Origin of the sequence: Polaribacter ponticola (assembly GCF_026191475.2) — a bacterium.
Lineage (GTDB): Bacteria > Bacteroidota > Bacteroidia > Flavobacteriales > Flavobacteriaceae > Polaribacter > Polaribacter ponticola.
Map to the genome: position 1 here is coordinate 1,697,742 of NZ_JAOSLC020000003.1, position 115,343 is coordinate 1,813,084.

Annotated in this window: 84 protein-coding genes, 3 tRNA genes and 9 pseudogenes (2 of these 96 cut by a window edge); 46 read left to right on the forward strand and 50 right to left on the reverse strand. The window is 30.0% G+C overall.

All coding sequences use genetic code 11. The features are described from left to right. A protein-coding gene (locus N5A56_RS12880; RefSeq protein ID WP_265725809.1) for a M28 family peptidase crosses the window boundary here: on the forward strand, window positions 1-1,145 show its 3' portion. 577 nt of this gene lie to the left of the window's left edge; the window shows 1,145 of its 1,722 coding nt (coding positions 578-1,722); its start codon lies off the left edge, out of view; it ends in the stop codon at window positions 1,143-1,145. Here the strand turns inward: N5A56_RS12880 and N5A56_RS12885 are convergent. The 4 genes from N5A56_RS12885 to N5A56_RS12900 form a co-directional block, all read right to left on the reverse strand. Further along, the gene (locus N5A56_RS12885) at window positions 1,128-1,346 is read right to left on the reverse strand and encodes a hypothetical protein (RefSeq protein ID WP_274270462.1); all 219 of its coding nucleotides are present in this window, start codon (window positions 1,344-1,346) and stop codon (window positions 1,128-1,130) included. The genes N5A56_RS12880 and N5A56_RS12885 overlap by 18 nt on opposite strands. A gap of 269 nt (window positions 1,347-1,615) precedes the next feature. Beyond that, a complete protein-coding gene (locus N5A56_RS12890) occupies window positions 1,616-2,104 on the reverse strand; it encodes a helix-turn-helix domain-containing protein (RefSeq protein ID WP_274270463.1) in 489 nt (162 codons plus the stop codon). Between the two features lie 170 nt (window positions 2,105-2,274). Beyond that, window positions 2,275-2,877 (reverse strand): carboxymuconolactone decarboxylase family protein, encoded by a 603-nt coding sequence (locus tag N5A56_RS12895; protein ID WP_265725811.1) that lies wholly within the window; start codon window positions 2,875-2,877, stop codon window positions 2,275-2,277. A 4-nt stretch (window positions 2,878-2,881) separates the two neighbouring features. Further along, window positions 2,882-5,056, reverse strand: coding sequence for an Ig-like domain-containing protein (locus N5A56_RS12900; protein ID WP_274270464.1), 2,175 nt, complete (start codon window positions 5,054-5,056; stop codon window positions 2,882-2,884). 73 nt (window positions 5,057-5,129) lie between these two features. Between N5A56_RS12900 and N5A56_RS12905 the strand changes: the two genes are divergently transcribed. Both N5A56_RS12905 and recJ read left to right on the forward strand, forming a co-directional pair. Continuing rightward, window positions 5,130-5,555 (forward strand): OsmC family protein, encoded by a 426-nt coding sequence (locus tag N5A56_RS12905; RefSeq protein WP_265725814.1) that lies wholly within the window; start codon window positions 5,130-5,132, stop codon window positions 5,553-5,555. 17 nt (window positions 5,556-5,572) lie between these two features. After that, a pseudogene (gene recJ / locus N5A56_RS12910) lies at window positions 5,573-7,257 on the forward strand (single-stranded-DNA-specific exonuclease RecJ). 3 nt (window positions 7,258-7,260) lie between these two features. Here the strand turns inward: recJ and N5A56_RS12915 are convergent. The 5 genes from N5A56_RS12915 to N5A56_RS12935 all read right to left on the reverse strand — a co-directional run bounded on the left by N5A56_RS12915 (window position 7,261) and on the right by N5A56_RS12935 (window position 15,467). Beyond that, complete coding sequence (locus tag N5A56_RS12915) at window positions 7,261-9,666, reverse strand: helix-turn-helix domain-containing protein (RefSeq protein WP_265725815.1); 2,406 nt, start codon at window positions 9,664-9,666, stop codon at window positions 7,261-7,263. Window positions 9,667-9,713: 47 nt separating this feature from the next. Then, window positions 9,714-10,592 (reverse strand): bile acid:sodium symporter family protein, encoded by an 879-nt coding sequence (locus tag N5A56_RS12920; protein WP_265725816.1) that lies wholly within the window; start codon window positions 10,590-10,592, stop codon window positions 9,714-9,716. A 21-nt stretch (window positions 10,593-10,613) separates the two neighbouring features. Then, a complete protein-coding gene (locus N5A56_RS12925) occupies window positions 10,614-10,985 on the reverse strand; it encodes a DUF2200 family protein (protein ID WP_265725817.1) in 372 nt (123 codons plus the stop codon). Window positions 10,986-11,264: 279 nt separating this feature from the next. After that, window positions 11,265-12,476 (reverse strand): 2-oxoglutarate dehydrogenase complex dihydrolipoyllysine-residue succinyltransferase, encoded by a 1,212-nt coding sequence (gene odhB, locus N5A56_RS12930; RefSeq protein WP_265725818.1) that lies wholly within the window; start codon window positions 12,474-12,476, stop codon window positions 11,265-11,267. 255 nt (window positions 12,477-12,731) lie between these two features. Next, window positions 12,732-15,467: a 2-oxoglutarate dehydrogenase E1 component gene (locus N5A56_RS12935; RefSeq protein WP_265725819.1), complete on the reverse strand. Its 2,736-nt coding sequence runs from the start codon at window positions 15,465-15,467 to the stop codon at window positions 12,732-12,734. 184 nt (window positions 15,468-15,651) lie between these two features. Between N5A56_RS12935 and N5A56_RS12940 the strand changes: the two genes are divergently transcribed. The 3 genes from N5A56_RS12940 to N5A56_RS12950 all read left to right on the forward strand — a co-directional run bounded on the left by N5A56_RS12940 (window position 15,652) and on the right by N5A56_RS12950 (window position 15,932). Next, window positions 15,652-15,725, forward strand: a tRNA-Asn gene (locus tag N5A56_RS12940). A gap of 28 nt (window positions 15,726-15,753) precedes the next feature. Continuing rightward, window positions 15,754-15,825, forward strand: a tRNA-Gly gene (locus N5A56_RS12945). A 21-nt stretch (window positions 15,826-15,846) separates the two neighbouring features. Then, window positions 15,847-15,932 (forward strand) — tRNA-Leu (locus N5A56_RS12950). A gap of 34 nt (window positions 15,933-15,966) precedes the next feature. Here the strand turns inward: N5A56_RS12950 and N5A56_RS12955 are convergent. The 6 genes and pseudogenes from N5A56_RS12955 to porZ all read right to left on the reverse strand — a co-directional run bounded on the left by N5A56_RS12955 (window position 15,967) and on the right by porZ (window position 23,068). After that, window positions 15,967-17,076, reverse strand: a complete 1,110-nt coding sequence (locus N5A56_RS12955; protein WP_265725820.1) for a phosphoethanolamine transferase — start codon at window positions 17,074-17,076, stop codon at window positions 15,967-15,969. 46 nt (window positions 17,077-17,122) lie between these two features. Further along, window positions 17,123-17,521, reverse strand: a complete 399-nt coding sequence (locus N5A56_RS12960; protein WP_265725821.1) for a phosphoethanolamine transferase domain-containing protein — start codon at window positions 17,519-17,521, stop codon at window positions 17,123-17,125. Between the two features lie 19 nt (window positions 17,522-17,540). After that, on the reverse strand, window positions 17,541-20,018 hold the full coding sequence (locus tag N5A56_RS12965) for a TonB-dependent receptor (protein WP_265725822.1): 2,478 nt from the start codon (window positions 20,016-20,018) through the stop codon (window positions 17,541-17,543). Beyond that, window positions 20,018-20,451, reverse strand: a pseudogene (recO, locus tag N5A56_RS17745) (DNA repair protein RecO). The gene N5A56_RS12965 and the pseudogene recO (N5A56_RS17745) overlap by 1 nt, the downstream one beginning before the upstream one ends. Before the next feature lie 119 nt (window positions 20,452-20,570). Beyond that, entirely contained in the window at window positions 20,571-20,738 is a 168-nt protein-coding gene (gene recO / locus N5A56_RS17520; RefSeq protein ID WP_337994805.1) for a DNA repair protein RecO, read from the reverse strand. Beyond that, window positions 20,738-23,068 (reverse strand): type IX secretion system anionic LPS delivery protein PorZ, encoded by a 2,331-nt coding sequence (gene porZ / locus N5A56_RS12975; protein WP_274270465.1) that lies wholly within the window; start codon window positions 23,066-23,068, stop codon window positions 20,738-20,740. The genes recO (N5A56_RS17520) and porZ overlap by 1 nt, the downstream gene beginning before the upstream one ends. Before the next feature lie 88 nt (window positions 23,069-23,156). Between porZ and N5A56_RS12980 the strand changes: the two genes are divergently transcribed. Then, window positions 23,157-23,627 carry a CYTH domain-containing protein gene (locus tag N5A56_RS12980; RefSeq protein ID WP_265725824.1) on the forward strand — a complete coding sequence of 157 codons (471 nt, stop codon included), beginning with the start codon at window positions 23,157-23,159 and terminating at the stop codon, window positions 23,625-23,627. Window positions 23,628-23,630: 3 nt separating this feature from the next. Here the strand turns inward: N5A56_RS12980 and trhA are convergent. The 3 genes and pseudogenes from trhA to N5A56_RS12995 form a co-directional block, all read right to left on the reverse strand. Beyond that, window positions 23,631-24,267 (reverse strand): annotated as a pseudogene (gene trhA, locus N5A56_RS12985) (PAQR family membrane homeostasis protein TrhA). Continuing rightward, complete coding sequence (locus N5A56_RS12990) at window positions 24,239-24,433, reverse strand: hypothetical protein (RefSeq protein WP_265725825.1); 195 nt, start codon at window positions 24,431-24,433, stop codon at window positions 24,239-24,241. Before N5A56_RS12990 ends, trhA begins: the two are co-directional and overlap by 29 nt. Further along, the gene (locus N5A56_RS12995) at window positions 24,430-25,029 is read right to left on the reverse strand and encodes a lysophospholipid acyltransferase family protein (protein WP_265725826.1); all 600 of its coding nucleotides are present in this window, start codon (window positions 25,027-25,029) and stop codon (window positions 24,430-24,432) included. The genes N5A56_RS12990 and N5A56_RS12995 overlap by 4 nt, the downstream gene beginning before the upstream one ends. A gap of 117 nt (window positions 25,030-25,146) precedes the next feature. Here N5A56_RS12995 and trpS point away from each other — a divergent pair, with 117 nt between their 5' ends. Then, window positions 25,147-26,115: a tryptophan--tRNA ligase gene (gene trpS / locus N5A56_RS13000; RefSeq protein ID WP_265725827.1), complete on the forward strand. Its 969-nt coding sequence runs from the start codon at window positions 25,147-25,149 to the stop codon at window positions 26,113-26,115. Window positions 26,116-26,187: 72 nt separating this feature from the next. Here the strand turns inward: trpS and N5A56_RS13005 are convergent, their stop codons facing one another. The 13 genes and pseudogenes from N5A56_RS13005 to trhO form a co-directional block, all read right to left on the reverse strand. Next, window positions 26,188-26,688, reverse strand: coding sequence for a DUF1761 domain-containing protein (locus tag N5A56_RS13005; protein WP_274270466.1), 501 nt, complete (start codon window positions 26,686-26,688; stop codon window positions 26,188-26,190). A 123-nt stretch (window positions 26,689-26,811) separates the two neighbouring features. Continuing rightward, complete coding sequence (locus N5A56_RS13010; RefSeq protein ID WP_265725829.1) at window positions 26,812-27,795, reverse strand: DUF4837 family protein; 984 nt, start codon at window positions 27,793-27,795, stop codon at window positions 26,812-26,814. A 4-nt stretch (window positions 27,796-27,799) separates the two neighbouring features. After that, complete coding sequence (locus tag N5A56_RS13015; protein WP_265725830.1) at window positions 27,800-29,320, reverse strand: lytic transglycosylase domain-containing protein; 1,521 nt, start codon at window positions 29,318-29,320, stop codon at window positions 27,800-27,802. A gap of 3 nt (window positions 29,321-29,323) precedes the next feature. Next, window positions 29,324-30,085, reverse strand: coding sequence for an exodeoxyribonuclease III (locus N5A56_RS13020; RefSeq protein ID WP_265725831.1), 762 nt, complete (start codon window positions 30,083-30,085; stop codon window positions 29,324-29,326). 248 nt (window positions 30,086-30,333) lie between these two features. Continuing rightward, window positions 30,334-30,990 carry a CoA transferase subunit B gene (locus N5A56_RS13025; protein WP_265725832.1) on the reverse strand — a complete coding sequence of 219 codons (657 nt, stop codon included), beginning with the start codon at window positions 30,988-30,990 and terminating at the stop codon, window positions 30,334-30,336. A 3-nt stretch (window positions 30,991-30,993) separates the two neighbouring features. Then, window positions 30,994-31,695 (reverse strand): CoA transferase subunit A, encoded by a 702-nt coding sequence (locus N5A56_RS13030; protein ID WP_265725833.1) that lies wholly within the window; start codon window positions 31,693-31,695, stop codon window positions 30,994-30,996. Between the two features lie 55 nt (window positions 31,696-31,750). Then, a pseudogene (locus N5A56_RS13035) lies at window positions 31,751-34,020 on the reverse strand (transglycosylase domain-containing protein). A 1-nt stretch (window position 34,021) separates the two neighbouring features. Next, the gene (locus N5A56_RS13040) at window positions 34,022-34,522 is read right to left on the reverse strand and encodes a gliding motility lipoprotein GldH (protein WP_265725835.1); all 501 of its coding nucleotides are present in this window, start codon (window positions 34,520-34,522) and stop codon (window positions 34,022-34,024) included. Further along, a pseudogene (locus N5A56_RS13045) lies at window positions 34,497-35,968 on the reverse strand (PSP1 domain-containing protein). Before N5A56_RS13045 ends, N5A56_RS13040 begins: the two are co-directional and overlap by 26 nt. Window positions 35,969-36,332: 364 nt before the next feature. Then, window positions 36,333-36,920: a hypothetical protein gene (locus tag N5A56_RS13050; protein ID WP_274270467.1), complete on the reverse strand. Its 588-nt coding sequence runs from the start codon at window positions 36,918-36,920 to the stop codon at window positions 36,333-36,335. A 103-nt stretch (window positions 36,921-37,023) separates the two neighbouring features. Next, on the reverse strand, window positions 37,024-37,467 hold the full coding sequence (locus tag N5A56_RS13055) for a hypothetical protein (protein ID WP_265725838.1): 444 nt from the start codon (window positions 37,465-37,467) through the stop codon (window positions 37,024-37,026). Then, window positions 37,455-37,799: a hypothetical protein gene (locus N5A56_RS13060; protein ID WP_265725839.1), complete on the reverse strand. Its 345-nt coding sequence runs from the start codon at window positions 37,797-37,799 to the stop codon at window positions 37,455-37,457. Before N5A56_RS13060 ends, N5A56_RS13055 begins: the two co-directional genes overlap by 13 nt. 289 nt (window positions 37,800-38,088) lie before the next feature. Beyond that, window positions 38,089-39,120, reverse strand: coding sequence for an oxygen-dependent tRNA uridine(34) hydroxylase TrhO (gene trhO / locus N5A56_RS13065; protein ID WP_265725840.1), 1,032 nt, complete (start codon window positions 39,118-39,120; stop codon window positions 38,089-38,091). Window positions 39,121-39,669: 549 nt separating this feature from the next. Between trhO and N5A56_RS13070 the strand changes: the two genes are divergently transcribed. The 3 genes from N5A56_RS13070 to N5A56_RS13080 all read left to right on the forward strand — a co-directional run bounded on the left by N5A56_RS13070 (window position 39,670) and on the right by N5A56_RS13080 (window position 42,493). Then, entirely contained in the window at window positions 39,670-40,659 is a 990-nt protein-coding gene (locus N5A56_RS13070; RefSeq protein ID WP_265725841.1) for an aspartate-semialdehyde dehydrogenase, read from the forward strand. A gap of 98 nt (window positions 40,660-40,757) precedes the next feature. Next, window positions 40,758-41,804, forward strand: coding sequence for a ferredoxin--NADP reductase (locus N5A56_RS13075; protein ID WP_265725842.1), 1,047 nt, complete (start codon window positions 40,758-40,760; stop codon window positions 41,802-41,804). 20 nt (window positions 41,805-41,824) lie between these two features. After that, window positions 41,825-42,493, forward strand: a complete 669-nt coding sequence (locus tag N5A56_RS13080) for a LysE family translocator (RefSeq protein ID WP_265725843.1) — start codon at window positions 41,825-41,827, stop codon at window positions 42,491-42,493. A 56-nt stretch (window positions 42,494-42,549) separates the two neighbouring features. Here the strand turns inward: N5A56_RS13080 and N5A56_RS13085 are convergent, their stop codons facing one another. From N5A56_RS13085 to N5A56_RS13095, 3 genes and pseudogenes are all read right to left on the reverse strand, one after another. Beyond that, window positions 42,550-44,400 carry a M1 family metallopeptidase gene (locus tag N5A56_RS13085; protein WP_265725844.1) on the reverse strand — a complete coding sequence of 617 codons (1,851 nt, stop codon included), beginning with the start codon at window positions 44,398-44,400 and terminating at the stop codon, window positions 42,550-42,552. Between the two features lie 31 nt (window positions 44,401-44,431). After that, window positions 44,432-46,070, reverse strand: a pseudogene (locus tag N5A56_RS13090) (S8 family peptidase). A 15-nt stretch (window positions 46,071-46,085) separates the two neighbouring features. Beyond that, a pseudogene (locus N5A56_RS13095) lies at window positions 46,086-46,927 on the reverse strand (MBL fold metallo-hydrolase). Between the two features lie 754 nt (window positions 46,928-47,681). Between N5A56_RS13095 and N5A56_RS13100 the strand changes: the two are divergent. The 4 genes from N5A56_RS13100 to N5A56_RS13115 are packed head-to-tail and all read left to right on the forward strand — an operon-like array spanning window position 47,682 to window position 51,792. Then, on the forward strand, window positions 47,682-48,680 hold the full coding sequence (locus N5A56_RS13100; protein WP_265725847.1) for a GntR family transcriptional regulator: 999 nt from the start codon (window positions 47,682-47,684) through the stop codon (window positions 48,678-48,680). A 23-nt stretch (window positions 48,681-48,703) separates the two neighbouring features. Next, the gene (locus N5A56_RS13105; protein ID WP_274270468.1) at window positions 48,704-49,594 is read left to right on the forward strand and encodes an aldose 1-epimerase; all 891 of its coding nucleotides are present in this window, start codon (window positions 48,704-48,706) and stop codon (window positions 49,592-49,594) included. Beyond that, window positions 49,587-50,732, forward strand: coding sequence for a galactokinase (galK, locus tag N5A56_RS13110; RefSeq protein WP_265725849.1), 1,146 nt, complete (start codon window positions 49,587-49,589; stop codon window positions 50,730-50,732). Before N5A56_RS13105 ends, galK begins: the two co-directional genes overlap by 8 nt. A 40-nt stretch (window positions 50,733-50,772) precedes the next feature. Beyond that, window positions 50,773-51,792, forward strand: coding sequence for a UDP-glucose--hexose-1-phosphate uridylyltransferase (locus N5A56_RS13115; protein WP_274270469.1), 1,020 nt, complete (start codon window positions 50,773-50,775; stop codon window positions 51,790-51,792). 87 nt (window positions 51,793-51,879) lie between these two features. Here N5A56_RS13115 and N5A56_RS13120 read toward each other — a convergent pair whose 3' ends face one another. The 15 genes and pseudogenes from N5A56_RS13120 to N5A56_RS13190 all read right to left on the reverse strand — a co-directional run bounded on the left by N5A56_RS13120 (window position 51,880) and on the right by N5A56_RS13190 (window position 74,406). Beyond that, complete coding sequence (locus N5A56_RS13120) at window positions 51,880-53,460, reverse strand: solute:sodium symporter family transporter (protein ID WP_265725850.1); 1,581 nt, start codon at window positions 53,458-53,460, stop codon at window positions 51,880-51,882. A 114-nt stretch (window positions 53,461-53,574) separates the two neighbouring features. Continuing rightward, window positions 53,575-58,821 (reverse strand): GEVED domain-containing protein, encoded by a 5,247-nt coding sequence (locus N5A56_RS13125; protein ID WP_265725851.1) that lies wholly within the window; start codon window positions 58,819-58,821, stop codon window positions 53,575-53,577. A 239-nt stretch (window positions 58,822-59,060) separates the two neighbouring features. Next, window positions 59,061-59,822: a LytR/AlgR family response regulator transcription factor gene (locus tag N5A56_RS13130; protein WP_265725852.1), complete on the reverse strand. Its 762-nt coding sequence runs from the start codon at window positions 59,820-59,822 to the stop codon at window positions 59,061-59,063. A gap of 2 nt (window positions 59,823-59,824) precedes the next feature. Continuing rightward, on the reverse strand, window positions 59,825-60,442 hold the full coding sequence (locus N5A56_RS13135; protein ID WP_274270588.1) for a sensor histidine kinase: 618 nt from the start codon (window positions 60,440-60,442) through the stop codon (window positions 59,825-59,827). After that, window positions 60,442-61,668 carry a hypothetical protein gene (locus tag N5A56_RS13140; RefSeq protein WP_274270470.1) on the reverse strand — a complete coding sequence of 409 codons (1,227 nt, stop codon included), beginning with the start codon at window positions 61,666-61,668 and terminating at the stop codon, window positions 60,442-60,444. Before N5A56_RS13140 ends, N5A56_RS13135 begins: the two co-directional genes overlap by 1 nt. Window positions 61,669-61,829: 161 nt before the next feature. After that, complete coding sequence (locus N5A56_RS13145; RefSeq protein ID WP_265725854.1) at window positions 61,830-62,591, reverse strand: LytR/AlgR family response regulator transcription factor; 762 nt, start codon at window positions 62,589-62,591, stop codon at window positions 61,830-61,832. 2 nt (window positions 62,592-62,593) lie between these two features. Further along, on the reverse strand, window positions 62,594-64,627 hold the full coding sequence (locus N5A56_RS13150; RefSeq protein ID WP_265725855.1) for a sensor histidine kinase: 2,034 nt from the start codon (window positions 64,625-64,627) through the stop codon (window positions 62,594-62,596). Window positions 64,628-64,866: 239 nt separating this feature from the next. Continuing rightward, window positions 64,867-65,616, reverse strand: a complete 750-nt coding sequence (locus N5A56_RS13155) for a hypothetical protein (protein WP_265725856.1) — start codon at window positions 65,614-65,616, stop codon at window positions 64,867-64,869. A 94-nt stretch (window positions 65,617-65,710) separates the two neighbouring features. Further along, a complete protein-coding gene (locus N5A56_RS13160; protein WP_274270471.1) occupies window positions 65,711-67,297 on the reverse strand; it encodes a discoidin domain-containing protein in 1,587 nt (528 codons plus the stop codon). Between the two features lie 3 nt (window positions 67,298-67,300). Then, window positions 67,301-67,975, reverse strand: coding sequence for a hypothetical protein (locus N5A56_RS13165; RefSeq protein ID WP_265725858.1), 675 nt, complete (start codon window positions 67,973-67,975; stop codon window positions 67,301-67,303). Between the two features lie 11 nt (window positions 67,976-67,986). Further along, window positions 67,987-68,136: a hypothetical protein gene (locus tag N5A56_RS13170; protein ID WP_274270472.1), complete on the reverse strand. Its 150-nt coding sequence runs from the start codon at window positions 68,134-68,136 to the stop codon at window positions 67,987-67,989. A gap of 95 nt (window positions 68,137-68,231) precedes the next feature. Then, window positions 68,232-68,546, reverse strand: a complete 315-nt coding sequence (locus N5A56_RS13175) for a hypothetical protein (protein ID WP_274270473.1) — start codon at window positions 68,544-68,546, stop codon at window positions 68,232-68,234. Between the two features lie 2 nt (window positions 68,547-68,548). Further along, window positions 68,549-70,246, reverse strand: a pseudogene (locus N5A56_RS13180) (GMC oxidoreductase). Between the two features lie 95 nt (window positions 70,247-70,341). Continuing rightward, window positions 70,342-71,919, reverse strand: coding sequence for a hybrid sensor histidine kinase/response regulator transcription factor (locus N5A56_RS13185; protein ID WP_337994810.1), 1,578 nt, complete (start codon window positions 71,917-71,919; stop codon window positions 70,342-70,344). A gap of 159 nt (window positions 71,920-72,078) precedes the next feature. Next, window positions 72,079-74,406, reverse strand: a complete 2,328-nt coding sequence (locus N5A56_RS13190) for a ligand-binding sensor domain-containing protein (protein WP_265725861.1) — start codon at window positions 74,404-74,406, stop codon at window positions 72,079-72,081. Window positions 74,407-74,681: 275 nt separating this feature from the next. On the opposite strand from N5A56_RS13190, the gene N5A56_RS13195 reads away from it, so the two are divergent. The 22 genes from N5A56_RS13195 to N5A56_RS13295 all read left to right on the forward strand — a co-directional run bounded on the left by N5A56_RS13195 (window position 74,682) and on the right by N5A56_RS13295 (window position 105,971). Next, complete coding sequence (locus N5A56_RS13195; protein ID WP_265725862.1) at window positions 74,682-76,052, forward strand: Gfo/Idh/MocA family protein; 1,371 nt, start codon at window positions 74,682-74,684, stop codon at window positions 76,050-76,052. A 52-nt stretch (window positions 76,053-76,104) separates the two neighbouring features. Then, complete coding sequence (locus N5A56_RS13200) at window positions 76,105-79,167, forward strand: SusC/RagA family TonB-linked outer membrane protein (RefSeq protein ID WP_265725863.1); 3,063 nt, start codon at window positions 76,105-76,107, stop codon at window positions 79,165-79,167. A gap of 24 nt (window positions 79,168-79,191) precedes the next feature. Next, window positions 79,192-81,021, forward strand: coding sequence for a RagB/SusD family nutrient uptake outer membrane protein (locus N5A56_RS13205; protein WP_265725864.1), 1,830 nt, complete (start codon window positions 79,192-79,194; stop codon window positions 81,019-81,021). 19 nt (window positions 81,022-81,040) lie between these two features. After that, the gene (locus tag N5A56_RS13210; RefSeq protein WP_265725865.1) at window positions 81,041-82,111 is read left to right on the forward strand and encodes a DUF5126 domain-containing protein; all 1,071 of its coding nucleotides are present in this window, start codon (window positions 81,041-81,043) and stop codon (window positions 82,109-82,111) included. Window positions 82,112-82,202: 91 nt separating this feature from the next. After that, window positions 82,203-83,828, forward strand: coding sequence for a T9SS type A sorting domain-containing protein (locus tag N5A56_RS13215; RefSeq protein ID WP_265725866.1), 1,626 nt, complete (start codon window positions 82,203-82,205; stop codon window positions 83,826-83,828). 174 nt (window positions 83,829-84,002) lie between these two features. Continuing rightward, window positions 84,003-86,888 carry a discoidin domain-containing protein gene (locus tag N5A56_RS13220; protein ID WP_274270474.1) on the forward strand — a complete coding sequence of 962 codons (2,886 nt, stop codon included), beginning with the start codon at window positions 84,003-84,005 and terminating at the stop codon, window positions 86,886-86,888. Between the two features lie 13 nt (window positions 86,889-86,901). Beyond that, window positions 86,902-87,171: a T9SS type A sorting domain-containing protein gene (locus N5A56_RS17750; protein ID WP_420793209.1), complete on the forward strand. Its 270-nt coding sequence runs from the start codon at window positions 86,902-86,904 to the stop codon at window positions 87,169-87,171. Window positions 87,172-87,193: 22 nt separating this feature from the next. Then, window positions 87,194-88,552, forward strand: a complete 1,359-nt coding sequence (locus tag N5A56_RS13225; RefSeq protein WP_265725868.1) for a DUF3472 domain-containing protein — start codon at window positions 87,194-87,196, stop codon at window positions 88,550-88,552. 270 nt (window positions 88,553-88,822) lie between these two features. Continuing rightward, window positions 88,823-89,776: an NAD-dependent epimerase/dehydratase family protein gene (locus N5A56_RS13230; RefSeq protein WP_265725869.1), complete on the forward strand. Its 954-nt coding sequence runs from the start codon at window positions 88,823-88,825 to the stop codon at window positions 89,774-89,776. A 6-nt stretch (window positions 89,777-89,782) separates the two neighbouring features. Beyond that, on the forward strand, window positions 89,783-90,976 hold the full coding sequence (kbl, locus tag N5A56_RS13235) for a glycine C-acetyltransferase (protein WP_265725870.1): 1,194 nt from the start codon (window positions 89,783-89,785) through the stop codon (window positions 90,974-90,976). Between the two features lie 2 nt (window positions 90,977-90,978). Continuing rightward, entirely contained in the window at window positions 90,979-91,884 is a 906-nt protein-coding gene (locus N5A56_RS13240) for a sugar phosphate nucleotidyltransferase (RefSeq protein WP_265725871.1), read from the forward strand. A gap of 1 nt (window position 91,885) precedes the next feature. Continuing rightward, window positions 91,886-92,953 carry a phosphotransferase gene (locus N5A56_RS13245; protein WP_265725872.1) on the forward strand — a complete coding sequence of 356 codons (1,068 nt, stop codon included), beginning with the start codon at window positions 91,886-91,888 and terminating at the stop codon, window positions 92,951-92,953. Between the two features lie 26 nt (window positions 92,954-92,979). Continuing rightward, window positions 92,980-94,284 (forward strand): sugar MFS transporter, encoded by a 1,305-nt coding sequence (locus N5A56_RS13250; RefSeq protein WP_265725873.1) that lies wholly within the window; start codon window positions 92,980-92,982, stop codon window positions 94,282-94,284. Window positions 94,285-94,309: 25 nt separating this feature from the next. Next, complete coding sequence (gene nagB, locus N5A56_RS13255) at window positions 94,310-96,238, forward strand: glucosamine-6-phosphate deaminase (protein WP_274270475.1); 1,929 nt, start codon at window positions 94,310-94,312, stop codon at window positions 96,236-96,238. A gap of 41 nt (window positions 96,239-96,279) precedes the next feature. Beyond that, complete coding sequence (locus N5A56_RS13260; protein WP_265725874.1) at window positions 96,280-96,441, forward strand: hypothetical protein; 162 nt, start codon at window positions 96,280-96,282, stop codon at window positions 96,439-96,441. A gap of 24 nt (window positions 96,442-96,465) precedes the next feature. Further along, a complete protein-coding gene (locus tag N5A56_RS13265) occupies window positions 96,466-96,789 on the forward strand; it encodes a hypothetical protein (protein WP_265725875.1) in 324 nt (107 codons plus the stop codon). Further along, entirely contained in the window at window positions 96,770-98,677 is a 1,908-nt protein-coding gene (gene acs, locus N5A56_RS13270) for an acetate--CoA ligase (protein WP_265725876.1), read from the forward strand. Before N5A56_RS13265 ends, acs begins: the two co-directional genes overlap by 20 nt. Window positions 98,678-98,731: 54 nt before the next feature. Next, window positions 98,732-99,160 carry a GNAT family N-acetyltransferase gene (locus N5A56_RS13275; protein WP_265725877.1) on the forward strand — a complete coding sequence of 143 codons (429 nt, stop codon included), beginning with the start codon at window positions 98,732-98,734 and terminating at the stop codon, window positions 99,158-99,160. 382 nt (window positions 99,161-99,542) lie between these two features. Next, on the forward strand, window positions 99,543-102,818 hold the full coding sequence (locus N5A56_RS13280) for a SusC/RagA family TonB-linked outer membrane protein (protein WP_265725878.1): 3,276 nt from the start codon (window positions 99,543-99,545) through the stop codon (window positions 102,816-102,818). Window positions 102,819-102,829: 11 nt separating this feature from the next. Next, window positions 102,830-104,353 (forward strand): RagB/SusD family nutrient uptake outer membrane protein, encoded by a 1,524-nt coding sequence (locus tag N5A56_RS13285; protein ID WP_265725879.1) that lies wholly within the window; start codon window positions 102,830-102,832, stop codon window positions 104,351-104,353. 117 nt (window positions 104,354-104,470) lie between these two features. Continuing rightward, entirely contained in the window at window positions 104,471-105,379 is a 909-nt protein-coding gene (locus N5A56_RS13290; RefSeq protein WP_265725880.1) for a dihydrodipicolinate synthase family protein, read from the forward strand. A gap of 190 nt (window positions 105,380-105,569) precedes the next feature. Further along, window positions 105,570-105,971 (forward strand): NanQ anomerase/TabA/YiaL family protein, encoded by a 402-nt coding sequence (locus tag N5A56_RS13295; protein ID WP_274270476.1) that lies wholly within the window; start codon window positions 105,570-105,572, stop codon window positions 105,969-105,971. A 36-nt stretch (window positions 105,972-106,007) separates the two neighbouring features. On the opposite strand, the gene N5A56_RS13300 is transcribed toward N5A56_RS13295, so the two are convergent. Continuing rightward, window positions 106,008-106,724, reverse strand: a complete 717-nt coding sequence (locus N5A56_RS13300; protein WP_337994811.1) for a FadR/GntR family transcriptional regulator — start codon at window positions 106,722-106,724, stop codon at window positions 106,008-106,010. A 127-nt stretch (window positions 106,725-106,851) separates the two neighbouring features. Between N5A56_RS13300 and N5A56_RS13305 the strand changes: the two genes are divergently transcribed. From N5A56_RS13305 to N5A56_RS13345, 9 genes and pseudogenes are all read left to right on the forward strand, one after another. Next, complete coding sequence (locus tag N5A56_RS13305) at window positions 106,852-108,015, forward strand: n-acyl-d-glucosamine 2-epimerase (RefSeq protein ID WP_265725883.1); 1,164 nt, start codon at window positions 106,852-106,854, stop codon at window positions 108,013-108,015. Window positions 108,016-108,166: 151 nt separating this feature from the next. Further along, on the forward strand, window positions 108,167-109,174 hold the full coding sequence (locus N5A56_RS13310) for a sialidase family protein (protein WP_274270477.1): 1,008 nt from the start codon (window positions 108,167-108,169) through the stop codon (window positions 109,172-109,174). 287 nt (window positions 109,175-109,461) lie between these two features. Next, window positions 109,462-109,926: pseudogene (locus N5A56_RS13315) on the forward strand (GDSL-type esterase/lipase family protein); the annotation flags it as partial. Between the two features lie 702 nt (window positions 109,927-110,628). Then, entirely contained in the window at window positions 110,629-111,387 is a 759-nt protein-coding gene (locus N5A56_RS13320) for a sialate O-acetylesterase (RefSeq protein WP_274270590.1), read from the forward strand. 21 nt (window positions 111,388-111,408) lie between these two features. Beyond that, window positions 111,409-111,792, forward strand: a complete 384-nt coding sequence (locus tag N5A56_RS13325; protein WP_265725886.1) for a hypothetical protein — start codon at window positions 111,409-111,411, stop codon at window positions 111,790-111,792. Between the two features lie 47 nt (window positions 111,793-111,839). Next, entirely contained in the window at window positions 111,840-113,021 is a 1,182-nt protein-coding gene (locus N5A56_RS13330) for a glycoside hydrolase family 27 protein (RefSeq protein WP_265725887.1), read from the forward strand. A gap of 7 nt (window positions 113,022-113,028) precedes the next feature. Continuing rightward, window positions 113,029-113,250 (forward strand): hypothetical protein, encoded by a 222-nt coding sequence (locus N5A56_RS13335; RefSeq protein ID WP_274270478.1) that lies wholly within the window; start codon window positions 113,029-113,031, stop codon window positions 113,248-113,250. A gap of 44 nt (window positions 113,251-113,294) precedes the next feature. Then, a complete protein-coding gene (locus N5A56_RS13340; RefSeq protein WP_420793210.1) occupies window positions 113,295-115,061 on the forward strand; it encodes a family 20 glycosylhydrolase in 1,767 nt (588 codons plus the stop codon). Between the two features lies 1 nt (window position 115,062). Beyond that, a protein-coding gene (locus tag N5A56_RS13345) for a GDSL-type esterase/lipase family protein (protein ID WP_265725889.1) crosses the window boundary here: on the forward strand, window positions 115,063-115,343 show its 5' portion. Its footprint extends 370 nt past the window's final position; 281 of the gene's 651 nt are visible here — the first part of the coding sequence; the start codon lies at window positions 115,063-115,065; the stop codon falls past the right edge of the window.

Consider the following 115,343-nt stretch of genomic DNA (forward strand, 5'->3'; position numbering starts at 1 on the left):
AATATTTACAACCAGAGAAAAATGTAACATCAATTCAGTTTAGATCAATTCCATTAGATACAATAAACAAACCTTGGGCAATTGCTATGTCTTATGAAGCTAAAGAAAGATTAAAAAAATCTTTAGAAAAAGGAAAAACTACCTTAAATGTAAAGATTGAAACGAATATTTATCCTTCTGAAGAACTAACAATTGTTGCCGATATTAAAGGAAACGAGAAACCAAAAGAACGTTTAGTTTTTAGTGCACATATACAAGAACCTGGTGCAAATGATAATGCAACTGGTGTAGGTGTTGCACTTGAAATGGCTTCTTTAACGGCTAATTTTATCAAACAAAAACAATATCAACCCAAAAGAACTTTAACCTTTTTATGGGGAGATGAAATTGTATCTACAAGAAGATATGTGCAAGAAGATTCTATAAGAGCCAAAGATATTAAATGGGGAATTTCTTTAGATATGGTTGGTGAAAACACAGAAAAAACTGGCGGAACTTTCTTGATTGAGAAAATGCCAGATCCAAGTGCTATTTGGACTCGAGGTAACGATAAACACACAGAATGGGGAGGTTCTAAAATGCGCTTTGACCAAATGAAACCTCATTATTTAAATGATTTTTTAATTGATAAATTTAAAGCACAAGGCAAAAGAGTCGATTGGGTTGTAGCTACAAATCCGTTTGAAGGCGGAAGCGATCATGTTCCGTTTTTAAGAGCAAATATACCAAGTGTTTTATTTTGGCATTTTACAGATCAGTTTTATCATACAGATAATGATAGAATTGATAAAGTTTCTAAAACCACCTTAAAAAACGTAGGAACAACTGCTTTAATTGCTGCTTATACACTTTTAAATGCAGATGAAATAACTGCAAAAACTATTTTATCTGATTTAGAAAAAGCGGCAGTTAATCGCTTAAATGAAGAATTAAAACAAAGTAAATTGGCAATTAATAAAGGAGGTTCTTTAGCAACTCAATTAGAAATTATTTCTGCTTGGAAAGATTGGTATCAAAAATCTTTTAGTACAACTTTAGATATGGTTTCTGATGAAAAAATTATCAATATAGAAATCGAAAAATCGCAAAAACTGATAGATTCAATTTCAAATGAAATTGAAGAAAAATTAAAGCAGAAGTTTTAATATTTTATTATCTATCTTTTGATTCATCGCATTAAAAAACTTGCTTCTTTGAAAAGAAGCTTCCCCTGATAGTTTATTAGAAAACTCTATTTGTTTTTTAACATATTCTTCTATTTGATTCGTAGTATTTTTATCAATAACTTTAAAATACGTTAAATTGGTGTAAGGCACAAACACTTTTTTCTCAGCGTCAGATTTCATAAGCACTGTATTTAAAAGAGAAATAATATTATTATGAAATAGTTGAAAACTATTTTCATTTACTTGTCTTTTTTTATTCTGTGATTGCTCTTCTATAAACCTTAAAGAGTCTTTAAAACCTTCTGCAATTAAAGATGTTTCTTCTTTTGTAGTAAGACCAACTTCGTAAAAAAATTGAATTTGATTTAAAACATTATCAATCGTAGAATCGTTCCAAACCTCTATTAACGAAACCTTTTTATATTGATTTAAAAATGCCTCATATTTTTCTAAAATAATAGCAGATGGTTTAAATTTAGAAAAAGGAATCTTTTTTCTTCAGGGTCTTTACTTAAAGTATTTATAAATACATAAAGTCTAAAACTCTTTAATAATCCACTATCAGAATGATAAAAAGGGTAATCTTTTGCACAATTAATTATTTGTCCGTTTTTAGAACTAAAAACTTTTCCAGCTTCAAGAGTTCCTTTTTCAAAAAATACTTTTAAAGCATTATTTGATAAAATTGGGTGTGTTTTTTCTACAATAATTCTTTCTTCGTCAAACTCATTATCATTAAAAATATCGGTTAAATTTAGATTAAAATACTTAGAAAGAAGTAAACTTTCTTTTAAAGTTAAAGAAGTTTTCCCTTTTACTCTTCTATAAGCAGCATCATAACTTATATCTAAAACATCTGCAATCTCATCTGTAAAAGAAACATTTTTTGGAATCTTTTTTCTAATACAATTAAATAATTTTTCTTCTTCAACATTCATCTTTTCGATATTTCTACTTATAAAGTACAAAAAGTACTCATTTTTTTGTGAAAATCACAAGAAATAAACTTTATATTTCATCTATTTTTGTTGCAACTGTTATAAAGGTTGGGGGACCTATTATAATTATAAAGCCTTATCAATTTGATAAGGCTTTGTTTTTTAAACTTTTAATACTTAGATCCATCATGCTTTCCAACTTCAAAACCATGTTTTCCTAAAAACTGATTTCCGCTATCAATTGCATCTTCTTCTAAAGTTGTTCCCATAGAATCATTCCATCTATTTAAATATCCAAAAAGAGAAATTACTCCAAGCATTTCTACTATTTCTCCTTCATCCCAATATTTATACAATTCTTCTTTAATTTTTGCATCTACAGCATTTGGTACCATAGAAGCTGCTAAAGAAAAATCTAAAGCGGCTCTTTCTGCATTAGAAAATGAAGCGTGTGTTTTGTATTCCCAAATATTATCTAATTGTTCTTGTTCTGCTCCATAACGTTCTGCGGCTCTAATTGCGTGTGCCTGACAATATCTACAACCTGTAGCATTACTAGAAACCCAAGCAATCATTCTTTTTAAAGCAGAAGTTACTTTACCTTCATTTGCCATTACAGCTTTATTTAAGTTGATAAATGCTTTAGAAATAGCTGGTCTTCGTTGCATGGTTAATACAGAGTTTGGGCAAAACCCTAACGTCTCATTAAAGAATTCTGCTAATTCTTTAGTTTCTAAATCGTGTTCTGCAGAAAGTGGTGTTACTAATGCCATATTTTTATTTTCTTATTAAACTAAAATTACCTGTTTTTTCTATTGTTAATCCATTTATATCGGTTAAAGTTACTTTAAACCAATAGTTATTTGATGGTAATTCATTTCCCTGATAATTACCGTTCCAACCATTATTATTAGTAGTAATGGTGTAAATTAACTTTCCAAATCGATTATAAATATAAACATTTGAAATGGTATAAAAATTCTTATCAAATCCTTCTAATTTCCACGTATCATTATCTCCATCACCATTTGGTGTAAAAAATTTTGGATAATTTAAAACCGAGAACTGATATTCTTGAGTTCCGCATCCTAATTTATCCTTAATATATAAAGTATGAACACCTGTAGAGATATTATTAAAAATTCTTTCGTTTTGATAATTGCTGAATTTATCATCAATTGAAAACTCATAATCGCCTATACCTAAATTCGGATTTATTATTTCTATAGAGTTATTACTAGAATCATCTATAATTAAAATATCTTCCTTTGTAAATGTAGCTATTTCAGAATCTCTTACAACAATTGTTTTTTCTTCGGATTCACAACCTGCTTCTGAAACTCCAATCACAGAATAACTGCCAGAAGAACTAACAGAAATTGAACTTAAATTTCCGCTAATAATATTACCCTCTTTTCTCCAAACATACGTATAATTATCAATAGGGTTTATCGTTTCTAATATAATAGAACCAATGTTTTTACACAAAGCATAAGTGTTTTGCATAACCTCAAATTCCGGAATTGTATCATCTACAATTGCTGTAATTTCTTCTCTAGAAATAGATTGACATTCAGAATTATTAACCTCTAAAAAATAGCTAGTTGTGGTTGTTAAAATTGGAGTTTCAAAAATAGCACCAACAAACAATGGCGTTGTACTTGTTAAAGAAGCGTACCAATAAATATCTCCTGAAGATGCTGTTGCAGATAAACTTGCAGAACCAGCGCAAATTAAATCATTATTTATACTAGTTATTGTTGGTCTTTCTAAGACAACAACTGTTACGGGAGTTCTTGTTAAAGTTGTGCAACCATCAACAGAAACAGTTGCATAATATGTTGTATTCGAATTGAGGATTGGAGTAATAAAATCATTTCCTGTAAACAATAAACTTCCTCCGGTCTGAGCATCATACCATAAAATATCTCCTTCACTTGGAGTTGCAGTAATCGTTGTAGAGCCAAATTCACAAACCACACTATCAGTAATAGATAAAATTTGAGGAACGTAAATACTGGTACTTGCAACTATGTTTAAAGGAGCATCTCCTGGTTTTCCGTATTCTACAATATATCCTTTTGGAATATATAAGTTAGTTCCACCTTCATTTGGAAGATCATTCCACGCACCAGTTATTCCAATTGATGGGTCTGTAATATGTGCGTAATCTTCGTTTCCACCAAAATCATTTGGTTCATTATTATTCCAAAAAGCAAAATTAGGTGTTGTCCCATTAACTTGTCCGTTCCAAAAAACTGTACCTGCTTCTGGCCCAGTAACCCATTTCCAAACACCTTCTGTTTCTTCATCAGAACCACCAATCCAGCCAGGACCAGAAGCTTGTTTACCTGCAAAATCTGATTCTTCTTGGCTCGTTAAAGTTGCTAAATAACCTTCTCTTCCATAATAAAGAGGTCTGTTTTCGGCTGCAATTTTTGCAGCCGTCCAACTAATTCCTTGAGCAGGAATAAATTCATAAAAATGTTTAGTAGAAGGTAAATAGTTTTTATCTGTAACATTTAAAGAAAAAAACTTTTCTTCAGTTACATTATTAGATGTAGTACTAAAAACAACATCTTTAACAGCGTTTTCTAAATCTGTAAGTAAGATTTCAGATCCGCTAATTGCAGAAACTAACGTTAATTTACCTGCGGATGAACTCCATTGTGTGTTAATATTGGGATGAATACCTGATAATTCTAACCGATCGAAATTAACCTGATAACCAGAAGAAATCTGAATAAAAAAAGAATCAATTGTAGTGTCATCAGAATCTGTAATTGTAAAATCTGTAACGATTGGAATTGGACTTCCTAAACAAAACGCTTGTCTTCCTTCTGCTGTTATAGAAGGCGCACTATCTTGTGCATAAAAAAATGAACTAATCATCAAAAATACAAAAACAATAATTTTATTTTTAACCTGATGAGATTTATTCTTTTTAATCATTAACTTATTTACGTTTGCTTATTTTTGTAGAGAAGCACAATTTAATACATCAATTCTTAAAAATATAAAAATAATGGTTAAAAATAAAGTTACAACAGTTTGGACAGAAAAATCTCAATTTGAAACTGATAATCCTGGAGGTTATAAATTAACAATGTTCGATAAATCTCAAGACAATGGAGATGTAGTTGGTTTTGCTCCTAAAGCATTAATGTTATCTTCTTTAGCAGGCTGTTCTGGTTTAGATGTGGTTTCTCTACTAAAAAAAATGCATGCAGAGGTAGAAGATTTTAAAATTGAAGTTACTGCAGAATTAACAGATGAGCATCCAAAATTTTATAACAAAGTAAAAGTAGATTACCATTTTTCTGATGCAGAATTACAACCTAAAAAAATTCAGAAAGCTGTAAACTTATCTGTAACTAAATACTGTGGTGTAATGGAAATGTTTAGACAATTTGCTGAAGTTACTACAGAAATTCATTTACATAATATTTAATATTTTACAAAAATGCTATGAGATGGACGTTAAAAACGAAACCTGAAAAAGAAAAAATAGAAAAATTAGCAAAAGAATTACAAGTAGATTATACCATTGCATCGATACTTTGTCAAAGAAATATTGAAACTTTTGAAGCTGCTAAAAATTATTTTCGTCCTAGCTTAACAGAAATTCATAATCCTTTTTTAATGAAGGATATGGATTTGGCAGTAGATAGAATTAATACAGCAATTACTAATAACGAAAACATTTTAGTTTTTGGTGATTATGATGTAGATGGTACAACTGCCGTTTCTTTAGTCGCTTCTTATTTAAAAACGATTCATTCAAATGTTGCCACTTATATACCAGATAGATACGCAGAAGGTTATGGCGTTTCTTATATGGGAATTGATTTTGCACAAGACAATGATTTCTCTCTAATTATAGCGTTAGATTGCGGTATAAAAGCAATTGAAAAAGTTGCTTATGCATCAGAAAAAAATATCGATTTTATTATTTGTGATCATCATAAACCTGGTGACGAAATACCGAAAGCAGTTGCTGTTTTAAATGCAAAAAGAGAAGATTGTAAGTATCCTTTTGATGAACTTTGTGGATGTGGTGTTGGTTTTAAACTAATTCAGGCTTTAGGTGTTTCTAGAAATCAAACCATTAAAGATTTTGTACCGTATTTAGATTTGGTTGCCACAGCAATTGCTGCAGATATTGTACCTATGAATGGCGAAAATAGAGTTTTGGCATATTATGGTTTACAAGTAATTAATCAGAATCCTAGAAACGGAATTAAAGCAATTATTCATCAAACAAAAAAAACGGAATTAACAATTACCGATGTTGTTTTTACAATTGCACCCAGAATTAATGCTGCAGGTAGAATGAAACATGGTAATTATGCTGTTGAATTGTTAACAGAAATGGATTTTGAATCTGCTGTTGAATTTGCTGCTGCCATAGAAATTTTTAATGCAGACAGAAAAGATTTAGATAAGAAAATTACAGATCAGGCATTAATTCAAATTATAGATAATAATGAAGAAAATCGTTATTCATCCGTAGTCTATCAAGAAGATTGGCACAAGGGGGTTATTGGTATTGTAGCTTCTAGATTGATAGAAAAACACTACAGACCTACTTTAGTCTTTACTAAAAGTGGAGACAAACTAGCTGCTTCTGCACGTTCTGTAAAAGGTTTTGACGTATATAATGCATTACATGAATGTGAGGAATTTATAGAACAATTTGGAGGACATAAATATGCTGCTGGATTGACTTTATTACCAGAAAACTATGAGAATTTTAAAAAAAGTTCGAAGAAGTTGTAAAAGCAACGATTGATAAAGAATTATTGACTCCAGAAATTTCGATAGACGCAGAAATCGATTTATCAGAAATTACACCTAAGTTTTTTAGAATTATTCAGCAGATGGCACCTTTTGGACCTATGAATATGAAACCTGTTTTTAAGACGAGTTATGTTAGAGATAATGGTTATGGTAAACAAGTTGGCGCTGATAAAACACACTTAAAACTAAATGTTTTTCAAGGTGATAATAAAAGAACCTTTAACTCCATTGGTTTTGGTTTAGGTAATAAAATGGAATTTGTACAAAACGATTTTGATATTGTGTACGCTTTAGACGAAAACGAGTGGAATGGGAATAAATCGATACAATTATTGTTGAAAGATTTAAAGTAAATCCTAATTCTCCATAGAAAGTAACACCATTCTTAACTCCATAAAAGTAAACGACTTATCTACTTTTTCTTTGAGTTCGGTTAAGTTTTTAAACTCGGTTTCTTCAATTGCTTTAATTATCTTCTTATACTTTTTAATATCTATCAGTTCTAAAATATCTACGTCGCCAGAAGGAATATAACTTGCTAAATGGCTTTCTATTGTACCAACAGTTAAACTACGTTCTTTAGCAATATCTTTTACAGAAAGACCCGATTTAAACAACTCAAATGTAATTTGCTTTGTCGGTTTTTTATCTTCCTTTTTTTGCTTATTTAGTTTATTTATTCCGTTTTCTTTGCAATAAGTATTTATTACTTCTAAAATTTCTTCACCATATTTAGAAACTCTAGTTTTTCCCATTCCAGTAATTTCTAATAGTTCTTTCTCTGTTCTTGGGAGACTATCACACATAGCATATAAAGTTTCTTGGGTAAATATTTGAAAAGCAGGTATACTCGCTGCAACTCTAATTTCGTCTCTTAATTCTCTTAATTTTAATGCTAATAAAGGGTCTCTTTTAGAAGATAACTTCTTCTTTTTTGCAGTTGGAGCCGTTTTTTGCAAAACAGCTTTAGCTCTTACTTCTAAATATTCTTGTACTTTAAAACCGTTTGTCATCTTTTGTAATGCAAACAATTTTTCTAACAACTTCTCTTGTAAAGAGTCAAACTGTTTCGAAAAATCTTTTTTTACTGCTTTATTATCTGTAGAAAACTCAATAGCGTTTAAAGGTTTTAGTATATTTCCTTTTGTTTGAGTTATAAAATAATCTAAAGCTTTTGCAAATCGTTCTTCTATTTGAGAGCTGTTTTCTGGTAAAACATTGTCTTCTGCAATTTGTGCCAATTGATTTTTAAATCCGTTAGAGACTTTCATTAAAGCGACAACTCCATCGTCTTTTATAGTTTGTAAATGATCTATGACATCACCTTTTATACTTGTTCTATTTTTGTAAAAAACATCAATTAAACGAGTTGTTGGATATAAAAAAGGCTGATAATCGAATAATTCTGAAATTAAATTCAGCTGAAAATATTTTTCAGAATCATTTAAAATACTTTCATCAGGATGATTCTCCTCTACACTTTCATTAAAAACGCTTACAGTTCTGTCATTAATAATTGCGCTACTTGTAATTGGCGTTTTTAAAACCAAACCTTCTAAAGAAGTACATCTACTTAAAGCCACATATGTTTGCCCATGTGCAAAAGATGCTTCTGCATCTATAATTGCTTTTTCAAAGGTTAAACCTTGACTTTTATGAATTGTAATTGCCCAAGCTAATCGTAACGGAATCTGAGAAAAAGAACCAATAACATCTTCTTTAATCTCTTTTGTTTCTTCATTAATGGAGTAATTTACATTATCCCAAGTTTCTTTTTCGGTAACAATTTCATCTATTTCATTGGCACATTGTACGGTAACATTTTCTGTAGAAACGTCTGTTACAATACCAATTTTACCATTATAATATCTTTTATCTGGCGAAGAATCATTTTTGATAAACATAACTTGTGCACCAATCTTTAATTCTAACCTTTCTGAATTCGGAAAAGCATTTTCATTAAACTTTCCAGAAATATCAGCTTTAAAAAAAGCACTTATTGTTTTTAACTTATTTAGTTCAGAATCGTTAATTAAATTCGCTCTATTATTATGAGTTGTTAAGGTAATATAGCCATCATCTTTTGTTGGTGAAAAATTAGGATCATACCGTTCATTTAAAATTTTAGCTGAATCTTCTGATAAATTATCATTTCTAATTTCATTTAAAACTTTAATAAAATTTTCGTTTTTCTGGCGATAAATATGTTTTAACTCTATAGAAACGACGTCTGCTTCTTGGAAAGCTTTACTGCTAAAAAAGTATACGGTATTATAATGTTGTTGTAATAAACTCCATTCATTTGGCCTAACAACAGGTGCTAATTGTTGCAAATCGCCAATCATTAAAACTTGTGCGCCACCAAAAACTTTATTCCTGTTTTTATAACGACGCATAACTTGATCTATACCATCTAACAAATCTGCACGAACCATAGAAATTTCATCAATAATTACTAAATCTAACGATTTTATAATATCAATTTTTGTCTTAGAAAATTTACGTTGCTGATTTGTATTTGCAATCTGATTTGGTAAAATAGGACCAAAAGGCATTTGAAAAAATGAATGAATTGTAACTCCTTTTGCATTAATTGCTGCAACACCTGTTGGTGCAACAATAACCATTCTCTTTAAAGAATCTTTTTTAATTTGATGTAAAAAAGTAGTTTTTCCTGTACCTGCTTTTCCTGTAATAAAAAGATTTCTATCAGTCTTTTCTATGAAGTTTAAAGCGAGTTCTAATTCAGGATTTTTTTGCATTGTAGCTTTTTGACGCAAGATAATTATTCCTAAAGAATTTTCTTAAATTATTCAGAACCTAATTCCTTTCTTTTTCCAAGTTTCCACATCAAAATTCCTCCAGTGATAAACATCCAAATAGAATATACTCCAATTGGAAGCCCCATTTCAACATTATTTAATATTGTAGTTGCAATTACAAATGCTAAAGTTCCATTTTGAATACCGCTTTCAATCGTAATTGAAATTGCATTTTTCAAGTCTAATTTAAAAAGTTTAGCAGTTAAAAAACCTAATGTCATTGTAAAAATATTTAGACATAAAGCAACTAAGCCAACCTCTTTCATACCTGTACCAATCATGTTATAATTTGCTGCTAAAACAGCAATAAATACTATAATAAAAATTATTGTAGAAGCAAGTCGCATTGGTTTTTCCATACGTTTTGCAAAATTAGTTTTGTGTTTACGAATAATCATCCCTAAAGAAATAGGTATAACTGTAATTACCATTATTTGTAAAATTGTATCTAAAATTGGTAGTTGAATGGTAATGTTTGTTTCTGATCCAAAATAAGCTAAAGCATAAGACAAAATAAATGGTATTGTTAAAATACTAACAATACTTGAAATTGCTGTTAATGTAACAGAAAGCGCAATATTACCTTTACAAACTTGAGTTATTAAATTACTTGTTGGGCCTCCAGGACAAGTTGCTAAAATCATTAAACCAACAGCCATTGTAGGATTTAAATTAAAAGCGATTGCCAATAAAAAACCAATAATTGGCAAAAAAATAAGTTGATTTGATAAGCCAATTAAAACAGCTTTTGGATATTTAACTACTCTTTTAAAATCTGCAGGAATTAAAGTCATTCCCATGCCAAACATAATAATTGCTAAAGAAAGAGGTAAAAATATTTTACTAATAATTTCTGCTGTAGTCATAATTAACAATTATTATATAAGTTATGCTGTACGTAAAATCTTTTCCATTTTTCTACCTTTTGCTAACTCATCTATTAGCTTTTCCATTTGTCTGCATTGTTTGTACAATTCAAATTCCTCTTCTATTTCTTCAATTCGATAACCGCAAACAACTCCTTTAATCATATGTGCATTAGAGTTGATTTTTGCATTCTCAAAAAATGTTTTATAGGTTACTTTTTCTTCAATAAGTGATTGTAATTTATTTTCGTCATAACCCGTAAACCATTCTATAACTTTATGAAATTCTTCTCTTGTTCTACCATTTTTTTCTAATCTATTCAAATAAAGTGGATAAATGGTTGCAAAAACCATATTGGCAACTTGTTCATTTTTTTTGGTAGTAACTTTCATTTTATCTAAGTGTTTATGTAGCAATTTACAAAATAATTTGAAACAAAGAGTTTGCAAACAAGTATAGCCCTGATTGCAACGTCATCCTTTTTTATAACTTTTTTAATAAAGCGTCATTGCGAGGTACGAAGCAATCTGTTTTTAATTATGAGATTGCTTCGTGAACTCGCAATGACGTTTCTTGAAGAAAAAAGATACAGTGAAAAGCAGGAAATAGCTTCAAAAAAAATCCCAAGCAAAAAGCTCGGGATTTTAACATTTATTTAGCAACATTGTTACTTACATTTCTAATGCTTTTGAAGGATTACCATCCATCAATAATTCTACAGGATTTTCTAGAGCTTCTTTAACAGCTACTAAGAAACCTACAGATTCTCTACCATCTACAATTCTATGGTCGTAAGACAAAGCAACATACATAATTGGTTGTATAACTACTTCACCATTTACTGCCATTGGTCTGTTTACAATGTTATGCATTCCTAAAATTCCACTTTGCGGAGGATTTAAAATTGGCGTAGACAACATAGAACCAAATACACCACCATTGGTAATAGTAAAGGTACCACCAGTCATTTCATCAATTGTAATTTGCCCATCTCTTGCTCTTAAAGCTAAACGTTTTACTTCAGACTCTACACCTCTAAAAGATAAATCCTCAGCATTTCTAATTACAGGAACCATTAAACCTTTTGGTCCAGAAACTGCAATAGAAATATCCTGGAAATCATTCTTAATTTGAAAATCTCCATCAATCATAGAATTTACGTCTGGATATAATTTTAAAGCTCTAACAACAGCTAAAGTAAAGAAAGACATAAAACCTAATCCTACACCGTGTTTTGCTTTAAAGTCTTCTTTAAAATCTTTACGTAAATCGAAAATTGGCTGCATGTTTACCTCGTTAAACGTTGTTAACATTGCCGTTTCACTTTTAACAGCTACTAAACGTTCTGCTACTTTTCTACGTAACATAGACATTTTCTTGCGCTCTGTTCCTCTAGAACCATTTGCAGGTTGTGTTCCCATAGATGGTACTGCTTTTACAGCATCATCTTTAGTTATTCTACCGTCTTTTCCTGTTCCTTTTACAGCAGATGTAGCAATACCTTTTTCTTTTAACACTTTTTTAGCTGCGGGAGAAGCAGTACCAGTTGCGTAAGTTACAGCTTTAGGAGCCTCTTTTACCTCAACTTTCTTTTCTTCTTTTGGAGCTACTGCTTTTGCTGGACCATCACCTTCTGGTTTTGCAGCTGCAGTGTCTATTAAACAAACAACAGCACCAACCTCTACAGCATCACCTTCTTCTGCTTTTAAAGTGATAATTCCACTTTCTTCTGCAGGCAATTCTAAAGTAGCTTTATCTGAATCTACTTCTGCAATTGGTTGATCTTTTTCAACGTAGTCTCCATCTTCAACTAACCAAGTTGCTATTTCTACTTCTGTAATTGATTCTCCCGGAGAAGGAACTTTCATTTCTAAAACACTCATGGTTTCTCTTTTTTGCGTTTGCTAAAACAATATTAGCTTTTTATTACTTTACTTTTTTATTTTTTGGGCGTTTTAACAGGCTTTCCACTATATCTTTTTATTTTTTGTCATTGCAAAGTTTACTTTTTTGTAAACTGTAGCAATCTCTTACTTAAAACAGATTGCTTTGTACCTCGCAATGACGCCTATTTATATAGGCCATAAAAAGGTTAAAGCTACAAAAAAGTAGCTGAACTGTGGAAATCCTTAACGCGCTTACTCATTATTACTAAAAACACTATCAATAACGGCTTTATGACGTTTTTTGAATCGTGTACTAGAACCTGCTGCTGGTACTGCGTAATATTTACGAGAGCGTACATTTAATTTTACTAAATCGAAACGCTCTAACATAAAACTCCAAGCTCCCATATTTCTAGGCTCTTCTTGTGCCCAAACGTAGTTTTCTACATTAGGATATCTATCTATTACTTGTTGTAACTTCTCTATATGTAGAGGAAATAATTGCTCTATTCTAACTAAAGCAACATCATCTCTTTCTAAGTTTTCTCTTTCTTCTAAAAGATCGTAATAAAATTTACCCATACAGAAAACTAGTTTCTTTACATTTTTTGGGTTTAGAGTGTCATCTATTACTTCTTGGAATTCTCCAGTAGCTAAATCTTCGATTGAATTTACAGCTTTTGGATGACGCAACAAACTTTTTGGTGTGAATACAATTAATGGCTTTCTATAATTACGTTTCATTTGTCTACGTAATAAATGATAGAAATTTGCAGGTGTTGTACAGTTTGCAACCGTCATATTATCTATTGCACATAATTGTAAATAACGTTCTATTCTTGCAGATGAATGCTCAGAACCTTGTCCTTCATAACCATGTGGTAATAAAACTACAATACCATTTTGCAACTTCCATTTATCTTCTGCTGCAGAAATATATTGATCGAACATTATCTGCGCTCCATTAGAGAAATCTCCAAACTGCGCCTCCCAAATAGTTAGTGTATTAGGGTTTGCCATGGCATAACCATAATCGAAACCTAGAACACCATATTCAGACAATAACGAGTTATAAATCGTCATTTGCCCTTTATTATTAGGATTTGTATTTAATAAGTTAATTCTTTCTTCGGTAACCTCATCTCTTAAAATTGCGTGTCTGTGAGAAAAAGTTCCTCTTTCTACATCCTGACCAGATATTCTAACATTAAAGCCTTCTTCCATTAAAGAACCATAGGCTAAATTTTCTGCCATTCCCCAATCTAAAGTATTGGTTTCAAAAGCCATTTTTGCTCTTCCATTTAAAATACGTTCAGCTTTTCTAACAAACTTTACATTTTCTGGAACAGTTGAAACAACTTTCGCAATATTTTTTAATTTTTCTAAATCGTACTTTGTATCCTCTACAAGTAACATTGTATCTAAATGCTGACGTTCAAAACCTTTCCAAGTAGACTCCATGAACTCTTTAACCTTAGAAGTTTGTACTTTCTTAGCTTCATCAAATTCTGTTTCCAGCATTTGTTTAAACTCTGTTGTAATCTCATTTAAATAAGAATTATCAATAGAACCTTCAGATATTAATTGAGATGCATAAATATCTTTTGGATTTTGATGCTTAGAAATTGCCTTATACAATTTTGGCTGCGTAAAACGAGGTTCATCACCTTCATTATGTCCATATTTTCTATAACCTAATAAGTCGATGAAAATATCACTTTTAAATTTCATTCTGTAATTTAAAGCCATTTCCATTGCATGACAAACAGCTTCTGTGTCATCTGCATTAACATGCAATACTGGTGATAATGTTACTTTTGCTACATCTGTACAATAGGTACTAGAACGTGCGTCTAAATAATTTGTAGTAAACCCAATTTGATTATTTACAACAATATGAATTGTTCCTCCAGTTTTATAACCATTTAATTTAGCCATTTGAACTACTTCGTAAGCAATACCCTGACCTGCAATTGCTGCATCTCCATGAATTACTATAGGAAGTATTTTACTAGAATCTCCATTATATTTTCTATCAATTTTAGCTCTAGTAATTCCTTCTGCAACAGAAGCTACAGTTTCTAAATGAGAAGGGTTAGGTACTAAATTCATTTTTATCTCATTACCATCTCTATAAGTTTTACTTAATGTTAAACCTAAATGGTATTTTACATCTCCATCGATATCTTCATCTTCAAAATCTTTACCTTCAAATTCGCTAAAAAGATCTCTTACCGGTTTTTTAAAAATATTTACTAATGTGTTTAAACGACCTCTATGAGCCATTCCCAAAACACATTCTTTTACACCATACTTTTCTGCTGCATCTCTAAGCGCAACACTAATTCCTGGAATTAAAGCTTCTCCTCCTTCTAAAGAGAAACGCTTTTGACCAACGTACTTAGTTTGTAAAAAACTTTCGAAAGTAACTGCCTGATTTAGTTTTCCTAAAATATATTTTTTTGCTTCAATAGAATATTTAGGATGATTATCATTCTCATTTAGTTGAGATTGCCACCATTTCAATTTTTCTGGATTACGCATGTACATATATTCTACGCCAATAGAATCGCAATAAATACGTTTTAAATTTTCAACAATAGTAGAAAGTTTAGTTCTACCAAGACCCAATACTTCTCCTGCAGAAAACTCTTTATTTAAATCTTCTTTTGTTAAGCCAAAATTTTCAATATCTAATGTGGGTTGGTATTGCCTTCTTTCTCTTACAGGATTTGTCTTAGTAAACAAATGCCCGCGTGTTCTATAGCCATTAATTAAATCTACAACATGAAATTCTTTACGAACTTCTTGCGGAATTTCCATAGAAACCTCCTCATCTGTTAGAGAATAATTTTCATTAGCTAAATCATATCCTTGAAAAAAGCTTCTCCAACTTGGTTCTACAGAATCAGGGTTTACTAAATATTGGTCATATAAATCGGCGATAAAGCCAGTATGTGCTGCGTTTAAGAACGAAAATTTGTCCATATAATTGGTTGTGCTTTTTTTTGTAAGCTTAGTACTATAACAAAAATACAATATTTACTAATAATGGATAAATAATTTAATGATAATAACAATTTAAAATTTTTTGAAAAAAATTAAAAAGTATTTGGCAGTATTATAAAAAGATTTATATTTGCACTCGCAAAACACAATATGTGTCGCAAACTCCTCCTTAGCTCAGTTGGTTAGAGCATCTGACTGTTAATCAGAGGGTCCTAGGTTCGAGTCCTAGAGGGGGAGCAAAAAAGTTCATTAAAATACAATGACTGCGAAAGTAGCTCAGGGGTAGAGCATCACCTTGCCAAGGTGGGGGTCGCGGGTTCAAATCCCGTCTTTCGCTCTAACTCAAAACAGTACCAATGCTGAAGTGGTGGAATTGGTAGACACGCTGGACTTAAAATCCAGTGGTCAGTAATGGCCGTATGGGTTCAAGTCCCATCTTCAGTACTAAAACCGTAACATTTATTTGTTACGGTTTTTTTTATGCTTTAATATTATTTTCTAGAAAACCGCTACTTAAATAATCGTTAATTAAAAATGCTTTGATTTTTTTAAACTTATAGTTCTCCAACGCTCCTATATCTAGAATACTATGAAATAAAAAATCTGTAGAAATAGAATCATTCTTTTTAGATATTAAATGATTAATTTTTAAAGGATAATTACTTTTAAAATTATCTGAGTACCACACCAACATTGCTGGGTTTTTTGAAGCATTATGCTCTTGAGCATGCAACCACTTTCCATCTTCTCCCAATGTTTCTCCGTGGTCTGAAACATAAATTAAAAGTGTTTTCTTAGAAGATATTTTTAATCTTTCTATCAATTCATTTAAAAAGTAATCTAAATACACAATTGTATTATCGTAAGAGTTAATAAGTTCTTCTTTTTTTAAAGAACCTAAATATTTACTTGAAATAACAGGATTAAACCTGTAAAAACTACTATCAACTCTACTATTATAATACCAATGACTACCAATCATATGCAAACTTGTTAGTTTATTACCCTTAAAAGAATCGTTGGCAGAAAAGTACCTTAATAATGCCAAATCTTTTTCTTTTTTAAAACTTAAGAAAGAATGAAACTTATCAATAATAACTTTCTTTTTGTTAGAATATATTATATCTCTATAACTTTTTTCTAATGTTTGATTTCCAATCCATTCTGTAGAAAAAGATGCTTTATTAAGTACAGAATATAAACTTGTAACAGTTTGCTTTTTTTCTTTTTTATTAATCGATTTATCTGTTAAAATATGAGGTAAACTTTGAGCTGTAAAAGTATACGGTGTATAAACATTAGCAAAACTAACTAAGTTGTCTTGCTTTGAAAGCAATGGATTTGTAATTCTATCATATCCATTAAGGGACAAGTGATCTGCTCTTACGGACTCGCCAACAACAAGAATAATATGCAAATTATCTTCCTCAGTATAAACTTGCTCTTTAACTTCTTTTAATTTTATGTTGGGCTTTTTAAAATATTTAACTGTACTAAAATAAATACTATATGGTAATCTGTTTTTAAATGCATCGAATTTATAATTTTCTACTATAAAAAAAGTTAAAACACCAAAGATTGACAACACAAAAAGAGGCGACTTTATACTGCTTTTTTGGAGCTTATAATGTTTTTTAAAAAAATAAAATACTAAATGAAGAAAACAACACAAATAAAATAAACTGATAACTAAACATATCTGTAGCTTCACCAACATTTGTTCCAAATATTCCTTGAATAGTTCCTAAACCTATTGTTAAGTCTTGCGTATACACCCAAAAAGAAAAAGTAGATGCAATTATAAACAGAAAAGGAAACACTAATTTAAATACTCTATGAAACAAGCTAAAAAAGTAAATAAAACCAAATAGTGAAAAGTGAAGTAATAAGAAATGAGCAAAATAAACAAAATTACCTTTTAATCTTCCAAAAGGTAGATGCACATAAGAAGCTATAGTAACAAAAACTGCTATTAAAATATGTAAAAATAAATGAAACTTGATTTCTTCTTTAGGAAGTTTTATTTTTTTCATTTAAAAAAAGATTTCACTTTTAAAAATTAGCAACAAAAGAAACTGATAGATTACGACCCGGAGAAGAAACCCCAGAAGCAAACTCTATATAATGTTCATCAAAAATATTGTCTAGCTTAGCTTGAACTGAGAAATTATCATTTACTAAATAACGACCATTTAAACCAAAAGCAACCCAACTTGGTGAACCGTAATACTTATCTTCATCATTAGTAGCGTTTGCATCAACTATTGGTGTTAAATCATGATTATCAATACCTTCTGTAAAATTAAAATCTTCAATATCTTTTTTACTATTAAAACGAATAGCAGCTCCTAATTCTATTTTTTCTTTTTTGTAATTGATTTCAAACTGACCAAACAAAGGCGGCACCGACGACATTGGCTCTTCAGTATCGTAAGTTCTACCTTTTGTATAAGTAATAAACCCTGTAGTATTAATTGTTTTAGAAATTTTACCTAAATAATTAATAGTATAACCAAAAATATAAGCATTTCCTTTGTTCTGATTATTAACAGCATTACCAAACTCATCATCAAACTCAATTTGCTGTACACTTCCATCAGCATTTAACACAAAATCTCTTTGAATATAATTATCTAACAAAGTATAGTAAATATTAGCTCCTAAACGAAATTTTCTTTTATTAAAATACTTTTGAATCCCGATTTCTGAACTATAAGCAAACTCTGGTTTTACGTTAATATTAGGTATGGTAACATTTCCAGATTTTTCTCTAACTCTACCTACATCATCTATATTTGGAGAACGAAAACCAGAAGATAAAACTCCGTTTAATTGCCAGTTTTTATTTGGTTTAAATACATAACCTAATGTTGCAGTTATTGCAGAATGATTTGCATTAATATTGGTATCTGCAAGTTGAATAAATGTTTGATCTATCCATTTCGCATTTAAATTTGTATTCGTAAATCTAATTCCAGAATTTAAAGTTGTTTTACTATTTACATCTTGCCTATAACCTAAATAAGCTGCAGAACTAAAATAATTACTACCACCATCTGGATAACGAGATTGAACTTTAAAATCTTTAGAGAATCCATTAATTTCTCCATTAGCAATATTTAAAGTTTTTCCAAAAGAATTTGAACTAACATTATTATATGCAAATTCAAAACCATAAGAAAGTGTTCTTGTTTTATCATTGGTAAGTGGCACAGAAAAATCTCCATTTAAACTTAAAACATCTACACTTTCAATCCTATAAGAACGATCTAGGCTACCAAATTTTCTTTGTATCCTACTCTCTTCTAAATTTTGATACGCAACAGTAATAGCACCGCTTTCTAACCAATTTTTAGTTGAATCTAAAAGTAACTGAGAGGATATTAAAAGCCTTTTTTGTGGCCCATAATACCATTCTGCAAATTTTAAGGTATTGTTTTTTAACTCTGTTAAACGATCAAACCTTTGTATATCTGATGAAGTAGAATATTGCAAATTAATTTTTAAATCCGTTTTTTCTGAAAGAGGCACAAAAAACTTTTGTAAAACATCCGTTTGATTATACCCCGTATTTCTTAATAAATTAGGATTCAAATTTACTGTAGGATTTTCGTTGTAATTACCATTTACATTCTCTGAATAATGAAATACTTTTCCCCAATCAGAAAAACCATGACTTCTATTTTTACCAGCTTTTAACTCTCCAAAATCTGAATATGATATACTAGTAAAAGAGGCCCAATTACTAAAACTAACCTCAGCAGAAACATTAGTAGTTATTTCTTGATTTACTGAAGAATAACGGGAGAAAAATTGACTAGAAACTTTATTTTCTTCTGATAATTTTGGTGTTTTTGTATAGTAATGAATTACACCACCTAAGGCATCAGACCCATAAATTACAGAAGATGGCCCAAAAACTACTTCGGTTTTATCTAGAAGATTTGGAGAAAGTGTTATAGAGCTTTGTAAATGTCCTTTTCTATAAATTGCATTATTCATTCTTACACCATCTACAACTAATAACACTCTATTAGATTCCATACCACGAATTACAGGACTACCTCCACCAAATTGAGATTTTTGAACTTTAATACCCGGAATTGTTGCTAATAAATCTGCCGAAGTTTGAGGTGAAAATTTTTGAATTTCTTTAGAAGAAAGAACCGCAATTTGTTCCGCAATTCTAGTGGTTTTTTCGGCTGTTTTAAACGCAGAAATTACTACTTCATCTAATTCTTCTGACTGTTTAGTTAAATAAACAGTTAAGCTCTGCTTAATCAACGTAGCTTTTTTTATTCTTTTAATAGCGTAAGACAAATGAGAAAAAACTATAATTTCATTCCTTTTAAAAGATGAAATATCAACCAATCCATTTTTATTAGTAGATAAATTTAACGTTTTAGATGCATTATAAACGGTAACATTTTTAACCTTTTTACCTGTTTCTCTGTCCAAAATTTTTACTTCTTGGGCTAAAGTTATACTACTTATTAAAACTGCAAATACAAAAATAAAATACTTCATCATCAACTAAAAACGGTTTCTAAAACTTGTAAAGATTTCGGGCTTCTAAAACTGCCCAAATGTAACTTAAAATACTGAATTATAACTTGCAAAACCAACTGCCTTTCTTCTTTATTATAAGATACATTTTCAATATCATCAAAAACCATACCTATTAACTTTTTAAATTGATGAAAATCGTTATTAAATATCACATTTTTATCGAGTGAATTATCAGAAAAACTTCCTTCTAATAAATTAAACCCATTCTTATGACTCTCTGAAGTATCTGGATAAAAACCTAAAAAACTAGTTAAATTAAGTAAAAAAGTAAATGAAAATTTGCAATTTTATCATGAATATCTAGCCAAACCAAAGCGGCTTCTAAATACTCATACAAAGCTAAATTTTGTTCTTCTTCTTGTATAGAGTTCGATAAAACTTCTGATAAAAACATTATAACAGATTGCTTTATAATATCTGTATGAATCGTTTTATAAGGGTTTATAATTTGAACTTCTTTTAAAGAATTTAAATTATTTTTAGAGTTATGATTCGCTACAATTCTTAATTGACTCAAAGGCTGAAAGTAAGCAGATTTAATCCCCTTTTTTTGGGTTTTAAAATTCCTTTTATTAAATACGATTTTACTCCTTCCTCTTGCGTATAACATTTTACAATTAAACTTGTATCTCCATACTTAAGAGAACTTAAAACAATTGCCTTTGTGTTTACAATAGCCATTAATTTACAATTGCAATTTTTGTTGTGGTAGATTCAGATCCATCATCATTAGTTAACAAAACAATATAAACGCCAGAAGCTACTTTTCTACCAGCTAAGTTTTTTTTATTCCAAACAACTTTACCTCCTTGTAGTTCTTGTCCTTCAACAACATTGGTTTCATAAACAAGATTACCAGCAACATCCACAATTTTAACATTAGTTCCTTTGGGTAAATGTGTGCCGTTTCTACCATCTATAGTTATTATATTATGATTTTTAAGTGCTGGATTTGGGTACGCATAAACATCTCCTAATACCTCTCCAAAAGTAGCAACCTTACTATTATAAGCAACAATACCTTTGTCCGTAGCAAAATATACTTTACCGTTACTTTTATCTGTTCTAATTTTTAATATTCTATTAGATGGCAATGGAGAATTTTCTTTACTAAAATTAGCTAATGTATTTCTTCCTGAAGGATTTGTATAAATTACACCTCCGTTATCTGTTCCAAACCATTTATTATCTGCTCCATCAACAACTATAGAATTGATGTTTTGATCGCCTAGTAAACGCTCTCCAACCCCGTTTTCTTCAATAATTACTGGTTCTGCATTTAAAACACCTGCATCAAAAACTCCAGAAGCATTTCTATAAACCACCATACCACTTCTAGTACCTAACCAAACCCTGTTACTTTTATCAATAGCAATTGTTTTAACATCTGTATCTGGTAAGTTTCCTAAATTTGGCGATGCTATTAATGCTTTTTTTCGATCTCCATTCTCATTAAACACATAAACCCCATTTCTTCTCGTTCCAATCCAAACACTATTACTGTTATCTATTGCAACTTCACTTAAGCCATATTTATCTGGGTTGGTTTTTAATGAACTAATATCAAAACTAGACCATTGCCCATCTTTAGATAGTTTTTTTAACTCATTAAGATCACTAATATTAGCAATCCATAAATTACCTTGGTTATCAAAAGCAGATCCACTTATTCTTAAAGAAACTCTGTTAGGTTGGTTTGATGCTAAATCTTCTAAACTACTATTTAAATGATTATAAAATGTTTTAATTTCATCGTCTTCTACAACTAATAAACCTCCTGTAGAAACACTATTAATAGAACCTGTATCTCCAAAAGAGCTTATATAGACCCTGTTTTCTGCATTAGGATCTATTGAAACATAATTTAGATCTATTACAGGAAAACTAGGATTAAAAGGAGTATTTATCCATTGCTCTCCATTAAAATGACTAAATCCTTGTTTCTTAAATATCGATGTATAAGTACCATCATAACCACCATAAACAACCCAAAGATTATTATTATTTACATCTATAGAAAACACATTATTAGACAATGGCCCTTCTGGATGTATTTCATTATAATTAGAAGACTGAGAAGTACTAGATTTTAAAATACCATATTCTTGTGTAGCTATATAAACAGCATTATTCTCAAAAAAAGATGTATTTGCTGTAAAATCTAATTCTAGAGTTGTATTAAAAACAATAATTTGATTATAACTAGAATTTAAAATAATAACACTCTTACTTAGTGTAACAGATAAGTTAACATTAGTAGATTTTAAACCTAAAACATCTTCATTAAAATCTTTAAGTTCTATCAACAATTTATTATTAAGTTCATATAATTTATCTGCTTCTACAACATTCACTTTATTATTAAACATGGCAATTTCAGTAAAATTACGACCAATAAATTCTTGTTGCCAACTATTAAAATCTATAAGAAGATTACTGTTAACATTAGCTGTAAATATACCGTCTTCTGTAACTGCATAAATTAAATCATTAAAAATCAATGTTTTGTTTACAACTAAAGATGTTGATGAATCTCCAATAAAAAAAGTATCTCCAAATTCTAGTTTTTCTATATTATACTCAACAATGGCAAATGATGTAGATAAATACAAAGTATTACCAAACTCTGTTATATGATTGATGCTCTTTAAACCAGACTCATTAAAATTTACAATATCTGAAGAAATTGTAATTCCGCCATTTTCATCAATCACTTCTATTAATCCATTTTGATAACCAATTACTAACCTTTTAAAGGTTTTGTTATAATGAATTGAAGACGTTGTCTCTCCAGACAATCCCTGAATAGATGAAAGTTTGTTTGTTTCAGAAGTTTTTTCATTAAACGTAAAAACAGCATTGTCTACTAAAGCATAAATTAAATCATTAACCTTTACAAAATCTTTCACATTATTGTAAGAGTAAAAATCTTCCCATGAATCACTATAATCGATTTGTGAAAAAATTAATGAAGATGTGAAACAAACAAAGAGAAAAAATAACTTTTTCATATTTTAAAATATATTATATCAAAGATATTTAATTATTATAAATTAACGATAAAAACAGCTACATTAGTACAAAAATGAACAGGTTTTTATGAGTTTAGAAATTGAAAGAAAGTTTTTAATAAAAAATGAAGATTTTAAAAAGGAGGCGTATCTTAAAAAAAGGATAAAACAAGGGTATTTAAATTCTGATAAAAGTAGAACTGTAAGAATAAGAATTGCAGATAATAAGTCTTTTTTAACAGTGAAAGGCAAATCTAATTCGTCTGGTACAACTCGTTTTGAATGGGAAAAAGAAATAGATATTAATGAAGCAGAACAATTACTTTTATTATGCGAGTCTTCAATTATTGATAAAACAAGGTTTTATGTAAAAAGCGAAAATCACATTTATGAAGTAGATGAATTTTATGGAGACAACATTGGTTTAGTAGTAGCAGAAATTGAGTTAATTTCCGAAAATGAGTCATTCCAAAAACCAACTTGGTTAGGTGAAGAAGTTACAGGTAATAAAAGTTATTACAATTCGTGTTTAAGTAAAATACCTTTTAAAAATTGGTGATTTTTATAAATTATAAATTGCTATAAAATGACTTAAACTCCCTAAAAGAACAAAAACATGAAAAATAGCATGGTTAAAAGGCAATTTTTTAATAGAATATAAAACCGCACCAATAGAATAAAAAACACCACCTGCAACTAAATATAGAAAACCTTCGGGTGTTAAACTTTCCATTAAAGGCTTTATAAAAAACATTACTTGCCAACCCATTAATAAATACATTGCTGTAGAAATTTTATCGAATCTTCCCGTAAAAAATAACTTAAGAATTACTCCCGTTAAAGCAAAAAGCCAAACAAAAAGAAACATACACCAACCTAAAGAAGAATCTAGAGCAACCAAGCAAAAAGGAGAATAACTACCTGCAATTAAAACATAAATAGCTGCATGATCAAAAATATTTAGCTTTCTTCTTTTTTTGATCTTTTGCGGCGTGATAAAAAGTAGAAGCTGCATATAAGATAATTAAACTTAGTCCGTAAATAATAAAACTTAATGGTTTCCAAAAACCTGTAAATTGCATTGATTTACTAATTAAAAAAGGAAATATAATTACACTTAATACTAAGCCAAAACCATGAGAAATTACATTTAACCTTTCTTCTTTTGTACTATAACGGTGATTTAAATTCTCGCTCATTATTTGGTCTGTTTGTATCTTTCATATATTCTTTATCTTTTAATAAATCGTTCTTTATTAAATTAAAAACCTGCTCTTTTAAACCTTGCATATTCTCCATTTTTAAACCTTTAGTTTCAATAAATTTATGCTGATGTATTCTAAATACACCAGGTCTTCCTTTCAAAAAATCCCAAGAAAAAAACGTTTACAATCATAATATACTTGTGGTACAATTGGCATTTCAAACTCAATTGCTAAACTAAATGCTCCGTTTTTAAATGGCGCTAAAACTACATCTTCGGTTGGCACCAATCCTTCCGGAAAAATAGCCATACTTGTTCCGTTTTGCAATCTTTTCTTAGCCATTTCATAAACTCTTTTTCTACTTTTAGGATTGCTCCTATCAACCATTATTACAACGCGTTTGTAGAAAAACCCAAAAACAGGAATTTTTACAAGTTCTTTTTTACCAACAAAAACTATTGGATTTTTACTTAATGCTATTAATACAAAAGGATCCATTAAAGAAGCATGATTGGGGCAAAACATATAACTTTTATCTAAATCTGTAAACTGGTCATATTGTGTTTTTAAACGGAAACCCATTCCATAAACTAATAATTTAGCCCAAACTCTAATTACTTTCCAAAAAACTGGGTAATACGATTCTTTTGCTGTTAAAATCAATAATAATGGAGCCATTATAATAATGGTAGATAGTATTAAAATGTAAAACCAAAATCGCCAAACTAAGAGAAAAGGAATTTTTAAAAATTTCATAAGCATCAAAAATACTAATATTCTTTTGTTTGATTGGTTTTCTTAAACAAAACCTTATTTTTGCCACTGCAGATGATTTTAGTATTTCAATTATACTAAAAAAGAAACAACAAATTTATGTCAAGAATTTTAACTGGAGTACAGAGTACAGGAACACCACATTTGGGTAATTTATTAGGAGCAATTTTACCGGCTATAGAAATGGCAAATAGCCCTAAAAATGAATCTTTTATATTTATAGCAGACATGCATTCTTTAACACAAATTAAAGATGGAAAACTGCTAAAAGAAAACACTTATAGTGTAGCTGCAACTTGGCTTGCTTGTGGGCTAGACATTAACAGATCTATATTTTACAGACAAAGTGACGTAACACAAGTTACAGAATTATCTTGGTATTTAAGTTGTTTTTTTCCTTATCAAAGATTAACATTAGCGCATAGTTTTAAAGACAAAGCAGATAGGTTAGAAGATGTTAATGCAGGTTTATTTACATATCCAATGTTAATGGCCGCAGATATTTTATTGTACGATGCAGAACTTGTACCTGTAGGTAAAGATCAGTTACAACATTTAGAAATGGCTCGTGATGTTGCCAATAGGTTAAATAATATTGTTGGAGATACTTTAATTGCCCCAGAAGCAAAAACACAAGAAAATGTAAAGCTTGTACCTGGAACCGATGGCGCTAAAATGAGTAAATCTAGAAATAACATTATCAATATTTTCTTAACAGATAAAAAGTTAAGAAAACAAGTAATGGCTATTAAAACAGATAGCACTCCTTTAGAAGAACCTAAAAACCCTGATACAGATAATGTTTTTGCTATCTATAAATTACTTGCTTCTGATGAACAAATAATAGAAATGAGAGCAAATTACGAAGGCGGAAACTACGGTTATGGTCATGCAAAACAAGCTTTATATGAGTTAATTATCCTTAAATTCGCAACAATTAGAGAGCGTTACAACCATTTTATGGAAAATAAAGACGAAATTGATGCAGCATTAGCAATAGGTTCTAACAAAGCTTCAATTGTAGCTAACAAAGTATTAAAAAGAGTAAGAACTAAAATTGGTTATTAAAACCAATAAATTTATAAACATAAAAAAACCGCGCTAATTGCGTGGTTTTTTATGTTTATAAATGAAGCAACTTTAAACCCATTGACAAATAATACCTGCCATAATTGCTAAAGTTACAACCCAATAGCCCGCATTTATTGCCACATACCTTACACTCTTCTTTTCGAACATTGCAATAATTGATAAAACTGGAAGCACTAAAAATAAGCCTAAAATTGCACCGTGTAAAGCACCATGTTTAAATGTTCTAAAACGATCTCCATACGTTTCCATATAATTAGTAAAAAAAGTTGTAGCTTCTCCTGCAACACCATCTGCAAAACCTGGTTCTCCCATTAACGAAGAATAAACTCCCCATTGATGAATAACTAATGTTTGTAGAATAAAAGCCAAAATAAAACTAAAAACTAGACATAAAATAAATATCAATGTCATGTTTCTGCCTTCCATAGATTCTTTTGTAAAACCCATTTCGTTCATCCAGGCATTTCCAAATAAAGGGCCATACCAAACAAAACCTATTACTAGTGGTACTAATGCTGCTATTGCAACAAACAAAATATTCATTTCCATGATAAAAAAATTTATAGTTGAATATCAAATATAGGAAATAAGTTTTTGACTATTAATATGTTACAAAAAAAAGTCTAAAAACATAGATTTTTAGACTTTTAAATATTATTTATAAAAATGTGATTATTTTATTTTCATAGATTTAGCAATTGCTTCCAATTCAAAAAGAAAAGCTCTTTTACTTACAGAAGGAGCATAAGTAAATCCTTCAAATACAACAAGCCTATTATTCTTTTTATCAACTACAGTATAGTTTAAAAAAGGACCAGCCATAAAATCATTTTTAACCTCCCATTTACCACGTGTTTCATAAGCTTTTTTACCATCTAACTCGGCATCAAAAGTAAAAGGAGTATATGCTTCTTCTGTAATCATATACATAGTTTCTGGATCTGAACCTGGTATAAATTTTTTCCCAATACTATTTCGAACAGACACAATATTTTCTGCAACCAAATTTTCATCAATTAAAGGAACCGAATATACCAGTATATTGTTACTTCCTGTTTTTGCAATACCACTAGTTAAATGATTTCTTAACCAAAGAAATTCCCCTGTATCTTCAACAGTTCTAAATCGACTAGGAATAGTAAAAGAAACTCCCAAATTACTTAGAGTCTTATAAGTGGAATTATCTATTTTATCTTTTTTAAAGATATTTTGAGTAAATTTAATATCTGAAGCTAAAAAAGTTTTTCTAATATCTTTTTTATGCTTTTGTAAAAGTTTAAGAATACTTTCGTCATCTTTTGCTTGTACAGAAATTATAGTTTGTGGTTTTGCATATACATTAGTTCTAACTGTATAACTCTCTTTTTCTCCTTCAGAAATAATCAAAATATTTCTACCTGCATTCATCATAGAACTAAATCCGTTTGGAGCAACTTGAGAAACACTTAAAATAGGTTCTGGTTGTGGCAACCCTACCATTAATTCTCCGAAAGAATTTTTTATTTCCTTACCTATATCTCCTGTCCAATCAGATGTTTTTGCAACAACCATTACTTTGTTTATTTTACCTACAGAATCTCGTAAAATAATCTTGTCATTTCCAACACAAGCGCTTAAGGTAATTGTAATAATTATAATTGAAATTAATTTTTTCATGAATTTAGCTTTTAAAAATTTTAAGTTTAGTTCCTGGTTTTAAACTTTTAGCACTCCAAATATTGTTCCACTTTTTAATTTCATCAACAGAAACATTATTAAATTTTCTTGAAATTTTCCAAAGCGAGTCTCCTTCTTTTACTGTATATGTACTAAATGCACCTTTATTTGTTGATATTGTCTCTTTCTTTTTTACTGATTTTTTCCCAACAGAAAAAGGAACTTTTTTAGGATAAATAGATAACCTTTGCCCTACTTTTAAACGACTATTCTTAAGGTTATTCCAACGTTTTACACTACTTACTCTTACTCCAAATTTATTTGCAATTTTACCCAAATAATCTCCAGTCTTAACTCTATAACGGATGCGTTTATCCATTTCAAAGTACTTAGGAATTGGCTTCTCTCTTTTTGCATCATCTGCATCTGCTAAAGCATATAATTCTTTTTCTTTATCTAAGAATTCTACTGTTTTACTACTTGGTAATCGTAACGCATAATTTCTACCATTAATAAATGGGATTATATCTAATTTATAAGACGGATTTAAAAAAGAAATTTCTTCTTCATCTAAATTTATAACTTCTGAAATTTGATCAAAACTTACCGTTCTTTTTACTTGAATTGTATCTGTTTGAAAGTCGAAATATCTTGGAAGTTCTGAGTAAATTTTATGTTCATTAGCATATTCAAAAATATACATTGTTGCATAAAAAGCAGGAACATAACCTGCTGTTTCTCTAGGTAAAAAAGGTCTAATATTCCAATAATTTCTATAACCACCAGAACGTTTAATAGCTTTTCTAACATTACCAGGCCCAGAATTATAGGCCGCTAATGCTAAATCCCAATCGCCAAAAATCTTATATAATTGACTTAAATATTTACAAGCAGCAATTGTGGCTTTAACTGGGTCTTGGCGCTCATCTACATAAGAACTAACTTTTAAATCGAATTGCTTACCTGTACCATACATAAATTGCCATAAACCTGTTGCGCCAACTCTAGATTTTACTCTTGGTTTTAATGCCGATTCTACAATTGCTAAATACTTCATTTCCAAAGGAACATCGTATTGATCTAAATGCTGCTCAAACATTGGAAAATAATATTTTGCCTTAGCCATAAGCTTTGGATAGTACTTACTTCGATACAACAAATAGCTATTAATTACTTTCTCTAAAGAAGGATTAAATGCTAAATTAAATGGAGTTTTATCGTTTAAATGAGATAAACGTTGTTTTAATAAAGCTGTTGTAAGTACACTTTTAGAATTACCAATTATATCTTTATCTGCAATTACGTATTCTAATGTGTCTATTAAAGGAGAATTAAATTTATCTTCTATTAATAAACTATCCATCGTTTTTAAATCCAAATCAGAAATTAGATCTTGACGAAGTGGTTTTTTTATTGAATCTTTTGCAACAAATAAATTATCTGATTTATAAACTATAGTAGTATCTTTTTCTTGTTGAGAAAAAACAGAAATGCTAAAAAATAAAAATAATAAAAGCTTGTTCATATATTAAATATCTAGTTCTACAGCAATTGGACAATGATCAGAATGTTTTGCTTCTGGTAATATATATGCTCTAGAAATTTTTTCTTTTAATGGTTCTGATACCATAGCATAATCTAATCGCCAACCTTTATTATTTGCTCTAGAATTTGCTCTATAACTCCACCAAGAATACTCTTGTTTATCAGGGTTGATAAAACGAAAACTATCTACAAATCCGCTATTTATAAATTCTCCAATCCAAGTTCTTTCTTCTGGTAAAAACCCTGAAACACCTTTCATTTTAGGATTATGAATATCTATTGCTTCATGGCAAATATTGTAATCTCCACAGATAACCAAATTAGGAGTTTCATTTTTTAAATTAGTAATGTATTCTTGAAATTCATCCATATAATTGAATTTAAAATTCAATCTTTCAGAATTTGTACCAGATGGTAAATACAAACTCATTACAGAAACAGAATCAAAATCTACACGTAAATTTCTACCTTCAAAATCCATAGATTCAATTCCGGTTCCATATTCTATATGGTTTGGTTTTTCTTTACAAAAAATAGCTACAGAAGAATAGCCTTTTTTCTGAGCAGAAAACCAATAATGATAAGGGTAACCTGCGTTTTCAAAAGCTGTTACATCTAATTGCTCTTTATGTGCTTTTGTTTCTTGAATACAAATTACATCTGGATTAGCAGCTTGTAACCAGTCTAAAAATCCTTTTTTTAATGCAGCTCTAATTCCGTTTACGTTGTATGATATTATTTTCATGTATCCCTTTTAATTCTTCCAAAGATAAGAAAATACTCTAGTTTAAAAACGAATCAATTATGAATGGTTACTATATAAGAAATGAATAACCTATTAACTTTTTTTCCTGTAGTTTCATAAAATCATTTCATATAGAAAAAAATAAAAATGGAAGTACTATAAATACAATTTTTGAGTTTACTTTTAAATTAAAAACCACAATTCTCATTGTGGTTTTTATTCAATATAAATTTGTTTTTAATTTTTTCTTAAAAATCCATTTCTGGTATTTCACCGTTAACAACTAAAGTCCCTTCTGTAGCTTCTTTAATCTCTTCTACTGTAACACCAGGCGCTCTTTCTAATAAATGAAACTCATTGTTTTTTACTTCTAAAACTGCTAAATTTGTAACTACTTTAGTTACACAGCCCACACCAGTTAATGGTAAAGAACATTCTTTTAATATTTTAGATTCTCCACGTTTGTTAGTATGCATCATGGCTACAATAATATTTTCTGCCGATGCTACTAAATCCATTGCTCCACCCATTCCTTTTACCATTTTTCCTGGTATTTTCCAGTTGGCAATATCTCCATTTTGAGCTACTTCCATAGCACCTAAAACGGTTAATTGAACGTGTTTACCACGAATCATAGAAAAACTAGTTGATGAATCAAAAATAGAACCACCATCTAAAACAGTTACTGTTTGTTTACCTGCATTAATTAAATCTGCATCTTCAGTTCCTTCAACAGGAAAAGGCCCCATACCTAAAAGTCCGTTTTCAGATTGAAATTCAACTTCAATTCCTTCTGGAATATAATTAGCCACTAAAGTTGGTATACCAATTCCAAGATTTACATACCATTTATCTTGTAACTCTTTTGCAATTCTTTGTGCTATTTCTTGTTTACTTAATGCCATAATTTACGATTTTGGAGTAACAGTTCTTTGCTCAATTCTTTTTTCATACTTTTCGCCTTGAAAAATACGTTGTACAAAAATCCCTGGAATATGAATTTGATTTGGATCTAATGTTCCTGCTGGCACTAACTCTTCTACCTCAGCAACTGTAATTGTTGCTGCTCCACACATATTCGGATTAAAATTACGTGCTGTACCTTTAAAAATTAAATTACCTGCCGCATCACCTTTCCATGCTTTAACAAAAGCAAAATCTGCCTTAAAAGCTGGTTCCAAAACATACATTTTGCCATCAAACTCTCTAGTTTCTTTTCCTTCTGCAACCTCAGTTCCATAACCTGCAGGCGTATAAAAAGCGGGAAAACCTGCTTGTGCTGCTCTACATTTTTCTGCTAAAGTACCTTGTGGTGTTAATTCTACCTCTAATTCTCCAGATAGCATTTGGCGTTCAAACTCATCATTTTCTCCTACATAAGAAGAGATCATTTTTTTTATTTGCTTTCCTTGTAGTAATAAGCCTAAACCAAAATCGTCTACACCTGCATTGTTAGAAATACATGTTACATCTCTAACATCTAATTTAACTAACTCAGAAATTGCATTTTCTGGTATACCACATAAACCGAAGCCTCCTAACATAAAAGTCATTCCGTTTTTAACACCTTCAAGTGCTTTGCTAACATTTATTACCTTCTTGTTTATCATATAAAATGTATATTTTTAAATTATTGATATTAACTTTACAAAAAACCTGTCTGTATTAAAAATCTGTATCTTCTTCTATAATCTCATTTTTATCTTCATCAGTCTTTTTCTCACAATCGATATTTATCGATAATTTCTCTGGCTTTTCAAATTTCTCTCTACTAATTTTTAAATCTTTATCAGCATAACATTTTCTCATAAACAAAGCCCAAGACGGCAAAGACATTGTTGCTCCTTGCCCTTTTGTAATACCTGCAAAATGGGTTGCTCTATCTTCTCCACCGGTCCAAACTCCTGTTGCTAGGTTTGGTACAATTCCCATAAACCAACCATCAGATTGATTTTGTGTTGTACCTGTTTTACCTGCTATTGCATTTTCGAACTTATAAGGAAAACCTGTTACCGCTTTTCCTCCAGATGTATAACCAGAACGTAATCTTACTCCAGAGCCAGATTGTGTAACTCCCTCTAACAAGTCTAAAACTACATACGCAGTTTCTTCACTTAAAACTTCTTGTGTTTCAGGCACAAAATCCTTTAATACCGTTCCGTTTTTATCTTCAATTCTAGTAATTATCATTGGGCTAACTCGTAAACCTCTATTTGCAAAAGTACTATATGCACTAACCATTTCTAACAATGATAATTCAACTGCACCTAATGCTATAGAAGGGTTTGCTTGAATCTCTGTCTCAATTCCTGCTGCTTTGGCTAAACGTACAACATTATCAGGTCCAACTTTATCTATTAATCTTGCAGACATTGTGTTAACCGAGCCCGCTAATCCATCTTTTAAAGTAAGCATTCCTCCATATTTTTCATTCGAATTACCTGGAGTCCATTCTTCTGGAATTCCATACTTTCCTTGCGGAATCGTATATGGAGTATTAGGAAATGCATCACATGGAGACATTCTTAATTGATTAATTGCAGTTGCATATACAAATGGTTTAAATGTAGATCCCACTTGTCTTTTCTGCTGCGCTACAGCATCATATTTAAAATGCTTGTTGTTGATACCACCAACCCAAGCTTTAATATGCCCAGTTTGTGGCTCTATAGAAACTAATCCGGAACGTAAAAAATGCTTGTAATATTTAATAGAATCCATTGGAGACATAATGGTATCTCTATCTCCTTTCCAAGAAAAGACTTTCATCTTTGTTTTCTTCTTAAAGATTTCATCTATTTCTTTAGACGATTTTCCAACCTTTTTTAATCGTCTATATCTTTCTGAACTTCTTTTAGCTCTTTCAAAACTTCTAGCAATCTCTTTTCTATCTAGATCATAAAAAGGTGCAGTCCTATTTCTTTTTTGTTCTTTAGAAAAATACGATTGTAAATTAGCCATGTGTTCTTTTATAGCTTCTTCTGCATATTGTTGCATTCTAGAGTCTATAGTAACATAAATCTTTAAACCATCACTAAAAATATCGTACTCCTCTCCGTTAGGTTTTGGGTTATTTTGCACCCATTTACGCATAATTTTTTGTAAATGTGTTCTAAAATAAGTTGCATAACCATCGCTATGACTTTCTGGTGTATAATTGATGTTTAAATCTAATTGTTGAAGGTTGATTTTTTCACCCTCGGTAATTAAACCATTTCGTGTCATTTGCAACAATACTACATTTCTTCTCTGTTTTACCTTAGCTGCTCTTCTTAAAGGATTAAAATAAGAGGCGTTTTTTAACATCCCAACTAACATAGCAGACTCTTGAATTTCTAAATCTTTTGGTTCTTTTCCAAAATAAATTCTTGCTGCAGAACGAATACCAACTGCTTGGTTAATAAAATCGTACTTATTTAAGTACATGGCAATAATTTCTTGCTTTGTATATTGTCTTTCTAGCTTAGTAGCTACAACATACTCTTTCATTTTTTGCCCAATTCTTTTAAAAATATTTCTAGAAGCTTTTCCTGTAAATAGCATTTTTGCCAATTGCTGGGTTATTGTACTTGCTCCACCGCTTCCTGGTTTTAAAATTGCTCTTCCTAATCCTTTAAAATCAATTCCAGTATGCTCATAATATCGCTCATCTTCTGTTGCTACTAAAGCATTTACTAAGTTTTCTGGCAATTCGCTAAACTTAACGGGTGTTCTGTTTTCTTTCGCGTATTTACCAATGGTTACACCATCTGCAGAAATTACTTCTGTTGCTAAATTTGTTTGTGGGTTCTCTAATTCTTCAAAAGTTGGTAATGCTCCAAAACCACCTGCAGAAGCTGTAAAAAAAGTAATACCATTATTAGAAAACCTCCTAAGATAATCCCCCAAAATAAGATAAGATACTTTTTAAAATTTATTGTTTCTTTCTTTGCCATTTTATTTTGCTTTTTCAACGCTAAAACCTACATCTTGCACTCCGTGTAAAAAAGGAATCGAATTAACTTCTCCGTTTTTTCTCATAGCATGACGAATGTTTAACAGATATTTTCCTGATTTAGGAAACACTTTTTCCTTTTTATAAAATAATTTATTTTCTTTAATATCTGCAAACCCTTTTCCTAAAAAGCGTCCAGTTTTATCAGACATTTCGTATTGTAATGTATCTATAACTTTATCTCCACTAGGAAAATTTAGTTCTGTAATTAGATACAGATTACTAAACGGATAGTCTTTATTATTTCTAATATTTATAAACAAATCTTTAGCTAAAATTGTATCAATTACATTAAACTCAAAAGAAACATTTTTATGCGCTTCCCAAGCAGCACTTGGTAATGATTGATATTTTGTAAACTCAATATTATCACTACAAGAAACAAGGAAAATAAGAACAGTTAAAAAAACTAAAATTCTATTTTTCTGGAGAACTGCTTCCATCTTTGGGTTTATTGTTATTTCTATTTCTATTGTTTCTTCTAGGTTTATTAACCTTTGTACCTTCAGCTTTCGGCTGATTTGGATTGTTCTTTTGATTTGGATTCTGTTTTGACTTTGAGTTTTGCTTAGGTTTTGGTTGATTTGTTTTAGCAACGGGTTTTGCCTTAGGCTTTGTTCTTACTTTTGGTTTTGCCTCAGACCTTGAGTTTTGATTCGGATTTTGTTTTGGCTTTGGCCTTCTGTTTTGCTGCGGTTTCTGATTATTATTCTTTACCGGATTAGCACCAACAACTGCAGGTTTTTTCTTCCTTTTGTTTCTATTATTTCTTCGCTTACTTATTTTTGGCGCATCAAAACGTGTTAAACTATCTTGCCCTACAGCATCTTCAAAATTAACCGTTTCTGGTATTTCTATTTCAGACTCATACTCTTCTAATGAAATAGACTTTTCGTTATTTTTATTTAATTCAATTATTTCTTGAACCTGTTCTAACGTTAATTTAAACCATTTAAAACGCTCTTCTTTGTATGTATACCAAAGATGTTTTTTAAAAATATCCATCTTTACAAAAACCGCTAAACCTTTTTCAGTTTTTAAAACCACATCTTGTTTAGGAAACGATTTTAAAGCATCTAAATACGTGTCTAATTCAAAATTTAAACAACATTTAAGCTTGCCACATTGGCCTGCTAATTTTAGAGGATTTAAAGATAATTGCTGATAACGTGCTGCTGATGTACTTACTTTTCTAAAATCTGTTAACCAAGTAGAACAACATAACTCTCTACCGCAAGAACCTACGCCACCTAATCTGGCTGCTTCTTGTCTTGCGCCTACTTGTTTCATTTCTACACGAATAGAAAAAGCACTTGCTAAATCTCTAATTAATTGTCTAAAATCTACTCTTGTATCTGCTGTATAATAAAAAGTAGCTTTATTTCCGTCTCCCTGAAACTCTACATCAGAAAGTTTCATTTGCAAACCTAACCTACCTAAAATTTCTCTTCCTCGTCTTTGGGTTTCTTCTTCTCTAGCTCTTGCAGCTTGCCAAATATCTATATCTTTTTGCGATGCTTTTCTGTAAATTTTCTTAACATCTTCATGATCTGCAGTAATTTTGCGCTTTTTCATTTGCACTTTTACCAATTCTCCTGCTAAAGAAACTGTACCTACATCATGACCGGGAGAACTTTCTACAGCAACAATATCTCCCATAGAAATGGTTAAGTTTTCTGTATTTTTAAAAAATGTTTTCGTCCGTTTTTAAAACGGATTTCAAAAATATTAAAACGCTCTTCTCCACTTGGTAATGTCATGTTAGAAAGCCAATCGAAAACAGCTAGTTTTTCACTACCACTTCCACAACTTCCACTTCCACAATTTCCATTACTCTTACAACCTTTTGGTACTCCATTTTCTGTTGTACCACAACTTCCACATGCCATGTGAGTATATATTTATTTAGTAATTAGTTGTTAGTAACTAGTTATTTAGTAGAATTTACTATATACTATGTGCTAAAACCTAAATACTATTTGGATTCATAAATTGATTATCAAGCTGATACACAAACACAGCTTCATCTTCACTAATTCGTAAATATACGCATTCTCAAAGAATGAAAAAATAGGTAAATGAAAGTTATCTAATCGATTTTTCTATTTAATTACACTTCAAATGTAGTTTTAAAATTTGCTTTGTAATAACGCTCTTTAGAATTTGCTTTGATTTAATTAGAATTCGTGTGAAAGTTTATTTTTAAAACAAAAAAAGCCCTCAAAATTGAGGACTTTTAACACTATACTTTATTTATGATATCATTAAAATTTTCTCACATTTAATTTTCCATAAGAAAAATTCTTTCTCAAGATAAACAATTGACGAAAAACTATTTAAATCATTAAATTTTACAACAAATATTAAAATAGCTCTATTATTACTTTTATTAAATAGTATTTTTGAAAAACTTAACTTTACATCAATTTCTTTAGAATTTGGAATTTTTATAATATTGCTTTTAATAGAATTTAAGTACTTTAATTCGAGTTTTTTTGAATTTTCGTAAAATTTAAATTCATTTACATTGTAAAATGCATTACAACCATTTGTATTTTGTAGTTTTTTTCTGTCTATTTCAAAAAAATTATTACTTATTACAATATTTTTTCTATTTAAATATTCATCATAAAAATATTTATATTTTCTGAGACTGTCATTTTTAGTGTAGATATAACTACCTGAAGGAGGAGGAGCAAAACTAGGATGTAAAATTGATGTTTCTTCAAAATCTCTTATTAATAAGTTTAAAATTTGATAAGACTCTTCAACTTTCACATCTCTATCACAAGAAAAAAATATAAAAACTAAAATAAATATTAAACTTCTATAATTAATCACAATCATTTGCTTTCAGTTAAAATAAATTGCAAAAAAGTACAGACTATAAAAGTTTGTACTTTTTTGCAATATTTTATATACCATTATCATGGTTTGTATTTATTTAATCATCAACCTCTAACCAATCATCAACCCAAATAACTTCATACTTAATTACTTTCGTTTCTGAGATTTTCTCAATAATGTATATTTTCTCAAACGGATTGTATTTTAAAATTGATTGTGATTTTTTTTCATTAATATACTTTAAATCAACAATTTTTAAGTTATCTAATGCTCTTATATGGCAAGTATCTTTAAAGCTTTTAAATTTGTGTGTCGAGAATTTTTCATCACATATTTTAAAATAGATATAATTCCCTTGAATTTCTTTTCTGTATTTATTATTTTTTACAGAATTTCCAGAACCATCTTCAATAATACACTTTCTTTTAGTGTTTAAATCAAAAAGTAAATAAACATTTTCTTTTTCGTTATTATTTTGAGATAAAGTTATAATTGGGTATACAAAAATTAGTATTAATAAAATATTATTTACTCTGTACATATTTCATTTTTATTATCGTTTATATAATCTTCAATAACATAAGTTCTCAAACCATCCCAACCATAGTCCATATAATATTCTAAAGAATATTTGTTATTATCTATTTTCCTAACCGCTTCTGCAATTGGCTTCACAAAGTTATCAGCCATATATTGATGTTGTGCATTTGCTGTCTGCACAGAACCATCAATCTTCTTATATTCAAAATAATAGTCTAATAATTCTTTAAATGTTTTTTCTTTTAGTTTTACCGATATTTTTTGCTTTTCTGTTTCATCAACATACTCTACTTTTTCGCAATTCCATAAAAACAAAGAAACTCCTAAAAACAAGAGCCCTATTTTTACATAACTAGCAATTTTTCTTTCTTTCTTTCTTTCTTTCTTTCTTTCTTTCTTTCTTTCTTTCTTTCTTTCTTTCTTTCATAACTTTTTAATTTAAGATTTATATTAATCCAAAACTAAAGATTAAAAGTATACATGTCAATCCCCATTTATGATGAAATTTTTATCTCCCCATAAATGGGGATATGTCTCCCTATAAATGGTGAGAAGTAACAAACTTCATTCCATAAAAAAAGACCTCAAAAATTGAGGTCTTTTAACATTATACTTTATTTATTTACTTCTTAAATTTCAACACTTCACTTCTTCCTTTTTTGAAGATTTTGTTACTGTTTCCTTTTCCTTTTCTTAACTCTTTTTGTTCTTCAAAAGACAATTGAATTATTTCTTGGCAATCTGTAGAACAAGTATTTTCCATAGCCTCAGAACACTCATCACATTGTATAAATAATAAATGACACGCTTCGTTTGCACAATTTGTATGCTCATCGCACGCTTTACCACATTGATGGCAGTTAGAAACTACATCATCTGTAATACGTTCTGCTCGTCTATGATCGAACACAAAGTTTTTACCGATAAACTTATTCTCGATGCCTTCTTCTTTTACCTGACGTGTGTATTCTATAATTCCGCCTTCTAATTGAAAAACGTTTTTAAAACCTTTGTGTTTATAATAAGCAGATGCTTTTTCGCAACGGATTCCTCCTGTACAATACATTAACAAATTCTTGTCTTCTTTGTTGTCTTTTAAATCTTCTTCAATTATATCTAAAGAATCTCTAAAAGTATCTACATCTGGCGTTACTGCTCCATCGAAATGACCAATTTCACTTTCGTAATGGTTACGCATATCTACACAAACTGTATTTGGGTTTGCTAACATTGCGTTGAATTCTGCTGCATTTAAATGCACTCCTTTTGCAGTTACATCAAAAGTATCATCATCTAAACCATCTGCAACAATTTTGTTTCTAACTTTTACTTTTAGCTTTAAAAACGATTTATTGTCTTGCTCTACAGCTACATTTAAACGAATGTCTTTTAAGAAAGAAATTGCATCTAATTGGTCTTTTAAAGCGTAAAAATTTTCTGAAGGAACAGATAATTGTGCATTTATGCCCTCGTAAGAAACATAAATTCTACCAAGAACATCTAAAGCATTCCATTCTAAGAATAATTTGTCTCGAAGTAATTGCGGATTTTCTATCTTATAATATTGATAGAATGATATTGTTAAGCGGTCTTTACCAGCTTCGTCTATTAATGCAGCGCGTTCTATGGCGCTTAACTTATTGTACAGTTGCATGCTATACTAATTAGGTTAAACTAAATATTTTTATTGATTACAAAATTACAAAATTTTACTGAAATCGCGTCATTACGAGGAAGAATGACGAAGTAATCTGTAATTAATAGACCTAATTGATTTTCTTTTTTTAACCACATAGGCATATAGAAAACATAGCCCTATGTTCTCTATGTGGTTGTTAAAAAAACAGTTTAGAGCAAAAATGACAAAGCTATCTGTTTACTGATTGTGAGATTGCTTCGTTCCTCGCAATGACGTTGGCAAACAAATTTAGCCCAGATTGAAGCATTTGTTTGAGCTCTTTTTTGAGATGCTGATTTTTATCAGCACGAAGAAAAAGCGAGTGCGGAAAGCTGGAAATAGCTTCTAATAAAAACTTATTTTATTATTATGTTATAATTTGATATTAAATTGTTTAATTCTAAACATCAGGATTTTTTGTGCTTCAATTTTAAACTTTAGTTGATTTATAACATTTTAAGTAATTTGTATGATTTTTATTTTTAAGATATTTGCAGCTCAATTATAATATTAAATTTTTAGGCGATGAAAATAGCTGTAGTAGGTGCAACTGGAATGGTGGGCACAGTAATGTTAAAAGTTTTAGAAGAGCGTAATTTACCAATAACAGAATTTATTCCTGTAGCTTCTGCAAGATCTGCTGGAAAAAAATTATCATATAAAGGAAAAGAATATACCATAGTAACCTTAGAAGATGCCGTAAAAATGGCACCAGATGTAGCTTTATTTTCTGCTGGTGGAGACACTTCTGTAGAATGGGCACCAAAATTTGCTACTGTTGGCACAACGGTTATCGATAATTCTTCTGCTTGGAGAATGGACCCAACTAAGAAATTAGTAGTTCCGGAAATTAATGGTGATGTTTTAACAAAAGACGATAAAATTATTGCGAATCCTAATTGTTCTACAATTCAGCTAGTGGCAGTTTTATCTCCATTGCATTTAAAATATAAGATGAAACGTGTAGTGGTTTCTACGTATCAATCTGTTTCTGGTTCTGGTGTAAAAGCAGTGCAACAATTAGATAATGAGGAAGCTGGTATTGATGGTGAAATGGCGTATCCTCATAAAATTGGTAGAAATGCAATTCCGCATTGTGATATTTTCTTAGAAAACGGATATACTAAAGAAGAAATGAAGTTGGTTAAAGAACCAAAAAAGATTTTACGTGATGATTCTTTTTCTGTTACAGCAACTGCGGTTAGAATACCTACTGCTGGTGGGCATTCTGAGGCTGTAAATGTTCAGTTTGAAAATGAATTTGATTTGGCTGATGTAAGAAAAATATTAAGTGAAACTCCTGGAGTTATTGTGCAAGACGATTTGGCAAACAACGTATATCCGATGGCAATTAATGCGCATGATAAGGATGAAGTTTTTGTTGGACGAATTAGAAAGGATGAATCTCAAGAAAATACCTTAAATTTGTGGATTGTTGCAGATAACCTTAGAAAAGGTGCAGCTACAAACACAGTTCAAATAGCTGAATATTTGGTAGAAAATAATTTAGTTTAATTATATTTTCTGAATGTCAGTTCGAGTGATTTCGCTTTTTCGTGAAATTGTATCGAGAACTAATTTATAATACAAATATTATTTATTAAAGTTTACAAATGGCAGATTTTCACAAAGTAAAAATACAAGAAGTAAAACAAGAAACCGCAAATGCGGTTTCTGTTTTGTTTAACATACCTCAACAATTAGTATCAGAATTTAATTTTGAAGCGGGTCAATACATTACGTTACAGAAGGTAATAAATGGCGAAGAAATTAGAAGAGCATACTCTATTTGTTCTACTCCAAAAAGTGGTGAGGTTAGAGTAGCAATTAAAAAAGTAGAAAACGGAGTGTTTTCTACCTTTGCAACTTCGACTTTAAAAGCTGGTGATGAAATTGAAATTTCTATACCAGAAGGTCGTTTTTTATTAAACACAGAAGCTAATAAAAACTACATTGGTTTTGCTGCTGGTTCTGGTATTACACCAATTTTATCGATGATAAAAACAGTTTTAGAAACAGAACCTACTTCTAATTTCACTTTGGTTTACGGTAACAAATCTGTTGCAGACACTATTTTTTACACAGCGTTAAATGCCTTAAAAGAATCTTTTTCAGGAAGATTAAACTTACATTATATCTTTAGTAGAGAAAATGTAAAAAATGAATTAAGAGGTAGAATTGATGAAAATGTTACCAATTATTTTGTTAAAAACATGTACAAAGAATCTACTTTTGATGCTGCTTATTTATGTGGACCAGAAGAGATGATTAAAGAGGTTTCTAAAGCCTTAAAAAGCAACAATATTAGCAAAGAGAATATTCATTTCGAATTATTTACAGCTTCTGTAGATGAAGAAGCTACCGCAGAAATTAAAGAAGGCACAACCGAAGTAACTATTTTGTTAGACGATGAGGAAACTACATTTTCTATGCAACAAACAGATGATATTTTAGCTGCTTCTTTACGTAATAATATAGATGCACCTTATTCTTGCCAAGGTGGTGTTTGTAGCTCTTGCTTAGGTAAAGTTACCGAAGGAAAAGCTGTTATGGTTAAAAATTCTATTTTAACTGATGATGAAATTGAAGAAGGTTTAATTTTAACTTGTCAAGCTCATCCTACTACACCAAAGATTACTGTAGATTTTGATGACGTATAAAATCCGTATTTTTGTAAAGTATGGATATTTATGATTTAAAAAACGCTATTCTTATTGGATTTTTCATGGCTTTCATGATTGGTCCTGTCTTTTTTATGCTGATACAAACCAGTATTTTAAAAGGAGCTAGAGCAGCTATTGTTTTCGATTTAGGTGTTATTTTAGGTGATATTACTTTTATTCTTTTCGCTTATTACGGAAGTAGACCATTGTTAGAAAAAATTAAAGACGACCCAAGATTATTCTTTTTTGGCGGGATCGTTTTAATAGTTTATGGTTTAATAACTTTCTTTGACAAAGAAAATAAAAAAGAAAAATTAGAAGCTGCAAAAACTATAGAAGTACCAATTATTAAAAACAACTATCTTAAATTATTTCTAAAAGGGTATTTTTTAAATTTTATAAATATTGGCGTTCTAGCTTTTTGGTTAGGTACTGTTTTAGTAATTGGCCCAACTTTAAACATGAATCAGAATGCTATTTTTAGCTATTTTGGAGTAATTATTATAGCTTATTTTGTTACCGATCTTGGTAAAATATTTTTAGCAAAACAATTAAAAAATAAAATGACACCTACTTTAATCTATAAAGTAAAAAAAATAATGGGAATTATTTTAATAGTCTGTGGTGTATTTTTGTTCTTAAAAGGATTTATTCCTAATGATAAAATAAATCAGTTAATTCAATAAAAAAGCCCTTTAAGTGTAAAAACTTAAAAGGCTTTTTTTATTATTTTGAATACTTTTTACTTTACTTCAAGCTTATTATTTTCTAAATTAATATCAGCCATTAAACCACTTTTATCAATTATAACCGATTTAACATCTTTAGAAACATCAAAAGAATAAGTTGGGTGCGCCCAAGTCCAATCTTCTAAAATCTTAGCAGATGTTGGCTTTTCCCCTCGCATCATTCTTAAAGGAATATTAAAATTTTCTTTAGTTCCGTCTGTGTAAGTAACTTCTAAATCTATTGGCATTGGCATTTTACCAATTCTTTCTAAAGTAACTTTCTTACCATTAACAGACTTAATTCCATAATCTATAGTATGTAATGTTTGTGTCCATTCGTTTAAATACCAATCTAAATGAATACCAGAAACCTTTTCCATAGAACGTTTAATATCGTTTGGTGTTGGATGTTTAAAACTAAAATCTGTATAATATTTTTTTAGTCCTTTAGCTACATTTTCTGCTCCAATAACATATTCCAATTGCGATAAGAAGATATTTCCTTTAGAATAACTTGCAACACCGTAACCTGTATTAGAATTGTATCTATCTGCATGTGTAGAAAGCGATTCTTCAATTTTGTTTTTCACAACATAATTATAACCTCCGTAAGAACCTCTGTGTGGGTTTGCTTGTCCTCTTTTTAAAATAGCATTTGAAGCTTTATTAGAAATATACGTTGTAAAACCTTCATCCATCCAAGGATGTAAACTCTCATTTGAAGCTAATAAAAATTGAAACCAAGTATGTGCCATTTCATGTGCTGTTACACCAAATAAACCACCGAAACTTCTTTTACCAGTAATTAAAGTAGACATTGCATATTCCATACCACCATCTCCACCTTGCACAACAGAATATTGCTTATAAGGATATTGACCTACATTTTCGCTAAAATAGGTCATTATCTCCGCTGTTTTTGGCTGAAGATCTTTCCAATTTTTTAAATACTTCTCTTCTAACGTTTTCTTATAAAGAAAATGTAAATCAATACCATTTTCCATTTTTAAAACATCGTGTGTGTATTCATTATCTGCTCCCCACATAAAATCGTGAACATTTGGTGCTTTAAAATGCCATGATAACTTATCTCCTTTTGGCAAGTTTAATGCTTTCGTTTTATCTTCATATCCATGACCAATTTCTTGTGGATTTTGTAAGTAACCAGTACCTCCAATTGTGTAGTTTTTATCTAAATGAATTGTTACATCAAAGTCTCCCCAAACACCATGAAATTCTCTTGCAATATAAGGTGGTGTGTGCCAACCTTGAAAATCATATTCTGCCATTTTTGGATACCATTGAGACATTGACAAAGCAACACCTTCTTTACTATTTCTACCAGATCTACGAATTTGAACAGGAACTTGAGCATCAAAATCCATATCAAAAGTTACGCTTTCTCCTGATTTTATTGGTGTATTTAAAGTAACCTCTAAAATTGTACCTACAGTTTCAAATAAAACTGCAGCTCCATTTTGCTTTAAAGTATTTACTTTAATATAACCAATTTCATTTGGCTTTAACTTACTAATTCTATCTCCAATTTTTGCACTCGGATCTTTAATATTTAAAGAACGAACATCCATTTGAGAACCAGGTTGAAAAGCATTAAAATACAAGTGATAAAAAACTTTATCTAACGCCTCTGGAGAGTTATTAGTATAAACTAGCTTTTGTTTTCCTTTATATTGATGGTTATTGACGTTCATATCAATATCCATTGTATAATCTACATGTTGTTGCCAATAACCATTATCGCTTTTAGTTGATGATGTTTGCTTTTCTGAATGTGCAGCTTCTTTAGTCTGCGCACAAGAAACCATCATTAAAAGAGATAAACCTAAAAAAATTGTTTTTTTCATTTCTATATTATTAATTTTTAAATTAGTCTAATTATTTACCGTTCACAATTTTATCTGCCATCATTAAAGCATTATATGCGTTTACAACTCTACCAGAGACAGATAATTCAGAAAACTGAACCATTTCTCCTTTAGGGTTTTGTCTTGATGCAGAACCTGGCTTTATAACTTCAAAATTAATTTTAAGTCCAGAGTTCATTAATATATGCTTTACTTGGCTTGCCGTTAATTTCGGGTAATAAGAACGAACTAATGCAGCAACACCTGCAGTCGAAGGCGCAGCCATTGAAGTTCCGCTAAATTTAGCATAACCATTTTCTGGAGTTGTAGAATAAATTTGAACTCCAGGAGCAAACACATCTACATTCTTTTTACCGTAATTAGAAAAGTTAGCAGGTAATTTTTCGTTATAATTTAAACTCATCGCTCCGATTGTTAAAACATTATCAGAGATTTCTGTTTCTAAATCTTTCGAATCATTAGGATATGTTTTTTCTACATCAATGTTTTTACCATCATTACCAGCAGCATTTACAATTAATACATCTTTAGAAGCTGCGTATTTTATTGCTTCCCAAACCCATTCTTTTTTTGGAGAATACTCCTTTTCCAAAACTTGTATTTATCACTTTTGCACCATTATCTACTGCATATCTTATTCCTAAAGCAACATCTTTATCGTACTCATCTCCATCAGGTACAGCTCTTACTGCAATAATTTTTACATTATTAGCAACACCATTCATTCCAACACCATTATTTCTAGAAGCGCCAATAATACCAGAAACATGCGTTCCGTGTGCTTCACTTTTTATAGAATGACCACTTTTATTATCTCCATAAAATTTCTGATCCATAGTGTTTGGGTTATCACCTAGAACACTTCTATAATCTTTTTTTAACGCATCTCCATTTAATAAATTAGCTGCATTTGTAGCTAACTTTGTAAGTTCGTCTTTTGCTGCACTTATAGATGGTAAACCAAAACCATACATCTGTTTAGCAATAGCAACACTTTGCAGTAAAGAAGCATCTTCTGTTACAATTGCTGCAACCTCTTCTTTTGTATATTCAGCTTTTTTTAATTCTTTCGCTATTGCTGCGTCAGCACTTGTAACTCTTTGCAACATTTGATCAAACCTTAATTTACTTGCTTTTGCTGCTTTAACTTTTCCATCATAAAAAGCTTGAGCTTTATCAGCTTCTTCCTTAGTAGTAATCGTTGGATCTTTTACAATTCTTTCGTATTCAGAATTTTCTTTATAAATACTTCCTAAAAAGTTCCAACCATTAATATCGTCTTTATATCCATTCTTATCATCATCAATTCCGTTCCCAGCAATCTCTTTTTTATTTACCCAAGCAACATCTTTTAAATCTTCATGCTTTAAATCTGTACCAGAATCTACTACCCCAACAATTACCTCAATTCCTTTTTTACCTTCTAAAAATTTATACGCTTTTTCTAAACTCATTCCCGGAATAGAATCTGTAGCAAGATCTGCATGACCCCAACCATTCATTTCGTCTTCAGTTAAAGTTCCTTTTTTTGCAGGAATATTTATGTAATTATCCATTCCTGTTGGTACAGGAATATTAGAAACGGATTTACAACCTGTAAAAATAATACTTGCAGTTGCTGCAAAAAATATTGATTTAATAATCTTCATAATTGTGTTATTCTATTAATTAAATATGTCTGTGAATTTATGTACGCTGTTTAATCTTACTCCTTTTTCTGTATGTTTAACTGTGCAAATTTCATTGTAAGCATCATGTTCTAAAAAAGGTAGTAATTGTTGTCTGCTGCTTCGTTTAAAAAAGAAGCTTTTTCTTTTATAGTTAAGAGAGGTCTTGTATCATAACCCATTACATAAGGTAAAGGAATATGGCCTACTGTTGGCAATAAATCTGCCATAAAAACAATCGTTTTATCTTGATACGTTATTTTAGGTAACATTTGTTTTTCTGTATGCCCATCCATAAACAAAACATCAAAACCAATTTGATCTACTGCATTTCTATGTATAAAGTCTAATTGTCCGCTTTCTTTAATGGGATTAATATTTTCTTTAAGAAAAGAAGCTTTTTCTCTTGGGTTTGGTTCTATTGCCCACTTCCAATGATTATCATTAGACCAAACTTTAGCATTTTTAAAAGCAGGAATTAATAATCCTTCGTTATTTCTTTGGATAACACCTCCACAATGATCAAAATGAAGATGTGTTAAAAAAACATCTGTAATATCATCTTTATGAAAACCATGTTTTTTTAAAGAGCTATCTAAAGAAAAATTTCCAAATAAGTAATAATAGCCAAAAAATTTATCTGATTGTTTGTCTCCTAAACCTGTATCAATTAAAATTAATCGATCTCCATCTTCAATTAACATACAACGCATGCTCATTGATATTAAGTTATTTGAGTCTGCAGGATTCGTTTTTTGCCAAATAGTTTTAGGTACTACTCCAAACATTGCACCACCATCTAACTTAAAATTCCCTGTTTCTATAGGATATATCTTCATAGTAGAAAAATCAAATTTATTAAATATAACGCATAAAAATAGTTAATTAATAACTTAAAATTATCAAAAATGAAATTTAAAGTATCAAACACACAAAGATGAAAAAAATACTTGATTTTTTGTTAACAAAACTTTAAAGGTTTTAATAACAATCTATCAACTTAACAAATATGTAGATTAAACAACTTGTAGTTTAAATATAAAAAGGATTTTAATTTTCATCAACAAAACAACAAATAGTTTTTATTTTATATTCTGAATCAATCGCAATTAGTGGAATGATTGATGTGCCTGAATTATTAGGCATTACTCATAAGTAATCTATTTGGGTTTGTATTTAGAAAATTGGAATTATTGGCTCTATTTAAGCGGTTTTTTTTGGGTCTTTACAGATTCTTCGACAATTTTATATACTGTAAAATGTATTACCACTTTTGCATCTTTGTGCTTATTAAGAACTTTGCTTGTTTATTTATATCTTTTAAATCATTATTTATAAATAATGATTTTGTTCCTATTATTTTTTCAATTCTATTTATAATTTCTTCACTAGAATTAGATAAATCATCTAAAATAATTACTTCAAAATTATTTTCAATTAACTCGACTACTATGTGAGGGCCAATATAACCACCTATTATTATAATTTTAATAAAATATTTAAATATTTTATTTGGAGCTTACAAAAACATGAAACAAAAAAACAACTAGTAGGTACTGGTAGGTTAAAATAGTTTTTACTACATTTGTGTTCATGAAGATGATTTCTTTAAATAAAAAGGTAGGAGCGCCAAAATACAAACAGATAATTACATCTATTGAAGATGCAATTTTGAACGGTACTTTAAAAAAAGGAGATAAGCTACCATCGTTAAATAACATAAAAACAGCACATTCTCTTTCTAGAGACACAGTTTTAACGGCTTTTAATGAGCTTAAAAATCGTGGAATAATACATTCTATTGTAGGAAAAGGATATTATGTTTTAAGTGAAGACATAAGTGTTTCACAAAAAATATTTTTACTTTTTGACGAACTAAATTCTTTTAAAGAAGATTTATACAATTCTTTTTTAGCTAATTTAGGAAACCACATACAGGTAGATATTTTCTTTCATCACTTTAATCCTACAATTTTTAATAAACTTATTTCTGATAATGCAGGAGACTATAATTCATATATAATTATGCCCGCAAATATAGAAGACACAATAAACAGTATTCAGAAATTACCTAAAGACAAAGTCTATATTTTAGACCAAGTGCAAAAAGATTTATTGGATTATACAGCTATATATCAAAACTTTGAAAAAGATATATTTAATGGCCTTAATAAAGGAATTTCTAGAATTAAAAAATATCAAAAACTGATTCTATTATATACAAAAGATAAACAACCTAAGGGTTTATTAACAGGTTTTAATACATTTTGTAATCATAATAATTTAGACAACGAAGTAATTTCATCACTTGAAAATAGAATGCCAAAAAAAGGGGAAGTTTATGTTGTTTTAGAAGATAAAGACCTTCTTGTAATTATTAAAAAAATTAGAAAAACATCTTTAATTTTAGCTCAAGATATTGGAGTTATCTCATACAACGACACTTTATTAAAAGAGATTGTAGCAGGTGGAATTACAACTATTTCTACCAATTTTAAATTAATGGGAAAAAACCTAGCGGAAATGATTATTAATAACAATGTTGACAGTATAGAAAACCCTAGCAATTTAATTTGTAGAAATTCTTTATAAGTATGTTTACAATTGCTACCACAATGGAAAATGACTTTGCTTATTTAGATTTAAAGAATGGTAAAGAATCTGCAAAAGCAAAAATATCTTTACATGAAGGTGGAAGGTTAATGGAGTTACAGTTTAACGGCATTTACATTATTAAAGATCAACCTTCTTCAAAGTATAAAGACACTTTTGCATCTTCCATCTTATTTCCGTTTGCGAATAGAATTAAAAATGGTTTATACTCTTTTAATGGAAAAGAATATCAACTTAATTGTAATGAAAACGGAAGAAACAATGCTTTACACGGTCTGGTTTTTGATAAAAAATTTGAAATTATTGATAGAGATTTAAAATATAATTCTTGTGCTATTACTTTATTATATCAAGAAAAAGAAAAATCAATCGGGTTTCCTTTTTTATATAACATATATATAACATATACCCTTAAGGATAATAATATAAATGTATCTGTAAAAATAAAAAATACGGACAAAAATTCATTTCCTTTTACATTAGGATGGCATCCTTATTTTTTAAGTAACGATCTATATAACAGTTCGCTTAATTTTAAAAGTAATGAGAAAATACAATTTGATAAAAACTTAATTACTTCTGGTTTTACAACTTATAATCAAGAAATGCCTCTCCAAATAAAAGACAATCAACTAGATGATTCTTATATTTTAAAAACTAATTTAATTGAGTTTACAACACCTTTATATCATATTAAACTAGATACAAATACAGCAGAAAATTTCTTACAAACTTACACGCCAGAAAACAGAAATACAATTGCAATTGAACCAATGACTGGTATTTGCGATAGTTTTAATAATAAAAAAGGATTACAAACCTTACATTCTAATGATGAATTTACAACTCAATGGAATGTTACTTTTTATAAAAAAACAATACCAAATGAATAAAAAACTAATTAAAGAGGTTAAAAAAAGTTTTAAGAGCCATTTTAAAACTAAACCATTAATCGTTTTTTCTCCAGGTAGAATTAACTTAATTGGTGAACATACAGATTATAATGAGGGCTTTGTTTTTCCTGCTGCAATTAACAAGGGGATAGCATTAGCAATTCAAAAAAGCACTTCTAAAAAAAGTAAAGTATTTGCTATAAATAAAGAAGAAATACACGAATTTAGTTTAGATAAAATACAACCTTTAGAAAACGGAGGTTGGCAAAATTATATTTTAGGAGTTGTAGCAGAAATTCAAAAAAAGGGAATTGTGTTAGATAATTTCAACATCGCTTTTGCAGGAAATATTCCTGGAGGAGCAGGTATGTCTTCTTCTGCGGCTTTAGAAAATAGTGTTGTTTTTGGTTTAAATTCTTTATTTAATTTAAGCCTTAGTAAAAAAGAAATGATTTTAATTTCGCAAAATGCAGAACATAATTTCGCTGGTGTTAAATGTGGAATTATGGACCAATACGCAAGCATGTTTGGTAAGAAAGAAAGCGCTTTGTTGTTAGACTGTAGAACTGTAACATCAAAAACATTTAAAATTGACTTTAACAATTATAAACTGTTATTGATCAATACAAACGTAAAACATGACTTATCTGAAAGTGCTTATAATAACAGAAGAGAGGTTTGCGAAAAAGTTTCTCACCTTTTAAAAATTGATGCTTTAAGAGATGCAACTAGAAATGATCTAGATAAAGTTAAAAGTGATATTTCTGAAGAGGATTATCAGAAATGTTTATACATAATTCAAGAAAATGAGCGCGTACAATTATTTTCTGAAGCTATAGAAGAAAATAACATTGTTTCTTTAGGTGAATACTTATATAAATCTCATAATGGCTTAAGTACTAAATACAACGTAAGTTGTAAAGAGCTAGATTTTTTAGTTGACAGCACTAGAGAAAATCAGAAAATTTTAGGCGCAAGAATGATGGGCGGAGGCTTTGGAGGCTGTACAATAAATCTTATTTTAAAAAGTGAGGTGAAAAATTTCAAAAAAGATATTTCACAAAAATTTCAAAATAAATTTAATAGAGCGTGTTCTATTTATAGTGTTAAATTATCTAAAGGAACAAGAAAAGTTTAGTATTTCAATTAACAGTATTTATTTAGCAAAAAACACAAAAATGAACACAAATTTACAAGATTACTCACATAAAAGATTTAATATTTTAACAGGAGAATGGGTTTTAGTTTCTCCTCACAGAGCAAAACGGCCTTGGCAAGGACAAAACGAAGCCGTTTCTAAAGAAGTGAGACCAACACACGATTCGAGTTGTTATTTATGTGCTAGAAATACAAGAATAAATGGCGAAGTAAATCCTGATTATAAAGATGTTTTTGTCTTTACAAATGATTTTGCAGCACTCCAAAAAGATTCTCCTAATTTTAATGTTAATGAGGGATTATTTAAAGCGGAAAGCGAAACGGGTATTTGCAAAGTAATTTGTTTTAGTCCTGATCATTCTAAAAGTTTGGCAGATATGGCTGTAAATGAAATCACTAAAGTTGTTGCCGTTTGGCAAAAAGAATATACGTTACTTGACGATAATGAAGCTGTAAACAATGTCCAAATTTTTGAAAACAAAGGAGCAGTTATGGGCTGTAGTAATCCACATCCTCACGGTCAAATATGGAGTCAATCTACATTACCAAACGAAATAGTAAAGAAAGACAACCAACAAAAAGAATACTTTAGTAAAAACAAAACGAGCCTTTTAGGAGATTATTTAGCCCAAGAATTAGAAGCTAAAGAACGAGTTATATTTGAAAACGATCACTTTGTTGCACTAACTCCTTTTTGGGCTGTTTGGCCTTTCGAAGTAATGATAGCGCCTAAAAAAAATTATAAAGACATTACACAATTATCAGATATTGAAAGCGTAGCGTATGCAGAAGCTATTTCTGTAATTACAAAAGCTTATGATGCTTTATTTGAATGTTCTTTTCCTTATTCTTCAGGAATTCATCAAGCACCTACAAATGGGAAAGAAAATAATCATTGGCATTTTCATATGAGTTTTTACCCACCACTATTAAGAAGTGCCACTGTAAAGAAATTTATGGTAGGTTATGAAATGTTTGGAACACCTCAAAGAGATATTACTGCTGAACAAGCTGCAAAAAGATTGAGAGATTTAATTTAAAAAGAATAATATTTTAAATTAAAAAAGTAGCATTTTTAAAAATGCTACTTTTTTTAGTGTATTACTTTTTAAAATAAGTAACCTTTTTTATGCAAAATAAACATAAACACCTACAACAATAATACAAATTACAATACTTGCTTGTTTTGTATATTTCCAAGGTGTAATATCTACTTGTTTGGTATATTCTTGTATATATGCTTCTTTTCGTGGATATAACTTTCCAATTATCAGCATTATAATAACATTTAGTACAAATAGAATAGCACAAATATCCAAGAAGTGTAAACTTGCAAAAGTTTCAGGAGAATATACATCAACTAATAAATAACAAATGTATAAACCACAACCAGAAATAAGACCAATTTTTGCAGCTATAGCAGGTACATATTTTGTTAGATACCCAACAATAATAATCGTTAATATTGGGATACTATAAATTCCGTTTACTTTTTGTAAATAATCGAATAAACTACCAGCATCTGCAATTAAAGGAGCCACAAACATTGCTGCAATAGCTAGAGCTACTCCAAAAGTTTTACCATATTTAACAACTGTTTTTTCATTGGCTTCTTTGTTGATATGTTGCTTGTATATATCAATACCAAATAAAGTTACAGAACTGTTTAAAACACTATTAAAAGAACTTAAAATTGCCCCAAATAAAACAGCAGCAAAAAAACCAACCCAAGCATTTGGCAATACTTTTTTTACTAACATTGGATAGGCACTATCTGCAGATTCTAAATTACCTTCAAATAGATGAAAGGCAATTAAACCAGGTAAAACAACAATAATTGGCCCTAAAATTTTAATAAAAGATGCTAATAACAATCCTTTTTGACCTTCTTTTAAGTCTTTTGCACCTAAAGCTCTTTGTATAATTTGCTGGTTTGTACCCCAATAGAATAATTGCACCAACATCATTCCTGTAAAAATGGTGTAAAATGGTACTGGATCATTTTCACCGCCCATAGATTTAAATTTCTCTGGATTTTCTGTAGTCAAGGTAGATAATCCTTCTAATAAGTTTCCATCACCAATCATCATTAAACCAAAAACAGGAATTAAAACACCACCAATTAATAAACCAATAGCATTTATTGAGTCTGAAACCGCAACTGCTTTCAATCCTCCAAAAACTGCATAAATAGAACCAATAATTCCTATTCCCCAAACACAAACCCAAATGGATTGTTTATGGGTAATACCTAATAATTCTGGAACATCAAACATTCCACTAATTGCGAGAGAGCCAGAGTACAAAATTACGGGAAGTAATACAACTACATAACCGGTTAAAAATAAACCAGAAGTTAACGTTTTTGTAGTTACATCAAATCTTTTTGCTAAAAACCCAGGTACTGTTGTTAAACCACCTTTTAAATATCTTGGCAGTAAAAATATGGCAGTAACTACCATTGCAATAGCTGCGAGTGTTTCCCAAACCATAACAGACAAGCCACTTTGGTAAGCTGCACCATTTAACCCTACAATTTGTTCTGTAGAAAGATTCGTTAATAATAAAGAACCAGCTATTACACCAGCAGTTAAACTTCTGCCTCCTAAAAAGTAGCCATCAGAAGAATCTTCTTTTGTATTTCTTGTTTTTAAGTAAGCTACAACTGCAACGAGTGCAGTAGATCCTATAAATGTTAAAAATTGCATAATTTGTTTTTTTAGTTTGTTACTAATATCTAATATATTAAACGAAGAATATTTTTTATAAAAATGCCCTCAACACAAAAGTATTGAGGGCATTTTATATTCTATTTTTAATTTTTAATTTTTAATAATTTTAGAATTTTTAACACCTAAATCATTCTTTATTCTTACTATATAAACTCCTCTTTTTAAATGAGAAACATCTAGTTCTTTATTATTTTCTCTAACTTTATTTCTTAAAACAAGCTTACCAACTACGTTATAAATACTAACTTCAGATGTGATAGATGTTTTAATATTTAACTTATTTTCCATAGGGTTAGGGTATAAACTTACACCTTTATCAGATGTTAAATCGTCTACACCTAAGACATAAGTATCGCTACTATCCGTTAAAGCCTCTAAACTAAATTTTCTAAACCTAATAGTTTTATATCCGTTAGTTTCATACAATACTCCAATTTTTCCATCTGGTAAAATAGCCATAGAAGAGTATGCAGAAAAACCTGATTGGTACAATTTAGAGTGTGCCCAGGTTTGCCCTTCATCGTAACTAATTCTCATAGTTCCATCTACTCTTGAGCCACTGTTACCAGAGTTACTAAATAGTATTCTATCTTTATCAAAACCATCTAATGTAGAAGTGTATCTTAAGATATTTCCTTGAGAAATTGGATCAACTAAAGTATCATCAAAAGTATAATCCTCCCAAGTTGTACCTAAGTCATCTGTATAGGTTACTAAACGAGTTCCTGTACCATAATGATTTCTAGCATTAATCATAATTCTTCCATCATTTAATTCTACGATTGTATTTTCATCAAAATTAATGAAACTATTATTTTGAGACCTATTCCAAGTTGCACCATTATCTGTACTATAAAGTAGGCTTCCAAATATTTTATTGTCATTTCTAACAACAGCTATTGGAATTACCAAAGTACCATTTCTTAGTTGTATTCCTGTTCCTGCAGATGCCCAGAAAGATTTTTCAACAGAAGGTCTATAAAGATCCGCAGTTAAATCTATTGCTGCAGACCATGTTAAACCATCATCATCACTATACTTATATTGTGATCTTAAAGTAGCAGGATTGCTTGGATCTCCATTTGATTGAAATATTGTTGAAAACTCAGAATATGCATAAAAAACAAATATTCTTCCAGTAGTTTTATCTACAACTGTACATGCATCACCTCCATGATCTGTTTTAATAGTTATTGGATTATCCCAAGTTGCACCATTATCTGTACTTCTTCTTACAAACATATCAATTACACCAGGTACATCTGATGCATTTTCGTAACGTGCATCTGTAACAGCTAGTAGTGTACCATCTTTTGTTGTAACTAAAGATGGTATTCTATAAGTATGAGGAGTACCGTTTACTGAAGCTGCAATTCCATCTCCAACAAATAAATCTAAATCTACTTCTGGTGTCATTAATTCTAAAGGTGGTATTGGAGCTTCTATTGTAATTTGGTAATCTTCAAACTCACCATCTGTAAATGTTTCACAAGGATTGATTGCTGGAATAGCATCATCTGAAGAACGCAAGGCAACTCTCATAGTATATGTACCATAAGTTGTGAAATCTCCTATAGTTTTTCCTGAAAATTGTAAATCTTCAGTTGTATTTCCTCCAGTCCAATTAAAAATATCTTCACCTCCGTCTGCAAAATCACCATCTTTATTTTTATCAATCCAAATGTGAACTCGTTTGTTACTTGCAGCAGCAGGGTTACCAACCCCAAAATTAAATCTATAAGATGTAGAAGCGTTTAGAGTTGTGTTGTTATCTGTAATGTTGATATACCCATCATTACCAGAAGTATGGTTTAATTTGTCTCCATCACCAGATTGAGATATTTTCATATAATCTAAGAAACTAGTTGTAGAGGCTGTCATTGAGCTAACGTCACAACTTACAGCTTCACCAGCAATTAACATTATTTTATAATCTTGTACTTCTCCACCTGTAAAATCATCACAAGGTCCAACAGCATCTATTTCTGCGTCTGCAGCAAGCATTGCTATTCTCATTCTAGATTCACCAGCTGTAACAACTGATCCAATATTTTTACCAGAAAAACCAAGGTTTCCACCAGTATTTGCGCCTGCCCAACTAAAAATCAATTCTCCTGCATCATCAAAATCTTTATCCCCATTCATATCAATCCAAACATGTACTCTTTTATGTGTAGTTGTAGCTGCATCACCAACACCAATATCAAATCTATATGCTGTATCAGATTTTAAAGAAATATCACTATCTGTAATGTTTTCATAACCTACATTTGTAGAAGCTCTGTTAATAATATCTCCATCAGCTCCAGACACTTTAAAGTTATTGATATAACTAGAAGCAGTCATAGGTACAGTTGGCTCACAGTATTCTGGAGCAAGTTCAGTTAATAAAAGATTTACTTTATAATCTTGTACTTCACCACCTGTAAAATCATCACAAGGATTAATTGCACTAATTGCTCCATCAGCAGCAACTAGAGCTACTCTCATTCTTGTAATCCCTTCTTTTTGAACAACACCAATACCTTTACTTCCAAAGCCTAAATCTCCTGAAGTGTTTCCACCTGCATAAGAAAAGATTAATTCTCCAGCATCATCAAAATCTTTATCACCATTCATATCAATCCAAACGTGTACTCTTTTATGTGTAGTTGAAGCGCCATCTCCAACACCTATATTAAATCCATAATTCGTTCCAGAAATTAAAGTAAAGTCAGAATCTGTAATGTTTTCATACCCAACATTTGCAGAAGCGTGGTTTAGAAAATCTCCAGTTGAAGTACCAGCTGTAGAAACCTTAAAGTTATTGATATAACTAGTAGTAGACATAGGAATTGTAGGTTCGCAATATTCTGGAGCAGGTTCTGTTAATAAAAGATTTACTTTATAATCTTGTACTTCACCACCTGTAAAGTCATCACAAGGATTAATTGCACTAATTGCTCCATCAGCAGCAACTAGAGCTACTCTCATTCTTGTAATCCCTTCTTTTTGAACAACACCAATACCTTTACTTCCAAAGCCTAAATCTCCTGAAGTGTTTCCACCTGCATAAGAAAAGATTAATTCTCCAGCATCATCAAAATCTTTATCACCATTCATATCAATCCAAACGTGTACTCTTTTATGTGTAGTTGAAGCGCCATCTCCAACACCTATATTAAATCCATAATTCGTTCCAGAAATTAAAGTAAAGTCAGAATCTGTAATGTTTTCATACCCAACATTTGCAGAAGCGTGGTTTAGAAAATCTCCAGTTGAAGTACCAGCTGTAGAAACCTTAAAGTTATTGATATAACTAGTAGTAGACATAGGAATTGTAGGTTCGCAATATTCTGGAGCAGGTTCTGTTAATAAAAGATTTACTTTATAATCTTGTACTTCACCACCTGTAAAATCATCACAAGGATTAATTGCACTAATTGCTCCATCAGCAGCAACTAGAGCTACTCTCATTCTTGTAATCCCTTCTTTTTGAACAACACCAATACCTTTACTTCCAAAGCCTAAATCTCCTGAAGTGTTTCCACCTGCATAAGAAAAGATTAATTCTCCAGCATCATCAAAATCTTTATCACCATTCATATCAATCCAAACGTGTACTCTTTTATGTGTAGTTGAAGCGCCATCTCCAACACCTATATTAAATCCATAATTCGTTCCAGAAATTAAAGTAAAGTCAGAATCTGTAATGTTTTCATACCCAACATTTGCAGAAGCGTGGTTTAGAAAATCTCCAGTTGAAGTACCAGCTGTAGAAACCTTAAAGTTATTGATATAACTAGTAGTAGACATAGGAATTGTAGGTTCGCAATATTCTGGAGCAGGTTCTGTTAATAAAAGATTTACTTTATAATCTTGTACTTCACCACCTGTAAAATCATCACAAGGATTAATTGCACTAATTGCTCCATCAGCAGCAACTAGAGCTACTCTCATTCTTGTAATCCCTTCTTTTTGAACAACACCAATACCTTTACTTCCAAAGCCTAAATCTCCTGAAGTGTTTCCACCTGCATAAGAAAAGATTAATTCTCCAGCATCATCAAAATCTTTATCACCATTCATATCAATCCAAACGTGTACTCTTTTATGTGTAGTTGAAGCGCCATCTCCAACACCTATATTAAATCCATAATTCGTTCCAGAAATTAAAGTAAAGTCAGAATCTGTAATGTTTTCATACCCAACATTTGCAGAAGCGTGGTTTAGAAAATCTCCAGTTGAAGTACCAGCTGTAGAAACCTTAAAGTTATTGATATAACTAGTAGTAGACATAGGAATTGTAGGTTCGCAATATTCTGGAGCAGGTTCTGTTAATAAAAGATTTACTTTATAATCTTGTACTTCACCACCTGTAAAATCATCACAAGGATTAATTGCACTAATTGCTCCATCAGCAGCAACTAGAGCTACTCTCATTCTTGTAATCCCTTCTTTTTGAACAACACCAATACCTTTACTTCCAAAGCCTAAATCTCCTGAAGTGTTTCCACCTGCATAAGAAAAGATTAATTCTCCAGCATCATCAAAATCTTTATCACCATTCATATCAATCCAAACGTGTACTCTTTTATGTGTAGTTGAAGCGCCATCTCCAACACCTATATTAAATCCATAATTCGTTCCAGAAATTAAAGTAAAGTCAGAATCTGTAATGTTTTCATACCCAACATTTGCAGAAGCGTGGTTTAGAAAATCTCCAGTTGAAGTACCAGCTGTAGAAACCTTAAAGTTATTGATATAACTAGTAGTAGACATAGGAATTGTAGGTTCGCAATATTCTGGAGCAGGTTCTGTTAATAAAAGATTTACTTTATAATCTTGTACTTCACCACCTGTAAAATCATCACAAGGATTAATTGCACTAATTGCTCCATCAGCAGCAACTAGAGCTACTCTCATTCTTGTAATCCCTTCTTTTTGAACAACACCAATACCTTTACTTCCAAAGCCTAAATCTCCTGAAGTGTTTCCACCTGCATAAGAAAAGATTAATTCTCCAGCATCATCAAAATCTTTATCACCATTCATATCAATCCAAACGTGTACTCTTTTATGTGTAGTTGAAGCGCCATCTCCAACACCTATATTAAATCCATAATTCGTTCCAGAAATTAAAGTAAAGTCAGAATCTGTAATGTTTTCATACCCAACATTTGCAGAAGCGTGGTTTAGAAAATCTCCAGTTGAAGTACCAGCTGTAGAAACCTTAAAGTTATTGATATAACTAGTAGTAGACATAGGAATTGTAGGTTCGCAATATTGCCCATAAGAGTAACTAGCAAAAAGCAGGATTACTATTATGCTAAATTTTTTAAAGTAATTTTTCATCATTAAATTTTAGTTTTAATTAAATTGATTTTTAAAATAAACACATAATTTTATATTTTTTATAAAAATGTGAATCTCTACCTCCCAAAACTAATTGATATATATGTTTTGTTAGGAGTAATATTTTGTCAAAACAAGGGGTAATTTATTGCATTTATTAACAATTGCTTGCAGTGTGAAGCTTTTAGAAGTTCCTTTTAAACTAAAGTATTAATGGTTGTATTGTATTAAAATCACTTGTATTACAAATTCATCCAATTTTTAATTGCTTGCATATAACTTCTACCAGAAGTAATTTTTGTTTTTTGGTTATTTTTTAGTGTGATGATAAATCTGCTGTTAAAATATTTCTGAATATCATTTACAAAATCTTTGTTGATGATACTACCTCTGTGAATCCGCAGAAAATTATCGGGTAATTTCTGTTCTAAATTGGCAATGGTTTCTGTACTTAAAAAGGTATCTAAATTAGTGTGAATGTTTGTGTAATTGGCATCAGCTTCAAAAAAAGCAACTTCATCTAGTTTTATAAAAATAAGTCGGTCGTCTTTTTTTACGGTAATTGTGGTCATTTGTTTTACCTCTTTTTTGCTCGCAATTTCTTTTAAAACGTTTAAAATTTGGTCTGAAGAAATATTATTTTCAAAAGATTTTAGTTTGTTGATGGTTTTTTTAATACGCTCTAATTTTACAGGTTTTACCAGATAATCGATGCTATTGGTTTCAAAAGCTTCTAAAGAATACTGGTCGTAAGCTGTACAAAAAATAATAATGGGCAGATACTTTAATTTTTCTATCAATTCAAAACCTGTGCAACCTGGCATTTCTACATCTAAAAAAATAAGATCGGGTTGCAAGGTTTCTATTTTTTCTTGTGCTTCAATGCCGTTTTTTGCAGTTCCTAAAATGGTGAAGGTTTTTGGAAACGATGCCAATAAATTCTGCAAACCTTGTCTTGCAGGTGCTTCATCATCTATAATTAGTGTGGTGTATAATTTGCTCATTTTTATAAATTTGTAGGAATGGTAATGGTAATGGCTTTTTGTGGCGTATTGGCCCAATTTAAAGACGCTTTGTCATCGTAATTTAAACGCAACAAATCATAAACGGTTTGCAAACCATGTCCGCTTAACAATCCGTCAGGGAAATTAGGGCCATTATCATTTACTGAAATAAAAATCTCATCATTATTCTTTTGTATTTTGATATTTATTTTCCCTGCATCCACATTTTTAGAAATACCGTGTTTTACGGCATTTTCTACCAAAGGCTGAATTAAAAATAACGGAATTTTATAATTTTCTAGCGTTTTATCAACATCAATAGTAAATTGTAAATGCTTGTCGAAACGAATTTTCTCTATCTCTAAATACGTTTTTACCATTTCAATTTCTTCTTTTATAGTTCCTGTATTTTCATTTTTTCTGTTGATGGAATACTTAAACAAATCGGATAAAGAATGTGCCATTTTTTGCGTTTTTTCAGCATCAATTGGTGCTAAACTCGCAATAGAATTTAAAGAATTGTATAAAAAATGCGGATTAATTTGTGCTTGAAGCGATTTTAATTCTGCCTTGGTTTTTAGCTCTCTTAAATTGGATAGTTTTAACTCGTTGTCTAGTATTAGTTTTTTTCTTTAAAAATGAAGTAACTTATTAAGGCTCTTACCGATGCAAATACCATCATATAAACAAACACAGTTGCCGCAAATTCGTAATTACGATTATTAAGAGTTTCTACAGTAAAATACATCAATAACATAAAGCTAACAAAAGGTAAAAAACCTGTTGATAAAAAGATTAGCATTGTTTTAGTGAAAATTGAAATAGTAGTTTTTTGAATTTTTATTTCAATAAAACGGAATAAAAACAAAAAAGGAAATAAAGCAGTCGAAAATATGATAGTTGATATGATTGTATCCTTTCTAATAAATTTTGAATAATATTTTTGAGGAAGCGTTAAAAAATCATAAGTAGAAGAACAAAGAATTATAAGAATACTTACAAAAATTAAACTAATAAAAGCTAAAACCCCAAAGCGAAGCCAATCTTTTCTAATTTTCAGCACCAAAGCTTGATTAATTTTGTTTACCAAAAAAATGAAAACTAATAATAAAATAATTGCAGGTAAAATAATTACGGAAATAGGGTTTTTTACCCACCAAATTGTTCTGTCTCTATCAGAAATTTTATCATTTCTAAGATTCTTTAAAACAACATCAAATTGTTTTTCTGCAATAATAGATTTTTCATCAAAGTTTTTTGCATAAACTGTTTTTATAATGGTCATATCCTTCTCATTTAATGGGATGTCACCATTACTATATTCTCCCATTGGATTAAATATACTATGTCTTCGTTCTTTTTTTAACGGATGTGTAAAGGAAGCATTTACAATAGTTTTTGCAATTCTAGCCTCTAATGTTTTTTGAATTTCAATTTCAGTTTTATCAATTTTATACACATAAATTTTTCCTTTTACATAGCCATCATATTGAGTATCTAAACGAGCATGTATGGTGCTATTAAAATTGTCCTCACTATGTATTGGAGTATCTGAAAAATGAATTATTAAATTAGGTAGTTCTTTATTAGTGAATTTAATGGAGATGGTTTCTGTTAGTGAATCTAACTTTTTTACTGTTTTTTTTATTACCAAAATATCAGCATCTGTATAAAGACCTTTTACCCCAATATTTATATCGGTTACCCATTTTCTAATTGGTGTAAATTGATCACTATTCATCTCCACAATTTCTGCCCAAGGAAATTCCGGTAATTTTTCTGTTTCTTGTGCAAAAGAAATGTTTGCAATAAAAAGCAATACTATAAAGTAATGTAATTTTTTCATGATGCTAAATTTAATGGTTTCTACCACAAAATAACATCGTTTTAAAAGTTTATAAAATACATTTCTTGTAAACTGCAAATATGGGCTGTAAAGTGCTTTTTGATATTACTATTATTTAGATCTCACAGGTTTCAAAAACCTGTGAGGTCTGGTTTTATAATCTAAACAGTCATCCAATCTTTAATTGCTTGCGTATAACTTCTACCAGAAGTAATTTTTGTTTTTTGGTTATTTTTTAAAGTGATGATAAATCGACTATTAAAATATTTCTGCACATTTTCTACAAAATTAGTGTTGATGATAATACCTCTATGAATCCGCAGAAAATTGGTTGGCAATTTGCTTTCTAATTGTGTTAAAGAAATTTCTGATAAATGTGTTTTAGTTTTTGTATGAATGTTTACATATTTTGCATCAGCTCCAAAATATAGTACTTCTTCTAACTTTACAAAAAACAATTTTTCGCCTTTTTTTACAGTGATTGATGTCATTTTTTTGATTTCCTTTTCAGCAGACATTTGTTTAATGGCTTCTAATAAATTGTGAGAATTATTACTGCCTTTAAACTTTTCTAATTTTTCAACGGTTTTTTCCAAACGTTCTAAACGCACAGGTTTTACCAAATAATCGATGCTATGGGTTTCAAAAGCTTGCAACGCATATTGATCAAAAGCAGTGCAGAAAATTACCAAAGGCACAATTTTTAGTTGGTCTATCAACTCAAAACCAGTAAGTCCAGGCATTTCTATGTCTAAAAAAATAACATCGGGTTGTAAGCGGTTTATTTTCTCTTTGGCTTCTGTGCCGTTTTTTGCAGTTTCGATAACGTTAAAAACTTCTGGAAAATTTTCAATCAATTTTAACAAACGTTCTCTTGCCAACAATTCATCATCAATAATAATGGTTTTATAGGGTTTGTTCATTTTTAATGCTCGTTTTCTATATTGATTTTAATGTGTTTTGTAGGCGTGTTTTTCCAACTGATGGCTGCTTTATCTTTATAGGTTAAACGCAACAAATCAAAGACCGTTTGCAAACCATAACCACTTACCAAACCATCAGGAAAATCAGGACCATTGTCTTCTACAACAATTATAAAACCAGTTTCTGTTTTTTGAATACATAAGGTAATTTGTCCGTTTTTTTCTACTTTAGAAATGCCGTGTTTTACGGCATTTTCTATTAAAGGCTGAATTAAAAACATGGGTATTTTGGTGTTTTCTAAAGATTTATCAACATCAATAGTAAAATGTAAACGATCATCAAAACGAATTTGTTCTACTTCTAAATAGTTTTGTACCATTTCTACTTCGTCGCCAATGGTGCTGTCTTTTTTACCTTTTCTGTTGATGGTATATTTAAACAAATCTGATAACGACAATGCCATTTTTTCTGTTTTATCCGCATTTTTATGCGCCAAACTTGCAATAGAGTTTAAAGCATTGTACAAAAAATGTGGATTTATTTGCGATTGCAATAATTTTACTTCTGCCTGTGAGTTTATTTCTTTTAATTGGCTTAATTCTACGTCTTTTTGTTTGATTAAGTTTTCTGAAAAATGGTTAAGGTAAATTAATAAACCTCTACCTAATGCAATTATAAATGTGAGTACTAATGTTATTATTAAAATTTCTAAAAATCCCTCTGAATTATATGCTCCCATAAAAAGTAATACAATTGTAGGTATGTTGAAAACAAAAAATGTAAAGACAACTTTTAAAGCTAGTTTTATTAAGAAATTTTGAGTTTTATCAATCCAAAATTTGTCTGCAACCCACAATAAAAATGAACCTATTAAAGCGATTGCTGTAAAAAAGAAATATCCTTCTATTATATTTTGTAAAGGTGTAGGTTCTATACCATATGTTTGAATCTCTACTAAGTATTGATATAATGAACTGAAATTCAGTATGTAAGATATGATAAAAAATACAGGAATAAAATAATTAAGATATGAATTTTTTATTTTTTTACTTTGGTGAAGGCTAAAAAGTAACACAAATGCAAATAGTACCAAACAAATTGTAATAGACCAAAAAATGATTTTCGAGAAGTCTTTATTCAAAAAATTAGTTGCATAAAGCCAAGAATAACTGGTGGTTAAATAGTTTTTAAATTGTGTTTTAAAATCATCTTCATAAAGTTTTTTTAGTAAAAATTTGTCTTGTTCACTAATATATAGCGTAGTTTCTGGTTTAAAATCTGATGTTGAAAAAACGCCATAATCCATAAATTGAAACGAATCTCTTTCTGTTTTTGGGTGAATGTAACAAAGGGTTCTCAAAACCTCATATTGTATGTATTGCTTTCTTTTTTCATAAGAAAGTGAGTCGTTAAACTGAAACCAAACTTTATCTACAGAACTTGTTAAACGATGTCTTCTAAACTGATTTTCTCTTTCAATTCGGTTTCCATTGGCCAAATTTGTTGCTATTGGATCAAAAAGTTGTGCCTTATTTTTGTCATCAGAAAAACTTAATTGAATGGTGGTTAAACTTAAATCTGTATATGATAATCCTTTAAAAAGAGGTTCATTAGTATTATAACCAATTTTGCCATTTTTTCTTTTAAAATTTTCCCATTCTTTTGATGCTTCTGGATACGTTTTTTCTATATAATCTTTAATAAATAAAAACTTTCTGTTGGGTATAAGGGTTTTTAATTTAGTTATGATTTCATTTACAACAATGCTATCTTGTGATGTAGCATCTTGCGTTGATATTAAAATAGGATAATTTTTATTGCGATAATTTATTTTATAAGCATAATCACTTTCGCCATTTCCTTCAAACAATCTGTCTTTTACATATTCCCAATTTGGGTTTAATTTTGGGTTTAGCTTTACGTGTATTCCTTCAACTGTTTTTGAAACAGTAACATATTTAGGTACAAAAGTTTTGGTTTTTGTGATATAACTGGTAATAACTAAAACTACTAATAAAGCAATAATTCTTTTCATAATGGTCTATTTAAAAATTGATACCACAAAGAACTTATAGGAGAGTTGTTTTTGAAATGTTTTTCTGACGAACTGCATATTTGTAAAATGAATTGCATAAAAAGGGGAAATTGGAAGTGTATTTTTCCTGTTTCTTTACACAGTTTATCATTCTGTAGGAATCTTTGAAGTATTGCAAGTCATCTTTATGTAAGACGCTTTCAGCGTGACAAACATTCTTTTTTAGAGTCTTTAGCTCTTTACTTTTCTGTAATTATATATTTTACTTTTGGATACGTTTTTGTATCAAAAAATAGCCCTAAATCTAATTCTAGTCTAGTTTTTATTGATTCCCAATTTTTCTCCTTAAAACTAATGTTTACTCTTTTTTGTGCGTTTGTTGTAAACACAAGGTTTTTGTTAAATTCCTTACCTAAAACAGCAAGAATATCTTTTATTTGATAGTTTTCAAACGATTTGATGTTATTAGAATTTATGTATTTACTTGTAATAGGTTCTCTTTTGTTTTTTTTGTTTATTGCTGTCCTATATTTTTTGCTGTTTTTAACGGAAACCATAATAGTATCAATACCAATATTTTTTTTATCAATTTTAATACCTAAAGATGCTATAATGATATTCCTAACTAAAGAATCTTGGGGAAAATCTAGATTTTTCTGTTTTAAATAAACCTTATAATAGCTGTTTTTTAAATCTTTATTTAAAATAATAGCATTTGTATCTATATTTTTAGTAACGCTAATTAATTGCTTTAATGATATGAATTCGGCATTTATATTAAGAGTAGGTGCTATACTCATAGCGTTTTTAAAACTTCTGAAGTTTGTTTTTTTATCTTCTTTAATTTTAATGGTATACGTATCTGTTACAGAGTCTAAAATATAATTTATAGAATTTGTTTTGTTAGTATTCTGTATTTCTTGTTTTTTATTTGAACAATTATAAAATGCAAAGCAAGTTGCAAATAACAATAGTAATCTAAATTTCATAGCGTTTATTTTTTTATTAATTAAATATGTTAAGGTCATAAATTCCACAGATTTTGCTGATACTGAAAGAAGTTCAGCAAAAAATTGAGTTTCACTAATATGTTGCCAAAACTGCTAAATGTGTATAGTTAAAATCTCCATGACTATTTTTTGTTTGTATTTTAAAATATCTGTAGCTGGTATTTGCTGGTAATTCTATAAACTGGTATGTTTGTTTTCTTTCTAAACTATAATCGCCAATTTTTTGCCAATTGCTGTTTGTATTGCTTCCAAAAATTGAAAAATCTTTTAGAACACCGTTTAAATTTGCTCTGTTGCCAAAAGCAAAACCTTTAATTATGGTGGTTTCATTTCTGTCTAACACAAAATAATGAGGATGCTTTGGTTGTTTATTTCTATAAGCTGTATGCCAAAAAGAACTTTGGTAACCATCTAAAATAGCACTTGCTAAACCATCATTTTCTTGACTGCTTACCTCAATAATTTTCCAGTTTGTTGGGCTTATTACTTTTTTAATATTAATAATTTCAATATTTGGAATGCCATTTTTAAACTCATATTCGAAACTGTAGGTGTTTTGAGTTCCGTTTTCATGATAAAAACGAATTCGAAGTTGGTATTTTCCTTTCAGTTTAAAAAAGTCTGATAAATCGTTTTCTATATATAAACTATCTATGCCAATAGGTTTTGTGTTCCAAGCAGGTGCATCATAATCTTTATTGCCTCCAGCAGGATATGGATCGTGATATACTACAATATCAGTTACAGGAACATCACTTTTAAAATTACCAGCAATTTTAATTTTTCCGTTTTCAACTTTTCCTTTTAATTGTATTAGTTTGTTTTTGGTTGGAGCATACCAATCAGAACGAACTTTGTTGCTAAATGCTTGACTGTTTGCGAATGTTGCAGCAGTTGCACCTGTAATAAAAGTGGGCGATTTTCCAAAACTATAATTTCCTGCGCCCATTAACGCAGTTCCTTTTGAGGTTTTTTCGCTCTTTTTTTCGCTATTATGAGGTGCATTTAAGCCATGACCCAATTCGTGATACAAACCACCAATCCATTTTGTGGCTAAATCTCCTAATTTGCCAAATTTTCCTAAATTTTCTAATTTCATTTCAGGGTAATCTAAAGCATAGCAAAACGTACCTAATCCGTAAAAAGGAACGCCTCCAGGATTTAAAGGGTCGCCAGAAACTGATGGTAAAATGACTAAAGAATGTTGGCTATGTTTTTTACTAGGATTTTTTGAAAAATAAGCTGTTAATTCTTTATTAATTAAAGAACCACCTCCTCTATATGGATATGCGTTTTTGCCTTTATTTGCATAAATAGTAATGATGTTAATTTCTTTATCGTGCTTTAAATCTAGCCCAAAAGATTTTCTGCCAAAACCTTGTTTTGCCATATAAATAGCTGTGTATTCTTGAAAATTTAACAATATTTTACTGATTCTTTTAGTGTATCCTGCAACAGTATCTACATCTTTTGGTACCCAATAAATTACATTTAGTTTGTTGGCTTGCTCTTTCCACTCGTTATTAAAAGTGATGGTTTCTTTAACAATTTTATCAGTAGAAACTGCTTGTTGTTTTACAGAAGTGTTGTTTTTTGTAACACATGCATACAAAGTTAATGATGCAATTATTGTTACTAAAAATACGCTCAAATTTCTCATAAATTATGGGGTTTCAGATTTTGTTAAATTATATACTGCAATTCTTTTTACATCTTGGTCTTTATCAAACTTTGCAATATGAGATAGTGCAGTTACAGATGTAATTTTACTTGTGGCTAATTTTCTGACTTTAATAGATTTATCAAAGTAAGCAATGTGTTTTAAATAAGATTCGTTTTTAATTTTTTGAGTAGCTAATTCTCTTATATCATCTGATTTATCAAAATAAGCAATGTGTTTTAGGTAGGCTTCATTTTTAATTTTTGATGTTGCTATACCTCTAACAATCTTATCTTTATCAAAATAAGCAATGTGTTTTAAATAGGTTTCTTTTGTTATTTTCTTTGTGGCTAATTGTCTTACTTCATCACTTTTATCAAAATAAGCTACGTGTTTTAAAATGCTTTCATCTTTTATTTTCTGAATTGCCAGTTTTCTATTATAATCGTCTTTATCATAATAAGCTATGTGTTTTAAAGTAGCTTTTAATTCAGCACTATTTTCAGCTAGAACAACTGTTTTTTCTTTTTTTGTCGCTGTTATAGTTTCCTTATTATTTTTAGAAACAACAATTCTTTCTTCTGTTTTAGATTCTATGATTGTTTCTTGTTTCGTTTTACACGATACTAAGAAAATAGTAAGTAAAACTGTTGTTATAATTTGAATTGTATTTTTCATAAATTTTGGTTTTAGGCAATGTAATAATCTGCTTCTTTTGTAAACTCTTCTGATGTACAATACCCAAAAATACAGTAGTATCTTACTTTTGTTAAAAAACTATAAGTATTAAAGTCTATTTTTTTATCGTCTATATTAGAATCTGAGTTATTGTTTATCAAATTAAAAACAGCTTTTTCGTTTTCAGGATTAAAGTATTTTTTAAAGATTTTTGTAAAATCTGTATCGCTTATATTTTCTATTTTTTTATCAGTTTTTAAAGAGAGTTTTTTTCAAATTCCTTGCAACCTAATTTAAAAATTTCTTTATCTTTTTTATCTTCTGTAAAATGAAATAGTTGGTCTACAAATACTGTAAGATTCATAGTTACAATTGAAGGAAAATGAATTTTTGGTAATATATTTTCCGATAAACGTTTTACTATTAAAGCTTCATTTTGTGATAAAAACAAGTAATTAGTTTTATTTACTTCACTTGTACAAGCTGATAAAACATTTATTAATGTTGGTGTTGCAACTACGCAACCAAAAGCCAATGCTATATTTTTCAGTGCTTTTCTTCTGTCCATCATTTTTAAAATTTACCGTTTTTAATTTGATTAATTGCATGATGTGCAGCTCTTGCAGTTAATGCCATGTAGGTTAAAGACGGATTTTGATTGCCTGCAGATGTCATACAAGAACCATCTGTTACATACACATTTTGCACAGTATGTATTTGGTTGTGCTTATTTAAAATTGATGTTTTTGGGTCTTTACCCATTCTTGCAGTGCCCATTTCATGAATTGCATGTCCAGGTACAAAAGCATCTTCAAAGCCTTTAACATTTGTAAAACCTGCTTTGGTTAGCATTTCTATGGCTTCAGCTTTCATATTTGCACGCATTAATTTTTCGTTTTCTTTAAACTCGGCATCAAAAGTTATGGTTGGCAAATTCCATTCATCTTTTTTTGATGATTGAGTGTTAATTTGTTTTCATGATAAGGCAAACATTCTCCAAAACCAGTAATTCCAATTCGCCAAGAACCTTGTTTTGTTAGTTTTTCTTTTAAATCTAACCCATAACTTAATTCTTTTATTGCCATTCTCCAATCGCCTCTACTTGCAGCACCTTGAAAAGAATAACCTCTTAAATAGTGTTTTTTAGAAGCTGTATCTCCTAAATTTTGAAACCTAGGAATATGAAAACTTGCAGGTCTATTATTAAAATAAGTTATGTCTTTAAAACCATTATAATCTGCTGTTGCACCAACTCTAAAATGATGGTCCATTAAATTATGCCCCAATTCTCCACTATCATTTCCTAATCCGTTTGGAAATCTTTTAGAAGTTGATTGTAATAAAATACTTGTAGATGATACTGTAGATGCACAACAAAAAATAACTTTGGCATAAAATGTTTGCCTTTCTTTTGTTTGTGCGTTTATCACATTTACACCAATTGCTTTTTTAGAAGCATCATCATATAAAATTTCATACGCAATAGAATTTGGGCGCAAAGTCATATTACCAGTTTTTTGAGCTGCTGGTAATGTAGAAGAATTGCTACTAAAATAGGCACCTAAAGTGCAACCTCTCATACATTGGTTTTTGTGTGCACAAGTATGCCTTCCTTCGTGTTTTTTAGAGCCAGTAATATTTGCAAAACGACCAATAGTTAGTGTTCTGTTTTTATATTTTTTATGAATTTTAGATTTGAATTCTTTTTCAACAACATTTAATTCCATTGGTGGAGAAAAATAGCCATCTGGTAATTGAGGTAAATTTAATTTTTCTCCACAAACACCTATAAATTTTTCTACATAGGTGTACCAATCATCAATATCTTTATAACGAATTGGCCAATCTACACCAAAACCATCTAATTTGTTTGCGTTAAAGTCTAAATCGCTCATTCTTAGAGCTTGTCTTCCCCAAGTTAAAGAGCGTCCACCAACGTGGTTTCCTCTAATCCAATCGAATCTTTTGGTTTCGTTATAAGGGTGTTTTAAATCATTTACAAACCAGTGTTTGGTTGTTTGGCGAGTTACAAAACCTGTTCTGGCTTGTTTGTGTTGTTTTTTATTATCTTCTATACTTTCTTTGCCTCTAAAATCTAGTTCCCATTTTTTTATTGGCAGTTGGGTAATCAGTAATATGCTCTACATTTCTACCTCTTTCTAAAACAAGTGTTTTTAAGCCACCTTCACAAAGTTCTTTGGCAGCCCAACCACCAGAAATTCCTGTACCTATAACAATGGCATCAAAAGTATTATTGGTGTTGTTTGGCATTTATTTTAAACAAAATTATTTTTTTTAAAATTACCATTTAAGCCTTATAGTTAGGAGCAAAATTTAATCATAATAAGGGGTGTATTTCTTCAAAATTAATTTTTAATTTCATCAGTATTATCGATGTTATAGCTTTTTAAATAATTCGTTATGTTATCAGATAAAGCAGCTTTGCTTTTAAACATTTTTGGCGTGACTTTAAATTGACTTTTAAAGTTTTTTGAGAAGTATTTAGGATCATTATAGCCAACCATATAAGCTACCTCAGAAATGGTATAATTGTACTTAACTAATAAAATTGCTGCTTTTTTTAAACGCAATGTTTTAATAAAATCTATAAGGTTTAATCCTGTTAATGATAAGCATTTTCTATACAATGTAGAGTAACTCATATTTAAGGCAGTTGTAAGTTGGTCTACTTTAAAGTCAGAATCGTTTAGTTTTTCTTTAATTACAGAAACTAGATTTTCTAAAAATACTTCATCTTGAGACTTTTCTATTTTTATCTCTGGTTTGCTAATTAATTCTTTTCTGTATTTAGAGATAATATTTTCTTTAGAAGCCAATATATTATTCACTTTCAATAATAATTCGTTGGTGTTAAAAGGTTTGTTTATGTATTCTATAGCTCCAGTTTTTAAGCCCTCTATTTTGGCTTTTGTAGAGTTTTTAGCGGTGAGTAATATTACTGGAATGTGTTTTGTTTGATTATTTTTTTTAAGTTTTTCACACATTTCTATACCATCCATTATAGGCATCATAATATCACTTAAAATAAGATCTGGTATGTTGTTTTTAGCAAATAAAAAACCTTCTTCACCATTTTCTGCTAAAAGAACATTAAAATTATCGATTAATAAATTTTTCAGAAAACTTTGGAGTTCAAAATTATCTTCTACAATTAAGATTGTTTTTTCTGATGGATTACTGTTTTTAGAATTTTCTAAATTAGGATGATTTACTTCTTTAATTTCATTGCTACTAAATGTTATTCTTTCTGAATCTGTATAATCTTTTTCCAAAATTGGTATTCTCACTGAAAAAGTGGTGCCTTCACCAATTATACTTTCTACCTTTATTTTACCTTTATGAATAGATACAAGTTCTTTAGTTAATGCTAAACCAATTCCCACACCACTTGCTTTTTTGCTTTTTTCTGATCTATAGAAAATTTTAAAAATTTTATTGAGTTCTTCTTCTTCTATTCCTTGTCCAGAATCTGAAACAAGAACTTTAATAAAACCTTTCTTATTTAAAGGAACTACAGAAAGTTGAACAATACCTTGTTTTGGTGTGAATTTAAAAGCATTTGAAAGTAAGTTATATAAAATATGCTCAAACTTTTCTTTGTCATACCAAGTGTCATCTATATTTTTAGAACAATTAATAGAAAAATCAATTTCTTTATTTCTAGCAAGTTCTTTAAATGATAAACAAATTTTTGATACATCTCTATGAAGATTATTTTTGGTAACGGATAGTTTTAATCTATTTAGTTTCTTGTTTTTTACTAAAGTTAACTCCCTAGCAATTCTAGACAACCTCATTGCATTGTTAGAAATAATATTTAAACGCTCTTTTAATAAAAGATTACCCTCTTTTTCTGCAAGTGTTATCATATTATCTATTGGTCCCAATATTAATGTTATAGGAGTTTGAATTTCATGAGACATTTTTGTAAAAAAATTCATTTTAGCATCATATAATTCGTTCTCTTTTCGTCTAATAATTTTATTTACTAGTAGTTTTTTTCTTAAAAAGTACCATTTTATGATTCCATATAAAAGTAAAGAGAATAGAATTAGGTATATAAAATATGCTAATGGTTTTTGTCATATAGGTTTATTTATTGTAATTTTTACTTCCTTTTTTGAGATCAATAAATTGCTATTCATTTCGTTAGCCATTATTTCTAGAGTGTAGTTACCTGGAGGGATATTTGTGTAGCTAGCTTCTCCTTCTGTATAAATTGTTTTCCATTCTTTGTCAAAACCATTTAATCTATATGAATAGCTAAAATTTGGATTCAAAATATTATCTATTGCTGAAAATTTAAAGGAGAAAGAAGATTGATCATTTTCTAAAAAAAAATCTTTTACATTAAAAGGTTCTGAGCTTATTTGATTCTTTAAAATTTCTTTGGCGGGTTTGTTTAGTACGTTTATTTCATTTATAAATAACTTAACATCAGATTTTTCTTTTTTAATTTTAGTAGGATCAAAATAATTTATTCCTTCGTTAGAACCAAAATATATGAAACCTTCTCTGTCTTTAAAAGAATTTCGGGCTCTATAGTTGTTATTTTGAAATCCATCTGTAGTAGAGTACGTTTTAAGATTTTGAGTTTCTGTATTGTAATGATGAATACCATTGGATGAACTTATCCATAAGTTATTTTGATTTTGTGAAACAATAGCACTTAACGGATAAGTGTTTAAAGATTTAATACTATTGTAGTTTTTATAAGTTTTACTAGTTGTGTTAAAAAGGAATAGATTTCCAAGATTACTTATAAACCATAATTCGTTTTGCTTACCAAAACACATAGATCTTATTCCATTCACAATCTCTTTATCATCACTGCTGTAATTTGTAAAAGTAGATTTCTTAATATTACTTTTATTTTCATTGAATCTAAACAATCCACCACCTAAAATACCGAGCCAAATATTTCCATTTTCATCTTCGGTAATACTTTCTAAAATACTCCCCATTAAACCAATAGTGTTTTTTGGGTTAAAACTTGCTAAAAGACTTCTATTTTGGTTATAGATGCTAAAAGATACATTTGAGCCTACCCATATTCTATTTTTAGAATCTGTGAACACAGTTCTTACGTCTGTAGCTTTTTGGCTTTTATCATTGAGTATTTGAATTTTTGTAAACTTTTTTAGATTGGTATTGTAATACCATAAACCATTTTTATAAGTACCCACCCAAATATTCTTATTAATATCTTCTGTTATAGATTGTACATAAAAACCATTATTTTTTTTGTTTAAGAAACTCTTTGTTTCGTCATTTTTAACGTCATATTGTGTGAGCCCAACTCCATCTGTTCCAATCCATAATTTCCCTGTACTGCTTTTGTAAACACTAAGCGTTCTCGTAAAACCAGCGTTAATAGAACCATTGTGGTATTTTAAATCAGTATTTATTTTTGGAACTATGTCCAAAATTCCATAATTTGTAACAATCCAAATATTTTTATGGTTATCTTCATTAATATCAATAATAGTATTGCTACTTAGCGAAAAATTATTAGCAACGTCTTTTTCATAAATTAGTATTTCTCCTGTTTTGGATTTAATTTTGTATAAACCATCTCCATCTGTACCTGCCCAAATATTGTTTTCACTATCAAGAAAAAAACTGATAAAAAGCTCCTCTTTTACAAGCTTTATTTTTTCCTTAAAAAAGCTTTCTTGAATAAAAGTATCTTGTTTTATGTCATAAATAAGTAATCCAAAAGCCTCAGTACCTATCCATAATTTATTATAATTATCTGTTTGTAGTACAATTGGCCCTGGATAATCTGTATACGGTCCAACCAACTCGTTTAAACTTTTAGTTTCATTAGAATAACTATAAATTTTTCCTTTTGAAGTACTTACATAAACTTGGTTGTCATTTCCAATTTCTATACTTTGTACTATATTATCAGTTCCATTAATATTTGGGATCGTTACAAATATTTCAGTTTTGTTATTATTATAATTATAGAGTTGTCCAGTTTTTGTAACAAACCAAGCTTTATTGTTTTTAGTCTTAAAAATTTCTATTTGCTCTGTAAAATCTTTAAAAACACCTATAAATTTTCCTTTTTTTGAGGAGTACTTTGTTAATAATCCATTCTTAGAGCTAATCCATATATTCTTATTATCATCTGTTTCAATATCGTTAATTTGATCATTTTCGCTGATTCTTGGAAATATTTTTGCTTTCTCAATCAGCTGATAACCATATCCATTATATTTTAAGATGCCATCTGCATAAGTCATCCATATATTTCCTAGAGAGTCTTGGGCGATCTGTTTAATATAAAAATTACTGTTTTTTATTTTTGGTACAATATGTTTAAAGTTAATACTTCTTTGACCTAAAAATTGCACTGAAACAAAAAGTAATGCAAAGAAAAAGATGTTATTTTTTAAATTCATAATATCAAATATTTGGTTTTTATTAAGTTCCACCAATGATTAACTCCAATGTAAATATATTGATATAATTTATCATTCTTATTCATAACATTTCTCGTTAGCCATATTAAATGTGTTGTTTTGGTCAAAAAGGAGTAAAATATAATCAAAGACAGGAAATCTTAAATCTTCCACTTTTTTGATTATATATAGTTATAGCTAAATAAGAAAACCTTATTATTTTTGATAAACGTTACTCTTTCAATTTAAACTACAAAAATTATTAAAAGCATCTTATGAGTTCAAGAAGAAATTTTATTAAAAAAGCAACTTTTGCAACAGCTGGTATTTCAATGATTCCAAGTTTATCTTTTGGTGCCGATTCTAGCATTATTGGTAAGAAACAGAAATTAAGAATGGCTTTTATAGGTGTTGGTCAGCGTGGAGTAAATCATTTGACAAATGCAATGAAAAGAAAAGATGTAGAGATTGCAGCTATTTGTGATATTGACCAAAATCGTATAAAACAATCTTTAAAAGCTATTGAAAAAGAAGGATATAAAAAACCAAAAGTATTTGGGAGTAATGACTTGGATTATAGAAATTTATTAGAATTAAAAGAAATTGATGCTGTAATTATTTCTACACCTTGGTTATGGCATACAAGAATGGCGATAGATTCTATGAAAGCTGGTAAATATACAGGTGTAGAAGTTTCTGCAGCTAATACTATAGAAGAGTGTTGGGATTTAGTAAACGTACACGAAGAAACTGGTTCTCATTTAATGATTCTAGAAAATGTAAACTATAGAAGAGACGTAATGGCTGTACTTAACATGGTTCGTAACAATGTTTTTGGTGAATTATTACACTTTAGATGTGGTTATCAACATGACTTAAGAGGTGTGAAATTTAATGATGGAAAATCTGCTTATGGAAAAGGTGTTAAGTTTGGAGATGAAGGATATTCTGAATCTGCATGGAGAACACAACATTCTTTATTAAGAAATGCTGATGTATATCCTACTCATGGTTTAGGGCCTGTAGCAGTTATGGCAGATGTAAATAGAGGAAATCGTTTTGTTTCTTTAACTTCTCATTCTACTAAAGCTGTTGGTTTAAATAAATATATAGTAGATAATGCAGGTAAAGATCATCCAAATGCAAAGTTAAAATGGAAACAAGGAGATGTTATTACTTCTACTATAGAAACTTCTAATGGAGAGACCATAATAATTACACATGACGTTAATTCACCACAACCATATTCATTAGGCTTTAAAGTTAAAGGTGCTCAGGGAGTTGCAGATTTTGATTATCATACAAAAAGAATTCATATAGAAGGCGTTACAAAAGGTCATGGTTGGGAAGGTATGGAGACTTGGCTAGAAAAATACGATCACCCACTTTGGAAAAAATATGGTGAATATGCTGCTGGTGCAGGTCATGGAGGAATGGATTTTTTTGTAATGAATTCTTTTGTTGAGTCTGCCAAACAAAATATTGCACCACCTATGGATGCTTATGATGCAGCAGCTTGGAGTGCAGTAACACCTTTGTCAGAATTATCGATAGAAAATAATGGTGAGCCACAAGATTTTCCAGATTTTACAAGAGGAATGTGGATAAAACGTAAACCTTATAATTGGATTAAAGATTCTTATTAAACAACAAAAACTTAAATATAAAATAGATTTTTAATATTACTAATTGAAACTTATGAAGAAAATATTAACTTTTTTGTTAATTCTTATATTTAGCACGAACTACATACAAGCACAACAAAAAACAATTACAGGAACAGTAAAAGATGAAACTGGTGAATTACTACCAGAAGTTACTATAGTTATTAAAGGAGAAACAAAAGGAACAACTACTGATTTTGATGGAGTTTATTCATTGAAAGTAGATGGGCCAAACACTGTATTAGTCTTTACTTATTTAGGTTATTCATTACAAGAAATCAAAGTAGGCAATCAAACAAAAATTAATGTTATTTTAAAAGAAGCAGCAGATCAATTAGATGAAATTGTTTTAGTAGGTTTTTCCAAGCAAAAGAAAGTATCCGTAGTTGGATCTGTAGCAACAGTAAAAGCCAAAGAACTAAAATTACCTACAAGTAATTTAACTCAATCTCTTGCAGGTAGAGTTTCAGGTATTATCTCAGTACAAAGATCTGGTGAACCAGGTAGAGATGCTGCTCAATTTTGGATTAGAGGTGTAGCTACATTTGGTAGTTCTAACCCATTAGTGTTTTTAGATGGTATTGAAATTTCTTTAGCAGATTTAGGAACTATAGACCCAAATAATATAGAAAATTTCTCTGTTCTTAAAGATGCATCTGCTACAGCTATTTATGGAGCTCGTGGTGCAAATGGTGTGATTTTAGTTGAAACCAAAAGAGGTAAAGCGGGGCCGCCTAAAATTAGTTTTACTTTTGAAAATTCATTTTTAGCTCCTACACAATTTCCAGAATTTGCAGATGCTGGTACATTTATGAATATGTATAATGAGGCAAGAAGAAATCTAAACCCTTTTCTACCACCAAAATTTTCACAAGATAAAATACAAGGTACTTTAGATGGTGGAAATCCTTATATATACCCAAATGTAGATTGGATGGATGAACTATTCAGTGATTTTGCCTTAAGAAGATATGGTAACTTAAATGTTAGAGGTGGTGGTGAATCTGTACGTTATTATATGTCTGCTTCATTTTATAATGATACAGGTATTTTAAAAGAAAATGATGTGAATAATTTTGATAATAATATCAATCAAAAAAGATATAATTTTGTTAATAATATTTCAGCAAATGTTTCTCCAACAACAGAGTTAGAGCTTAATTTAAGTGCAGATTTAATAGATTATACTGGTCCAGCAGTAAATGCCTCTGGTATTTTCGGAAACGTTATAAATTCTAATCCTGTTAGATTTCCAATTACATACCCTTCTGAGCCTGGAAGTACGCGTATTCATTTCGGAAACACAACTGGTGGTTTTGGACCAGGAAACACTTTTCCAAATCCTTATGCAGAATTAGTAAAAGGATATAAAGAAAGATTTACTTCTACTGTTATTACAACTTTTAGAGTTAAAGAAAACCTAGATTGGATAACAGAAGGATTAAGTGCTAATGCGTTTGTTTCTTTTAAAAACTGGACAAGTAGCGAAATAAATAGATCTTACAGTCCTTTCTTTTTTAGGTTAACAGATTTTGATGCAGCTGCAAATACTTTTACAACTGAACAAATTGGTCAATCAGGAAGAGATGCTTTAGGTCAATCAGGCGGAAATAATGGTGATAGACAATTTATGCTGCAAGGGTCACTTAACTATGCTAGAGAATTTGGGAAACATAATGTTACTGGTCTAATGGTGTATCAACAAAGACAATATAATACCAATATTGTAGGAGGTAGTGTTATAGGTTCTTTGCCAAGTAGAAATCAAAGTATTTCTGGTAGAGCAACTTATTCTTATGATGATAGGTATTTAGTAGAAGCAAATTTTGGATATAATGGATCAGAAAACTTTGCGGCTGGTAAACGTTTTGGTTTTTTCCCTTCTGCAGCAGTAGGTTACGTTATTTCTAATGAAAAATTCTTTGAACCACTTAAAAACACTGTAAGTCTTTTAAAATTACGTGCTTCTTATGGAGAAACAGGAAATGATAGACTTCCAGGAAGATTTCCTTATACAAGTGAAGTAAATTTAAATGCAGGAAATGGATTTACATTTGGTGAAAACTTTAACAACAGTCGTAATGGAATTTTTATAAATCGTTTCGAAAATAGAGATATTACTTGGGAAGTTGGTAAAAAATATAATATTGGTTTTGATTTAGGTTTGTTTAATAAATTAACCTTAAATGTAGATTTCTTTAAAGAAAATAGAGAAGGTATCTTTCTACAAAGAAATACTATTCCTGGAACTCTAGGTGTTGGTAATACAAGACCATTTGCAAACTTAGGTGAAGTAGAAAATAGAGGTTTTGATGTTACTTTAGATTTTAATCACGCTGTTAATCAAGACTTCATAATATCTTCAAGAGGTACATTTACATTTGCTCAGAATAAAATCGTTTCTATAGATGAACCAGATTTAAGATACTCTTATTTATCAAGAGTAGGTAAACCAGTTAACCAATTATGGGGGCTTCAGGCAGAACGTTTATTTATAGATCAAGCAGAAATAAATGCAAGTCCTAATCAAACTTATACAACAGCATATTATCCTGGTGATATTAAATATACAAATGCTTCTTTTGATATAGATGGTCAAAACCAAATAGATGCTAATGATAGGGTACCAATGGGGCATCCTTCTGTACCAGAAATTACTTATGGTTTTGGTTTAAACATTAGATATAAGAAATTTGATGTTGGTTTATTATTTCAAGGTGTAGCAAGAGTATCTTTCTTTATGAGTAATTTACAACCATTTGCTCAAAATGAACGTAATGTTTTACAAGCAATTGCAGATGATTATTGGTCAGAAGAGAATCAAAACTTAAATGCATTTTATCCTAGATTATCAGAAGTAGAAAATCAAAATAACATACAAAATTCTTCTTGGTGGCTAAAAGATGGATCTTATGTAAGATTAAAAAATGCTGAATTTGGTTTTCAATACAATAAACAAGTAAGATTGTATTTAAATGGGGTTAACCTTGCTACTTTCTCAAAATTTAAGTTATGGGATCCTGAACAAGGTGGTGGTAATGGTTTAGGGTATCCACCACAAAGAACAATTAATATTGGAGCACAAATTAATTTATAAAATTTTTTATATAAAATTTATATTATGGAAATAAAATTCAAAAAACACGTTAGATTACTTATTTTAAGTCTAACTATTATGGTATCTATGAATTCATGTGAAGATTATTTAGATATTGTTCCTGCAGATATAGCAACACTAGATGATGCTTTTGCTAGACCACAAGAGGCTCTTAATTTCTTATATTCAGTATATGGCTTTATGCCAAATGAAAATGATATGTTTAGTTCAATTGCCTTGTGGGGTACAGATGAATTAGTAACTCCTTGGGACAGAGGTCATTATCATGCTAAAAGAATGATGAGGGGAGAATTAAATGCTTCTGATCCATTTTTTGATTACTGGACAACTTCAGGAAATATTGATATGTATGATGGTATTCGACAGGCATATATTTTCCTCAATAACATAGACAAATCTCCTGGGTTTACTGAGGCAGAGAAGATTAGAATGAAAGGAGAAGCTACCTTTTTAATAGGATATTATCATTTTATTTTGATAAGACAATATGGTCCTATAGTAATTATGAATGACCAAGTAGCATTTGATGCACCAGATGATGTGTTTTTTCCTGCAAGAAGTACTTATGATGAGTGTGTAAATTTTATAGCTAATAAACTAGATGAAGCAGTAAGTCTATTACCTAGTGGTGTTAATTCTGATAGAGAATTGGGAAGGGTTAATAAAGCAATTGCTAAATCTATAAAAGCACGTTTATTATTATATGCTGCAAGTCCTTTGTTTAATGGTAATTCAGAATTTTATTCAGATTTTCAAAACCCAGATGGAACAAAATTAATGAATTTATCTTATGAAGAAAGTAAATGGATAAAAGCGGTAGAAGCGAATAAAGCTGCTATAGATGAAGCTGCTTCAATAGGTGTTAGTACTTTGTATAAATACACAGGGGCTGCAGCACCAACACCAGAAAAACAAGCAGAATTAAACTATAGATACACAATGGTGGACCCTTGGAATAGTGAACTTATATGGGGGTATTCAAGACCAGAAAGTTATTATGGTTGGCAAAGACATAGCATACCTCGTATTTCTCCAAACTCATACAATGGTCAAGCCCCTACTATAAGAATGGTAGAAACTTTTTACACAAAAAATGGGTTACCTATAGATGTAGATCCATCTTATAATTATAATAATAGATTTCAATTAGAAGGTAGCTCTATTGTTTTACATAACAATCGTGAACCAAGATTTTATGCATCTGTAGGTTTTGATAGAGGTACATTTGAAACCAATGGTATAGAATTAGAACTAAAAATGAGAGAAAGTGAAACCCATGGTTGGAAAAGTGGACTTAATGATTATTCACCTTCTGGGTATTTAGTTAAAAAAGGAGTACACCCTAAAACTATTATAACTGATTCAGAAAATCAAGTTGTAAACTATCCTTGGCCATTAATAAGATTGGGAGAATTGTATCTCAATTACGCAGAAGCTTTAAATGAAGCCTATGGTGCAGCAAGACATATAGAAGTGATACAATATTTAGATTTAATTAGAGAAAGATCTGGAGTACCTAGTGTATTAACTGCTTGGGGATTAGTGGGTAAATCTTCATTTTCAAAAGAAGAAATGAGAGATATTATTAGGCAAGAAAGAAATATTGAACTATCTTATGAAGGGCACAGAGCCTGGGATGTAAGAAGATGGAAACAAGGAGATTTGTTTAATACTCCTGTACAAGGATTAGATATAACAGCATCAAGCCCACAAGATTTTTATAAACCAGTTAATGTGGAAAATAGAGTTTTTAGACCTGAATATTATCTATTTCCTATACGAATTTCTGAAACAGAAATTAATAAGAATTTAGTTCAAAATCCAGGTTGGTAATACTTAAATATAGAATATTATGAAAAAAATAAAAATTATACTTAGTGCCATTTTTTTAAGCATGTTCTTTATAGTCTCTTGTAACGATGAAGAATCTATAACTATTGAAGCACCAGGAAGTGTAGCTGTAGAAGCTGGTTTTGGAGAAGCTATTTTTACATGGAATTTTCCCAGTGACTTAAATGCTGAATTTGTTAGAGTAGATTATTTTGATACAGATGGCAACTCTAAACACCAAAAATTTAGCAAAAATATAACGAATGCAATTGTTAATCAATTGGAAGAACGTGAGTATGAGTTTACTGTAACTGCATCCGATTTAAATAATAATAGATCAGAAGCAATAGTAGTTAAAACAACACCAAAAAAACCACCTTATTTATTAGTAGCAAATACAATAACTGCTGTACCAGATTTAGGTGGTATAACTCTTAATTGGGAAAATGTATCTGGAAAAAACATTGGTATAAATGTTAAATATACAGACGCAAATGACTTAGAGCAAGTTTTTGTGTATAATTCTTCTGATACAAATGGTGCTACTTCAATTTCTGGTTTAGCAGCAACAGAACAAGAATTTGAAGCTTATGTTACCAATGCTAGAGGACAAAAATCTTCTTCGAAATTTTTTACCTTAACACCCTTGACAGAAACAGAACTAGATAAAAGTAATTGGACTATTTTTGATTTTTCAAGTCAAGAAGAAGTTGGTGAAGGTCCTGTAAACGGTTGGGCAAGAGCTACCATAGATGGTGATACAAATACTTTTTGGCATTCGCAATGGCAAGGTGGATCACCTGTTTATCCGCACCATTTTTCAGTTGATATGAAAACAGTTAAAAAGGTTACTAGAGTTGTATTATATACTAGAAATAATGATAACCGTGGTATGACTAAATTTTCTGTAAGTGGAAGTTTAGATGGGGTTAGTTGGACTGATCTTGGAGAGTACGATTTTGATAATGAAAACTATGATGGTCAAAGTTTTGGTTTAGGTGGTATTTATCAATTAAGATACATCAAAATAACAGCCTTAGAAGGTGTTAGTACTTTTGTGTTTCTAGCAGAATTAAATGTTTGGGGTAAATAACAATAATAAATATTTTTCTAATAGAGGCACTAATTAAGACCTCCATCAGAAAATAGTATATATGTGAATTATTAATTAAAAAGCAAAAAAAATGAAAAAAATTACTTTATTTTTATTAACCATATTATTTTCAGCAATGACTTATGGGCAAACATTCCCAACCATTTCTGATGCAAACTCAGAAACATGGTATTATATTCAATTCGAAAGAGCTGGAGGTAGCCCTGCCAAACAAGGAGTTATCCAAGATATGGGAGATGGGATTAACCTTTTAACTAAACAAGCTAGAGAAAATACTGATGCTCAACTTTGGAAAGTTACAGGAACTGAGGATAACTATGTTATTACAAATAAATTAGGAAGATCTATCGATTATTCTGGTTCAACTTACAAAGCTACAGCTTCTACTTCAATCCTTATAAATATAGATGCAGATAATAATGATACTGTTGAAGGTTTTGAAATTAGAAGAGCTAATGAGCCTAAATTTATGAACCAGAATGGTGGAGGTGGTTTCGAAAGAACTTTAGGAGAGTGGACTTATGGTGATTTGGGTAACGTATTAAACTTTAGATTACCAGAAGATGTAGTTGGTGGTTTAGAGCCAGCTTTAACAGCAACCCTTCCAACTGTAGGGATTTCTTACCACATTAAGTTTAGAAATGGAAATGCTTTACTTAAAGACATGGGAGCTGGTAATTTAGCTAAAACTGCTATACCAGAAGAAGGAGATCTTGGGCAATTATGGAAAATTTCTGGAACTCAAGGTGATTACACTTTAACAAGTGATAATGGTAACATTTTAGATTTTGATGGAGCAAAATATACAACATCCGCTTCAAGTACTGTAAAGTTTACCCTACTAGAAAACTTACCTGGTTGGGAAATTCAACGTGTAGGTGGTGATGCAGGTGATGCAATGAATCAATTTGGAGGGGCAGGTTATGATAAAGAAATAGGAGAATGGCTTGTGGGTGATGCAAATAACCCTGTAGATTTTATTGAAGCTGGTAAAATTGCTTATTACCCAAAAATGTCTGCAGGTGGTACAGATTATTGGTACTATATTCAGTTCGATTCTAGTTTAGGTGCAATTGCAGACCAAGGAGATGATGTAACTTTAATAACCGCAGAAGCGGCTGCTAGTGAAGATTCACAATTATGGAAAGCAACAGGTACTTTAGATGCATTTACTTTAACAAATAAATCTGGAAGAACAATTTACTATGATACTGCAACATCTAGATATGTAGCAAGCTCAACAAATTCTAGTCCTTTTACAGCAATAGCAAATGTAGATGGGACTTCTTTAAATTTACAACATGATGGTAGCTCTAAGGGTATTAATCAATTTGGTGGTGCAACACTTGGTGCAGAATTAGGAGAATGGCTTATTAACGATGCAAATAACTTATTGAAATTTACTTTAGCTTCTAATGGACCACTTTTAAGTGTAAAAAATAATAATATTGATATTATTACTGCAATATATCCAAACCCATTTAAAGATAATTTTTCATTCAATATGAAAAAATCAAATTCTAGAAATGCTTCAGTAAAAATATATTCAATTTTAGGTAAAGTTGTAAAAACTGATAATGTTGTATTAAACAATGGTCAAGGTAGAGTTGATGGTAGCAGTTTATCTAAAGGAGTTTATATTGTTCAAATAGAAACTGAAGAAGGTAAATCTAACCTTAGATTGATTAAACAATAAAAAATAATTAGTTTTTTAAATATACAAACGAGACTTATTTTTTAAAATAGTAAGTCTCGTTTTTTTTAAAATTTTAAATATATATGAGAATATTTAAAGTTTTATAAAATAATTTTTGTGGATTCCATTCATAAAAATCAGAATAAAATCAAGTTTATTAATAATATCAAAAAAATGAAAGATAGAAAATACAATTACAAAAATATTTCACTTTATTCTATATTGTTTTTCTCTGTCTTTTTTGCTCAAGCACAAAATGGGAATGAGTGGTCTCAAATGTTTTTAAATTGGAATAGCACACAAGATAATGGAGGAACTGGTGTAATAAGATCTATTCGAATCAACCCAAATAACACAAGTGCTGTTTTAATAGGTGCTACTACTGCTGGCATATGGCATACGAATAATAATGGAGATGATTATACATTTGTATCTGGAGACGTACCAGAAGTAGAATGGGCTAATGAAATTATTTATAGTAGAAACAATCCTCAAATTGTATATGCGAATACAGATATAGGAGTCGTAAAATCTACAAACGGAGGTTTAAATTGGGTTTATACCAATTTAAAAAAATCTAAACCAGATGCTTATGGTCAATTGAATTGGATAGATGTTGCAACTACAGACAGTAATATTGTCTATGCTACTACAGAAGAAAGAAGTTGGTTTGGTTCTACTTACAAATTATTAAAATCTACGAATGGAGGATCTTCTTGGACGAAAAAATATCAGTCTAATACAAGAATTTGGGACATGCGCATAAAACCAAACCAACCAAATACAGTATATATTTTAGAAGAATCTTCTTCTTCTAAATGGATTAATTTTAAAAAATCTACAAATAGCGGAACTTCATTTACCACAATTAGCAATGGATATCCAGCAAATCATTCCATAGAATCACAACGTGCAAGATTAGCAACAACACCCGCAAATGAAAACGTAGTATATATAGCAATAGGCTATAATGGTGGTGGAGAAAATGATAAAATTTCTTTTTTTAAATCTTCAGATTCAGGGAATTCTTTTGTAAAAAAATGTTGTGGTACTGCTGCAAGCCCATTAGTAAATGCAGAAGAAACCACAGACTTTTTAACAGAAACTGCTCATCTAGCTCAATTAACTTGGAATTTTGCTTTTACAGTTTCTGAAACCGATGAAAACTTTATAGCTGCTGCTGCCAATAAATTAAAAATAAGTACAGATGGTGGTGAAACTTGGAGTTATGACAGATCTGGTGATGTTGTTACTGGTAGTCAGTATGATAATTATCAATCTAATGACGCTCATACAGGTGTGCATGGAGATCATCATGGTTTATCAATTATTGGCGATAAAATTTGGAATGCAAATGATGGAGGAGTTTATTACTCTTCAGATAAAGGAAATACAATTGTAAAAGACAAAAGCGATGGATTAGGCATACAAGAACTCTGGGGTTTTAGCCAATCTTTCAAAAATGATGTAATGGCAGTTGGGCTTAACCATAATGCCACTTGCTATAGAGATGATCGTGTTTATGGTGGTTGGATTGCTGTAAATGGTGCAGATGCTATGGCTGCAAATGTAAACCCTATTGATGATCAATATATGTATAATCATCCTTGGGGTCATGAGCGTGTTAAAAGATCTTTAACAGGTAAAACTGGGCATCAAATGCAAGAACTTGGTATTGAATTAGGGTATATCACTTTAGATAATTTGGAGTTTCATCCACATCAATATTATACAATTTATGGTAGTGATTATGGTGATAGAAACAAATCTTACAAATTAGCAAAATCTACTGATAATGGTATTAATTGGGAAGTAATAAAAAGTTTTGATGACGAAGAAAAAAATGCAGTAGCCGTAAAAACTAGTTTTGCAGATGCAAATTATGTATATGCTGTTGTAGATCCTCAAAGAGTTATAAAATCTACAGATGAAGGTAAAACATGGGCAGAAGTTGGACCTCCAACATCATTAATTGGAAGCAATTCTCTTTGGCGACTTGCTGTAAGTGATAAAAACCCAAACCATTTATGGATAACTTCTAGGAGTGCAGACAATACAATAAAAGTAATAACATCTAAAGATGGTGGTAATTCATGGGCTAATTATTCAACAGGTTTACCAAATCAATATATTTACTCTATAATTTACCAAAGAGGTAGTGATGATATATTATATCTTGGTACAAGTTTTGGGGTCTATTATAGAAAAGCAGGAATGACAAAATGGGAAAAATTTGGTACAGGAATGACAGCTTGTAATACACCATTTCTATTTATCAACTATGCAAAAGGAAAAATACGTTTAGGAACTTCAAGAGGATTATGGGAAAATGATTTAATAGAACTAACAGCACCTAAAGCTAACATTACAGCAAACAGAAATACCTTTGATGAAAGTAATCCAATAGTAAAGTTTGCAGATTATTCTGTAGCAGACATAAATGCAACCTATCAATGGAGTTTTCCAGGAGGAACACCTGCTACCTCAACAGAAGAAAGACCTATAATAACCTATACTAAAGATACAGGAAATAGTTTTGATGTAACACTAACAGTAACAGATTCTAGAGGCACAAGTACACAAACTTTAACCGATTTTATAACCTATAAAAAAGTTTACGTACCTACAGTACATTATGTAGATAGTGAAGAAACTACCAGTGAATACACTCCTGCAAAGTATGCCATTGATGGAAGTAGTACCACATTTTGGGGTACTAGATGGTCTTCTGGCAATGATGTGTTGCCACATAACATACAAATTGATTTAGGAGTATCTAAAAATATTACAGGTTTTACTTATTTACCAAGACAAAACAATGTAAATGGTAGAATTGCAAATTATGAAATTTACGTAAGTGATGATCCTAATAATTGGGGAACAGCAGTTGCTTCTGGCACTTGGCCAAATTCTACAGATTTACAAACAGTAACATTTACAGAAAAAAGAGGCAGGTATTATAGGTTAGTTGCTCTGTCTGAAGTAAATGGTAATAAATGGAGTGCAGCTGCAGAAATAAATGTAATCTCTACAGAGGTATTAAATGTAAAAAAAAAATAAACTAAAATTTACAATAACACCAGTACCTTTCAATAATTTTTTAACAATTAATATTGATGAAATTAATATAGATACTAGCAAAAAAATTAATGTTGAAATAATAAACACAAATGGGGCAAAAGTTTATAATAATTCATTTTTAACAAAACAGAAAATTCAAATAAATACTTCGCAACTAACAACCGGGATTTATTTAGTTAGAGTTTCAAACGGAAACGCTAGTACTACTATAAAAGCAGTGAAAGGAAATATTTTGTTAGATAAAAATGAAACAAAAGAGTAAGAATTGAAATACAAAAAGAATTATGAAAAATTATTGTAAAATAAATTTAAAGAAATTATTTATATCAATTAAACATTTTTTAATTACTCTACTTATAATTAACATACATTCTTCTTGTTCCTCTGTTATAAAAAACAAAAACACTGCTCTTGAAAATATAAAATTAACAAAAACAATACCTGTAGGTTCTAATAGTTGGGTTGTAAATAATATTGAAGCCGATCAGAAAATTGTAACTAAAGATGGTATTAAAAACTGGTCTTCTTTAGATGATGTAATTCGTATATACATAAAAACAGATAAAGGAGAATTACATCTAGGTTTTAATTTAAAATCTTTTGAGGGTAGTTCTCAAATTAAAATTACAGTGGGTAATATATCCAAAATAATCAATATTTCAAACAAAGAATATAATACACAAAAAGTTGGTGTTTTTAAAGTTTCAGAAGGGTATAATTATATAGAAATACAAGGTTTACAAAAAACTGGAAAATATATTGCTAATATAAAAGAACTATATGTAGGTGGTAGTGCAGTTGAAAAAGGTTTAGGCTTTGTACCAAGTAAAAATAATTATTTTGGTAGAAGAGGTCCATCTGTACATATGTCTTATAATAAACCTCAAAAAGATGTAAAATGGTTTTATAATGAAGTTACTGTTCCAAAAGGAGAAGATGTAATTGGTTCTTTCTTTATGGCAAATGGTCATGCACAAGGTTATTTCGGTATGCAGGTAAATTCTGAAAATGAGAGAAGAATTTTATTTTCTATTTGGAGTGCCTTTACCACAGACGATCCAAACCAAATACCAAATGATTATAAAGTTACCAATTTAGGAAATGGAAAAGGTGTAACAGTGCAAGATTTTGGAAATGAAGGTTCAGGAAAACAAAGTTTTAAAGTTTTTAATTGGAAAACAGATACTACTTATAAGTTTCTACTAAAAGGAGAACCTTCTAGTGTTGAAGGTTCTACAGATTATACAGGCTATTTTTACAATCCTGAAGAAGAAAAATGGGAACTTATTGCTAGTTTAAGAAGACCAAAAACAAAAACATATTTAACAAGGCTACATTCCTTTTTAGAAAACTTTACACCAAGTACTGGCTTTATACCAAGAAAAGCCCAATATAGTAATCAATGGGTATATACTACAGAAAATACTTGGAATGAAATGACACAGGCTACATTTACAGCAGATGCAACTGCTTTAAATGGAGATCGATTTGATTTTGCAGGAGGTGTACATAATAATGGCTTCTTTTTAAGAAATTGTGGTTTTAATATCGAAAAAGTTTCACCAAGAACGGTGTTTTCCAGAGCGTTTAGCGGCAACAGACCAAAAATTAATTTTGGTGCATTACCAGAACCAATTCCTTAGAATGAAATTTTTTTCCTCTTAAAAAAAGTACTACAAAACGTTATTAATCATTTTAAATTATTAATTTTGTATTATGTATTACATAATGCAAAATAAAATATTACTGAAACCATAAACTGTATATTTTAAACCAGTAGTCTTAAATTGTTTTAATTGACAAATTAACACACCTTTTTGATGAATATAGAGTCTATTTCTTATTAGAATATTATTGTAATTTGTAAAGAAATTAAGGTTTAAATTAAACTTCTACAAAAGATAATTTAGAATATGGTTAAAATTTTAGTCACAGGTTCTAGTGGTCAATTAGGCACTGTTTTAACAAAAGAATTACAAAAAAAATATGGTATAAATAATGTTATTGCTTCAGACTTAATTATAAAACCAACTTTCAAAGGAATTTCAGAAATCTTAGACGTTACAAATATTGACGCACTTGAAAAAGTAGTTTTGCAATATAAAATTACTCAAATTTATCATTTAGCTGCAATTCTATCTGCTAAAGGAGAAATAAACCCACTAAGAACTTGGGATATAAATATGAAAACTTTATTTAATGTTCTAGAAGTTTCAAGATTACACAATATTAAAAAAATATTTCACCCAAGTTCAATCGCTGTTTTTGGTGATGAAATTGAAAAAATAAATACTCCACAAGCACCTAACTTAACACCATTAACAGTTTATGGAATGAGTAAAACTGCAGGTGAGAATTGGGTAAATTATTATCATAAAAAATATGGAATGGATATTCGTTCTATTAGATATCCAGGTGTAATTGGTTATCAATCTCTACCAGGAGGTGGCACAACAGACTATGCAGTAGAAATTTATCATAAAGCAGTAAAGGAAGAAAATTTTGATTGTTTTTTAGAGGCCTCTACAATGTTACCTATGATTTTTATGGATGATGTTATAAGCGCCACCATTCAATTAATGGAAGCTCCAAGTGAAAATATAAAAATTAGAACTTCATATAATTTAGCAGGAATGAGTTTTACTCCAGAACAAGTATATGAATCTATAAAAAAAATCTACCCAGATTTTAAAATAAATTATCAACCAGATTTTAGACAAGATATTGCAAATTCTTGGCCAGATAGTATAGATGATTCAGCAGCAAAAAGACACTGGGGTTGGAAACCAAGATACGATTTAGATGAAATGACCAACGTAATGATTGAAAAATTAAAAGAATATTACCATTTAGAAATCAAAATATAATTTTTTATGTACGGAAAAATTAAAGATACTTTACAAAACGAATTACAAGAAATTAAAGATGCAGGTTTGTATAAATCTGAAAGAATCATTACTTCCTCTCAAGATGCAGTGATTAAAATTTCAACAGGAAAAGAAGTTATCAACTTTTGTGCAAATAATTATTTAGGATTATCAAACAATAAAGAAGTTATACAAGCTGCAAAAGACACGATGGATTCTCACGGATTTGGAATGTCTTCAGTACGTTTTATATGTGGTACTCAAGATATACATAAGCAATTAGAAGAAAAAATTGCTAATTTTTATACCACAGAAGACACTATTTTATATGCAGCCGCTTTTGATGCAAATGGAGGCGTTTTTGAGCCACTTTTAACTAAAGAAGATGCAATTATATCTGATAGTTTAAATCACGCTTCTATCATTGATGGTGTTCGTTTATGTAAAGCAGCACGTTATCGTTACAATAATAATGATATGGTTTCTTTAGAAGAACAATTGATTGAAGCCAAAAAACAAAATCATCGTTTTAAAATAATAGTTACAGATGGTGTTTTTTCTATGGATGGTATTGTTGCCAAACTAGATGAAATTTGCGATTTAGCAGATAAATACGATGCTATGGTTATGGTAGACGAATGTCACGCAACAGGTTTTATCGGTAAAACTGGTAGAGGAACAGTAGAGTTGAAAAATGTAATGGACAGAGTAGACATTGTTACAGGAACTTTAGGGAAAGCTTTGGGTGGAGCAATGGGTGGTTATACAACAGGGAAAAAAGAAATTATAGAAATTTTACGTCAACGTTCTAGACCCTACTTATTTTCTAATTCTCTAGCACCATCTTTAGTTGGTGGCGCATTAAAGGTTTTCGATATCATTTCTAATGATACTACTCTTCGTGATCAATTAGAATGGAATACCAATTATTTTAGAACAGAGATGGAAAAAGCTGGGTTCGATTTAGTTGGTGCAGATGCAGCAATTGTTCCTGTTATGTTATACGATGCTAAACTATCGCAAACAATGGCAAATAAACTATTAGAAGAAGGTATTTATGTAATTGGCTTCTTTTTTCCAGTAGTGCCAAAACAAAAAGCAAGAATTAGAGTACAACTTTCTGCAGCACACACAAAAGAGCATTTAGATAAAGCAATTAAAGCATTTACTAAAATTGGTAAAGAATTAAAAGTTATATAGTTATGAGCAAACCCACGTTAGTAATATTAGCAGCAGGAATGGGCAGCAGATATGGTGGTCTTAAACAAATGGATACGTTTACCCCAGAAGGAGATACTATTATCGATTTTTCTTTATATGATGCTATTCAAGCTGCTTTTGGCAAAGTAGTTTTTATCATTAGAAAAAGTTTCGAGTCTGAATTTAAAGCTATTTTTAATAAAAAATTAGCAGGTAAAGTTGAAGTAGAATATGTTTTTCAAGAATTAAACAATGTTCCTGAAAAATATAGAAACCCAGAAAGAGTAAAACCTTGGGGTACAGGACACGCATTATTAATGACTAAAGATGTAATAAAAGAAAATTTTGCTATTATAAATGCAGACGATTTTTACAGCAGACAAGCTTTTGAAGTGATTGCAAAACATTTAAAAAATGTAGCAAAAGATAGTTATGAGTTTAGTATGGTAGCTTATTCTTTAAAAAACACAGTTTCAGACAATGGCTATGTTTCGAGAGGAGAATGTACTGTAGATAAAAACGGATTTTTAACAGATGTTACAGAAAGACTTAGAATTGAAAAAGTAAATGGAGGTTTAGAAAGTGAAGATGAAAATGGAAAAATGATTCCTATAGGTGAAAACACCACTGTTTCTATGAATTTTTGGGGGTTTACACCTAAATGTTTTGAATTTGGAGAGGAGTTATTTTTAGACTTTTTAGAAAAAAACAGAGAGAACTTAAAGGCAGAGTTCTATTTACCTTTAATTGTAAATCAGATGTTAGAAACTAAAAAAGCTTCTGTAAAAGTTTTAGAATCAGATTCTAAATGGTTTGGTGTTACTTATAGTGATGATAAAGAGAAGACACAAAAAGAGATTGGTAAATTAAAAGAAAACGGAGTTTATCCAAAAAATTTATGGAATTAATATGGAAGCAAACACGTTAAAAAATATTTTCAATCAATTTGATCATAAATCAAATTATGTAAGTCATTCAGAGTTAAACTCTGGGCATATAAATGATACTTTTTTGGTAAAAACGGATGGTGATAAAAACTACATTTTGCAAAGAATAAACCATAACATTTTTAAAGATGTTCCTGGTTTAGTAAATAATAAAGTACTTACAAGTAAGCATTTAAAAAGCAAATACCCTACTCTTTCAAAAGATGCATTAAGTAAAAAAGTGTTGAGTTTTGTAAAATCAAAAAACACCGAATTTTATTATCATAAAGAAAATGGAAATTTTTGGAATGTAATGGTATTTATTGATGATAGTGTTACTCACGAAATTGTAAAAGACGAAGAAATCGCTTATGAAGGGGGTAAACTTTTAGGTGAGTTCTTAAACTTTACATCAGATTTAGACAGCAGTCTATTAATAGATGTAATTCCTAATTTTCACGATATGTCTTTTCGTTTTAAACAATATGCAGTATCTATACAAAGTGCCACAAAAGCTCGTTTAAACAAAGCAAGTAAATACACAAAAATTGTTGCAGATTTAAAAGAAGAAATGTACATTCTTCAAAAGTTAAAAGCGTCAGGAGAAATTCCTACTAGAGTTACTCATAATGACACAAAAATATCAAACTCTTTGTTTGATAAAAATAACAAAGGTATTTGTATGATTGATACAGATACAGTAATGCCAGGAATTATTCATTATGATTTTGGTGATGCCATTAGAACCATCTGTAATACTGCAGCTGAAGATGAAAAAGACCTTTCAAAAGTAGAATTTAATTTAGAATATTACATAGCCTATGAAAAAGGTTTTTTAGAACAAACCAAAGATTCTTTATCGCCTGTAAGTTTAAAATATCTACCATTAGCAGCAAAAACAATGATTTTTATAATGGCACTTCGTTTTTTAACTGACTATCTAAATAACGATACTTATTATAAAACAAATTACTCAGAACATAATTTAGATAGAGCCAAAAATCAATTTAAATTGATAGAAAGTTTTACTGAAAAAACAGTAAATAATTAATCTAATAACAACTTAAAACCAAAAATATGCAACAAAAAAATAACACAGTAGCCATTTTAATTATTGCTGGCTTGTTTTTCATCTTTGGCTTTGTTACTTGGATAAATGGAGCATTAATTCCGTTTATGAAAACCATTAATGAATTAACAGATGCACAATCTTATTTAGTAGCATCTGCTTCTTACATTTCTTTTGTTGTAATGGCTTTGCCTGCATCCTATATTTTAAATAAAATAGGATATAGAAAAGGGATGTCTTTAGGGTTGATAATTATGGCAATTGGTGCCTTAGTTTTTATTCCAGCAGCAGAAGCTAGAACTTACTGGGTTTTCTTAACAGGAATTTTTATTCAAGGTGTAGGAATGACCATTTTGCAAACAGCTGCAAATCCTTATATAACCATTTTAGGACCTATAGAAAGTGGCGCAAAACGTATTGCTATTATGGGAGTTGCAAACAAAACTGCTGGTGCTTTAGGATCTTTAATTTTTGGAGCTTTGTTATTATCAGGGATAGATCAAACCAAAGAGAAATTAGCAGGAGCTTCTTTAGAAGAAAAAAATGTTTTGTTAGATACAATGGCTGACAGCGTTTTTATGCCTTATGTAGTTATGGCTGCTGTTTTATTTCTATTAGGAATTTTAATTAGAAAAGCGCCTTTACCACATGTAGAAGCAGATGAAACTGAAACATTAGAAGAAGGAAAAACAGCTAAAACAAGTATTTTTCAATTCCCAAATTTATGGTTAGGTGTATTAGCTTTATTCGTTTATGTAGGTGCAGAAGTAATTGCAGGAGATACTATTATTGCTTACGGAATTTCACTTGGTTTTACAGGTGAAGAAGCAAAATTCTTTACAACATACACACTTATGGCAATGGTTGCAACTTATGCTTTAGGAGTGTTTTTAATTCCAAAATATGTAAAACAAAAAACAGCGTTAATAGCAAGTGCAATCTTAGGAATTGTTTTTAGCTTTTGTATTTTAAATACTACAGGATTTACATCAGTTTTATTTGTAGCTGCTTTAGGAATTGCAAATGCTTTAGTCTGGCCTGCAATTTGGCCTCTAACTTTAGAGAGTTTAGGAAAATTTACAAAAACAGCCTCAGCACTTTTAATTATGGCAATTTCTGGTGGTGCAATCATCCCTCCTTTATATGGTAGAATTGTAGATGCAAACAAACACGAATTAATTACTAGTGGTATGCAAGAAGCACAAGCAATGTCTACAGCTTCAACAAGTAGTTATTGGATTTTAATTCCTTGTTATGCAATCATACTCTTTTTTGCTATTTGGGGACACAAAATAAAAAATTGGACTAAATAATTTTTCAAAAAAATAACAACATATCATGTTAAAAAGTAAAATTGACAAAGCAACTGGTTTCGAAAAAAGATTTGAAAATATTGGAACTGTTGTTTATGAAAATTCTGCAACTGCCTCTAAAAAAATCGCAGCAGAAATAGCTAATCTCATTCAAGTAAAACAATCTCAAAAACAACCTTGTATTTTAGGTTTAGCAACAGGTTCTTCTCCAAAAGGATTGTATGCAGAATTAGTACGTTTACACAAAGAAGAAGGTTTAAGTTTTAAAAACGTAGTATCTTTTAACTTAGATGAATACTATCCTATGGAACCAGATTCTGTAAATAGTTATGTACGTTTTATGCAAGAACAATTGTTTAATCATGTAGATATTTTACCAGAAAATTGTTATGTGCCAGATGGAACTTTATCAAAAGAAGAAATAAGAGATTATTGTGACCAATATGAAGCAAAAATTGAGGCTTTAGGAGGTATTGATTTACAGATCTTGGGAATTGGCGGAAATGGACACATTGGTTTTAACGAATCTGGATCACTGCAAAACTCAAAGACAAGGTTGGTAGCTTTAGACCATATTACAAGAGTTGCTGCAAGTGGAGATTTCTCAGGATTAGAAAATACACCAAGAACTGCCATTACATTAGGTGTTAAGAAAATAATGGAAGCCAAAAGAGTAATACTTATGGCTTGGGGAGAAAGTAAATCTAATATTATAAAAGCTTCTGTAGAAGATGAGGTTACTAGTCAGGTACCAGCTTCTTACTTGCAAGAGCATAGAAATGCAACCTTTATTTTAGACCAAGCTGCTGGGTCTAAATTAACAAGAATCAATACACCTTGGTTGGTTGAAAAAATAGTTTGGACAGATCAATTAGTTAGAAAAGCAGTTTTAAGTTTGGCTTTGCATTTAAAGAAACCTATTTTAATGCTAACAGATGCGGATTATATAGAAAACGGAATGAGCGATTTGTTAGCAGATTCTGGACCCGCTTATGACATCAACATAAAAATATTCAACAAATTACAAAATACAATTACGGGTTGGCCAGGTGGAAAACCAAATGCTGATGACAGTAAAAGACCAGAAAGAGCAGAACCTGCTAAAAAGCGTGTTTTAATTTTTAGTCCACATCCAGACGATGATATTATTAGTATGGGTGGTACTTTTAAAAGATTACATGAACAAGGTCATGAAGTTCATGTTGGTTATCAAACCTCTGGAAACATTGCAGTAGCAGATGATGAGGCATTGCGTTTTGCAAGTTTTGTAGTTGATTATAATGAGAAATTTGGTATTGATAATAATGAGGCTGCTGATATTTATAAAAATGCAGCTACCTTTTTAAAAAATAAAAAATCTAGTGAAATTGATACTCCAGAAGTTAGATATATAAAAGGATTAATTAGAAAAGGAGAAGCAAGAGCTACTTGTCATTTTGTGGGTGTGCCTGATGAGCAAATCCATTTTATGGAACTTCCTTTTTATGAAACAGGAAGAAAAAAGAAAAATCCTATTGGTGCTGAAGATATAAAAATTACTACAGATTTAATTGAGAAAATTAAACCTCATCAAATTTATGCAGCAGGAGATTTAGCAGATCCACATGGTACTCATAAAGTTTGTTTAGATGCTGTATTTACAGCTGTTAAAGAGCTTAAACCTAAAAAGTTTATGAACGATTGTTGGTTATGGTTGTACAGAGGTGCTTGGCAAGAATGGGGAATAGATCAAATTGAAATGGTTGTACCTATGGGACCAGACCAAGTTCTAGAAAAAAGAAAAGGAATCTTTAAACATCAATCTCAAAAAGATGGTGTTGTTTTTCAAGGATCTGATAGTAGAGAGTTTTGGCAAAGAGCAGAAGACAGAAATAAAGAAACTGCAGATTTATACGATCAATTAGGATTAGCTCATTATGCAGCTATGGAAGCTTTTGTAAGATGGGAGTTTTAAATTTATATTGATTAAATAAAATTAATATTAGGAATAAAAAAATGCAAATTCAAGGAAATTTATTAGAAGAGTTGGTTTTTAAAGCTAGTGATAGAGGTTTTTTTACTGAATGGCAGGATAAAATGAGTACTATAAGTAAAGAAAACTTTTTACCAATGCACGAAGCTGGAAAATTAGCTTATGAAGAACTAAAAAATAAATAGTAACATTTTAAATTATTTTATAAAATGAATTCAGAACTTGATAATTCTAATTTTCAATTCTCTTATGTAGATTGTTTGAACAATCTTAATGATTTTGACAACCTTATTAATTGGTTAAGTAACGAGTTTATTTTGTATCTGCAAGAAGAGAATCAAGGAATGAAGGTCTATTTTCCTAATGGATGGTTTACAATTCGTTTTATTAAAGATGGTAAAAACAGTTATGAAGTTTTAATAAATTCTAAATCAAAATTCACTTTTACAAAAATAAAAGAAGAATTATTACAGGCTATTCAAAGGTTTAAACACATAAAAAAAGAATATTCTTATGAGCAATTATCATATTAAACATTTAGAAGAATATTATCAAGTTTATAGAAAATCAGTTCGTGAACCTGAAAAGTTTTGGGGAGAAATTGCTGAGGAGCATTTTTTATGGAGAAAATCTTGGAACAAAGTTTTAGAGTGGGATTTTAACAAACCTGAAATAAAATGGTTTGAAGGTGCAAAATTAAACATAACAGAAAACTGTATAGATAAACACTTATACAGAACACCTAATAAAACTGCCATTTTATTTGAGCCAAATGACCCAAATGAAGCAGCAGAACACATTACTTATAAACAATTATCAGAAAGAGTAAATCAGTTTGCTAATGTACTTAAAGCCAATAATGTTGGCAAAGGTGATAGAGTTTGTATTTATGTGCCTATGATTCCAGAATTGGCAATTGCAACTTTAGCTTGTGCTAGAATTGGTGCCATTCATTCTGTGGTTTTTGCAGGTTTTTCATCAACAGCATTAGCAACCAGAATTAATGATTCAGATTGTAAAATAGTCATTACTTCTGATGGTTCTTACAGAGGTGCTAAAACAATTGATTTAAAAGGGATTGTAGATGAAGCTTTAGAAAATTGTGCAGGAGTAGAAACGGTTTTAGTGGCAAAAAGAATCAATTCTGACATCAATATGAAACAAGGAAGAGATAAATTGTTGCAACCTTTATTAGATAAAGCATCTAAAGAATGTATTGCAGAAACTATGGATGCAGAAGACCTATTATTTATTTTATATACTTCTGGCTCTACAGGAAAACCTAAAGGGATGGTGCATACCACTGCAGGATATATGGTGTATACAGCTTACACATTTAAAAACGCATTTCAATATAAAGAAAATGATGTGTATTGGTGTACAGCAGATATAGGTTGGATTACTGGGCATTCTTATATTGTCTATGGGCCATTAGCCAATGGTGCAACAACTGTAATGTTTGAAGGCGTGCCAAGTTATCCAGATTTTGGGCGTTTTTGGGAAATTGTAGAAAAGCATAAAATTAATCAATTTTATACAGCACCAACAGCGATTAGAGCTTTGGCAAAACACGGAACAGAATTGGTAGATAAATACGATTTATCGTCTTTAAAAGTACTAGGTTCTGTAGGAGAACCCATAAACGAAGAAGCTTGGCATTGGTATAATGATAATGTTGGGAAAAAGAAAAGCCCAATAATTGATACTTGGTGGCAAACAGAAACTGGTGGAATTATGATTACCCCAATTCCTTATGTAACACCAACAAAACCTACATATGCAACTTTACCATTTATAGGAATTCAACCAGCTTTAATGGATGAAAATGGTGAGGAAATAAAAGGAAATCAAGTAGATGGTAGATTGTGTATAAAATTTCCTTGGCCAAGTATGGCAAGAACTATTTGGGGAAATCACGAACGTTATAAAGAAACCTATTTCTCAGCATATGAAAATATGTATTTTACAGGAGATGGAGCATTAAGAGACGAAGTTGGTTATTACAGAATTACAGGTAGAGTAGATGATGTAATTATCGTTTCTGGTCATAATTTAGGAACAGCACCAATAGAAGATGCAATTAATGAACATCCAGCAGTTGCAGAATCTGCTATTGTTGGTTTTCCTCATGATATTAAAGGAAGTGCTTTATATGGATATGTTATTTTAAAAGATTCTGGAGAAAATAGAAATCAAGATAACCTAAGAAAAGAAATCAATCAAATAATTACAGAACATATAGGACCAATTGCGAAATTAGATAAAATTCAATTTTCAGAAGGATTACCAAAAACACGTTCAGGAAAAATTATGAGACGAATTTTGCGTAAAATAGCATCCAATGAAATGGATAATTTAGGAGATACAAGTACTTTGTTAAACCCAGAAGTTGTGCAAAATATTATCGATAGTCGATTGTAATTCTGTATTGATCCGTTGATTTAGTGGTTTGATTAATTTAAATAAAATCAACAAATGAAAATTTACAAATTAGAAACCCTAAAACCAAATGTAATTGAAGCTTTTAAACGATTAATACCTCAGCTTTCAGAAGATTGTAACGTACCATCAGAAAAAGATCTTGAAGATATTATAAATTCTGAATGCACTAATCTTTTTGTAGCAGAAGAAAATAATGAGATTATTGGGACATTATCGTTAGTATTTAATAAAATTCCAACAGGTAAAAAAGCTTGGATTGAAGATGTGGTGGTTGATAAAACTGTTAGAGGAAAAGGTGTTGGAAAAGAATTAATTTTATTTGCTATGAAATATGCAAAAGAAGTTAATCACACAACTATAAATTTAACCTCAAGTCCAGAAAGAGAAGCTGCTAATAAATTGTATCAAAAGCTTGGTTTTTTAAAAAGAGAAACAAATGTATATAGGACTCACCTGCATTGAAATATGCAAAAAATTGAAAAGAAAGAAAATCAAGAGTTATACAAAAAATATTTGTAAGCTAACTTGGCGAAAAGGATTGTAAATACTTATTAACTATTCAACACATTAACTTTACTTATAAAAAAGAAACAAAAAAACAAGCTAGAAAATTCAATTTCTAACTTGCTTTTTTTAATCTAAAACGTTTTTTCTTCTCCTCATCCAGATAAACATTAGTTGACATGCGTCACTAATCATTCTAGATACTAACTGATTTAATTAATCTAATCCTTACATTATTTATATAATTTTTAAATATAATTTGTTATGTTAATTAAATGTTATAATATTGCATTATGTATAACATAATACTTTAATGATTTATTAATTCAACCTTATTAGTATGAGAAAAAAAGATTCCAATATCATCTATATGATATTTATTCTGTTTTTTGCCTTACCAGCATTAACTTTTGGTCAGCAAAAAACAATTACAGGAACTGTGGTGTCCGCAAGCGATAACTCACCTTTTCCTGGAGCATCTGTTTATGTAAAAGCTACAAAAGCTGGTACATCAACAGATTTTGATGGTAAGTATTCTATTAAAGCAAATACAGGAGATGTTCTAGTGTTTAGTTTTCTTGGGTATACTTCAAAAGAAGTTACTGTTGCAGATGAAACAGTAATTAATGTATCATTAGAAGAATCTAGTTCTGTATTAGATGAGATTGTTATTACTGGTTATGGTAAACAAACCAGAGCAACCTTAACAACATCTATCTCTAAATTAGATACTAAGGTTTTAGAAACTTCTTCAAGATCTAATGCAGCAACTGCATTACAAGGTACAATAGCTGGTTTAAGAATAACAAACAATACAGGTCAGCCAGGAGCAACACCATCTATTGTTTTACGTGGTGGAACTAGTTTTAATGGTACAGGATCCCCTTTAATTTTAATTGATGGTATACCTGGTTCTTTTTACGCTTTAAATTCAGATGATATTGAATCTATAGAAGTGTTAAAAGATGCAGCAGCAACTGCTATTTATGGAGCAAGATCTGCTAATGGGGTTATTTTAGTAACGACAAAAACAGGAAAAGTAGGTAAATCTTCTATTAACTATAAGTATAAATATAGTATAAATAATGAAAGAGATGATCAAAAGTATCTTTCTGCAGCAGATTTTATAAACTATAATAGACAAGGGCACAAGTACTCTGAAGAAACTCGTGGTAACCCTAATTTTATCCGTCAATTTATAAATGGAGCAAATTCTTTTGCAATAGGTGGTAATACAATAGATTCTCCTTTTACAACACAATTGTTAACAGCTTCAAATCAATATTTATTAAGTCAGCCAGGTTGGAGTTCTATACCAGATATTTTAGACCCTAGTAGAGATATTTTATTTTATGATAATAAAAACGTAGGAGATCGTATTTATCAAGATAGCGAAACTAAGGATCACTATATTTCTTTTGATGGTGGTAATGAAAAAGGTACTTACTATTTAGGTTTAGGTTTACTTGATAATGATGGTTTAATTTTAGGCTCTGGATTTAAAAGGTATTCAGGTAAATTTTCTGGGTCATATAAAATAAAGGAAAACTTAAAAGTAAATTCTAATATTTTATATTCACATTCTAATTTAAGTAGAAGTCCTTTGGGTGAAGATGATACAGTTTTTAGAAGATTTCAAGGGCAAGCACCTACTTCTAGAGATTTTAACAATAATGCAGATGGTACTTGGTCAAACTTATACGCTTCTGGGCAAAACCAAAGTTTTGGTAATCCATTATACTATCAAGATAAGTTTGTTAGAAAAAATTTAGAACAACGTTTATCTGCTTCTGTTGGTATAAACTGGGATATTTTAGAAGATTTAACATTATCAGTTAGAGGAAGTCATTTTACAGTGAATAATCATAACGAAAATTTTGACAAAGCTTACAGAAGAGGTAGCAGTATTACAGGTGCTTTAAACACAACTCGTAATGCTTCAGTTAGATTACAAAGAACTTTAAGAAATCAGATAACTGGTACTTTAAATTACACAAAAAAGTTTGGTGATCATCGCATTAACGCTTTAATTGGTGCAGAATATTTTAAAAACAACTTTTTTCAATCTTCTGCTGGCACTAGAAACTCGCCAACAGATTTAATTGAAACATTAAATGCAGGTTCTGAAGCTAATGGTATACCTAATAGTTTTGAAACTGAATATGTACTTGCGTCAACTTTAGGTAGACTAGTTTATGATTTTGATAATAGATATTTATTTCAGTTTAATTTTAGAAGCGATGGATCTTCTAGATTAGGGAATAACAAATACGGATTTTTCCCTGGTGTTTCTCTAGGTTGGAATGCTCATAATGAAGCGTTTTTTGATAAATCATCTTTCTTAAGTAAATACGTTACTAAATTAAAACCAAGATTAAGTTATGGTGTTAGTGGTAATCAAGAGGTTTTAAGTAATTATGGTGTGTATGGTTCTTATGGTAGCCAAGGTGTTTATAATGGTCAAACAGGATATGCCAATTCAGGTTTAGCAACTTTAGACTTATTATGGGAAAAAGCAACAACGCTTAACTTTGGTTTAGATGTATCATTTTTTGATAATAGACTTACTTTTATAACGGACATATACTCTAGAGACATAAAAGATAAATTAGCAAATTTAACATTACCTTATTATACTGGGTTTAGTAGTATTTTAACAAATAACGGAACCATTAGAAATAAAGGATTTGAATTACAAATAAATGGTGATGTTATTAGAAATGATGAACTAACATGGAATGTTGGTGCAACTTTTACTAGAAATAGAAATTATGCAGTAGATCTTCCTGAAAATGACAATGACTTAAACAGACAAAATGGTGTGCTTATTTGGAATCCTAGTACAGGACAAGAAGAATGGGTAGGTGGTTTTCAAGAAGGTCAAAGATTAGGTAATGATCTTGTTGTAGCTTATGAACAAGGAGGTATTTATGCAACGCAAGCAGAAGCTGATGCAGATAATGGAATTACAGATATGTTAATGCCTGGTGCTAGTCGTAACAAACGTTGGGCTGGAGATGTAAAATGGGTAGATCAAAATGGTGATGGTATCATTAACAGTTTAGATAGAAAAGTTATTGGGCGTACAACACCAGATTTAGTTGGTGGTTTAACAACAAGCTTGAATTATAAAGACTTTAGCCTTTTTATTAAAACAGATTTTGCTGTAGGTCATTTAGTTTGGAATCATATTAGAGCAAAAGGATATGGGCAAACGCAAGGTAACTTAAATCAACCTATTGAAGTATTAGACTCTTGGACACCAACAAATACAGATACATCTTGGCCAAGAATGGTTTTTGTAAATGATGCAAAAAATGTTTGGAGAGGTAATGAAGGTAGTGATTATAGATCTTCTAGTAGTTTGCAAAACTCTGGTAACAGTCGTTTTTGGGAAAAAGGTGATTATTTAGCATTACGTGAAGTAACTTTTAGTTATAATGTGCCAACAGAATATTTTAAAGGAGCCGTTCAAAGATTAAATATCTATGCAACAGGATCTAATCTACATTATTTTAAAAGTATGAGTGGTGATACTCCAGAAGTTGGTGGTGTACAGTATGGATCATTTCCAATGCCTAGAACATTCACACTTGGCCTTAATATAACATTTTAATTTTTATAGAGATGAAGAAATATATATATATAATAGTAGCTATGGTTATTTTTAGTTCTTGTTCAGATGAGCTTGATCTAGTATCTCCTAGTGAATTGACAGCTGCTGGCTTTTGGGATACAGAAGTAGGAGCAGCAACAGCACATACAGGAATATATGCAAATTTAAGAAGTGAAGCTAGAGACTTTTGGTTATTAGGTGAAATTAGAAGTGATATTTGGGGTGGTAGAACGTATGAGTCTGCTTCTTACACAAGTCTAATAGAATCTAATATTTCAGTAGCAAATGCACCTTTTGGTGGTTGGGCAGGCTTTTACTCAAGAATTCATAGAATAAATGACTTTTTGATAAATGTACCAAACATTACTTTTACAAATGAAAGTGATAAAAACCATATGATAGCGCAAGCTTATGGATTAAGAGCTTTATATTATTACACATTACTAAAAACATGGGGAGATGTACCTTTAATTACAGAGCCATTTCCAACAGATGATTTAGGTGCATTAAGTCAAGCAAGATCATCTTCAGCGGAAGTTATGGCACAAATAAAATCTGATATTGCAGCTTCATTAAGTTCTTTTGGTTCTGATGGTAGTTTCTGGAATGGAAGTAGAGTTTATTGGTCTAAAGCAGCAACATTAGCGCTTAAAGGTGATGTCTTTATTTGGTCTGGTAATATTATGGGTGGTGGAAGCGCTGATTTTACTGAAGCAAAATCAGCATTACAACAAATAGCAGCACTTGGTGTTAGTTTAGCTCCTAATATTTCAGATTTATGGGGTGTTAATAAAGAGGGAAATAATGAATTTATTTTTGCAATAAGTTATACGCAAGATCAAGCCTCTAACATTTTTAATAGCTTTACAGGTAGAACTACAGAAATTCACCCAAATTATAATGATAATGGTGATTTAATGGGGCCTGTAGGAGGATTAGATTTTGTTATTTCTGGAGCAAACAGATATGGTCAATCAGAAAAAACAATCTTATTATTAGATGATAATGATGATGCACGTAAAGACGCAACATTCATTAGATTATATACAGATGATAATGGTGGTGCAGGTTATACATCTTATAATGAGCCAAAATATTTTGGTTCTATATTTAAAAAGTTTTTAGGAAGGGTAGATGGTACTCAACGTATTTTTGAAAATGATGTACCACTTTATAGATATGCTGATGTTGTTTTAATGTTAGCTGAAGCTAAAAACTTATTGAATGAAGATCCTTCAGGAGAAATTAACCAAATTCGTCAAAGAGCTTATGGTGCAAATTATGTTGCTTTAACACATGGTTATACAAATGCATCACAAACTAATAATGCAAATGCTATTTTAGATGAGCGTTATAAAGAATTTATTGGTGAAGGAAAAAGATGGTGGGATTTAAGAAGAGCAGGTGCTAGTTTTGTTTACAACAATGTTAGTTTTATATCATCAAATGATAGTCATTTATTATTATTTCCTATCACAAATGATATGATTGGAAGAAATCCATCATTAGTACAAACAACAGGATATACAAACTAATTAAAATATATTGTAATTATTTGTTAATTTGAATTAGTTAAAAAGAGGGTTATGTTTTTTAAAACCTAACTCTCTTTTTTTTGCTATAAAATCAATAAAATTAGTAAATTAGCTATTATGAAAATAAAAAACTTAGTTGCAGCTGCTTATGCTCCTATGCTTAATAATGGAACATTAAACACTGCAAAAATTAAAGAATATAGTCAGTTTTTAATACGTAATAAAATTTCAGGTGTTTTTATGAACGGATCTACAGGAGATTTTACATCATTATCTACTGAAGAACGTAAGCAAATAACATTGGCTTGGTCTCAAAATAAAAAAGAAGATTTATATTTAATAGATCATGTAGGGCATACTAATTTAAGAGAGGCAAAAGAATTAGCAAGTTATGCTGCAGATAAAGTAGATGCAATTTCTGTTTTAGCACCTTATTATTTTAGATTAAATAAAATAGAAAAATTAATACAATATTGTAAAGAAGTTGCAGCTTGTGCACCTAATTTGCCTTTTTATTATTATCATATTCCTGCTTTATCTGGTGCTAATTTTAATATGCAAGAATTTCTTAAAATTGCAGAAAATGAAATTCCTAATTTAGTAGGTATAAAATTTACCAATAATAATTTAATAGATTATCAACATAGCAAAAAAGTATCAGATGGTAAGTTCAACATCCTTTTTGGTTATGATGAAATATTTATAAATAGTTTACCTATGGGTGCAACAGGTTGGGTTGGTAGCACATACAATCATTTAGCACCATTATATTATAAAATAAAAGAACTTTTCGAAAAAGGAGAAATGGAAAAAGCTACAGACCTACAAACAAAAGCGATAAGATTTGTAGAAATTTTAGATAGCAAAGGTGGTTTTAATGGTGTAGGAAAAGGGTTTATGAGAACCCTAGGTGTAGATTGTGGACCAAGTAGATTTCCACATACTACTCTTACAGATTCAGATTACGCAGACATTCAAAAAGAGCTTGATGCTATTGGGTTAACAACAAATTTTTTTAGTAAATAAATGCATTTATACAATATTAAAATAAGCCAAGTTTAAAACCAATATTTAACTTGGCTTTTTTTGATTAAAAAAATAATATGATTTGCATATATAAAATTCGCATAAAAATTTACTAAATATTCCAAATGTAAGGTTGAGCGCAGTCGAAACCTACTTATACTCGAAGTTTTAATTTAAAAATCCAATAAATATGATTTTAGACAAAATACAAAATGCAAGCCTTTATATAAATTTACATAAAGGAATTACCAAAGCTTTAGAATATATAGAAAACACTAATTTTTCTACTTTAGAGAATGGAAAACATATTATTGATGGAGATGATGTTTTTGCAATTGTAAAAGAATATCAAACAAAAAAGATTGATGAAAATATTTTAGAAGCACATCTTAAATACATAGATGTTCATTATATAATTGAAGGTAAAGAGCAAATTGGTATTACTATGTTTAACAATCAAAAACCTACAGAGTTATATGATGAGGATAACGATTTTATGTTATTTAATAAACCTTCTGATTATATAACATTACATAAAGGGATGTTTGCTGTTTTTTTCCTGATGATATTCATTTGCCAGAAATTACGTTAGGTAGTATATCTAAAGTAAAAAAAATAGTTTTAAAAGTTAAAATGTAGTATTAAGTACCCTTTCAAAATGAGGTTCTAAATGTTGTGCTAAACCTTTTCTAAATCCTTTTATATCATCTTTTTTTAAAAAATTTAAAAGTTCTCTGTGAGATATAAATTTTTTGCTGTACAAATAATTTTCTGCATCTTTTAATTTATGATTATGAACATATTGAAAAACAGGTAATAATATATTTTGAAAACGCTGTAAAGTTTTATTCCTAGAAATTTTATACAATTTACCATGAAAAGCAATTTCATTCTCTAAAGCAAAAATGGTAGAATCTTTTTTATTTTCTTCCATTTTAGAAACAATTAATTCTAGCTCCTCCAAATCTTTTTCCGTTTTTCTAGCAAATAGTAAATCTACCATACCCATTTCTAAAACTAAACGAAGTTCAAAAATATCTTTTAAAGTTTCATCACCTAATAAATTGGTATCAATTACTTTCTCAAAATTATGTATAAAATCTGGCTGAGAAAGTACCATTCCTTTATGTTTTTTAGACTCAACAATACCAATTGTTTTAAGTCTAGAAAGTGCCTCTCTAATGACAGTTCTGCTAACCCCTAAAGCCTCAGCAAATTCCATTTCTTTTGGTATGGAATCTCCTACTTTAAGTTTGTTTTCCTTTATGTAATTATTAATTCGAATTTCAACCTTATCTACTAAACTTAAATTAGTTAAAGGAGCAATACCAATTTTTTTCATCATAATTTAATTTATGCAAAGGTAGTTTATAAATTTTATTTCATTAAATTTGTATTATGTAATACATAATAGCAATTTATTAATTTTTTATTAATAAATACAACTATGTAACAAGAAATAATAAATAAAAATGAAATACAGTACACTTTATAAAAGTACATTACTAACCAATATCATCCCTTTTTGGGAAAAAAATTCAATCGATAATGAATATGGTGGCTATTTTACTTGTTTAGATAAAACTGGTAAAGTATATGATACTGATAAGTTTATGTGGTTGCAAGGTAGGCAAGCTTGGGCATTTTCCATGCTATACAATACTGTAGATAAAAATGAAAACTGGTTAAAACTGGCAAGACATGGTATCGACTTTATTATAGAAAAAGGGATGGATAAAGAGGGTAATTTTTATTTTTCTACAACCAGAGAAGGAAAACCTTTAGTACAACCTTATAATATTTTTTCAGATTGTTTTGCAGCAATGGCATTTAGCCAATATGCAATTGCTTCTGGTGATCAAAAAATTAAAAAACTTGCTAAACAAACCTATCTTAATATCCTTAAAAAGAAAGATAACCCCAAAGGTATTTATGAAAAATCTACTGGAGAGCGTCCTTTAAAAAGCTTTTCATTACCGATGATTTTATCTAATTTGGTTTTAGAATTAGAAGCTGTTTTAGATAAAGAAGAAGTTGATAAAACCATCGATTTTAGCATCCATGAAGTTATGGAGGTTTTTTTAGATAAAAAATCGGGGCTTATTTACGAATTTGTTAAAGAAGATGGTTCTCATGAAGACACTTATAATGGACGACTTTTAAACCCTGGTCATGGTATAGAGGCAATGTGGTTTATGATTGATATTGGTGTAAGAAGAAATGATATTAAATTGATTGAAAAAGCGGCAGATACAATTATTACCATTTTAGAATACAGTTGGGATAAAAAATATGGTGGAATTCTATATTTTATGGATTCTGAAGGAAAACCACCCCAACAACTAGAGTGGGATCAAAAACTGTGGTGGGTGCATTTAGAAGCTTTAGTTGCTTTAGCAAAAGCATACGAACATACAGAAAGAGAAGAATTAATGCTTTGGTATGAGAAAGTGCATAAATATGCTTGGTCTCACTTTTCAGATTCAAAAAATGGCGAATGGTTTGGGTATTTAAACAGACAAGGAGAAGTATTACTAGATTTAAAAGGAGGAAAATGGAAAGGTTGTTTTCATGTACCAAGAGCAATGTACCAATGTTGGCAATCTTTTGAAAATATAGAGCGTAAAACATTATAATAATTAATATAAAATTTAAGATGATGATTAAAAACATATTTGTTTTAGTTGCAATTTTATTACTTACAGCTTGTAAATCAAAAAAACAGAAGTAGAAGCAAAAGAAGATATAAGTAAACCTTTAGAGTTTACAGCACTTTTTAATTCGGGAATGGAAGAAGGTGTAAATTGTTACAGAATCCCTGCGATAGTAACTGCACCCAATGGCGATTTAATTGCAGCCATAGATCAACGAGTTCCTAATTGTGGCGATTTAAAGTATAGTAAAGACATTAACTTAATTGTTAGAAGAAGTGCAGACAATGGCAAAACTTGGACGCCAATTGAAATGGTAGTCGATTTTCCTTATGGAGAATCTGCTTCAGATCCATCAATGATTGTAGATAAAGTTACAGGTGATATTTTTATGCTTTATAATTATATGAATTTAGAAACCGAAAAAGACATCTATTATTTACACGTTGTAAAAAGTACAGACAATGGAAAAACATGGAGTAAACCAATAGATATTACAGACCAAATTGCAAAACCAGCATGGAAAAAAGATTTTAAATTTATTACTTCAGGTAGAGGAATTCAAACAAAATCTGGTAAATTATTACATACAATGGTAAACTTAAATAGTGGTTTACATTTATTTGGAAGTGATGATCATGGAAAAACATGGTATTTTATAGATACACCAGTTTTACCAGCAGATGAATCTAAAGTAATACAATTAGCAGATGGTTCTTTAATGATTAATGCAAGAGTAAATGGAAAAGGAATGCGTTATGTGCATACTTCTAATGACGAAGGAAAAACTTGGGAAACAAACCCAGTTCCAGAATTGATAGATCCAGGCTGTAATGCTAGTATCATAAGATATACGTCTAAAGAAGATGGTTATGATAAAGATAGAATCATTTTCTCGAATGCACAATCTGCAAAAGGACGTGTAAATATGTCTGTACGAATTAGTTATGATGAAGGAAAAACTTGGAGTAAAGGTAAAACAGTTTATGCAGGCTCATCAGCATATTCATCATTAACCATTATGCAAAATGGCGATATTGGGTTGTTTTTTGAAAAAGATGGTTACAAGAAAAACGAGTTTACAAGCTTTTCTTTAGCTTGGTTAACAGATGGTAAAGACAGTTACAAAAAGCCTAAAAAATAAAGACTAACTTTATAAAAAGTTAAAACCTCAAAGTATTATTGTTCTGAAAATAATTTCAGTATCAAACCTCAAAGGTTAAAAAAACACAAAATTTCACTTTATTGTAGTAGTTTTAGATTGTTTTAAACTTATAAATATGTGCCATAAAATTACCTATAAAATTTTATTTCTACTTTTTATTACTTCATGGATTTCACAAAGTCAAACCATAAAAGTAGCTTGTGTAGGTAACTCTGTAACTTTTGGTGCAGGTATTAAAAATAGAACTTTAAAACTCTTATCCAGCGCAATTACAAAGTTTATTAGGTGATAGTTATCAGGTTAAAAATTTTGGATTTTCTGGTGCAACTTTACTTAAAAACGGACATAAACCTTATTGGGAAAAGTCGGTTTTTAAAGAATCACAAGAGTTTGAACCTAATATTGTAATTATTCATCTTGGTTTAAACGATCAAGGCAATAATAATTGGCCAAAACATAAAAACGAATTTATTGCGGATTATTTAGAAATGATTTCCGTTTATAAAAAACTACCTTCTAAACCAAAAGTAATTATTTGTAAAATGACACCCACTTTTTCTGGTCATCACTGGTTTGAAGAAGGAATGCGTGAAAATTTCAAAGAAATTCAAGCTAAAATTGAAGAAATTGCAAAAACTGCAAACGTACAATTAATAGATTTACATCAAAAATTATATCTTTTTCCAGAGTATTTTCCAGACAACTTACATCCAACAGAAAAAGGCGCAAAAATAATTGCGCAACAAACGTATAGTGCAATTACTGGCAATTTTGGTGGATTACAATTACCACTTTTATTTGGCGAAAAAATGGTTTTACAACGTAATGAACCTATTGAGATTTTAGGAATTGCGAACACTAAAGATGAATTAAAAATCTGTTTTAACCAACAAGAAAAAATAATTAAAGTTACAGATAAAGGAAAATGGAAAGCAGTTTTTCCTAAAATGAAAGCTGGTGGACCACATAAAATATCAATAAATTCAAAATTATCAAAAGACATTACAATCAACGAAGTGTATATTGGTGAAGTTTGGTTGGCTTCTGGTCAGTCTAATATGGACTGGAAAGTAAAACAATCTAAAAACGCAAAAACAGTTTTAAAAGATTCTTTGAATAACCAAATATTTCTATTTTCTTTAGATCCAACAATATTAAAAAAAGGAAAATTTACAGATGAAGAATTTAGTTTGATTAATGCCGATAATTATTTAAAACCTTCTGGTTGGTCTAATACAAACAAAGAAATTATTGAAAACTTTTCTGCAGTTGCCTATGCATTTGCTTATAATTTACAAAAAGAATTAAAGATTCCTATTGGTATTGTTTGCAATGCAGTTGGTGGTGCAACAACGCAAAGTTATATTAGTAGAAATTCATTAGAAAAAGAACATTTTGGGGTTAATTTATTAAACGACACTTGGCTAAATCCAATGGTAGATGTTTGGGTGGCAAATAAAATAGTTGAGAATATTGGCGATAAAAATAAGAAAGGAGTTCGTCATCCTTATGATCCAACAATTTTGTTTGATGCTGGTATAGAACCTATCAAAAATTATCCTTTTAAAGGAGTAATTTGGTATCAAGGAGAATCGAATGCAGATCAAGTAAAACTCCACGAAAAATTGTTTAAAATGCTGATAAAAGATTGGCGAAATCAATTTAACAAACCAGATTTGCCTTTTTATTACGTGCAATTAACAAGTATGGAAAGACCTGGATGGGAATTTTTTAGAGATTCGCAACGCAAATTATTATCGATTCCAAATACAGGAATGGCTGTTACTTTAGATATTGGAAATCGTACAGATGTACATCCAACTCAAAAATGGACTGTTGGTAAAAGGTTATCAAATATCACTTTGGCAAAAACATACCATAAAAGCATAGCCTATTCTGGCCCTTTATTCGATTTTGTAAATGTAATCGACAACAAATTAGAAGTTTATTTTCAGTTTTCAGAAGGTTTAAAAACAAAGGATAATCAGTCAGTAAAAGACATCAAAATTGCTGGAGTGGATAAAGTTTTTAAGTCAGCAAAAAGCAGGATAAAAAATAATATTTTAGAAGTTTGGCATCCAAGTATTAAAAACCCAAGATATGTTCGATATGGTTTTTCGCCTTACACAGAAAGTAATTTAACCAACAAAAGTGGTTTTCCAGCTTCAACATTTTCTAATGAAATAGATTAATTTAAAACTATAGCTAATATAATGAAAACAAGAATTTACTTAATAATTATTGGAATTTTATTAGTAACAATTTCTTGTGTTCAGAAAAATAAGAAGTCCGACCAAAAAGAAATTGTTAATAAGAAAACAGAATCACAAAAAAGACCATTAGCAGATTACAAATCACAAAAATTAGTAACCTTTTACAAAGATTATGGAGATGAAATTTCTGATTTCACAATTGTTCATACGAATGAAATTTTTAATGCAATAATTTTCTATACTAAAGAAAAGAGAGCTTACGTTGTGGAATTAGACACAACAATCACTCATCATCCTAATCCCAAGGAAAAAATTGGCAAAAACCTTGAGTTTAATCAATTTGGAATTGACAACAGTATTATAAAATACATAGAATTTAAATAAAATTTGCTATTTTTAGATAGCTTATTTTACATAAACATCATATCAAAATGAAAACATTCTACCTTTTTTTATCCCTTTGTTTTTTAACAATCAATACAACTTTTTCACAAAAATTCGAGAATTTAGCTTTAACACCTCCAATGGGTTGGAATAGCTGGAACACTTTTGAATGTGCAGGCGTTAACGAAACAGTAATTCGAGAAATGGCAGATGCAATGGTTGCAAAAGGCTTAAAAGATGTTGGTTACGAGTATATTGTAATAGATGATTGTTGGCAAATAGGCAGAGATAAAGACGGTTATATTATTGTTGATAAAGAGAAATTTCCATCAGGAATTAAGGTTTTAGCAGATTATGTACATTCTAAAGGTTTAAAATTCGGAATTTATTCTGATGCAGGAATAAAAACTTGTGCAGGAAGACCTGGAAGCAAAGGTTTTGAGTATAAAGATGCAGAAACCTATGCAAAATGGGGCGTAGATTATTTAAAATACGATTGGTGTTTTACAGAAGGGCAAGATGCAAAAACTTCTTATAAGTTAATGCGAGATGCGTTGTACAAAGCAGGAAGACCAATCGTTTTTAGCTTGTGCGAATGGGGAGAAAATAAACCTTGGGAATGGGCAGAAAATGTTGGGCATTTATGGCGAACAACCTTAGATATTGATATGAAAGGCAGATTTGATGGCAATATTAATGGAAATTTAATTGGTTGGTCAGATTTGGTTGATAAGCAAGTTGGTATAGAAAAATTTGCTGGTCCAGGTCATTGGAATGATCCAGATATGTTGGCAGTTGGTAATAATGACATGCCAATTAATGAAGCAAGAGCGCATTTTAGTATGTGGGCAATGTTGGCAGCGCCTTTAATGGCAGGAAACGATTTAAGAACAATGTCTTTTAGCGATCAAGAAATTTTAACAAACAAAGAAATCATTGCTATCAATCAAGATGTTTTAGGCAAACAAGGTTTTAAAATTAAAGATTATGGAAACTTTGAGGTTTGGCAAAAACCTTTAAAAAATGGAGATATTGCAATATGTTTATTCAACCGAGAAATTAAAAATAAGAAATACCAAGTAAATTGGAAACAGATGAATATCAAAGATTTTGCTGGAGAATATTCCATTAAAAATCTTTGGAAAAATAAAGAAATAGGAACTACAAATACCAATTTTTTAATTGAAGTTCCTGCAAGAGATGTGGTGGTTTTTAAACTGAAAAAATAAATATATTATGAAATTACATTTGGTTTTTATCGGTTTTGTAATCTTCTTTTTAAATGGATGTTCTCAAGTAAATTCTATTGATTTAGAAGATAAATATCCTATAATTCCTGTTCCAAATGAAATTAGTTATGGAAATTCAGAAATTCAGTTTGAAAGTGTACATATAATTGCAAATGATTTTAAAAATGAAGGAAATATTTTAGTTAATTTTTTCAATAAAAAAATATAACTTCATCAGAAAACGGATTACATATTCAGTTTATAAAAGAAAATATTTCTGTTGATGAGAATAATGATGAAGCCTATAAATTAAGTATTTCAGACAACATAAAAATTACGGCAAATTCTGATAAAGGAATTTATTACGGAATTCAAACTTTAAAACAAATCTTTAGAAAAAACAAAGCAAAAGGTGTTTTTCCTAAAGTAGAAATTAAAGATTTTCCAGTGTTTAAAATTCGTGGTTTTATGCACGATACTGGTCGAAATTTTCAATCGGTAGCACAATTAAAAGAACAGATAGAAATTTTAGCACAATACAAATACAATGTATTTCATTGGCATTTAACAGACAATCCTGGTTGGCGTTTAGAGAGTAAACTATATCCAGAATTACAATCGGAAGAAGCTACAACAAGACAAAAAGGAAATTTTTATACACAAGAAGATTTTGCAGCTATTTTAGCTTTTTGTAAAGAACGTAAAATTACGGTGATTCCAGAATTTGATATTCCAGGACATACAGATGCGTTTAGAAAAGCCTTAAAAATTGATGAAATGCAAGATCCAAAAGTAAAACCTATTTTACTCGATTTATTTCAAGAATTAATGGATTTGGCAGATGCAGAAACAATGCCTTACATTCATATTGGTACAGATGAAGTTCGTAACGATTTTGAACGTGTTTCTAACGATGTTATTTTTGAATTGATGCAACTCATCAGAAAAAACAACAGAGAAGTTATTGTTTGGAAAGAAGGTATTGTTGTTAAGCGAGACCCCTACTCTATCAACCAACTTTGGGCATATCATAAAGGTAGAAAAGGACACAGATTCATAGATTCTAGAAGCAATTACATCAATCATTTAGATCCTTTTGCAGGAATGGCACGTTTGTTTTTTCAGCAACCTACAAGACAGCCAAAAGGAGATTCTTTAGCTCTAGGAGGCATTTTAGCTGCGTGGCCAGATAATAATATAAATGACGAACGTGATATTTTAATTCAGAATCCTATTTATCCTTCAATGGTTTTTTATTCAGATGCCATTTGGAATGGTAGAAAAAAAGATTATCCAGAATATTGGGCAAAATTACCTTCAAACAATACATCAGAATTTAATAATTTTAAAACCTTTGAAGAAAAGGTAATTACACACAGAAATTTATTTTTTAAAGGAAAGGAGTTTCAATACATAAAACAAACTGATAAAGAATGGAAATTAATTGGCCCTTTCAATCATAAAGGAAGTGTAGAAAAATCATTTCCTGTTGAAGAAGAGATTAAAGACAATTACAAAGTAAATGGCAAAAAATTTTCTTGGTCAGATAAGCACGTTGGTGCAACCATTCATTTAAAACATTTCTTCGGGTTTGAAAGTGTTACCAAAGCAAAACAAGGAACGTTTTATGCCTTTACAAATATATATTCTCCAGATGATAGAATTCAAGATTTCTGGATAGGTTTTCAAGGTTGGTCACGTTCTGGGGGAAGAAGAGTTGGTCCTTTTCCAGATTTAGGAGATTGGCATACCACAAAACCAAGAATTTGGATAAACAATAAAGAAATTGCACCTCCAGTTTGGAAACAACCCAATTTAGGAACAAAAACAGATGAAATTCCGTTTATAGATGAAGATTATTTTTACAGAAGTCCTACTAAAATCAACTTAAAAAAAGGTTGGAATAAAGTGTTGTTAAAAATTCCACAAGATTACAATTCTTGGAAATGGATGTTTACTTGCATTCCTGTAAATGTAACCAAAGACGGGTTTAGAGAAGTGTCAGAATTAAAATATAATACTAATTTCAATCTTAATTAAAATGAAAAAACTACTCATAATTTTAATACTAACTTTTGTGAATATAGGTTTTGCACAACAATATTCTGATCATTACTACAAAAGAAAAACGTTGTTTGAAAGTGAAAAAGATACAAAAAACGAAATTATATTTTTAGGAAATAGCATTACAGAAGGTGGTAAATGGAAAAAACTCTTCCCTAATAAAAATGTAATTAATAGAGGAATTAGTGGCGATGTTACAGACGGAATTTTAAATAGGCTACTAGAAATTACAGCATCAAAACCAAAAAAAATATTTTT

Coding starts and splice junctions, on each gene's coding strand:
- N5A56_RS13155 (WP_265725856.1), bottom strand. CDS start 65,616: ATGAAATTTAGATTACTATTGTTATTTGCAACTTGCTTTGCATTTTAT.
- N5A56_RS13100 (WP_265725847.1), top strand. CDS start 47,682: ATGAAGATGATTTCTTTAAATAAAAAGGTAGGAGCGCCAAAATACAAA.
- N5A56_RS13145 (WP_265725854.1), bottom strand. CDS start 62,591: ATGAACAAACCCTATAAAACCATTATTATTGATGATGAATTGTTGGCA.
- N5A56_RS13265 (WP_265725875.1), top strand. CDS start 96,466: ATGAATTCAGAACTTGATAATTCTAATTTTCAATTCTCTTATGTAGAT.
- N5A56_RS12895 (WP_265725811.1), bottom strand. CDS start 2,877: ATGGCATTAGTAACACCACTTTCTGCAGAACACGATTTAGAAACTAAA.
- N5A56_RS13195 (WP_265725862.1), top strand. CDS start 74,682: ATGAGTTCAAGAAGAAATTTTATTAAAAAAGCAACTTTTGCAACAGCT.
- N5A56_RS12995 (WP_265725826.1), bottom strand. CDS start 25,029: ATGAAATTTTTAAAAATTCCTTTTCTCTTAGTTTGGCGATTTTGGTTT.
- N5A56_RS13290 (WP_265725880.1), top strand. CDS start 104,471: ATGAAAATAAAAAACTTAGTTGCAGCTGCTTATGCTCCTATGCTTAAT.
- N5A56_RS13325 (WP_265725886.1), top strand. CDS start 111,409: ATGAAAACAAGAATTTACTTAATAATTATTGGAATTTTATTAGTAACA.
- N5A56_RS13275 (WP_265725877.1), top strand. CDS start 98,732: ATGAAAATTTACAAATTAGAAACCCTAAAACCAAATGTAATTGAAGCT.
- recO (WP_337994805.1), bottom strand. CDS start 20,738: ATGGCTATTGTAAACACAAAGGCAATTGTTTTAAGTTCTCTTAAGTAT.
- N5A56_RS13215 (WP_265725866.1), top strand. CDS start 82,203: ATGAAAAAAATTACTTTATTTTTATTAACCATATTATTTTCAGCAATG.
- N5A56_RS13190 (WP_265725861.1), bottom strand. CDS start 74,406: ATGAATTTAAAAAATAACATCTTTTTCTTTGCATTACTTTTTGTTTCA.
- trpS (WP_265725827.1), top strand. CDS start 25,147: ATGTCAAGAATTTTAACTGGAGTACAGAGTACAGGAACACCACATTTG.
- N5A56_RS12920 (WP_265725816.1), bottom strand. CDS start 10,592: ATGACTACAGCAGAAATTATTAGTAAAATATTTTTACCTCTTTCTTTA.
- N5A56_RS13165 (WP_265725858.1), bottom strand. CDS start 67,975: ATGAAAAATACAATTCAAATTATAACAACAGTTTTACTTACTATTTTC.
- N5A56_RS13310 (WP_274270477.1), top strand. CDS start 108,167: ATGGAAGAAGGTGTAAATTGTTACAGAATCCCTGCGATAGTAACTGCA.
- trhO (WP_265725840.1), bottom strand. CDS start 39,120: ATGCAACTGTACAATAAGTTAAGCGCCATAGAACGCGCTGCATTAATA.
- N5A56_RS13115 (WP_274270469.1), top strand. CDS start 50,773: ATGAACACAAATTTACAAGATTACTCACATAAAAGATTTAATATTTTA.
- N5A56_RS13185 (WP_337994810.1), bottom strand. CDS start 71,919: ATGTCTCATGAAATTCAAACTCCTATAACATTAATATTGGGACCAATA.
- N5A56_RS13220 (WP_274270474.1), top strand. CDS start 84,003: ATGAAAGATAGAAAATACAATTACAAAAATATTTCACTTTATTCTATA.
- N5A56_RS13130 (WP_265725852.1), bottom strand. CDS start 59,822: ATGAGCAAATTATACACCACACTAATTATAGATGATGAAGCACCTGCA.
- N5A56_RS13085 (WP_265725844.1), bottom strand. CDS start 44,400: ATGAAAAAAACAATTTTTTTAGGTTTATCTCTTTTAATGATGGTTTCT.
- N5A56_RS12965 (WP_265725822.1), bottom strand. CDS start 20,018: ATGATGAAGTATTTTATTTTTGTATTTGCAGTTTTAATAAGTAGTATA.
- N5A56_RS12900 (WP_274270464.1), bottom strand. CDS start 5,056: ATGATTAAAAAGAATAAATCTCATCAGGTTAAAAATAAAATTATTGTT.
- N5A56_RS13040 (WP_265725835.1), bottom strand. CDS start 34,522: ATGGAAGCAGTTCTCCAGAAAAATAGAATTTTAGTTTTTTTAACTGTT.
- N5A56_RS13150 (WP_265725855.1), bottom strand. CDS start 64,627: ATGAAAAGAATTATTGCTTTATTAGTAGTTTTAGTTATTACCAGTTAT.
- N5A56_RS13280 (WP_265725878.1), top strand. CDS start 99,543: ATGAGAAAAAAAGATTCCAATATCATCTATATGATATTTATTCTGTTT.
- N5A56_RS13225 (WP_265725868.1), top strand. CDS start 87,194: ATGAAAAATTATTGTAAAATAAATTTAAAGAAATTATTTATATCAATT.
- N5A56_RS13175 (WP_274270473.1), bottom strand. CDS start 68,546: ATGATGGACAGAAGAAAAGCACTGAAAAATATAGCATTGGCTTTTGGT.
- kbl (WP_265725870.1), top strand. CDS start 89,783: ATGTACGGAAAAATTAAAGATACTTTACAAAACGAATTACAAGAAATT.
- N5A56_RS13210 (WP_265725865.1), top strand. CDS start 81,041: ATGAAAAAAATAAAAATTATACTTAGTGCCATTTTTTTAAGCATGTTC.
- N5A56_RS13075 (WP_265725842.1), top strand. CDS start 40,758: ATGGCAGATTTTCACAAAGTAAAAATACAAGAAGTAAAACAAGAAACC.
- N5A56_RS13205 (WP_265725864.1), top strand. CDS start 79,192: ATGGAAATAAAATTCAAAAAACACGTTAGATTACTTATTTTAAGTCTA.
- N5A56_RS13260 (WP_265725874.1), top strand. CDS start 96,280: ATGCAAATTCAAGGAAATTTATTAGAAGAGTTGGTTTTTAAAGCTAGT.
- N5A56_RS13330 (WP_265725887.1), top strand. CDS start 111,840: ATGAAAACATTCTACCTTTTTTTATCCCTTTGTTTTTTAACAATCAAT.
- N5A56_RS12935 (WP_265725819.1), bottom strand. CDS start 15,467: ATGGACAAATTTTCGTTCTTAAACGCAGCACATACTGGCTTTATCGCC.
- N5A56_RS13120 (WP_265725850.1), bottom strand. CDS start 53,460: ATGCAATTTTTAACATTTATAGGATCTACTGCACTCGTTGCAGTTGTA.
- N5A56_RS13245 (WP_265725872.1), top strand. CDS start 91,886: ATGGAAGCAAACACGTTAAAAAATATTTTCAATCAATTTGATCATAAA.
- N5A56_RS13020 (WP_265725831.1), bottom strand. CDS start 30,085: ATGAAAATAATATCATACAACGTAAACGGAATTAGAGCTGCATTAAAA.
- N5A56_RS13335 (WP_274270478.1), top strand. CDS start 113,029: ATGAAATTACATTTGGTTTTTATCGGTTTTGTAATCTTCTTTTTAAAT.
- N5A56_RS13015 (WP_265725830.1), bottom strand. CDS start 29,320: ATGAACAAGCTTTTATTATTTTTATTTTTTAGCATTTCTGTTTTTTCT.
- N5A56_RS13300 (WP_337994811.1), bottom strand. CDS start 106,724: ATGATGAAAAAAATTGGTATTGCTCCTTTAACTAATTTAAGTTTAGTA.
- N5A56_RS13285 (WP_265725879.1), top strand. CDS start 102,830: ATGAAGAAATATATATATATAATAGTAGCTATGGTTATTTTTAGTTCT.
- N5A56_RS13160 (WP_274270471.1), bottom strand. CDS start 67,297: ATGAGAAATTTGAGCGTATTTTTAGTAACAATAATTGCATCATTAACT.
- acs (WP_265725876.1), top strand. CDS start 96,770: ATGAGCAATTATCATATTAAACATTTAGAAGAATATTATCAAGTTTAT.
- nagB (WP_274270475.1), top strand. CDS start 94,310: ATGTTAAAAAGTAAAATTGACAAAGCAACTGGTTTCGAAAAAAGATTT.
- N5A56_RS12960 (WP_265725821.1), bottom strand. CDS start 17,521: ATGAAAAAAATAAAACTTCCTAAAGAAGAAATCAAGTTTCATTTATTT.
- N5A56_RS13305 (WP_265725883.1), top strand. CDS start 106,852: ATGAAATACAGTACACTTTATAAAAGTACATTACTAACCAATATCATC.
- N5A56_RS13080 (WP_265725843.1), top strand. CDS start 41,825: ATGGATATTTATGATTTAAAAAACGCTATTCTTATTGGATTTTTCATG.
- porZ (WP_274270465.1), bottom strand. CDS start 23,068: ATGAAAAAGTTATTTTTTCTCTTTGTTTGTTTCACATCTTCATTAATT.
- N5A56_RS12905 (WP_265725814.1), top strand. CDS start 5,130: ATGGTTAAAAATAAAGTTACAACAGTTTGGACAGAAAAATCTCAATTT.
- N5A56_RS13250 (WP_265725873.1), top strand. CDS start 92,980: ATGCAACAAAAAAATAACACAGTAGCCATTTTAATTATTGCTGGCTTG.
- N5A56_RS12980 (WP_265725824.1), top strand. CDS start 23,157: ATGAGTTTAGAAATTGAAAGAAAGTTTTTAATAAAAAATGAAGATTTT.
- N5A56_RS13125 (WP_265725851.1), bottom strand. CDS start 58,821: ATGATGAAAAATTACTTTAAAAAATTTAGCATAATAGTAATCCTGCTT.
- N5A56_RS13030 (WP_265725833.1), bottom strand. CDS start 31,695: ATGATAAACAAGAAGGTAATAAATGTTAGCAAAGCACTTGAAGGTGTT.
- N5A56_RS13140 (WP_274270470.1), bottom strand. CDS start 61,668: ATGAAAAAATTACATTACTTTATAGTATTGCTTTTTATTGCAAACATT.
- N5A56_RS13070 (WP_265725841.1), top strand. CDS start 39,670: ATGAAAATAGCTGTAGTAGGTGCAACTGGAATGGTGGGCACAGTAATG.
- N5A56_RS13010 (WP_265725829.1), bottom strand. CDS start 27,795: ATGAAAAAATTAATTTCAATTATAATTATTACAATTACCTTAAGCGCT.
- N5A56_RS13200 (WP_265725863.1), top strand. CDS start 76,105: ATGAAGAAAATATTAACTTTTTTGTTAATTCTTATATTTAGCACGAAC.
- N5A56_RS13240 (WP_265725871.1), top strand. CDS start 90,979: ATGAGCAAACCCACGTTAGTAATATTAGCAGCAGGAATGGGCAGCAGA.
- N5A56_RS12885 (WP_274270462.1), bottom strand. CDS start 1,346: ATGAAATCTGACGCTGAGAAAAAAGTGTTTGTGCCTTACACCAATTTA.
- odhB (WP_265725818.1), bottom strand. CDS start 12,476: ATGAGTGTTTTAGAAATGAAAGTTCCTTCTCCGGGAGAATCAATTACA.
- N5A56_RS13025 (WP_265725832.1), bottom strand. CDS start 30,990: ATGGCATTAAGTAAACAAGAAATAGCACAAAGAATTGCAAAAGAGTTA.
- N5A56_RS13295 (WP_274270476.1), top strand. CDS start 105,570: ATGATTTTAGACAAAATACAAAATGCAAGCCTTTATATAAATTTACAT.
- N5A56_RS13005 (WP_274270466.1), bottom strand. CDS start 26,688: ATGGAAATGAATATTTTGTTTGTTGCAATAGCAGCATTAGTACCACTA.
- N5A56_RS12890 (WP_274270463.1), bottom strand. CDS start 2,104: ATGAATGTTGAAGAAGAAAAATTATTTAATTGTATTAGAAAAAAGATT.
- N5A56_RS13320 (WP_274270590.1), top strand. CDS start 110,629: ATGGTAGATGTTTGGGTGGCAAATAAAATAGTTGAGAATATTGGCGAT.
- galK (WP_265725849.1), top strand. CDS start 49,587: ATGAATAAAAAACTAATTAAAGAGGTTAAAAAAAGTTTTAAGAGCCAT.
- N5A56_RS13230 (WP_265725869.1), top strand. CDS start 88,823: ATGGTTAAAATTTTAGTCACAGGTTCTAGTGGTCAATTAGGCACTGTT.
- N5A56_RS12915 (WP_265725815.1), bottom strand. CDS start 9,666: ATGCAAAAAAATCCTGAATTAGAACTCGCTTTAAACTTCATAGAAAAG.
- N5A56_RS13055 (WP_265725838.1), bottom strand. CDS start 37,467: ATGTACAGAGTAAATAATATTTTATTAATACTAATTTTTGTATACCCA.
- N5A56_RS13105 (WP_274270468.1), top strand. CDS start 48,704: ATGGAAAATGACTTTGCTTATTTAGATTTAAAGAATGGTAAAGAATCT.
- N5A56_RS12925 (WP_265725817.1), bottom strand. CDS start 10,985: ATGAAAGTTACTACCAAAAAAAATGAACAAGTTGCCAATATGGTTTTT.